Source organism: Streptomyces sp. JN8, from assembly GCF_055808075.1.
In genome coordinates this window covers 6,245,570-6,356,336 of the sequence record NZ_CM147852.1, presented here as the reverse complement: position 1 = coordinate 6,356,336, position 110,767 = coordinate 6,245,570, and the positions used below count along the sequence as shown (strand labels likewise).

The window sequence follows — 110,767 nt, the reverse complement described above, 5'->3', positions numbered from 1 at the left end:
GGCACCCCCCGCACTGGGGGTGCCGCCCTTCGGCGTACGGTCGCTCAGCCGATCACTTGCGCATGACCTCGGGCTCGTGGCGGCGCAGCAGACGCGCCACGGCGACGCAGCAGACGGCCGCCATGAACAGCTGGATGCCGAGGTCGAGGCTCCACTGGCCGACCGTGTGCTCCCACAGCGGGTCGGTGTTGGCGGGGTTCTTCTGGTCCCACGGCGGCATCAGGTGGGCCAGGTCCAGGGTGGCGCCCGCGCCGGCGATGCCCCAGCGGGAGGGCATGAGCCAGGCGAACTGCTCCAGGCCGGGCGAGTCGTACACCTGGAAGAGGATGCCGGTGAACACGACCTGGATGATCGCGAACATGACGAGCAGCGGCATGGTCTTCTCTGCGGTCTTCACCAGGGCGGAGATGACCAGGCCGACCATCATCGAGGTCAGGCCGAGACCGATGACCTGGATGCACAGCTCGACGGCCGGCGGCATCAGCAGGCCCTCTTCGGGCAGCGCGCGGGTCGAGAAGCCGATGGCGCAGATGATCACGCCCTGGAGGGCCGTGATCACGCCGAGGACGATGACCTTGGACATCAGGTACGCGGAGCGGGACAGGCCGACGGCGCGCTCCCGCTCGTAGATCACCCGTTCCTTGATCAGCTCACGGACCGAGTTGGCGGCGCCGCTGAAGCACATGCCGACCGCGAGGATCAGCATGATCGTGCCGGCGTCGCCGTTGAACCGGGACGGGGGCGTGGGCTTCCCGAGGCCGAAGTCGGCGGGGATGACCACGGACACCGCGCCGAGGACCGCCGGCAGGATCACCATCAGGGCCATGAAGCCCACGTCGGAGGCGATGACGGAGACGTAGCGGCGGATCAGGGTCCACAGCTGGGAGCCCCAGCCCTGCGGCTTCGGCGGTCTGGACATCGCCTGCTGCGGCATCTGGACGGGCTGCGCGGCGACGGCGTCGATGTCGGCGGCGTACAGCTGGTAGTGCTGCGAGCCCTTCCAGCGGCCGGCCCAGTCGTAGTCGCGGTAGTTCTCGAAGGCGGAGAAGACGTCGGCCCAGGTGGAGTAGCCGAAGAAGTTCAGCGCCTCGTCCGGCGGGCCGAAGTAGGCCACCGAGCCGCCGGGGGCCATGACGAGCAGCTTGTCGCAGAGGCCCAGCTCGGCCACCGAGTGGGTGACGACGAGGACCGTGCGGCCGTCGTCGGCCAGACCGCGCAGCAGCTGCATGACGTCGCGGTCCATGCCCGGGTCGAGGCCGGAGGTCGGCTCGTCCAGGAAGATCAGCGACGGCTTGGTGAGAAGCTCCAGGGCGACCGACACGCGCTTGCGCTGACCACCGGAGAGGGAGGTGACCTTCTTCTCCTTGTGGATGTCGAGCTTGAGCTCGCGGAGCACCTCGCCGATGCGGGCCTCGCGCTCGGCCGTCGCGGTGTCGCCGGGGAAGCGGAGCTTGGCCGCGTAGCGCAGCGCCTTCTGGACGGTCAGCTCCTTGTGCAGGATGTCGTCCTGCGGGACCAGGCCGATGCGCTGGCGCAGCTCGGCGAACTGCTTGTAGAGGCTCCGGTTGTCGTAGAGGACGTCGCCCTCGTTGGCCGGGCGGTAGCCGGTCAGCGCCTTGAGCAGCGTGGACTTTCCGGAGCCGGAGGGGCCGATGACGCCGATCAGCGACTTCTCGGGGACGCCGAAGGAGACGTCCTTGAGGATCTGCTTGCCGCCGTCGACGGTGACCGTGAGGTGGCGGGCCGAGAAGGAGACGGAGCCGGTGTCGACGAACTCCTCGAGCTGGCCGCCGACGAGGCGGAAGGTCGAGTGGCCGACGCCGACGATGTCCTGCGGGCCGAGCAGGGCGGAGCCGCCCTTGGTGATCGGCTGGCCGTTGACGTACGTGCCGTTGTGCGAGCCGAGGTCGCGGATCTCGAAGCGTCCGTCGGGCGTCGCGTGGAACTCGGCGTGGTGCCGCGAGACCTGGAGGTCGGAGACGACCAGCTCGTTCTCGAGGGCACGGCCGATGCGCATGACGTGGCCGAGGGCCAGCTGGTGGAACGTGGTGGGGCTGCGGTCGGCGTAGGCCGCCGAGGGCCCCGCGGCGCCGCCTCCCTGCCCGGGCACCTTCTGCGCCAGCTGCTCGACGGGGCCGCCGTGGCCCTGCTGGGGCGGGACCTGCTGCCGTGCGGCCTGCGGCTGCCCGGGCTGCGGGCCCTGCTGCTGCCAGTTCTGCTGCTGGGCCTGCGGCGGGGCCTGGTGCGTGATCCACTCGGCCTGGGCGGCCTGCTCCGCCGCCTGGTGGGCCGGGACCTGGTGGGCCGGTGCCTGCTGGACCGGCGGGGCCTGTCGCTGCGACGGGGCGGCGGCGAGATTCAGCCGGGGGCCGTCGGTGGCGTTGCCGAGGTTGAGGGCCGAGCCGGGCCCGATCTCCACCTGGTGGACGCGCTGCCCCCGCAGGAAGGTGCCGTTCGTCGAGCCGTGGTCCTCGATGACCCAACTGCGGCCGCCCCAGCTGATGGTGGCGTGGCGCCACGAGACCCTGGCGTCGTCGATGACCAGGTCGCCCTGCGGGTCGCGGCCCAGGGTGTACGACCTGGACGGATCGAGCGTCCAGGTCCTTCCGTTCAATTCCAGTACGAGTTCTGGCACTCCATGCCCCACTACTTGTCCCCCGATGTACCCCCGTCGCGGGGAGTCCAGGGATGCGAATCATCCGGGGGAACTATTTCAGGCCCGGTCCCCTCTCCGAAAGTCGGGCCGCGTGAAGACCCGGCGCAGGGTCGCCGGGGGCGCTCCCCCGGCCGGGCCCGGGGCGGCTCGGGTGTCCGCTGGTCGGGACGGGGGGTCGGGGGGCGCGCGCCGCCCGATACGGTGGAACCACCATGAGCGCATCGCAGACCTCAGACGTTCCCACTCTTCTCGTCAAGATCTTCGGGAAGGACCGTCCCGGGATCACCGCGGGACTCTTCGACACCCTCGCCGCCTACTCCGTCGACGTCGTGGACATCGAGCAGGTGGTCTCCCGCGGCCGCCTCGTCCTGTGCGCGCTCGTCACCGAGCCGACCGTCGCCTCGCAGGGCGAGCTCCGCGCGACCGTGCACAGCTGGGCCGAGTCGCTGAAGCTCCAGGCCGAGATCATCTCCGGGACCGGCGACAACCGTCCCCGCGGTGAGGGGCGCTCGCACGTGACCGTGCTCGGCAACCCGCTGACGGCGGAGCAGACGGCGGCCATAGCGGCCAGGATCGCGGAGGCCGGCGGCAACATCGACCGTGTCTTCCGGCTGGCGAAGTACCCGGTCACCGCCGTCGAGTTCGCCGTGTCCGGCTGCGCGACCGAGCCGCTGCGGACCGCCCTGGCCACCCAGGCGCACAGCATCGGGGTGGATGTGGCGGTGGTCTCCGCGGGGCTGCACCGGCGGGCCCAGCGGCTCGTCGTCATGGACGTCGACTCGACCCTGATCCAGGACGAGGTGATCGAGCTCTTCGCGGCGCACGCCGGCTGCGAGGACCAGGTCGCCGAGGTGACGGCCGCCGCGATGCGCGGCGAGCTGGACTTCGAGCAGTCGCTCCACGCGCGCGTGGAGCTGCTCGCCGGCCTCGACGCCTCGGTGGTCGACAAGGTGCGCTCCGAGGTGCGGATGACGCCCGGCGCCAGGACCCTGATCCGCACGCTCAAGCGGCTCGGCTACCAGGTGGGGGTCGTGTCGGGCGGGTTCACGCAGGTCACCGACGATCTGAAGGAGCGGCTGGGGCTGGACTTCGCCTCGGCCAACACCCTGGAGATCGTGGACGGGAAGCTGACGGGGCGGGTGACCGGCGAGATCGTGGACCGGGCGGGCAAGGCGCGGCTGCTGCGCCGGTTCGCGGCGGAGGCGGGGGTGCCGCTGGCGCAGACCGTGGCGATCGGCGACGGGGCGAACGACCTGGACATGCTGAACGCGGCCGGTCTCGGCGTGGCGTTCAACGCGAAGCCGGTGGTGCGCGAGGCCGCGCACACGGCGGTGAACGTGCCGTTCCTGGACACCGTGCTGTACCTGCTGGGGATCACCCGCGAGGAGGTCGAGGCGGCGGACGGCGGCGCGGAGGACCTGCTGCACTGAGCCCGTACGCGGAAGGGCCCGGCCGTCGGGTGACGGCCGGGCCCTTCCGCGTACGGGCTCAGGCGTGCGGGGTCCAGAAGTCGACGAGGCGTCCGGCGCCGTGCTCCAGGGACTTCCACGAGCCGTCGAAGGCGACGACGGCGAAGGCGGAGGTCGGGAAGCCGCTGCGGGTCATCCGGGACAGGGTGTCGCCCTCGGCCCGGCCCGCGAGGGCGTCGGCGAGGGCGTGCATGCCGGGGTTGTGGCCGATGACGAGGAGGTCGGACACGTCCTCGGAGGTCTCGTTGAGCAGGGCGATGAGCTCGCCGAGCGAGGCCTCGTACAGCCGGTCCTCGTAGACGGTCTTCGGGCGCTCGGGGAGGGCCTGCACGGCCAGCTTCCAGGTCTCGCGGGTCCGGGTGGCGGTGGAGCAGAGGGCCAGGTCGAAGGCGATGCCGGTCTCGGCGAGGCGGCGGCCGACGACGGGGGCGTCCGCGCGGCCCCGGTCGGCGAGGGGGCGCTCGTGGTCGGACTCCTGGTTCCAGTCCGCCTTCGCGTGTCGGAGCAGCACGATCCTGCGGGGTGTGTCGACGCTCATGGTGCTCAGCTTCGCACGGATCGGGCCGCGCCGACTCAGAGTGAGAGCGTTTGCCGGACCAGCTCCAGGAACCCTCCGACCCCCGGGGCACCGGCCGTCGCGTGGGTCTCACCCGACCCGCTCATCAGCAGAAGGAGGGCGAGGAAGGCGGCCGCCGGGAGGGCGAGGGCCCACCAGGGCAGCCGGGTGTCGCCGCCGGTCGCGCCGGCTCGGACGCGGGTGGACGTGTGGGCCGACATGACCGCCTCCGTGGGTGAGGGCTCCGCTTCCCTGTCGTGTCCACCGTAGGGATCGCGGACCGCTCGTCCCATCCGGTGATCCACCCACTTCACCCTGAGTCCCGCCCCCTAGGGGATGCGGGGGTCAGCCCCCTTCCGGGGCGCGGGATCGAGTGTCAGGGGGAGGCGATCGAGGCGATGACGCCGATGACGACCGTGATGCCGATCATCGCGCCGAACACGAGGAGCAGCTTCTTCTGGCCGTTGGGGGGAGTGGGTTCGAGAACGGGCATGACGACAGTCTCGCATCTCAGCATTCGTCCTCGACGGTCCGGTCCCTCCCCGCCAGGGTTCCGATGATCATCTGCGGCACCATGAGCCCGCCCATGAGGGCGATGGGGAGTCCCCAGCCGCCGCTGTGCTGGTAGAGGACGCCGACGAGGAGGGGGCCGGGGATGGAGATGAGGTAGCCGACGCTCTGCGCGAAGGCGGAGAGCCGGACGACTCCCGCGCCGGTGCGCGAGCGCATGCCGATCATGGTGAGGGCGAGCGGGAAGGAGCAGTTGGAGACGCCGAGGAGGACCGCCCAGAACCAGGCTCCGGCGGAGGGGGCGAGGAAGAGGCCGGTGTAGCCGGCGAGGCCGCAGAGGCCGAGGGCGACGACGATCGGACCCTGGTTCTTCATGCGGGTGGCGAGCCGGGGGATCACGAAGGCGAGCGGGACGCCCATGACCATCGTGACGGCGAGGAGGACGCCCGCGGTGGAGGCGGGGACGCCGGCGTCACGGAAGATCTGCGGCATCCAGCCCATGGTGATGTAGGCGCCGGTGGCCTGGAGGCCGAAGTAGCAGCCGAGGGCCCAGGCGGTGCGGCTGCGGGTGACGCGGGGGGCGGGGGCCTCGGTCGTGGCGGCGGCTGTCGCTGAAAGTGCGGCGGCGCGGTCCCGGTCGCGTACGAGCGGGATCCAGGGCAGGACGGCCAGTGCGGCGACGGCCGCCCAGACGCCGAGGCCGATGCGCCAGTCGCCGCCGAGGGCCGCGGTCATGGGGACGGTCGCGGCCGCGGCGACGGAGGTACCGAGGGCGAGGGCCATGGAGTAGAGGCCGGTCATGCTGCCGATGCGGTCGGGGAAGTACCGCTTGACGATGACCGGCATCAGGACGTTGCTGACGGCGATGCCCATGAGGGCCAGGGCGCTGGCGGCGAGGAAGCCGACGGTGCCGCCCGCGAAGGGGCGCAGGACCAGGCCGGCGAAGATCGCGGCCATGCCGGCGCAGACGACGGCGGCGGGGCCGAAGCGGCGGGCGAGGCGCGGGGCGGTGATGCCGAAGACGGCGAAGCAGAGCGGCGGGACGGAGGTGAGGACGCCGGCGACGGTGCCGCTCATGTGGAGGTCCGCGCTGACCTCTTCGAGGAGGGCGCCGAGGCTGGTGATGGCGGGCCGGAGGTTGAGGGCGGCCAGGACGAGTCCGACGGTGACGAGGCCCAGGGTCCAGCGCTGCGCCCGCCCCGGTGCGGGAGAATCGCCGGTGACGGCGGCTCCGCGCGGGGTCGTGATGGCCGCCGGAGCGGTGGCCGTGGCCGGTCGTGCGGCGGGGTCGAGGGTCTTCGGCTCGTCAGGCATGGAGCCATCATAGAATCATGGGATGATTGGTTGTCCAATCCCGAACGGCTTGGGCGACCCGAACGAATGGGAAGGTGCTCCATGGCCCTCGGCCACCCCCGGCGCGCAGGCCTCTCCGACCAGGTGATCGCCGAACTGCGGAACCAGATCACCTCCGGCGAGTGGCCGGTGGGTTCGCGGATCCCGACCGAGCCCGAGCTGGTCGAGCAGCTGGGCGTGGCCCGCAACACCGTGCGCGAGGCGGTCCGGGCCCTGGCGCACAACGGACTCCTCGACATCCGCCAGGGCTCCGGGACGTACGTCGTCGCCACCAGCGAGCTGGCGGGCGTGATGCACCGCCGGTTCGCCGGCTCCGACCCCCGGCACGTCGCCGAGCTGCGCTCGACCCTGGAGTCCGCCGCGGCGCGGCTCGCGGCCGCGCGGCGCGGCGAGCGCGACCTGAAGCAGCTCGACGCCCTGCTGCTCCGCCGGGAGGAGGCCTGGGAGTCGGGGGACGCGGAGCGGTTCGTGTCCGCCGACGCGACCTTCCACCACGCGGTCGTCGCCGCCTCGGGCAACGAGGTGCTCACCGAGCTCTACGCGGACCTGGGCGACCTGCTGCGGGAGTGGCTGCGCGACGACGTGGGGCAGGAGCTGCTGCCGGAGAACCGGATGGACCACGGGCGACTGGTGGACGCGATCCGGGAGGGCGACGCGGAGCGGGCCGGTGCGGAGGCGGCCGGCTACCCCTACATGTGCCTCAGGAACCCCGCACCGGAGCCGGGTCGGGAGTCCCGTCCGCCGGCTGGTGCGTGATCCAGGCGGACCGGACCTCCTTCCAGCAGCGGCCGGTGACACTGCCGTAGTCGGCCGGGGCGACCTCCACGGGGGCGCTGTCGGAGTCGACGTCCCACCAGCGCTCGCACTCGACGTGGAGCCGGATCCGGTCGGTGCGGGGGTACGGGTTCTGGCAGTGGGCGGTGACGGTGGAGCCCTGGACGACGGTGCGGCAGGAGGCTCCGAAGTCCTCCTTCTCGTCCGCCGGCGCGGCCGCGGGCGCTTCCTCGGCCGGGGCGGGGGCCGCCCGCACCTCGGCGGCGACGGCTGTCCCGGTGAGCAGTACGGCGACGGAGACGAACGCGCCGAACCCGTGACGTATCGCGTACATGCCCGCACCTCCTCCCCGTCAGCAGCAGAAGCATCGCGCTCTGCCCCAGTCTGGGGTGGTTCGTTCGACTTTTCGAGTCGTGCAGGGGTTGCGGAACGGCGAGGGCCGTGTGTCCGCCCCGGTCGGGGCGGACACACGGCCCTGGTGCTACGGCGAGGAGCGGTTACGCGCCGATGGCGTGCAGACCGCCGTCCACGTGGATGATCTCGCCCGTGGTCTTCGGGAACCAGTCGGAGAGCAGCGCGACGATGCCGCGGCCGGCCGGCTCCGGGTCCGTGAGCTCCCACTCCAGCGGGGAGCGGCTGTCCCAGACGGAGGCCAGCTCGCCGAAGCCGGGGATCGACTTCGCGGCCATCGAGCCGAGCGGGCCCGCCGAGATCAGGTTGCAGCGGATGTTCTGCTTGCCCAGGTCACGGGCCATGTAGCGGCTGGTGGCCTCCAGGGCGGCCTTGGCCGGGCCCATCCAGTCGTACTGCGGCCAGGCGAACTTGGCGTCGAAGGTGAGGCCGACGACCGAGCCGCCCTCGCTCATCAGCGGCAGCAGCGCCATCGTCAGCGACTTCAGGGAGAAGGCGGAGACGTGCATGGCGGTGGCCACGGACTCGAACGGGGTGTTGAGGAAGTTGCCGCCGAGGGCGTCCTGCGGCGCGAAGCCGATGGAGTGCACGATGCCGTCGAGGCGGTCGCCCAGGTGCTCGCGGACCTGGCCCTCCAGGCGGGCGAGGTGCTCGTCGTTCGAGACGTCGAGCTCCAGGACCTTGACCTTGTCCGGGTGCGGCAGCTTCTTGGCGATGCGCTCGGTCAGCGTCGGCCGCGGCCAGGCGGTGAGGATGATCTCCGCGCCCTGCTCCTGGGCCAGCTTGGCGGCGTGGAAGGCGATGGAGGACTCCATCAGCACACCGGTGATGAGGATGCGCTTGCCCTCGAGAATTCCGCTCATGGTCAGTGACCCATGCCCAATCCGCCGTCAACCGGGATGACGGCTCCAGTGATGTACGAGGCGTCGTCGGAGGCGAGGAACTTCACCGCGGCGGCGATCTCCTCCGGCTGGGCGTAGCGGCCCAGCGGCACCTGGGACACGATGCCCGCGCGCTGCTCGTCGGTGAGCACGGCGGTCATGTCGGTGTCGACGAAACCAGGGGCGACGACGTTGAAGGTGATGTTGCGGGAGCCGAGCTCACGCGCGAGGGAGCGGGCGAAGCCCACCAGACCCGCCTTGGAGGCGGCGTAGTTGGCCTGGCCCGCGGAGCCCAGCAGACCGACCACCGAGGAGATGAGGACGACGCGGCCCTTCTTGGCGCGCAGCATCCCGCGGTTGGAGCGCTTGACGACCCGGAAGGTGCCGGTGAGGTTGGTGTCGACGACGGAGGTGAAGTCCTCCTCGGACATCCGCATGAGGAGCTGGTCCTTCGTCACACCGGCGTTGGCCACGAGGACCTCCACCGGACCGTGCTTCTCCTCGATCTCCTTGTAGGCCCGGTCGACCTGCTCGGAGTCGGTGATGTCGCATTTGACGGCGAGGAAGCCGTCCTTCTCCAGCTCGGCGGGGTCGCCGGAGCGGTACGTGATCGCGACCTTGTCGCCGGACTCGGCGAACGCGCGGGCGATGGCGAGGCCGATGCCCCGGTTTCCTCCGGTGACGAGAACCGAGCGGCTCAACGGATCACCCTTTCGATAGCGGTCTGGTAGCCGAAAACCTATCGGTATCGCTCCCGACATGAGGAATCGACCTCCGACAGTGGCGCCCGGGTGTCACTGTCGGGTCCCTACAGCTCAGGCCGCCCCGCGTCACGTAATGCGCCGACTCCGCGCGGCGTCCCGTGATTGACTTCCGTCGCAGATCAACGACAGCTCCATCCTGCTCGACCCCAGTCTTCCGATCACCGAGAGCGAGGCCGCTCGTGGTCCACCAGATCGACCCTTCGTTCGTCGCGCTGCCCCTGCGGGCGCTCGCCGACGCGGCGCTCGCCCGGGCGCGCGCGCTCGGCGCCGAGCACGCGGACTTCCGCCTGGAGCGGGTGCGCAGCGCCTCCTGGCGGCTGCGCGACGCCAAACCGTCCGGTTCCTCGGACACCACGGACCTCGGCTACGCGGTGCGGGTGGTGCACGGCGGCGCCTGGGGCTTCGCGTCCGGTGTCGACCTGACCATGGACGGAGCCGCCAAGGTCGCCTCGCAGGCGGTCGCCATGGCCAAGCTGTCCGCCAAGGTGATCGCGGCGGCCGGGTCCGACGAGCGCGTGGAGCTCGCGGCGGAGCCGGTGCACGAGGAGCGCACCTGGGTCTCCTCGTACGAGATCGACCCCTTCTCCATCCCCGCCGAGGAGAAGAGCGCGCTGCTCGCGGACTGGAGCGCGCGGCTGCTGCGGGCGGAGGGCGTGGCACACGTGGACGCCTCGCTGCTGACCGTGCACGAGAACAAGTTCTACGCGGACACGGCCGGCACCGTGACCACCCAGCAGCGCGTCCGGCTGCACCCCCAGCTGACGGCCGTCGCCGTCGACGGGACGACCGGCGAGTTCGACTCGATGCGGACGATCGCGCCGCCGGTCGGGCGGGGCTGGGAGTACCTGACGGGCACCGGCTGGGACTGGGACAAGGAGCTGGACGAGATCCCGGGCCTGCTCGCGGAGAAGATGCGGGCGCCGAGCGTGGAGGCGGGCCGGTACGACCTGGTCGTGGACCCGTCGAACCTCTGGCTGACCATCCACGAGTCCATCGGCCACGCCACCGAGCTGGACCGGGCGCTCGGCTACGAGGCGGCGTACGCCGGCACGTCCTTCGCGACCTTCGACCAGCTGGGCAAGCTGGCGTACGGCTCCTCGATCATGAACGTGACGGGCGACCGGACGGCCGAGCACGGTCTGGCGACCGTCGGGTTCGACGACGAGGGCGTCGAGGCGCAGAGCTGGGACCTGGTGAAGGACGGCACGCTCGTCGGCTACCAGCTGGACCGGCGGATCGCGAAGCTCACCGGCCTGGGCCGGTCGAACGGCTGCGCCTTCGCCGACTCCCCCGGACACGTGCCGGTGCAGCGGATGGCGAACGTCTCCCTCCAGCCCGACCCGGGCGGCCTGTCGACCGAGGACCTGATCGGGGGCGTGGAGCGCGGGATCTACGTGGTCGGCGACCGGTCCTGGTCGATCGACATGCAGCGCTACAACTTCCAGTTCACCGGGCAGCGCTTCTTCCGCATCGAGAACGGCCGGCTCGCCGGGCAGCTGAGGGACGTGGCCTACCAGGCGACGACCACCGACTTCTGGGGCTCGATGGAGCAGGTCGGCGGCCCGCAGACGTACGTCCTCGGCGGCGCCTTCAACTGCGGCAAGGCCCAGCCGGGCCAGGTCGCGGCCGTCTCGCACGGCTGCCCCTCCGCCCTCTTCCGGGGCGTCAACATCCTGAACACGACGCAGGAGGCCGGACGATGAGCGCTCGCCACACGATTCGCCGGGGGTCCGGGGGTCGTCCCCCGGGCAAGCACCGTCTGAACACGACGCAGGAGGCCGGACGATGAGCCGCGTCAGCAAGCCGTACGAGATCGTCGAGCGGGCCCTGGAGCTGTCCCGGGCCGACGGGTGCGTGGTGATCGCCGACGAGGAGTCCTCGGCGAACCTGCGGTGGGCGGGGAACGCGCTCACCACCAACGGGGTGACCCGCGGCCGTACCCTCACCGTCATCGCGACCGTCGACGGCGCGCAGGGCACCGCCTCCGGTGTCGTGTCGCGGTCCGCGGTGACCGTCGACGACCTGGAGCCGCTGGTGCGGGCCGCCGAGGCCGCCGCGCGGGCCGCCGGGCCCGCCGAGGACGCGCAGCCGCTGGTGGCGGACGTGCCCGCGTCGCCCGACTTCACGGACGCGCCGGCGGAGACCTCCTCCGCGGTCTTCGCCGACTTCGCGCCGGCGCTCGGCGAGGCCTTCGCCCGCGCCCGGGCCGGCGGCCGCGAGCTGTACGGCTTCGCCAACCACGAGCTGACCTCCACCTACCTGGGGACCTCCACGGGTCTGCGGCTCCGCCACGACCAGCCCAACGGCACCCTGGAGCTGAACGCCAAGTCTCCCGACCGGTCCCGCTCGGCCTGGGCGGGACGGGCGACGCGGGACTTCAAGGACGTCGACCCGGCCGCCCTCGACGCCGACCTCGCGACCCGGCTCGGCTGGGCGGAGCGCCGCATCGAGCTGCCCGCCGGGCGGTACGAGACGCTGCTGCCGCCGACGGCCGTGGCCGACCTGCTGATCTACCAGCTGTGGTCCTCCGCGGCCCGGGACGCGGTCGAGGGCCGTACCGTCTTCTCCAAGCCCGGTGGCGGCACCCGGCTCGGCGAGACCCTGTCGCCGCTGCCGCTGACCCTGCGCAGCGACCCGAACGAGCCGGGCCTGGAGTCCGCGCCGTTCGTCGTCGCGCACTCCTCGGGCGACGACTCCTCGGTCTTCGACAACGGCCTGCCGATCGCCCCGACGGAATGGGTGCGGGACGGAAGGCTGGAGCGTCTGATCACCACCCGGCACTCGGCGGAACTCACCGGCCTGCCGGTGGCCCCCGGAGCGGGGAACCTGATCCTGGACGGCGGCGGCGAGCGCTCCCTGGAGGAGATGGTCGCCTCGACGGAGCGGGGCCTGCTCCTCACCTGCCTCTGGTACATCCGCGAGGTCGACCCGGCGACGCTGCTGCTCACCGGGCTGACCCGGGACGGCGTCTACCTCGTCGAGAACGGCGAGGTGGTCGGCGAGGTGAACAACTTCCGGTTCAACGAGTCGCCGGTGGACCTGCTGTCGCGGGCCTCCGAGGCGGGCCGGACGGAGAAGACGCTGCCGCGCGAGTGGAGCGACTGGTTCACCCGGGCGGCGATGCCCGCCCTGCGGATCCCCGACTTCAACATGAGCTCGGTCAGCAAGGGGGTCTGACCCACCTAGACTGAGACGTCTTTTCCCATCGCACGCACAAGGAGACGGACGACGTGACCGACATCGTCGACGAGCTGAAGTGGCGCGGGCTCTTCGCCCAGTCCACCGACGAGGACGCACTGCGCAAGGCTCTCGCGGACGGTCCCGTCACCTTCTATTGCGGTTTCGACCCGACCGCGGCCAGTCTCCACGTCGGCCACCTGGTCCAGGTCCTCACCGTCCGCCGGCTCCAGCAGGCCGGGCACCGGCCGCTGGCGCTGGTCGGCGGGGCCACCGGGCAGATCGGCGACCCGCGGCCGACGGCGGAGCGCACCCTGAACGACCCCGAGACGGTCGCGAACTGGGTGAACCGGCTGCGGACGCAGATCGAGCCGTTCCTCTCCTTCGAGGGGGAGAACGCCGCGGTCATGGTGAACAACCTGGACTGGACCGCCGGAATGTCCGCGATCGAGTTCCTGCGGGACATCGGCAAGCACTTCCGGGTCAACAAGATGCTGACCAAGGACTCCGTGGCCCGGCGCCTGGAGTCCGAGCAGGGCATCAGCTACACGGAGTTCAGCTACCAGCTGCTCCAGGCGATGGACTTCCTGGAGCTGTACCGGCGCTACGGCTGCACGCTCCAGCAGGGCGGCTCCGACCAGTGGGGCAACCTGGTGGCCGGCCTCGACCTGATCCACCGGCTGGAGCCGGGCGTCGAGGCGCACGCGCTGGCGACCCCGCTGATGGTCAAGGCGGACGGCACCAAGTTCGGCAAGACCGAGGGCGGCGCCGTCTGGCTCGACCCGGAGATGACGACGCCGTACGCGTTCTACCAGTTCTGGCTGAACGTGGACGACCGGGACATCTCGACGTACATGCGGATCCTCTCCTTCAAGCCCCGCGAGGAGCTGGAGGAGCTGGAGCGGCAGACCGCCGAGCGGCCGCAGGCCCGCGCCGCGCAGCGCGCGCTGGCCGAGGAGCTGACCGCGCTGGTGCACGGCGCGGACCAGTGCGCGGCCGTCATCGACGCCTCCAAGGCGCTGTTCGGCCAGGGCGACCTGGCGGAGCTGGACGAGGCGACGCTGGCCGCCGCCCTGTCCGAGCTCCCGCACGCGCGGGTGACGGAGCTGGGCCAGGTCGTCGACCTGTTCACCGAGGTCGGTCTGGCCCCGAGCAAGTCGGGCGCCCGCCGCACGGTGAAGGAGGGCGGGGCGTACGTGAACAACGTGAAGGTCACCGCCGAGGACGCCGAGGTGTCGGCGGACGAGCTGCTGCACGGCCGCTGGCTGGTGCTGCGGCGCGGCAAGAAGAACCTGGCGGCGATCGAGTTCACCGGCGCCTGACGCACGTCACGCAGGGAGGCCCGGTACGGCACACCACGTGCCGTACCGGGCCTCCCGGCGTACGGGGTCGGGACTGGAGGGCCTAGGCCCGCCGTCGGTTGCCCTTGATCGAGGCCCACAGCATGTCCCCCACTCCGACCACGGCGACGGCGCCGATGAGCTGGAGCAGGTGGCGGGTCCAGTCGATGCCCTTGGTGTCGTTGACGCCGATCCAGGTCGCGACGGCGTTGCCGAGCACGCTGCCGAGAATGCCGAACACGGTCGTCAGCCAGAGCGGGATCTGCTGCTTCCCGGGCAGGATCGCCTTCGCGATCAGGCCCAGGACGAATCCCACGATGATCGCCCACAACCAACTCATCGTCGCCTCCTTGTACGCATGTGCGCCCAGTCTCGGCCCCTGCGTCATACGGCGCATGTCGGACAGCTCCATCCGTGCCCCGGTCTCGTCGGCCGGAAGGGGCGGGCGTACCGTGGAGCGAGGTCCGGAACGCGGAGCGTCCGGCGCGACCGGTGGGTGGTGGACGGCGATGGCGAAGCGTGGCGGAAGCGAGGTCTTCCGGATCACGGGGGCGCGGCAGGGGCTCGCGGACGACGTCCGGGGGCGCCAGCGGCGCTATGTCATCTCGATGACGGTCCGGACGCTGTCGGTCATCGCGGCCGCGGTGCTCTGGAACGTCGAGCGGCACGTGGCCGTGGTGGCGCTCGCGCTGGGCGTCCTGCTCCCCTACGTCGCGGTGGTCGTCGCGAACGCGGGCCGCGAGACGGCCCCGTCCCTGCCCTCCACCTTCGTACCGGCTCCGGTGCGGCCCACGCTGGGAGTCGGGGACGGCTCCGAGGACCCGGGCGCCGGGACCGCGAGGAACACCGGGAACGCCGGATACGCCGCGGGCGCAGAGCGACCGTACGGCCAGAACTGATCACGGAAAGTGGCCGGAAAGCTCAAGAAAAGCTCAGATCAATCGTGAAGTTCCGGTGCACTGCACCCCATGTGCCGTGACATACTGCCTACGCGCTCCGCATCCCCCGTCGGAGCGACAGACCGATGCCGGGCAGCTCCCCCCGTGGCTGCTCGGCATCGCCTTTGCTGGACAATGATCAGGTGAGCGAAGAGAAGCCGATCTGTTCCGCCAAGGGCTGCCGCGCCGACGCCGTCTGGGTCCTCGCGTGGAACAACCCCAAGCTGCACACGCCCGAGCGCCGCAAGACCTGGCTCGCGTGCGAGGAGCACCGGGAGCACCTGTCCCAGTTCCTGGGCGTACGGGGCTTCCTCAAGGACGTCGTACCGCTGGCCGACTGGGAGTCCGCCTAGCTCGGGAGCGCCGGACGCCGTCCGGCGGGAGGGAGGAGCGCCCGGACCGTCCGGTCCGGGCCGCGGGCCTCTCCGTTCAGCCGCCGATCGCCGACATCGGGCGGTCGGGCTGGAGGAACTCCGGGTCGTCGAGGCCGGAGCCGGCCTTCTTGCCCCACATCGCCTTCCGCCAGAGCTCCGCGACCTCGGCGTCGGAGGCGTCCGAGCGGAGGGTGGCCCGCAGGTCCGTCTCCTCGGTGGCGAACAGGCAGGTCCGCACCTGGCCGTCGGCGGTGAGCCGGGTGCGGTCGCAGGCCCGGCAGAACGGGCGGGTGACGGAGGCGATGACGCCGACCGTGTGCGGTCCGCCGTCGACGACCCAGCGCTCGGCGGGGGCGGAGCCCCGCTCGTCGGCGCCTTCCGCGGTCAGAGTGAAGCGGGTGCGCAGGGATTCCAGGATGTCCCCGGCGGTGATCATGCCGTCGCGCTTCCAGCCGTGCTGGGCGTCGAGCGGCATCTGCTCGATGAAGCGGAGCTCGTAGCCCTCCTCGACCGCCCAGGCGAGCAGGTCGGGGGCCTCGTCGGCGTTGAGTCCGGGCATGAGGACGGCGTTGACCTTGACCGGGGTGAGGCCGGCGTCGCGGGCGGCGGCCATGCCGTCGAGGACGTCCTGGTGGCGGTCGCGCCGGGTGAGGGTCTTGAAGACCTCGGGCCGCAGGGTGTCCAGGGAGACGTTGACCCGGTCGAGGCCGGCGGCCTTCAGGGCGGCGGCGGTGCGCTTCAGCCCGATGCCGTTGGTGGTGAGGGACATCCGGGGGCGCGGCTCCAGGGCCGCGCAGCGCTCGACGATGCCGACGAGGCCGGGGCGGAGCAGGGGCTCGCCGCCGGTGAAGCGGACCTCGGTGACACCGAGGTCGGTGACGGCGATGCGGATGAGCCGGACGATCTCGTCGTCGGTGAGCAGGTCCGGCTTCGCGAGCCACTGCAGGCCTTCTTCCGGCATGCAGTACGTGCAGCGGAGATTGCAGCGGTCGGTGAGCGAGACGCGCAGGTCGGTGGCCACCCGGCCGAAGGTGTCGATGAGCACTGTGGGCCCCCTCCCCGTCTTGGTGTGGGCGTGTGGTTCGAGCCTACGTGAGCGGGCCGCCCGCGAGCAGGGCAGATTGTCACGAGGACCGGCGCGGCCGCGTCGTAGAACTCTACGACGCGGCCGCCCCGGGGTCGCGGACCGTATACGGCCGACTGCGCTGGGGTCAGTGCTTGACCGCCGCGGCGACCCCCACGCCGGTGAGGGACTTGACCTCCAGCTCGGCGTACTTGCCGGCGTCGGGCTCCTCCTTGGAGAAGAGGGAGCCGAGCCAGCCGAGGAGGAAGCCGAGCGGGATCGAGACGAGTCCGGGGTTCTCCAGCGGGAACCAGTGGAAGTCCACGCCCTTGAACATCGAGGCCGGACCGCCGGAGACGACCGGGGAGAACAGGACGAGGACGACGGAGGAGATCAGTCCGCCGTAGATCGACCAGAGCGCGCCCTGGGTGGTGAACCTCTTCCAGAACAGCGAGTAGAGGATCGTGGGCAGGTTGGCGGAGGCGGCGACGGCGAAGGCGAGGGCGACCAGGCCGGCGACGTTGAGGTCGCGGGCGAGGGCGCCGAGCGCGATCGAGACGATGCCGATGAGGACGGTGGACAGCCGGGCCGCCCGCATCTCCTCCTGCTCGGTGGCCTTGCCCCGCTTGATCACGTTCGCGTAGATGTCGTGGGCGAAGGACGAGGACGAGGCCAGGGTCAGGCCGGCGACCACGGCGAGGATGGTGGCGAAGGCGACGGCGGAGATGACGGCGAGGAGGATCGCGCCGCCGGTGGAGCCGGCGCCGCCGCCGACCTCCAGGGCGGTGAGCGGGGCGGCCGTGTTGCCCGCCTTGTTGGAGGCCGTGATGGTGTCGCCGCTGAGCAGCGCGGCGGCGCCGAAGCCGAGGACGATCGTCATCAGGTAGAAGCCGCCGATGATGCCGATGGCCCAGTTGACCGACTTCCGTGCGGCCTTGGCGGTCGGCACGGTGTAGAAGCGGATCAGGATGTGCGGCAGGCCGGCGGTGCCGAGGACGAGGGCGATGCCGAGGGAGAGGAAGTCCAGCTTCGAGAGGGCGGTGGCGCCGTACTTGAGGCCGGGTTCCAGGAAGGCGTCGCCCTTGCCGCTGTTGGTGGCGGCGGCGCCGAGCAGCTGCGAGAGGTTGAAGTCGAACTTCAGCAGGATGAGGAAGGTGATGAGGAGCGTGCCCGCGATGAGCAGGACGGCCTTGACCATCTGCACCCAGGTGGTGCCCTTCATGCCGCCGATCGTGACGTAGACGATCATCAGGACGCCGACCAGGGCGACGATCGCGATCTTGCCGCCGTCGCTGGTGATGCCGAGGAGCAGCGACACGAGGACGCCTGCGCCCGCCATCTGCGCCAGCAGGTAGAAGATGGACACGACGATGGTGGAGGTGCCGGCGGCGGTGCGGACCGGGCGCTGGCGCATCCGGTAGGCGAGGACGTCGCCCATCGTGAAGCGGCCGGAGTTGCGGAGCGGTTCGGCGACCAGGAGCAGGGCGACGAGCCAGGCGACCAGGAAGCCGATCGAGTACAGGAAGCCGTCGTAGCCGTAGAGGGCGATGGCGCCGCTGATGCCGAGGAAGGAGGCGGCGGACATGTAGTCGCCGGAGATCGCGAGGCCGTTCTGGAAGCCGGTGAACTGGCTGCCGCCGGCGTAGAAGTCGGCGGCGCTGCGGGTCTGGCGGCCGGCCCAGACGGTGATGGCCAGGGTCGCGATGACGAAGGCGCCGAAGAGGGCGATGATCAGTGGGCGGTGCTCGCCGGTGGCGTTGGCCGCGAGCAGGACGGGGGTGTTCATGCGTCGCCCTCCATGCGCTTTCTGATGGCGTCGGCCCGGGGGTCGAGCCGGTTCGCCGCGTGTCGGGAGTAGAGCCAGGCGATGAGGAAGGTGGTGGCGAACTGGCCGAGGCCCAGGAGCAGGGCGACGTTGATGTTGCCGAAGACCTTGGTCCCCATGAAGCCGCCCGCGTAGTTGGAGAGCAGCACGTACAGCAGGTACCAGGCGATGAAGGCCAGGGTGAGCGGGAAGGCGAAGGAGCGGTACGTGCGGCGGAGTTCGCCGAACTCCTCCCCTTCCTGCACCTCGATGAACTGCTCCGTGCCGGGCCCGGCGGGTCCCGCGGGGCCCTCCGTCCCGTCTCTGGGCGGCGGGGGTGCTTCGGTAGCCACGGACTCTCCTCGTGACGCGGGGGCGGACGGCATGGACAAGGGGGCCTCACCGGAGTGCGGGAACAGGGGGCTCCGGTCGGAGCCCCTCCCCTGCCCAACGGCACGGGGCGGGACGGGAAGTGGTTCACGCGGAGGATTTCTTCGGTCAGATCTCCATGAAGTCTTCTCAACTCATTGATGGGCATGGAAGATCAGCGATAGCTTCACTCGTCATGCACCTGTCCGCGCGTAAACCCGCGCGCGGGCAGTACATACGGATGATGTGGAGAACCCATGGCTCATCTGGGATCGAGGCGCGGCCGAGCTCTCGCTCTGCCTGTTGGTCTCGCGCTCACGGCCTCGCTCGGCTTCCTTCCCTCCGGCGCTGCCTCCGCCGCGGAACTGAGCGACGCACCGGCGACCGCCAAGACGGCGACGAACGGGCCGAAGCTGTCCTACGTCGTGAACGTCGGCGCGGGTCGCGGGACCGCCGCCTCGGTGAGGAAGTCGATCGCCCGGGCCGGCGGAGAAGTGGTCGTCTCGTACGACCAGATAGGCGTGATAGTCGTCCACTCGCAGGACCCCCAGTTCGCGAAGACGATCCGCCGGGCCTACGGCGTGGTGTCGGCCGGTGCGACCCGTACCGCTCCGCTGTCCGTGCAGACCGACAACTCGGTCGGCGGCGGCTCGCAGGCGCTGACCGAGGCCGAGGCCAAGGCCGCCGCCGCCCGTGCGACGGACGAGCAGGACGCCCTGGAGCCCCTGCAGTGGGACCTTCCGGCGATCAAGGCCGACAAGGCCCACAAGCGGACCCTCGGCAGCAACCGGGTCACCGTCGGCGTCATCGACACGGGTGTCGACGACACCCACCCGGACCTGGCGCCGAACTTCGACGCCAAGGCCTCCGCGAACTGCGTCTCCGGCAAGCCGGACACCACCCCGGGTTCGTGGCGTCCGAACCCCGGCGAGAGCGACCACGGCACCCACGTCGCCGGTACGATCGCCGCCGCCAAGAACGGCATCGGCATCACCGGTGTCGCCCCGGGCGTGAAGGTCTCCGGCATCAAGGTGTCCACCCCGGACGGCTTCTTCTACACGGAGGCCGTGGTCTGCGGCTTCGTGTGGGCGGCCGAGCACGGCGTCGACGTCACGAACAACAGCTACTACACCGACCCGTGGATGTTCGCCTGCAAGAACGACGCGGACCAGAAGGCGCTCATCGAGGCCGTCACCCGCGCGAGCCGTTACGCCGAGCACAAGGGCGCGGTCAACGTCGCCGCGGCCGGCAACTCGAAGTTCGACCTGGCTGCCGACGAGATCCTCGACAACAGCAGCCCGAACGACACCACCCCCGGCGACCGGGTCATCGACCCGAAGAAGTGCCTCGACTACCCGGCGATGCTGCCGGGTGTCGTCACGGTCTCCGCGACCGGCGCCAAGGGCCTGAAGTCGTCGTACTCGAACTACGGCCTGGGCGTCATCGACATCGCGGCCCCGGGCGGCGACAGCACCAGGTTCCAGACCCCGGACGCCCCGGCGGTCAACGGCCTGATCCTGTCGACGACGGTCAACGGCGGCTACAACTACAAGGCCGGCACCTCGATGGCCGCCCCGCACGCGGCGGGCGTCCTGGCGCTGCTCAAGTCGACGTACCCCTCGGCGAGCCCGGCGGCCCTCAAGGCGCTGCTGTACGCGCAGGCCGACAAGCGCGCCTGCACCAACCCCTACGACATCGACGCCGACGGCAAGATCGACGCGGTGTGCGAGGGCAGCAAGAACAAGAACGGCTTCTACGGGGCCGGTCTGATCGACGCGCTGGACGCGGTGCGCCGCTTCTGACCGACGCGTGAGCGGGTGAGGGCCCTGGTGTGGTGTGCCACACCAGGGCCCTTCGCGTGCCCCGGGTGCCATAGTCGGTCCATGGACCACACGGTGCGCACCGGTACGGAGTCGTTGTGGTCGGCCCTCGGCGGCGATCCCGCCCTGGTCGACCGGGTGGAGTACGGCGGCCCCGCGGGGCTCCTGGCCGCGCGGCTGCCGGTGATGGAGCTCGCCCGGGCCTCGGTCGCGGTCTGCTCGCTCGCCGCCGTGGAGCGCGCGGGGCTGCCCGGGCCGGTACGGGTGGACGACGGGGCCGTCGCGACCGCGTTCGTGAGCGAGCGGCATCTGCGGGTCGACGGGCGGGCCCCGGTGAGCTTCGCACCGCTCTCCCGGTTCTGGCGGGCGGCCGACGGCTGGGTCCGCACGCACGCCAACTATCCGCACCACCGGGCGGCGCTGCTCACCGCGCTGGGCGTCGCGGACACCTGCGCCGACGCCGTGGACGCCGTCGGCGCGGCGATCGGCGGGCGCGGGGCCGTCGAGGTGGAGACGGCGGTGTACGCGGCCGGGGGCCTGGCCGTCGCACTGCGGACTCCCGGGCGGTGGGCGGAGCACGCGCAGGGGCGGGAGGTGGCGGCGCGGCCGCTGCTGACCCGGGAGCGGCTCGACGACGCGCCGCCGCGGCGGCGTGACGGGCCGCTGCGGGTCCTGGACCTGACCCGGGTGATCGCCGGGCCGGTCGCGACCCGGACGCTCGCGCTGCTCGGTGCGGACGTGCTGCGGATCGACCCGCCGGGCCGTCCCGAACTGCCGGACCAGCACGCGGACACGGACGTCGGCAAGCGGACCTCCGCGCTCGACCTGGACCGGCCGTCGGACCGCCGTACCTTCCAGGAGCTCCTGGACGCGGCCGACGTGCTGGTCACCGGCTACCGGCCGGGCGCGCTCGACCGCTTCGACCTGGAGCGGCCGGGGCTGGTCACCGCACGGCTCTCCGCCTGGGGCGACTACGGGCCGTGGGCCGGGCGGCGCGGTTTCGACAGCCTGGTGCAGGTGGCGACCGGGATCGCGGTCACCGAGGGGTCGGCGGAGCAGCCCGGCACGCTGCCGGCCCAGGCGCTGGACCACGGCACCGGCTATCTGCTCGCGGCGGCCGTCCTGCGGTCGCTCACCGAGCAGGACCGGGACGGCGGCACGCGGCTCGTCCGGCTCGCCCTGGCCCAGACGGGTCACTGGCTGACGCACGCGCTGCCGCGGTACGAGCCCGAGCGGTACGTCACCGCCGCGGAGGGGCCGCTGGGCCGGCTGCGGCACGCGCTGTCCCCCGTCGCGTACGAGGGCGGCCCGGCGGGCTGGTCCCGCCCGCCGGGCGTCCAGGGGGCCGACGCCCCCGTCTGGGCTACGGCTTGACGAGGACCTTGAGGGCGGTCCGCTCGTCCATCGCCCGGTAGCCGCCGGGGACTCCGTCGAGGCCGACGGTCAGGTCGAAGACCGGGGACGGGTCGATGGTGCCGTCGAGGACGTCGGGGAGCAGCTCCGGGATGTAGGCGCGCACGGGGGCGACGCCGCCGCGCAGGGCGATGTTCCGGTCGAACATGACGGACAGGTCGAGTCCGGTGCCGCTGCCGTGGGGGACGCCGACGTAGCCGATCGAGCCGCCGTCGCGGGCGACGGCGACGGCGGTCCGCATGGACTGCTCGGTGCCGACGGCCTCGATGACGGCGTGGGCGCCCTGGCCGCCGGTGAGCTCGCGGACGGCGGCCTCGGCGGCCTCTCCGCGCTCGGCGACGACGTCGGTGGCGCCGAAGAGGCGGGCGATGTCGGTGCGGGCGGTGTGCCGGCCGAGCGCGATGATCCGCTCGGCGCCGAGCCGGCGGGCGGCGAGGACGCCGCAGAGGCCGACGGCGCCGTCGCCGACCACGGCGACGGTCGAACCCTTGCGGACCCCGGCGCCGAGGGCGGCGTGGTGGCCGGTGCCCATGACGTCGGAGAGGGCGAGGAGGGCGGTGAGGAGGCGGTCGTCCGAGGCGGCGTCGGCGGGCAGCTTGACGAGGGTGCCGTCGGCGAAGGGGACGCGGACGGCCTCGCCCTGGCCGCCGTCGGAGCCGACCGAGCCCCAGAAGCCGCCGCTCGGGCAGGAGGTCTGGAGGCCCTCGGCGCAGTAGTCGCAGGTGCCGTCGGACCAGACGAAGGGGGCGACGACGAGGTCTCCGGCGGTGAAGCCGGTGACCTCGGAGCCCGCCGCCTCGACGATGCCGAGGAACTCGTGGCCGATGCGCTGGCCGGGCTGCCGGGCGGACTCGCCGCGGTAGGCCCACAGGTCGCTGCCGCAGACGCAGGCGCGCAGGACGCGGACGACGACGTCGGTGGCGTCCTGCACGACCGGGTCGGGCACGTCCTCCACGCGCATGTCGAACGGGGCGTGGATGGTGGTGGCGCGCATGACGGACGTTCCTTGCTGTCGGACGGTTGTACGACGTTCACCGTACATCGCGTGCGGTGCTTCCGCGCGGCGGGTGCCGGTCGCCACGGCTCGGGCAGGATCGGAAGGAACGGCCTAGACCCCCGTAGCCCCCAGCAGGGAGCCCGCGCCGTACGTGACGGCCATCGCCAGGGCTCCGCCGCCCACGTTGCGGAGGATCGCGCGGCCGGCGGGGGCGGCGCCCAGGCGGGCGCTCCACCAGCCGGTGAGGGTGAGGGCCGCGAGCACGGAGACCACCGTGACCCAGAGGCGGGCCGAGGCCGGCGGCAGGACGATCGCGAGGAGCGGGAGCAGGGCGCCGACGGTGAAGGCGAGGAAGCTGGCCGCGGCCGCGTGCCAGGGGATCGTGAGCCGGTCGGGGTCGATGCCCAGCTCCACGCGCGCGTGGGCGCGCAGCGCGTCGCGGGCGGTGAGCTGCTCGGCGGCCTCGCGGGCCACGTCGGCGGAGAGGCCGCGGGCCGCCAGGAGGCCGGTGAGTTCGGCCAGTTCCGCCTCCGGGTCCTCGCGGAGTTCGCGCTTCTCCTCGGCGAGGGCGGCCTTCTCGGAGTCGCGCTGGGTGGAGACGGAGACGTACTCCCCCGCCGCCATCGACATGGATCCGGCGAGCAGCCCCGCGAGGCCGGCGGTGAGCAGCGCCGCCTGGGACTCGGTGGCGCCGGCGACGCCGACGACGAGGCCCGCGGTGGAGACGACTCCGTCGTTGGCTCCGAGCACGGCGGCCCGGAGCCAGTTGAGACGGGAGCCGAGGGCTCCGCCGTGGGCCTCGTGTGCGGGGGCGTCGGTCGGCTCGGGTGCGTCGGTCACGTCAGTGAGCGTCGCACCCGGCGGGTCACCAGACGCGGACCGACCCGCCCGGGGCGAAGGCCGGGCTGGTGGCGCCCGCGGGGACCTCCTTCAGGGGCTCGGCGATCTCCTCGACGCGCGGTCCGTGGACGGCGGCGAGGGGGTCGAGGAGGCGGAGGTCGAAGCCGTAGACGCGGGCCGCGTTGCCGCCGACCATCGCCGCCACCTCCTCCTCGGGCAGTCCGGCGTAGGCGATCCGGAGGCCTTCGCGGGAGTACGGCGCGGTGCCCTCGTCGTGGGGGTAGTCGCTGCCCCACATGATCTTGTCGAGGCCGATCCGGTCGCGCAGCGGGACCTCGTGGGGCCGCATGAAGCTGGCGCCGACGAAGCAGTGGTCGCGCCAGACCGTGCTGGGGCCCCTGCCCATGGCCTCGGCCAGGCCGGCGCCGAACTTGGACTCCGCGGTGGCGGCCCGCGTCGCGGCCGAGACCAGTCGGCCGTGGTAGTAGTCCAGCATGTCGAGCACGCCCGGGATCCAGCCCGAGCCCTGCTCGGTCAGGACCAGCTTGAGCCCGGGGTGGCGCCGGAAGGCGCCGCCGAAGACCAGGTGCCACAGCGCCCGGTGGGAGAACCAGGTCGTCTCCACCATGAAGACCGCCCGGGCGGCCGGTTCGTCGCCGAGCGGCGGCGACGCCGATCCGCCGTGGTGGTTGACGGGGACGCCCAGCTCGGCGCAGACCGCCCAGATCGGGTCGTACGCCTCCGAGTACAGCTCGGGCACGGGCGAGCCGGGCGGCACGCCGGGGAGCAGGACGCCCCCGGTGAGGCCCGCCTCGCGGGCGCGGCGGATCTCGGCGACCGCCGCGTCGACGTCGTTGAGGAGGATCTGCGCCACGCCGGCCCGGCGGCCCGGCGCGGCCGCGCAGAAGTCGGCCAGCCAGCGGTTGTGCGCCTGGAGTCCGGCCCATCGCAGCTCGTACTCGGTCGCGGTGGGCGGCTGGGCCATCAGGGAGGCCTTGGGGAAGAACGGCGGGACGGTGTTGGGGAAGACGACCTCGGCGACGATGCCGTCGGCCTCCAGCTCGCGCAGCCGGCGCTCGGAGTTCCAGTTGCGGTCGGCGGTGTCGGCGAGCAGGTCCTCGTACGGGTTGACGTAGGAGGCCGCCCAGGCGTCGAAGGCCTCGTGGTGCCGGCTCTCCAGGTACGGGCGGTAGTCGAGGAGGTCGGCGCCGGCGTGGCAGTCCGCGGAGATGACGGTGTAGCGGTCCATCAGCCCACCCCCAGGGCGGGGAAGTCGTGGTCCGTCAGCCAGTGGCGGCCGACCTCGCGCGAGCGGGCCCAGGAGGCCTCGACGGCCGTCTGGTCGGCGGGCTGGCCCAGGTCGGCGGGCGTGGGGCCGATGCGGCGGGCGATCGGCTCCAGCTTCCGGAGGTCGAAGCCGAAGACCTCGGCCGCGGCGAGCCCCAGCATGCGGCGGGTCTCCGCCACCGGGATGTCGTGGAAGGTCCTCCGCAGCCATCCGCGGGTGTCGGGCCAGGTCCCCTCGGGGTGCGGGAAGTCGGAGCCCCAGAGGATGTTGTCGACGCCGATCTCGTACCGCTGGGCGAGTTCGCGCCGCTTGGTGTTGGTGGCGCAGATGAAGACCTGCCGGTCCAGGTACTCGCTCGGCGGGCGCCTCAGCTCCGCGAACGGGGACAGCTTCTTGCCGCCGTGCGCGCCGAGGTAGAGCCGGTCCATGAACCAGAGCAGGTTGGGCAGCCACCAGCAGCCGGACTCGGCGATCCCGAAGCGCAGTCCGGGGTGCCGCTCGAAGGCGCCGGACCAGAGGAGGAACCACAGCGGCCGGGCCGGCCACCAGGTGACCTCGGAGACGTAGATGCCGAGGTGGTCGCCGTACTCCTCGCGGGGTGCCGCTCCCGAGTGGGTGACCAGCGGCATCCCGGTCTCGGCGGCGGCCGCCCAGACCGGTTCGTAGATCCGGTCGTGGTAGGGCGCCTTGTCCACCCACATGGAGGGGATCATCAGGGCCCCGAGCCCGGACTCCTTGGCCCGGTGGATCTCGGCGACGACCTTCGCCGGTTCGGCCGTGATGGGCAGCAGCGCCACCCCGCAGTGCCGCGCCGCGCCGGCGGAGTCCCCTCCCACGAACTCGGCGAGCCAGCGGTTGTGGGCCTGCGCGCCGGCCATGCCGAGTTCGGGGTCCTGGTCTCCGGAGAGTCCGAGCCCGACCCCGAACGGGGCGGCGGTCCTGCTGTCGACGGCGTCCGCGTCGGGGAAGACGACCTCGGCGGCCACTCCGTCGCCGTCGAGCTCCTTGAGGCGCTGCCCGACGTCCCAGCCGCCCCGCAGGCCCTCCTCGTTGTCGGTGAACCACTTGTCCGCGAAGGCCTCGTTGCGGACCCCGAGCCGTGTCATGGCCTCCCGGCGCGCCTCGCGTCCGGCGAGGAAGTCGCCGAAGGCGCGGTGGAAGCGGGAGTCGAGGTAGGGCCGGTACTCCTCGGTGGGGAGCCCGGCGTGGCAGTCGGAGGAGATGATCAGATACGGATCGTTCGGATCGGCCATCACGGCCTCCTCAGTCGAGAATGAAGCTCTCCAGGTACGACGGGTCGGCGCGGTCGAGCATCGACCGCGAGCGCGCCCGGATCTGCCGGTCGCTGTGCTCGCTCTCCGGCAGCATCCAGAAGCGGTCGGCGCGGATGCCGTCGACGACGTGCTCGGCGACCTCCTCCACCGGGGTGAAGGCGACCTCGTGGCCGGCCTCCTTCATCGCGGCCTCCCACTGGTCGAGGCTGCGGTACGGGGTCCTGCGCGGGCGCTCCTTGGCGTACCGCGCGGGACGGTTGCGGTGCGACTCCCAGAGGCCGGTGCGGAGCATGTGCGGGCCGGGGAAGAGGACGGAGGCGCCCACGCGCGCGTGCTCGGCGCGGAGGTGGGCGTAGAGGGACTCGGTCATGGTGACGACGGCCGCCTTGGTGACCGCGTACACGGAGGCGGTGGGCAGCGGGGCGATGCCGCCGTCGCCGGAGGAGGTGTTGACGACGTGGCCGGGCCCGCCGCCGGCGAGCATCCGGGGGACGAAGGCCTGGATGCCGTGGAAGACGCCCCAGACGTTGACCGAGAAGGCCCACTTCCAGTCGTTGGGTTCGTGCTCCCACATGCGGCCCTCGGCGCCGGAGCCGACCCCGGCGTTGTTGCAGAGGACGTGGACGGCGCCGAAGGCGGCGTACGCGGCGTCGGCGAACTCCCGCACCGCGTCGGGGTCGGAGACGTCCACCGTCCGCGCGAGGACCCGGGCGCCGCCGGCCGTGAGTTCGTCGGCGGCCTCGGCGAGCGCGCCCTCCTCGACATCGCCGAGGACGACGGCCAGGCCCTCGGCGGCGAAGCGGCGGGCCATCGCGCGCCCGATGCCGCTCGCCGCGCCGGTGACGACGGCGACCTGTCCCTCCCGGAGCTCCATCACACGCTCCCCTCGGGCGGTCCGTCGAGGATCTGCTGCGGGTCGTCGTACCGCTGGTGGATGTAGGGCAGGAGGTCCTGCGCGGAGACCCGTTCGGCGACCGTGCCCCTCTGGTCGGTGGTCTTCTCGCCGATGGTGATCTCGACGAGCCGGCGCACGGGGAGGTCGGCGACCGGGTCGTACATGGACTCGCGCAGCACCACGTCGCCGGTGACGCGCTCCAGCCTGCGGACCTTCTCGTGGCGGACGCAGTGGACGAGGACGGGGTCGGCGTCGAAGCCCGAGCCCTCCACGCCCGGCAGGAACTTGAAGTAGAAGTCGGTCTTCTCGACCGGTTCCGGGAGCGGCAGCGGCCCGGAGACCGCGCCGCGCACCTCGACGAAGTCGATGCCGTGCCGCCCGAGCGCGGCGCGGACGACGAGGCCGTCGCGCTCGACGACGACCTCGCCGAGCTTCTTCGGCTCGCCGAAGACCTCCCGGCCGCCGACGAGGGCGCGCTCGTGGGTCATCGGCATGACCAGCGGGTACCAGCCCTCGCGGTCGCCGTGGGCGGCGGCGACCGCCACCGATCCGGCGCCGAGCGGGTAGCCGGGCAGGTCGACCCGGGAGACGGCGGCCCGGACGAGGGGCCGTGCGGTGGGTTTCAGCGGGGGCGGCAGGACGGCCGCCACCACCTCCGGATCGGTCTCCCAGACGGCGACCACTCCGGTGGACCAGATGTCGGGGAGCCGGGCGCTCCTGGTGCGGGCCGCCGTGATCTCGGCGTCCGTGCGCGCCCCGTACCGTACTCGTGCCATGGCGTACCACCCTTCGGGGGGTCGAGTCTGTAACACAGTTACACCGGCGGCGATGAAGGGTAAAGACCCGTGCACGCCCAGGAGTCGGGAGGGGGAGGGATGGCGCGCGCCGCACTCACCCGCGAGGAGGTCCTGGAGGCCGCCGCCGCCCTGGTGCGCCGGCACGGCCCGGACGCCCTCACCATGCGCAGGCTCGCGGCCGACCTCGGCACCGCGGTCACCTCGATCTACTGGCACGTCGGCAACCGGGAGTCGCTGCTCGACGCCCTGGTCGAGCGGACGGTCGCGGACCTCGACGCGATCCGCCCGCGGGGCGCGACCCCGGCCGAGCGCCTGGTCTCGATCGCCCGTTCGTTGCGCCGCGCGCTGCGCGAGCGACCCCATCTGGTGGCGCTGGTCCACGAACGGGGCCTCACGGAACGCATGTTCCTGCCGGCCCAGCGCGCCCTGGTCCGCGAGGCGCACGCCGCGGGGCTGCGCGGGGCGCACGCGGCGCGGGTCGTCCGCGCCGTGCAGTTCCAGGTCGTCGGATACGTCCTGGTGGAGCGCAACCGGGAGCGGGCACCGGCGCAGTCGCCCGCCGAGGAGGAGCTGTGGAGCGGCGCGGACGCCGGGTCCGACGCGCCGCTGGCGCGGGCGCTCGCCGCGCCGGTGGACACCGAGCGCCTGTTCGTCGACTCGGTGCGCGCGCTGGTCGACGGGCTCCTCGCCGGGGCTCCCGGGGGCACCGGGGACGGAGGTGTCGGCCGCGGGCCGTATTCTCAGTGACCGTGCTTGACGACCGAACGACAGCAGCGACGTGGCCGGCCGCCTACCCGCAGGGGTACGCGGTCGTCGACGTGGAGACCACCGGACTCGCCCGCGACGACCGGATAGTGTCGGCTGCCGTCTACCGGCTGGACGCCCAGGGGAACGTCGAGGACCACTGGTACACGCTGGTCAACCCCGAGCGGGATCCGGGTCCCGTCTGGATCCACGGGCTCACCACCGACGTCCTGGAGGGCGCGCCGCTCTTCCCGGAGATCGCGGCGGAGTTCGCGGCCCGGCTGGACGGGCGGGTGCTCGTCGCGCACAACGCGATGTTCGACTGGCAGATGATCGCCCGGGAGTACGCGCGCGCGGAGTCGGCCGCCCCGGTGCGGCAGCGGCTGTGCACGATCGCGCTCGCCAAGGAGCTGTCGCTTCCGCTGCCCAACCACAAGCTGGAGTCGCTCGCCGCCCACTTCGGCGTCGTCCAGCAGCGCGCGCACAACGCGCTCGACGACGCGCGCGTGCTCGCGGAGGCGTTCCGGCCGAGCCTGCACGCGGCGGCCGAGCGCAACGTGCGGCTGCCGCTGCTCGAATGCCGGCCGCTGACCGAGTGGGCCGCGTCGCCCGCGCCGCAGCCTCGGATCGGCCACCAGGCCGGGTACGGCTCGTCGTACCGGGCGGGGAGCTGGCGCCCCTCGCGGAAGCGGCCGCCGTGCCCGTACCCCAACCCGGGCCGGTACGAGACGGACAAACCGCTCAAGCAGGGCATGCGGGTGGCGTTCTCGGGGGACACCTCCGTCGACCGCGAGCTCCTGGAGGACCGCACGGTCGAGGCCGGGCTCCACGTGGCGGGCAGCGTCTCCCGGCTGACGAGCCTCCTCGTCACCAACGACCCGGACTCGGCCACCTCCAAGACCGTCAAGGCCAAGTCCTTCGGCACGCCGGTGGTCGACGAGGCCGCCTACACCCAGCTGCTGCGGGACGTGGCCCCGGCAGACGGGTGACACCCCCGGCCCGGCGGGCGTGCCGCACGGCGCCCGCCCGCCGGGAGCCCCACCCTGTGGCGCATGGCACGTTGTGAGGTCTGCGGAAACGATTACGGCATGTCCTTCGAGGTACATGCACAGGGCGCGGTCCATGTCTTCGACTGCTTCGCGTGCGCCATCCACCGCATGGCGCCCATCTGCGAGCACTGCCGGGTCCAGATCATCGGACAGGGCGTCGAGGTCGACGGCAGCTGGTACTGCGGCGGCCACTGCGCCCGCGCGGAGGGAAAGGTGGGCATCGTCGACAGGGTCTGAGGACGGCACCGCCCGGGAGCGACGGGCGCCGCGGCCCCTCCACGCCCCCGGCGGCGGGGTCCGGGGAGACCGCCCACGGCCCCTCTCCCCCGAGCCGCCCCCCGTGCGTGCACCCCGTGGACCGAGTTGTACGGTCATGGGGTGTACCGCTTCTTGTTGTCCCGGCAGTGGGTGATCCTCACCCTCATCGCCCTCGTCCTCGTCCCGACGATGATCGAGCTGGGCTTCTGGCAGTTCCACCGGCACGAGCGCCGGGTCGCCCAGAACGCCCTGATCGCGGACAGCATCGCGGCGAAGCCGGTCCCGGTCGAGGAGCTCACCTCCCCCGGGCACACGGTCCCCCGCTCCGACTACTGGCGGCCCGTCACCGCCACCGGCACCTTCGACACCTCCCACGAGGTGGTCGTCCGGCGCCGCACCTCCGCCGACGAGCGGGTCGGCGTCCACATCCTGACCCCGCTGGTCCTCCGGGACGGCCTGGTCGTCCTGGTCAACCGCGGCTGGGTCCCGGCCGCCGCCGACCAGCACGCCTTCCCGCCGGTGCCGCCCGCCCCCGAGGGCGAGGTCACCGTCACCGGCCGGCTCAAGGCCGACGAGACGACCGGCGCGAGCGGCATCAAGGACCTGAAGGGCCTGCCGGACCGCCAGGTCATGCTCATCAACAGCCGGCAGCAGGCGGAGCTCATCGGCCGCGAGGTGCTCGGCGGCTACCTGGAGCAGACCGGACCCGAGCCCGCCGGAGACACCCCCGAGCTGATCCCCGAGCCCGACCACGCGTCGATCGGCGCCCACATGGCGTACGCGGTGCAGTGGTGGCTCTTCACGGCCGGGGTACCCGTCGGCTGGGTGATCCTGGTCCGCCGCGAGAAGCGCGACCGCGAGGCCGCGGCCGCCGCCGGGAGCACCGGAAACGACGCCCCGGACACCCCGGACGGCCCGGAGAGCGACACGGCCGCGGTCAGGTCCGCCCCGTCCCTCTGATTGACCACCGCCACTTCCGGGAACAGCCCAAAGCGTGACGCAACGTATCGACGACTACGCCCTCATCGGCGATCTCCAGACCGCCGCGCTCGTCGGCCGCGACGGATCGGTCGACTGGCTGTGTCTGCCCCGCTTCGACTCCGCCGCCTGCTTCGCCTCGATCCTCGGCGACGAGGAGAACGGCCACTGGCGCATCGCCCCCAAGGGCGCGACGAACTGCACCTCCCGCCGGTACGCCGACGGCTCCCTCGTCCTGGAGACCTTCTGGGAGACCCGTACGGGCACGGTCAAGGTCGTGGACTTCATGCCGCAGCGGGACCGGGCCCCCGATCTGATGCGGATCGTCGAGGGCGTCAGCGGGAGCGTCGAGATGAGCTCCGTCCTGCGGCTCCGCTTCGACTACGGCTCGGTCGTGCCCTGGATGCGCCGCTCCGACGACCACCGGGTCGCGATCGCCGGGCCCGACTCCGTCTGGCTGCGCAGCGAGCCGCCCGTGAAGACCTGGGGCCAGCAGTTCTCCACCTGCTCCTCCTTCACCGTCACCGCCGGCGAGAAGGTCGCGTTCGTCCTGACCTGGCACCCCTCCCACGAGCCGCGCCCCGACCTCGTCGACCCGTACGAGGCCCTGGAGCACTCCCTCGCGGACTGGCGCGACTGGTCCGACCGGTGCACCTACCGGGGCCCCTACCGGGACGTGGTGCTGCGCTCCCTGATCACCCTCAAGGCCCTCACCTACGCGCCGACCGGCGGCATCATGGCCGCCCCCACCACCTCCCTGCCGGAGGAGGTCGGCGGCGTGCGGAACTGGGACTACCGCGCCTGCTGGCTGCGCGACTCCTCCCTCACCCTCGGCGCGCTGCTCGCCGCCGGATACGTCGACGAGGCGCGCGCCTGGCGGGACTGGCTGCTCCGCTCGGTCGCCGGCGACCCGGCCGACCTGCAGATCATGTACGGGCCCGCCGGGGAGCGCCGGCTCCCGGAGACCACCCTGCCCTGGCTGCGCGGCTACGCCGACTCCGCGCCGGTGCGCACCGGGAACGCCGCCGTGGACCAGTTCCAGCTCGACGTGTACGGCGAGGTCATGGACTCGCTCCACCGCGCCCACGAGGCCGGGATCCCCGCGGAGAAGCACGCCTGGAACCTCCAGCTGAGCCTGCTCGGCTTCCTGGAGTCGACCTGGCGCGAGCCCGACGAGGGACTGTGGGAGGTGCGCGGCCGGCGCCGGCACTTCACCCACTCGAAGGTGATGGCCTGGGTGGCCGCCGACCGGGCGGTGCGCACCCTGGAGGCGGACCCCTCGCTGCCCGGGGACGCGGCCCGCTGGCGGACGATGCGGGACGAGATCCACGCCCAGGTGTGCGCGCGGGCCTTCGACCCCGTCCGGAACACCTTCACCCAGTCGTACGGCTCGCAGGAGCTGGACGCCGCGACCCTGCTGATCCCGCAGGTCGGCTTCCTGCCGCCGGACGACCCCCGGGTGCTGGGCACGGTGGAGGCGGTCCAGGCCGAACTGCTGCACGAGGGCTACGTACGCCGCTACAGCACGGACGGCGGGACGGTGGACGGCCTCCCCGGCCAGGAGGGCACCTTCCTGGTCTGCTCCTTCTGGCTCGCGGACGCGCTCCGGCTCTGCGGCCGGAACGAGGAGGCCCGCGCGCTCTTCGAACGCCTCGTGGCCCTCTGCAACGACGTGGGTCTGCTCGCGGAGGAGTACGACCCGGTGGCGGACCGCCAGCTGGGCAACTTCCCGCAGGCCTTCAGCCACATCGGCCTGGTGGGCACGGCGATCGCACTGGCAGCCGAGGACGGGGACCCGGCAGGATAGGTCCATGGATCTTGGGATGAAGGACCGTGTGTACGTGGTGACCGGGGCGACGCGCGGGCTCGGGCGGGCCTCCGCCGAGGCGCTGCTCGCCGAGGGCGCGAAGGTGCTGGTCACCGGCCGCGAGGAGAAGACCGTCGCCGAGGCCGCGGCCGAGCTCGGGCCGAACGCGGCGGGCGTCGTCGCGGACAACACCGACCCCGGGACCCCCGAGCGGCTGATCGCCGAGGCCCGGGCGCGGTTCGGCGGCTTCGACGGCATCCTCGTCAGCGTCGGCGGGCCTGCCCCGGGCTTCGCCGCCGACAACACCGACGAGGACTGGGCCGCCGCCTTCGACACCGTCTTCCTCGGGGCCGTGCGACTGGCCCGCGCGGCCGCCGCCGCCCTCGACGAGGGCGGCGTCATCGGCTTCGTCCTGTCCGCCTCGGTCCACGAGCCGATCCCCGGTCTGGCCATCTCGAACGGGCTCCGCCCGGGTCTCGCCGGCTTCGCGAAGTCCCTCGCCAACGACCTCGGGCCGCGCGGGATCCGGGTGATCGGCCTGCTTCCCAGCCGGATCGACACGGACCGGGTGCGGTTCCTGGACTCCCTCTCGGGCGACGCGGACGCGGCCCGCGCCGCCAACGAGCAGGAGATCCCGCTGCGCCGCTACGGCACCCCGGAGGAGTTCGGGCGGACGGCGGCCTTCCTGCTGTCGCCGGCCGCCTCGTACCTCACGGGCCTGATGATCCCGGTGGACGGCGGGGCGCGCGCCGGGTTCTGACCCTCAGGCGACCCTGCGGGCCCGGTGCTTCACCGCCCGCAGGCGCGCCTCGGTCGGCAGCGCGGCCAGCCCGGCGGAGGTCCGCGCGTGGTCCAGCGCCTGCCCGCTGAGCGTGGTCAGCGCGGCCCCCGGTGAGGCGTACGGCTCCAGGTGGAGCGCGACGCGGGTGCAGGGGGCCGCGCGGCGGCCCGTGAGGGCGACCCGGGCCCGGGACACGCCTTCCTGCGCGGTGGCGTCCGCCTCCAGGACGCCTTCCAGCGCCCGGCCGCGCAGCACCGCCACCTCGCCGTCGCCGCTGTCGACGACGACCTCGGCGAGCCGGGCCCGCCGGAACTGGGCGAGCAGCCACCACAGGGCCAGCAGGACGACGAGCCCGAGGACCGCGATGACCACCGGCCACCACCAGCCCTCGGCGCGCCAGCGCTGCCGGTCCGCGGTGGAGAGCAGCACGTCCGAGGGGCCCGACCAGGGCCACCAGGACGGTACGGGGAGGTCGAGGGCGGCGGCGAGGACGCCGCCGCCGGCCAGGAGCAGCAGCAGCCCGGCGAGGCCGAGCAGGACGCGGTTGACGCGCCGGAGGACGACTCTCACCGGATCATCCCTTTCTGGGCGGCCTGGCCACCCGGACCGTGACGGCGGGCGGGTGGGCGAGGCCGAGTTCCTCGACGCCGGTCGCCAGCACCGACTCCACGTCGGCGCGGACCTCGTCGAGGTCCCGGAAGTGCGAGACCGCCTTGACCGCCGCCTTGGAGCGGCGGACGCGGACCCTGACGGACTGCACTCCGGAGACCTCCATGGCCCGGTCCCGCAGGGCGAGGGCGGCGGCCTCCCGGTCGAGTCCCGCCCGTACGTCGGCGTGTTCGCGGCGCATCGGGAGGATCTCGCGCAGGCCGGGGGTCGCGGCCAGCACCAGGAGCCAGACGCCGAGGACGGCGGCGACGGCCGCGCCGACGACGACCCAGGTGTCGTCGAGCGGCCGGGTCGCGAGGCCGTCGGCGAGTTCGCGCCGCCAGGCCATGGCCTGGCGGTCGGCGCGTACGGCCGCCACGTCGTAGAGCAGGAGTCCTGCCCCGCCGAGGACGAGCGCCGCGAGCACCGCGGCGGGGACGCGCCGGGCCGCCCAGAAGCGGCGGACGCGGGCCGCGGGGGCCGCGTCCGCCAGGACGGGGACGCCGTCGGAGCCGGACGTCTCCCCGGTGCCGCTCCCTCCGGTGCCGGGGCGCGGGGTGTCGGGAGCGTCGCGGCCGGGGCCGGGGGCGCCCGGGCCGGTGGCGGGAGTCGTCATGACAGGCGCCCCCTCGACGCTCCCTGCCGGGTCAGGGCGGAGTGGAGGCGTTCGACGTCGACGGTGACCTCGTGGACCTCCATGCCGACCAGCTCCTCGACGCGGCTGCGGACCCGGCCGCGCACGGCACCGCACCGGGCCCCGACGTCGGAGGGGTAGCCGAGTTCGAGGCTCACCGCGACCCGGACGACGTCCCGGTGGACGACGACCGAGGCGTGCGGCCTCGATCCGCCCTCCGGGACGGGGCCCGCGGCCTCCCTCGCCGCCTGCGCGGCGATCTTCGCGACGACCCGGTCGGCGATTCTGGTCGCCCCCCGCTCGCGGACCGGGCCGCGGGGGCCGGGACGGGCTGCCACCGCCGTCACCGCGGCCGGCCGCCGCGCTCGCGGCCCCGGAAGAAGTCGCCGGGTTCGAGGTCGCCGTCGAGGAAGCGGCCCGCCACGAAGCCGACCGCACCCAAAGCCGCGACCAGCAGGAACGCCCCGAATCCGCCGAAGTATCCGGCGAAGCCGAGGGCCATGCCGGCCACCAGGCCTACCACCGCCATGCTCATTCCTGACCCCTTTCCGAGTCCTCCTGAGCCCCCCTGCGAACAGCCCTTCAGCGGCTACTGGATCCGCGATTCGGGCTCGTCCTCCTCCTCGTCGGGCAGCTTGACGTCGCTGACCGCGATGTTGACCTCGACGACCTCCAGGCCCGTCATCCGCTCCACCGCCGCGATGACGTTCTCCCGGACGTCGCCGGCGACGTCCGCGATGGAGACGCCGTAGTCGACGACGATCTCCAGGTCGAGCGCGGTCTGCACCTCGCCGACCTCGGCCTTCACCCCTCGGGTGACGTTCGACTTGCTGCTGCCTCCGCCGGGGACCCGGTCGCGTACCGCGCCGAAGGTCCGGGAGAGGCCGCTGCCCATGGCGTGGACGCCTTCGACGTCCCGGGCGGCGAGGCCGGCGATCTTCTCGACGACTCCGTCGGCGATGGTGGTCTTGCCGCGGGCGGCGGGAGCGCCGCCGCCCCGCTTGGTGACCGAGGTCCGGCGCGCGTCGTCACCGGAGTCGGTGGAATGGGTGGTGTCCGTCATTTGGTTTCGCCCCTTCTGGGATATTTCGGGGTTCTTCGCCCACATTAAGGGCGCTTACCCGCTCTCGCCCCGGGGATACGGCAGGCTGGGGCAATGACGACAGCTGACGGTTGGACGGCGGCGGTACGCGATCGCCTCTCCCCGGGCAGGCTGCTGCCGCTCGGAGCGGCGGCGGAGAGGGCGTGGATCACCGAGCGGGCCGTGCGCGAGGTGCTTGACCGGGCCGCCTCGGGGGTGCCCGGCGCCGTGCCGGGCAGGATGCGGATCGGCCCTGCGGAGGAACCCGGCGCGGAACCGGACGCCCTGCTGATCACGGCGCCGTTCGGCGCGGTCGCGGGGGAAGCCCTGCCCGAGCTGGCCGAGCGGCTGCGGACGGCGCTGCTCACCGCCGCCGAGGACGGGCTGGGCCTGGTCGTCGCGGGCGTGGACCTCCGGGTGACGGAACTCCTCGACGCGCCGCCGGAGCCGGACGCCGCGGCCGCCGCCGCACCCGGCCCCACCTCGCCGGCGACGGACGACCCCGCGGCGCTCGCCGCGCTCGGGGTGGCGGGGGTCGCGGCGGTGACGGACACCCTGGGCCCGCCGGTGCGCCGGAGGCCCGGCGAGGTCCGGGTGGAGCTGGCCGTGACGGCCGGGTCCCGCCCGCTGGACGTGGCCCGCGCGGTGCGGACGGCGGTCGCGGCGGCCGGCCCGGACGACGGGATCGCGGTCGGCGTCGTGGTGTCGGACCTCCGCTAGGCCGGGGCGGAGCCCGTATCCGATCGGCGGGACGGGGTCCCCGGGCCGCGTACCGCCGTTCGGGTGAGACCCGGGGTCAGGCGGGCGCGGGCCGTGCGCGCGGGCGGGCGTGCGGAGGCCCCGGGGCCGCGGACGGGCCCCGGGGAACGCGGGCAGGCGTCAGTCGCCGAGGCCGGCCAGGTCGCGCAGGCGGCGGGCCTGGGCGGCGCGCTCGGCGACGCGCTGCTCCTCGTACGAGCGGCCGGAGACGCCCTGGAGCAGCGCCTTGGTCTCGGTGACCGCGTCGCGCGGCGCCGCGAGCAGGGCGGCGGCCAGGTCCCGGACCGCGGCGTCGAGCTCGCCGGCGGGGACGGACAGATTGGCCAGGCCGATGCGCTCGGCCTCCTCGGCGTGGACGAAGCGGCCGGTGGCGCAGATCTCCAGCGCGCGGGCGTAGCCGACGAGCGAGACCAGGGGGTGCGTCCCGGTCAGGTCCGGGACGAGGCCCAGGCTGGTCTCGCGCATGGCGAACTGCACGTCCTCGGCGACGACCCGCAGGTCGCAGGCGAGGGCGAGCTGGAAGCCCGCGCCGATGGCGTGCCCCTGGACGGCCGCGATCGACACGAGGTCGCTGCGGCGCCACCAGGTGAACGCCTCCTGGTACTCGGCGATGACCGCGTCGAGGTCCGCGTCGGAACCGCGCGCGAGGTCGAGGAAGGACGGCTCTCCGTCGAAGCCCTCGGGCGTGAACGCCTGCCGGTCGAGTCCGGCGGAGAAGGACTGTCCCTCGCCGCGCAGGACGACGACCCGCACGCTGCCGGGCAACGACCGGCCGGCTTCTGTCAACGCCCGCCACAGAGCGGGAGACTGAGCGTTGCGCTTCGCCGGATTGGTCAGGGTCACCGTGGCAACGGCGTCCTCGACGGTGAGCCGAACACCGTCCTTGTCGAATACGAGCTCAGAGTCGTCGAGCGTAGTCATGGGGCGCCTCCGGTTACGGTGCAGCACACTGCATGCGAATGCTAAGTGACTGCACAGTAACCACCGGGCCGGCGCGATGGCCGACCGGGTGGCCACCGGGGGATCCGGTGGCCCGGTCGAGGCGTCCCGCTGTCAGGCCGAGGCGGCTTTCTTGCCCCGGGTCGCTCCGCCGCGTCCACGCAGCGTGACTCCGGACTCGCTGAGCATCCGGTGGACGAATCCGTAGGAGCGGCCGGTTTCCTCGGCCAGCGCCCGGATACTCGCACCGGAGTCGTACTTCTTCTTCAGGTCTGCCGCGAGCTTGTCGCGCGCGGCGCCGGTCACCCGGCTGCCCTTCTTCAGAGTCTCGGCCACCCGTGCCTCCTCATGGGAAGTGCGCTCTGGACTTCTCATGATCACCCCTCGCGTCCATCCTGGCCACCCATTCGACAAGGTCGATGCCGCCGGGTTTGTGGACGAGCGCCTGTTCGTCACGAACGGAAGCAGTGATTCCGCTGGGCCGGAAAGCGACGTCCGAGGGCCCCCGCACGGGAATCGGCAGGTCAGCGACGCAGCGGGAACACACGTCCGGCGCGGGTCTGCCGGAAGGATTCGGCAGAGCACCGCGCCGGGGTGTACGAGACGCACTCACTCAGATGAAGGATCACCCGTGGGCCGAATGATCCAGCCGGGCATGATCACCCGACGCGCTCCGGGTCAGGCGAGCGCGACCAGGTCCGCGTAGTCCGGGCCCCAGAGGTCCTCGACGCCGTCCGGGAGCAGGATGATCCGCTCCGGCTCCAGCGCGTCGACCGCGCCCTCGTCGTGGGTGACGAGGACGACGGCGCCCTGGTAGGTCCGCAGGGCCCCGAGGATCTCCTCGCGGCTGGCCGGGTCGAGGTTGTTGGTGGGCTCGTCGAGGAGCAGCACGTTCGCCGAGGAGACGACCAGGGTGGCCAGGGCCAGCCGGGTCTTCTCACCGCCGGAGAGCACCCCGGCCGGCTTGTCGACGTCGTCGCCCGAGAACAGGAACGAGCCGAGCGTCTTGCGGACCTGGACGAGGTCGAGGTCGGGCGCGGCCGAGCGCATGTTCTCCAGGACGCTGCGCTCGGGGTCGAGGGTCTCGTGCTCCTGGGCGTAGTAGCCGAGCTTGAGGCCGTGCCCCGGGGTCACCTCGCCGGTGTCGGGCTTCTCGGCGCCGGCGAGCAGCCGGAGCAGCGTGGTCTTGCCCGCGCCGTTGAGGCCGAGGATGACGACGCGGGAGCCCTTGTCGATCGCGAGGTCCACATCGGTGAAGATTTCGAGCGAACCGTAGGACTTGGAGAGTCCCTCGGCCGTCAGCGGGGTCTTGCCGCAGGGCGCGGGGTCCGGGAAGCGGAGCTTGGCGACCTTGTCCGAGGCGCGGACCGCCTCCAGACCGGAGAGCAGCCGCTCGGCGCGCTTGGCCATGTTCTGCGCGGCCACGGTCTTGGTGGCCTTGGCGCGCATCTTGTCGGCCTGCGAGTTGAGGGCGGCGGCCTTCTTCTCGGCGTTCTGGCGCTCGCGCTTGCGGCGCTTCTCGTCGGCCTCGCGCTGCTGCTGGTAGAGCTTCCAGCCCATGTTGTAGACGTCGATCGTGGAGCGGTTGGCGTCCAGGTAGAAGACCTTGTTCACCACGGTCTCGACGAGGTCGACGTCGTGGGAGATCACGATGAAGCCGCCGCGGTAGCTCTTCAGGTAGTCGCGGAGCCAGACGATGGAGTCGGCGTCGAGGTGGTTGGTCGGCTCGTCGAGCAGGAGGGTGTCGGCGTCCGAGAAGAGGATCCGGGCGAGCTCGACGCGGCGGCGCTGGCCACCGGAGAGGGTGTGCAGCGGCTGGCCCAGGACCCGGTCGGGCAGGCCGAGGGCGGCGGCGATCGTGGAGGCCTCGGCCTCGGCCGCGTACCCGCCCTTGGTCAGGAACTCCGTCTCCTGGCGCTCGTACTGCCGCATGGCCTTGTCGCGGGTGGCGCCGGAGCCGGTGGCGATGCGCTCCTCGTTCATCCGCATCTTCTTGAGGAGGACGTCGAGGCCGCGGGCGGAGAGGATCCGGTCGCGGGCCAGGACGTCGAGGTCGCCGGTGCGCGGGTCCTGCGGCAGGTAGCCGACCTCGCCCGAGCGGGCGATCTGCCCGGCGGCGGGCTGGCCCTCGCCCGCGAGGCACTTGGTGAGGGTGGTCTTGCCCGCTCCGTTGCGACCGACGAGGCCGATGCGGTCGCCCTTGGCGACGCGGAAGGAAGCGGACTCGATGAGGACACGGGCGCCGGCGCGCAGCTCGATGCCGGAAGCGGTGATCACGGACAGACTCCAGGGCGGTGGGAAACGGCGGAAGGACGGCTGGTGGAGGGCTTCGACGCCGCTAGTGCACGGGGAGAATGGCCATGCGGCCAGTCTAACGGGCCCCTGCAACTGCTTTTCGGCCATGCGGGCCCCGGAGGCCCGATCGGAGCTTTCTCACATATCCGTCCTTGCGGAACAAAAGGGGCGGACGCGCGAAGATCGGCCGATACTCGGCGCAGGGCGGCGGCCACTGCCGCGGCAGTGACGCGGAGGGTGGTGGACCGTGCAGTTCGACGACGACGCCGACCTGGACACCTCGGAGGTCAAGGACGTCCGGAGCAGCCGCATCCCGGGCGGGAAGGCCACCGTCGGCGGCGGCATCATCGGCTTCATCGCCCTGATCCTGGGACTGTTCCTCGGCGTGGGCCCGGACCAGCTCGGACTCTCCTCGGGCGGCGACGAACCGGCGGCCAGCGCCTCCTCCGCGGCCCAGGTGACGCAGACCTGCAAGAAGGGTTCGGACGCCAACACCCGCGAGGACTGCCGGATCGTCGCCGTCGTCAACAGCGTCCAGGACTTCTGGCGGAGCGAGTACGCGCGCCGGGGCGGCACTTACGGGAACGCCGCCACGGTGATGTTCAGCCAGCGCGTCCCGACCGCCTGCGGCTCGGCGACCTCGGCGGTGGGGCCGTTCTACTGCCCCGGCGACCGCCAGGTCTACCTGGACCTGGGCTTCTTCGACGAGCTGCGCACCAAGTTCGGGTCGACCGGCGGACCCTTCGCGCAGGCCTACGTGGTCGCGCACGAGTACGGCCACCACATCCAGAACCTGATGGGGACCCTCAGCCGCGCCCAGGACGGGCGGACCGGGGCGAACTCCAACGCCGTGCGGGTCGAGCTCCAGGCCGACTGCTACGCGGGCGTGTGGGCCCGGCACGCCACCACCACGCCCGACGACCGGACGGGCCGGCCGCTGCTGACCCGGCTGACGGACGAGGACATCCGGGACGGCCTGGACGCGGCGGCCGCGGTCGGCGACGACCGGATCCAGGAGCGGTTCCAGGGCCGGGTGACCCCGGAGAACTGGACCCACGGCTCCGCCGCCCAGCGCCAGCAGTGGTTCTACGAGGGCTACCGGACCGGCGACATGGCCCGGTGCAACACCTTCCGCTGACCGTCGGCGGAACCCGCGGACCCAGACCCGGTCGCCCGCGACCGGACCGAGAGGAAGTGATCGGGATGCCCGAGGCACCCCACGTCTGTCCCACGCTGACCTACCAGGACGCCAAGGGGGCCATCACCCTCCTGACGGAGGGCTTCGGCTTCCGGGCGGACGCCGTGTACGAGACGGAGGACGGGCGCGTGGCGCACGCCGAGCTGTCGTACGGGAACGGCATGGTGATGCTGGGCAGCAAGGGCACCGGCAGCGAGTTCGACAAGCTGATGGCCGGCGCCGGTCCGGTCGGCGTCTTCGTGCACGTGGACGACGTCGACGACCACCACGCGCGGGCGGTGGCCCACGGCGTCGAGATCGTCATGCCGCCCACGGACCAGGACTACGGCTCGCGGGACTACATGGCGCGCGACCGCGAGGGCAACGTCTGGAGCTTCGGGACGTACACCCCCGGCTCCGCGGAGTAGCCGCGCCGGGGGCTCGCCCGTGTCCCGCCCGGTCCCCCGGGGGGCGGTCAGGCTCCCCCGGTGTGGACCTGGAAGGCGGCCCGCCGGACGGCCTTGGCCAGGGCCGGGTCCGGGTGGGCCGCCGCGAGGGCGACCAGGACCTGGACGGTGCGGGGGTGGCCGACGGCGCGGATCTCGTCGAGGAGCGCCGGGACGGTGCCCTGCACGGCGGAGTCGAGGTGCCGGACGAGCAGCTCGCTCTCCCCGTGGTCGGCGACGGCGGCGGCCGTGTCCACCCAGAGCCAGGTCGACTCGGCGCGGGTGAGGACCTCCTGCGCGTCGTCGGGGTCGGCTCCCTCGTACTCGGCGAGCCAGAGCAGCGCGTACGGCCGCAGGGAGGGCTCGGCGACGGTGGCCCGCACCTCGGCCTCCGCGGGGGCGCCGACGACCCGCAGGGCCTCGAAGGCGAGTCCGCGCAGCAGCGCGTCCTCGCCGCGGGCGACGGCGAGCAGCTCGGCCACGGCGCTGGAGAGGGTGCGGGCCGCGAGCCAGGCGCGGTACTCGGCGCGGGCCGGGCCGGGGGTGAGGCGGGCGCAGCCGCGGAGCATGTCCCCGGCGGACTGCTCGATGTTCCCGGCGGGGCTCTGCGCGGCGACGCAGATCTGCTCCAGCTTGACCCAGACCGCCCAGTTGCCGAGGGGGGTCAGGGTGGCGTGGCGGCCCTCGGCGCCGGCGTCCAGGGTGAGCGCTCCCACGGCCGCCAGGCCTTCGAGCGCCCAGTCGAGCAGGGCGGGGAGCCCGTCGGTGCCGGTGCCGCTCGCGGCGGGCGCGTCGGGGGCCGCGGCGGCCTGTTCGGCACCCGGGACCTCGCAGCGCTCGCCGCGCAGCTCCTCGACGCGCTGGCCGAGCAGGTCGAGCAGGACGGGGACGAGGACCGGGCCCTGGGAGAGCTGGAGCAGCGAGAGGACCTGCGGGAGGGCCTCGACGACCTCGGCGACGGCGCTCGGCGCGACGCCCTCGGGGGCCGGGTGCACCAGCGACCAGGCGTCGAAGAGGGCGACCCAGCCGCGCAGCACGGCGGAGTCGTCGCGGTCCCAGGCCTGGAGCCGCCAGCCGGGGCGGGCGGTGTCGCCGTGGAGCTCGACGAGGCCGGCGAGCCGGGCGCGGTCCCAGCCGGCCCGGATCTGGCCGGGTGTCAGGTTCAGCGCGACGGCGGCCCGTTCCTGCGCGGAGGGGGCCGAGGGGCCGCTGGGGGCGGCGACGGCGCCGCGCTCGACGGCGGCCCAGCGGGCGATCCGTACCGCGTCGGCGAGGACGTGCCGGGCCTGGCGGGCCAGCTCGGCGCGGGGCGGGGTGCCCTCGGGCGGCCGCGGCGCCGGCCGGGTGCGCCGGGTCGTCACGGCCCGTCGGGCGGTGGCCAGCGCCCGTGGGCGGACGAGTCGGAGTCTGGAGTTGCCATCGGGCTTTCGAGACGTCACGGGGGCAGTCTTCCCGCTGACGGCCCGAAAGCCCAATCGGAATCGGACGCGCCGTCCCCGGCGCGGCGCGCGCCGCCTAGAGGAGCGGGGTGAGGAAGCGGCGCAGGGCCTCCTCGTAGCGGACCGGGTCGGCGTTCCACATCGCCGTGTGCGGGGCGTGCCGGACGGTCAGGAGGGTGACCAGATCGGGGCGGCGGGCGGCGAGTTCGACGGAGGGTTCCCACGGGGCGACGGTGTCGTCGGGGCCGTGGGCGAGGAGCACGGGGACCCGCAGCGCGCCGGGCGCGGAGACGGCTTCGAGGAGGTCGCCGTGCGGTCCCGTCCTGCCCTGGGCCGCCCGGACGGCGAGCGGGAGCAGGGGGGCGGGCACGTGCCGGGCGGCGGCGAGGTTGCGGAGGGTCGCCTCCCAGTCCAGGACGGGCGAGTCCAGGACGAGTCCGGCGATCCGGTCGCGCACCCCGGACTCGGCGGCGGCCCGCAGGGCCATCGAGGCGCCGGTCCCCCAGCCGTGCAGGACGACCTTCGCGGCGCCCCGGTGGACGGCGTAGCGGATGGCGGCGTCGACGTCGCGCCACTCGGAGTCGCCGAGGTGGGCGAGGCCGTCCGGGGAGGCGGGGGCCCCCTCGTCGCCTCGGTAGGCGGGGACGAGGACGGGGACGTGGCGCCGGTTGTAGAAGGGGACCACGTTCAGCGGGTGCTCGCGGGTGCCGCCGAGCCCGTGCAGGGCGATCACCCAGAGGGTGCGGGGCGCCGCGACGAGCCAGGCCGGCAGGGGGCCGAGCTCGCCGGGGATCTCGGCGTCCTCGTGGGCGAGCCCGAGGGCGGTGGTCGGCGTCCCGATGTGCAGCTGGGGGGTGAGGCGGACGCGGGAGCCGGGGCCGAGGACTCCGCGCTCGACGCGTTCGAGGCGCCGGACGACGGTGTCCGCGGTGTGCGGGACCCGGTCGAGGACGGGGCCGGTGACGGCGTGCTGGCCGTGGCCCTCCAGGCCGTAGGTCCCGGGGCGCAGCGAGGCGAGGCTGCGGGTGAGCGTGATCCGGTCGGGACCCGTGGCGTGCACGGTGAGTTTGGGGTCCCCGGGCAGGGGACGTACGGACGGCGCCTTGAGGGCGGCGTCGCTGGCGTACCGGCCGGCCGCGAACGCGACCGCGCCGACACCGATCAGGGTGGTGACGGCCGCTGCCGTCGCTGTAGCCGGGCGCACGCTCCCAGTCTCGGCAGGACGGGGGCGGTCTGCCACCGGTGGGACCCGGACGGCCCGGTCGAGGGGGGCGCGGGAGGGGCCGTAGGCGGCTCCTCGTCCGGGGCCGTTCCGGGGGGCGGGAGACCCTCCGGAGGGTGACCTGGGTCTCGTCGGCGGGGTCCCCCGGTCGGATGGTTCCGTCCAGGGGTCGGAACCGGTGGACGGCGGGGGGACGGGGGTGGGTCTCATGTGCCCGGTGACGACCGGTATTACCCGGGGTCGCGGGGTGACCGCATGCTGGACAGCGGAGCTCCGGGAGGCGTAAGCGGAATCCCCGGACGCCGGTTCGGGACACCGCAACGCCCGACCCAGTTCACCTTCCGTTCACCCAGGTTGCTTACGTTCGTCCCGCCACTGACCTCAAACGATTGCCTGGGTAAATGGAACACATCACGCTGCTGCTCGCCATTGTGGTCGTGACAGCTCTCGTGTTCGATTTCACGAACGGTTTCCACGACACCGCGAACGCGATGGCCACCACCATCTCGACCGGTGCTCTCAAGCCGAAGACGGCGGTGGCCATGTCCGCCGTGCTGAACCTCGTCGGCGCGTTCCTGTCCGTGGAGGTCGCCAAGACGATCTCCGGCGGGATCATCAACGAAGAGGGCATTCGTACAGAGGTGATCTTCGCCGCCTTGGTGGGCGCGATCCTCTGGAACCTCCTGACCTGGCTGCTCGGACTCCCGTCCAGCTCCTCCCACGCCCTCTTCGGCGGCCTCATCGGCGCCGCGGTCATGTCGGCCGGCTGGTCGGCCGTGAACGGGCCCACCATCGTCACCAAGGTCCTCATCCCGGCCGTCGCCGCGCCGATCGTCGCCGGCCTCGCCGCGATGGCCGCCACCCGGCTGACGTACAGGATCAAGGCCAACCCCGAGGCGAAGGCCACGGCCAAGGGCTACCGGGCCGGCCAGATCGCCTCCGCCGGTCTCGTCTCCCTCGCCCACGGCACCAACGACGCCCAGAAGACGATGGGCATCATCACCCTGGCCCTGGTCACCCAGGGCGTCGTCGCCCCCGGCTCGAACCCCCCGCTGTGGGTCGTCGTCTCCGCCGGTGTCGCCATCGCCCTCGGCACGTACCTCGGCGGCTGGCGCATCATCCGCACCATGGGCAAGGGCCTCACCGACCTCCAGCCGCAGCAGGGCTTCGCCGCCCAGACCAGCGCCGCGACGGTCATCCTCGCCTCCTCGCACCTCGGCTTCTCCCTCTCCACCACCCAGTCCTGCTCGGGTGCCGTGATGGGCGCCGGTCTGGGCCGCAAGGGCGGCGTCGTCCGCTGGTCGACCGCCACCCGGATGTTCGTCGCCTGGGGCCTGACCCTGCCCGCCGCCGCCCTGGTCGGCGCCGGTGCCGAGTTCCTCACCAAGCAGGGCCCCTGGGGCATCGCCGCCGTCGCCGTCCTCCTGGTCGTCGGCTCGGCCGTCATCTGGTCGCTCTCCCGCCGCAAGCCGGTCGACCACAACAACGTCACCGACGACGACCTCGACGGCGAGCCCGCGGGCGTCGTGACCACCGCCATGGCCGCCGTCACCCCGCCGCCGCCCGCCGGCTCCGTCGCCGCCGTCGCGGACGAGGAGCTCCGGACGACCATCCCCGCGCCGGCCCCCACCGACCCGACCGCTCCCCCGGCCCCCGCCGCCGCGGTCTAAGGAACGAACGACATGAAGATCGACTGGGCAGCTCTCGGCTCCGTCTTCGGAGTCAGCCTCGTGGCGACCGTCGCGCTCGTGGGCCTCTTCACCCTCGGCATCGTCGGCCTCACCAAGCAGGAGGAGGCCGCCGCCCGCGGAGGCTCCGCGGCTCTGGCCCGTACCGCCGCGTACGCCTGCTTCGCGCTGTGCGCGGCGGCCGTCGCGTACGGCATCTACCTGATCGTCGTCTGACGGTCCGCACCCGGCCGGCGGGGCGGTCCGCACCTTCGGGTGCGGGCCGCCCCGCCGTCGTGTCTGTGGTGCTCCGCACAGTGACCCGGTGCAGGTCAAGGGTGAGTTGACGGCTGTTCTCGGGGCGTGGTGGACTGCCGGGGCCATTACGGCGGCAGTAGAGGAAGTCCGGTGCGAATCCGGCGCGGTCCCGCCACTGTGACCGGATCCGAGGGTCCGGGAGTCAGGAACTCTCGCCGCCGGTCACGTCGATCCAGGGCGCGGACCCTGAGTGAGGACATGCGCCATGCCCGGCCGCAGCAGAACCGGCCTCACCTCCCCCGGCGTCTTCGCGTACGGCGCGGCCGCCGGTCTCGCCGTCGACCTGCTCGTCGGCGACCCCCGCCGCGGGCATCCCGTCGCCGCGTTCGGCCGGGCGGCCGCCGCGGTCGAGGACCGCCTCCACCACGACCACCGCGGCTGGGGCGCCCTGCACACCGCCGTCTGCGCCGGATCCACCGTCGCCCTCGGGGCGCTCGCCGCCCGGGCCGTACGGAACCGGCCGGCCGCCGCCGTCGCCCTGACCGCCGCCTCCGTGTGGGCGGTCGTCGGCGGTACGACCCTGGGGCGGGAGGCCCGGGCCATCGGCGGGGCGCTCGCCGCCGGAGACCTGGAGGTGGCCCGGGAGCGGCTGCCCCACCTCTGCGGTCGCGACCCGCAGTCCCTGGACGGACCCGCGATGGCCCGCGCCGTCGTGGAGTCGGTCGCCGAGAACACCTCCGACGCCGTGGTCGGCGCGCTCTTCTGGGGCGCGGTCGCGGGCGTCCCGGGCCTCGTCGGCTTCCGCGCCGTGAACACCCTCGACGCCATGGTCGGCCACAGGTCGCCCCGGCACCGCCGCTTCGGCTGGGCCTCGGCCCGCCTCGACGACGTGGCCGGCTGGCCCGGGGCCCGGCTGACGGCCGCCCTGGCGACCGTCGCCGGCGGGAACCCGCGCGGGGCGCTGCGCGCCTGGCGGGCCGACGCCGCGCGGCATCCCAGCCCCAACGCGGGCCCCGTCGAGGCCTCGTTCGCGGGCGCCCTCGGCGTACGCCTCGGCGGCACCCTGGCGTACGGCGGCCGGGTCGAGCACCGGCCGGTGCTCAACGGCGGGGGCAGGGACGTCGAGGTGGCCGACATCGACCGGGCCGTGCGCCTGTCGCGGCGGGTCACCGCACTCACCCTGGCCGCCTGTGTCGGCGGCCGCCTGATATCCGGCGCCCTGGGCGCGCCGGCCCGGAAGCGGAGGAACGCATGAGGGGCGGGGGTCTGCTCGTCGCCGGGACCACGTCCGACGCGGGCAAGAGCGTCGTGACGGCCGGCATCTGCCGCTGGCTGGTCCGCAAGGGCCTGAAGGTGGCGCCGTTCAAGGGGCAGAACATGTCCCTCAACTCCTTCGTCACCCGGGAGGGCGCCGAGATCGGCCGCGCCCAGGCCATGCAGGCGCAGGCCGCGCGGGTGGAGCCCACCGCGCTGATGAACCCCGTGCTGCTCAAGCCCGGCAGCGACCGGTCCAGCCAGGTCGTCCTGATGGGCCGACCGGTCGGCGAGCTGAGCGCCCGCGGCTACCACGGAGGGCGGCAGAAGGAGCTCTTCGAGCCGGTCCTCGCGTGCCTGGAGGAGCTGCGGAGCACGTACGACGCGGTGATCTGCGAGGGCGCGGGCAGCCCGGCCGAGATCAACCTGCGACGCACCGACATCGTGAACATGGGGATCGCCAGGGCGGCGCGGCTGCCGGTCGTGGTGGTCGGCGACATCGACCGGGGCGGGGTCTTCGCCCAGTTCTTCGGCACGACGGCGCTGCTCGCCCCCGAGGACCAGGAGCTCGTCGCGGGCTACCTCGTGAACAAGTTCCGCGGCGACGTGACGCTGCTGGAACCTGGCCTCGACATGCTGCTCGGACTCACCGGGCGGCGGACCTTCGGAGTCCTGCCGTACGCCCACGGGCTGGGCATCGACGAGGAGGACGGCCTCCGGGTCTCGCTGCGGGGCGCGGTGCGCGAGTCCGTCGTCGCGCCGCCGGCCGGCGAGGACGTGCTGCGCGTGGCGGTCTGCGCGGTGCCCCTGATGTCCAACTTCACCGACGTGGACGCGCTGGCCGCCGAGCCGGGCGTCGTGGTCCGGTTCGTGGACCGGGCCGAGGAGCTCGTCGACGCGGACCTGGTCGTCGTGCCGGGGACCCGCGGCACCGTCAAGGCCCTCGCCTGGCTGCGCGAGCGCGGTCTCGCCGACGCCCTGGCGCGGCGGGCGGCCGAGGGCCGACCGGTGCTCGGCGTCTGCGGCGGCTTCCAGGTGCTCGGCGAGCACATCGAGGACGAGGTCGAGTCGAAGGCGGGGGCCGTCGACGGGCTCGGGCTGCTGCCGGTCCGGGTCCGGTTCGCACGCGAGAAGACGCTGGCCCGGCCGGTCGGCGAGGCGCTCGGGGAGCACGTGGAGGGGTACGAGATCCACCACGGGGTCGCCGAGGTGCTGGGCGGCGAGCCCTTCCTCGACGGGTGCCGGGTGGGCGCGGTCTGGGGGACCCACTGGCACGGCTCGCTGGAGAGCGACGGGTTCCGGCGGGCGTTCCTGCGGGAGGTCGCCGCGGCGGCCGGCCGCCGTTTCACGCCCGCCCCCGACACCTCGTTCGGCGCCCTCCGCGAGGAACAGCTCGACCGGCTCGGGGACCTGATCGAGGAGCACGCGGACACGGACGCGCTGCTCCGGCTCATCGAGGAGGGGGCTCCGCGGGGGCTTCCGTTCGTGCCGCCGGGTGCGCCGTGAGCCCCGCCCCCGGCGGACACCGTCCGTCGTCCGAACATCAGCGATCCGAAGGAGTGACCGGCCGATGAGCACCCGGTATCCGTTCACCGCAGTCGTCGGCATGGACGACCTGCGGCTCGCCCTGCTGCTGAACGCGGTCAGCCCCGCCGTCGGCGGTGTGCTCGTGCGGGGCGAGAAGGGGACGGCCAAGTCCACCGCCGTACGCGCGCTGGCCGAACTGCTGCCCGCCGTGCCCGTGGTCGCGGGCTGCCGGTTCAGCTGCGACCCCGGCGCCCCCGACCCCGGCTGCCCCGACGGGCCGCACGGGACCGCGCCCGGCACCGAGCGGCCGGCCCGGATGGTCGAGCTGCCCGTCGGCGCCTCCGAGGACCGGCTCGTCGGATCCCTCGACATCGAGAAGGCCCTCGCCGACGGCGTCAAGGCCTTCGAGCCGGGACTGCTCGCCGCCGCCCACCGGGGGATCCTCTACGTCGACGAGGTCAACCTGCTGAGCGACCACCTCATCGACCACCTCCTCGACGCGGCCGCCATGGGGGCCTCGCACGTCGAGCGCGAGGGCGTCTCGGTGCGGCACGCCGCCCGCTTCCTGCTCGTCGGCACCATGAACCCCGAGGAGGGCGAGCTGCGGCCGCAGCTGCTCGACCGGTTCGGGCTGACCGTCGAGGTCTCCGCGTCGCGCGATCCGCAGCAGCGCGTCGAGGTCGTCCGGCGCCGGCTGGCCTACGAGGACGATCCCGCCGCCTTCGCCGACCGCTGGGCCGCGGACGAGGCGGAGCTGCGCGCGCGGATCGTCGCCGCGCGGGAGCTGCTCCCCCGGGTGACGCTCGGCGACGGCGTCCTGCTCCAGATCGCCGCCACCTGCGCCGCGTTCGAGGTGGACGGCATGCGCGCCGACATCGTGATGGCCCGTGCCGCGACCGCGCTCGCCGCCTGGGCCGGCCGCACCGAGGTCGGCTCCGAGGACGTGCGGCAGGCCGCGCTCCTCGCGCTCCCCCACCGTCGCCGCCGCTCCCCCTTCGACGCCCCCGGCCTCGACGAGGAGAAGCTCGACGAGACCCTGGAGGAGTTCAAGGGCCAGGAGCCGGACGAGGACCCCGAGCCCGACGGGCCGGGGGACGGCGGTCCCGGTGACGGCGGCCCGGGGGACGGCGGCCCCGGAGGAGGGGTGCCCCCGCAGGGCGAGGGTCCCGCCGCCGAGCACTCCCCCGCTCCCGAGGAGTCCGCGCCGCCCGCGCCCCCGGCCGGGACCGAGCCCGCACCCGCTCCGCAGAGCGCCGGGGCCGGTGCCGGTGAGCGCGCGGCCGTCGCCGCCTCCGAGCCCTTCCGTACGAAGGTGCTCAGCGTGCCCGGTCTGGGCGAGGGCGCGGCCGGACGGCGCTCCCGGGCCCGCACCGAGCACGGCCGGACCACCGGCTCCACCCGTCCCCGGGGGGCGCTGACCAAGCTGCACCTGGCGGCGACCGTGCAGGCCGCCGCGCCGCACCAGCGGGCGCGCGGACGGACCGGGCCCGGTCTCGTCGTGTGCCGGGACGACCTGCGGCAGGCGACCCGGGAGGGGCGCGAGGGGAACCTGGTGCTCTTCGCGGTCGACGCCTCGGGTTCGATGGCGGCGCGGCAGCGGATGAGCGCCGTCAAGGGCGCCGTCCTGTCGCTGCTGCTCGACGCCTACCAGCGGCGCGACAAGGTCGGCCTGGTCACCTTCCGGGGCCGCGAGGCGGAGGTCGCGCTGCCGCCGACCTCGTCCGTCGACGCGGCCGCCGCCCGGCTGGAGAAGCTCCCCACCGGCGGCCGCACCCCGCTGTCCGCGGGTCTCCTCAAGGCCCACGACGTCCTGCGCGTCGAGCGGCTCCGGGACCCCTCGCGCCGCCCGCTGCTCGTCGTCGTCACCGACGGGCGGGCCACCGGCGGCGGGGCCGACCCGGTGGCGCTCGCCGCCCGCGCGGCGCGGCTGCACGCCGCCGACGGCACCGCCTCGGTCGTCGTCGACTGCGAGACCGGACCGGTGCGGCTCGGGCTCGCCGGGCAGCTCGCCCGTGAGCTCGGCGGCACCGCCGTCACCCTGGACGAGCTGCGCGCCGACGCGATCGCGGGCCTGGTCCGGGACGTACGGGAAGCGGGGCACGCGCCCCGTACAGGTCAGGCAGCACAGTCAGCACGGTCGGTGCGCTCCGCACCGCCGGCGCAGTCAGCATGGAGGGCCGCTTAATGCCGCAGGGACAGCCGACCGTCGTTCCCGACGACGGTCTCACCACCCGTCAGCGCCGCAACCGCGCGCTGGTGATGGTGCACACGGGCGTCGGCAAGGGGAAGTCCACCGCCGCGTTCGGGATGGCGCTGCGCGCCTGGAACCAGGGCTGGCCGATCGGGGTGTTCCAGTTCGTCAAGTCCGCGAAGTGGCGGGTCGGCGAGGAGAACGCGCTGAAGGCCCTCGGCGAGACGGGCAAGGGCGGCATGGTCACCTGGAACAAGATGGGCGAGGGCTGGTCCTGGATCCAGCGCGAGGTCGCCGAGGGCGAGCAGTCGCACGAGGACAAGGCGCGCGAGGGCTGGGAGCAGGTCAAGCGGGACCTCTCCGAGGAGAAGTACACGTTCTACGTCCTCGACGAGTTCGCGTACCTGCTGCACTGGGGCTGGATCGACACGGCCGAGGTCGTCCAGGTGCTGCGCGACCGGCCGGGGCACCAGCACGTCGTCATCACCGGCCGCAACGCGCCGCAGGAGCTGGTCGACTTCGCGGACCTCGTCACCGACATGTCCAAGGTCAAGCACCCGATGGACGCCGGTCAGAAGGGCCAGCGGGGCATCGAGTGGTAGCACGTCTCGTCATCGCCGCGCCCTCCTCGGGCGCGGGCAAGACCACGGTCGCGACCGGTCTGATGGCCGCGTTCGCCGGCCGTGGTCTGGCGGTCTCGCCGCACAAGGTGGGGCCGGACTACATCGACCCCGGGTACCACGCGCTCGCCACGGGGCGGCCGGGCCGCAACCTCGACGCGTACATGTGCGGTACGGGGCTGGTCGCGCCGCTCTTCGAGCACGGGGCGCGCGGCTGCGACCTGGCGGTCGTCGAGGGCGTCATGGGGCTGTACGACGGCGCGGCCGACCAGGGTGAGCTCGCCTCCACCGCCCAGGTGTCGAAGCTGCTGAAGGCGCCGGTGGTGCTGGTCGTCGACGCGTCCTCGCAGTCGCGTTCGGTGGCGGCGCTCGTGCACGGCTTCGCGTCCTGGGACCCGGAGGTGCGGATCGGGGGCGTGATCCTCAACAAGGTCGCGACGGACCGGCACGAGCACCTGCTGCGGGAGGCGCTCGGCGAGTCGGGGGTGCCGGTGCTCGGGGTGCTGCGGCGGGCTCCCGCCGTCGCGACCCCGTCGCGGCACCTGGGGCTCGTGCCGGTCGCCGAGCGGCAGGCCGCGGCGGTCGAGGCGGTGGCCGCGCAGGCGGAGCAGGTCCGCGCCGGCTGCGATCTGGAGGCGCTGCTGGCGCTGGCGCGCAGCGCGCCCGAGCTGTCCGCCGAGGCGTGGGAACCGCACGGCTCGTGGGCGGCCCGCCCCCGGGGTGCGGACGCGCGGGGCGCCGCCGGTGCCGGTGCCGCGGCGGGCCCCCGGGCCGCCGGCGGGTCCGGCGGCGGGCCGGTCGTCGCCGTCGCGGGCGGGGCGGCGTTCACCTTCTCGTACGCCGAGCACACGGAGTTGCTGCGGGCCGCCGGCGCCGAGGTCGTGACCTTCGACCCGCTGCGGGACGAGGAGCTGCCCGAGGGGACGTCCGGGCTCGTCATAGGCGGCGGCTTCCCGGAGATGTACGGGGAGCAGCTGTCCGCCAACGAGCCGTTGCGGAAGGCGGTCGCCGCGCTCGCCGCGTCCGGCGCGCCCGTCGCCGCCGAGTGCGCCGGGCTGCTGTACCTCGCGCGGTCGCTCGACGGCACTCCCATGTGCGGGGTGCTCGACGCGGACGCGCGGATGTCCGAGCGTCTCACCCTCGGGTACCGGGACGCCGTCGCGGTGAGCGACAGCGTGCTCGCGCCCGCCGGGGCGCGGATGCGGGGGCACGAGTTCCACCGGACCGTCATCGAGCCGGGCGCCGGGGCGGCGGCGGCGTGGGGGCTGCGGCAGCCCGAGCGGAGGGTCGAGGGATTCGTGCAGGACGGGGTGCACGCCAGCTACGTCCACACCCACTGGGCGGGGTCCCCTGAGGTCGCCGCGCGCTTCGTGGAGCGGTGCGGCGTGGAGCACTGCAGGTGAGGTCAGCCGCCGGAGGCGCCCACCACGAGCCAGATGAAGCCGACGCCCGCCACCGTGCACAGCAGGGTGGACCGGGCGGGGTGGTCGTGGTGGGCCTCCGGCAGGATCTCGGCGGCCGCCAGGTAGAGCAGGGCGCCGCCGAAGAACCCCAGATAGCTGCCGAGGAGTTCCACCGGAAGGGTGAACAGCAGGGTGGAGGCGGCGCCGATCAGCGGTGCCAGGGCGTCGGCGACGAGCATGGCGACGGCCTTGCGGCGGGCGTTCCCGTAGAGGCTGGTGATCGTGTAGGTGTTGAAGCCGTCGGCGAAGTCGTGGGTGATCACGGCGAGGGCGACGGTGGCGCCCATGCCGCCGCCGACCTGGAAGGCCGCGCCGAGCGCGATGCCGTCCATGAGGCTGTGGCCGACCATCGCGGCGGCCGCGGTCATGCCGACCTGCGGGACCCGCTCGTCGGCGGCGACGCCGTGTGCGGCCCGGCGTACGGCGAGGAGCCGCTCCACGACGTGGGCGAGGAGGAAGCCGCCGACGAAGAGCAGCAGCGCCTCGGGGACGCCGAAGACCTCGTCGCCCGCGGCCTCCATCGCCTCGGGCAGCAGGTCGAGTCCGACGACCCCCAGCATGAGTCCGCCGGCCAGGCCGAGGACGAGGTGGCGCCGGTCGGTGACGCGTCCCGCGACCCAGCCGCCGAAGAGCGTCATGAGGAAAGCGCCGAGCGCGACGACCACAGCCATGGGCCTTTGCTACCGGATGGGACGGCCTCCGCGCACCTCGGTGTCGGCGCGCGCGCCGGTGTCGCGGTGGACGAGGTGCTCTCCCTGGTCGGGGCGGTGCTGCGGGAGGCGGGGCTGACGCGTGCGGCCGTCCGTTCGCTCGCCACGCTCGACGCGCGGGCGGCGGAGCCGGGCGTCGCGGGGGCCGCTGCGGAGCTCGGGGTCCCGGTGCGGGCGTGCACGGCGGAGGAGCTGGCGGCCGTGCCCGTACCGCATCCGTCGGCGCTGCCGCTGGCGGCGACGGGCACGGCCTCGGTGGCGGAGGCGGCGGCGCTGCTCGCGGCGGGCGGGGGCGCGTCCGCGGTGCTGCTCGTCCCGAAGCGGAAAACCCGACGCGCGACGTGCGCTCTGGCCGCCTCTGCCCCGTTTCGTCCGAACGAAGACGCCCCAGGCGTACGGTTGTTGCCCCCCACCCACGGGTACATCGCTGGCGAGCCTGGCTCACCCCCCACCATCCCCACCCCCCACACGACGGCGGCCATGGACATGCATCTGCATACCGACGCCCACGACCTGCGCCACCACGGTGACGCCGAGGTACGGGACGAGAAGCTCATCGATCTGGCGGTCAACGTCCGGACGAACACCCCACCGGACTGGCTGCGGGAGCGGATCGCGGACTCCCTGACCGGACTCGCCGCCTATCCCGACGGCCGGGCCGCGCGGGCGGCCGTGGCCGAGCGGCACGACCTGCCGTCGAGCCGGGTCCTGCTGACGGCCGGCGCGGCGGAGGCCTTCGTGCTGATCGCGCGGGCGCTCCCGGTGCGGCGGCCCGTCGTGGTGCATCCGCAGTTCACCGAGCCGGAGGCGGCGCTGCGCGACGTCGGCCACGAGGTGGGCCGGGTGCTGCTGCGCGAGGAGGACGGCTTCCGGCTGGATCCGGCGGCGGTCCCCGAGGACGCGGACCTGGTGGTGATCGGGAACCCCACGAACCCCACGTCGGTGCTGCACCCGGCCGCCTCGATCGCGGCGCTCGCGAGACCCTGGCGGACCCTGGTGGTCGACGAGGCGTTCCTCGACGCGGTGCCGGGCGAGCGCGAGTCGCTGGCCGGGCGGACCGACGTGCCGGGCCTCGTGGTGCTGCGCAGCCTCACCAAGACGTGGGGGCTGGCCGGGCTGCGGATCGGGTACGTGCTGGCCGATCCGGCGACGATCGCGGCCCTGGAGCGGACGCAGCCGCTGTGGCCGGTGTCGACGCCCGCCCTGGTGGCGGCGGAGGCGTGCATGACGCGGGCGGCGCTCGCGGAGGCGGAGCACGCCGCGCACCGGATCGGGGTCGAGCGGGCGCATCTGCTGGCCGGTCTCGCGGAGTTCGACGAGGTGCGGACGGTGCCGGGGGCGGAGGGCCCGTTCGTGCTGCTGCGGATCGACGGGGCGGACGCGATCCGTGAGCGGCTGCGGTCGCTGGGCTTCGCGGCCCGGCGGGGCGACACCTTTCCGGGGCTCGACCGGAACTGGCTGCGGATCGCGGTCCGCGACCGGGCCACGACGAACCGCTTCCTCCAGGCTCTCGACCAGGCGCTGCTGATGGAGGGCTGAGCGGACCGCGCCGGCCGGTCCGCGGCACGGAGCGGGCGTCGCGCGCGGACGGGTCCGGGGAGGGCGACGTCGTCACCGTCGCCCTCCCCGGACCCGCGCTTCCCCTGCGGGGCTCCCCCCGGAGCCCGCCGCGCCCTCCGGCGCCTGCCCCCTGCCCGTCCCCCTCGGGCCGTCAGCCCCGGGAGCGGGCGCGCGAGCGGGTCAGCGCGAGCGCGCCGCCGCCGGCCACGAGGAGCGCGAGCGCGCCGCCCGCGATGTACGGGGTGGTGGAGCTGCCGCCGGTCTCGGCGAGGTTCTGGGTGGGCGTGGTGCCGCCGTTGTCGGTCGTCACGCCTCCCGGGTCGCTCGGCTCGGCGGTGGGCTGCTGGGTGGGCTGCTCGCTGGGCTCCTGGGTGGGCTGCTCGGTCGGCTTCTGGGTGGGCTCCTCCGTGGGCTTCTGGGTGGGAGCCGTGCCCTTGGGCGTCTCGCAGGTGGCCTCGGCGAGCGTCACGGTGCCGTTGACCTCGGCGACGCCGAGCTTCAGCGGGTTGACCTCCACCTTGAGTTCGAGGGCGGTCGCCGCGGCGGTGCGCGAGGTCGTGGAGGTGCGGGACAGGTCGAGGGTGACCTTGCCGACCTGGGGCACGTCGACCTCGGTCCGGCCGGCGGTGGAGAGCGTGGTCTTCTTGCCGAAGACGATGACGTGCCCGAGGACGTTGGACTCGGCCACCGGCTTGCGGCCGACCTCGCAGAGGGCCTTGGAGGTCACCTTCTCGACCTCGATGAGCGAGAGCAGCGGGATGCCGGGGACGTGGACCCGGGCCTTGACGAGGTTCACGTACCCCTCGGCCTTCTTCTCGTCCACGGTGGCCTTCGAGGTGGCGACGTCGGCGGCGAGGACGTCGATCGGCTTGTCGCCCTCGGCTCCCCGCACCTTCACCGACAGCGCGGTCTGGTTCTCGGTCTCCGGGGCCTTGACCTCGTTGAGGGAGACCCGCAGCGGCACGTCGACCGTCTTGTTCAGGAGGGAGACGTCCAGGCCGGTCCGCAGGACGACGGCGGTGGCGTGCCCTTCGCCGCCCGTCGCCTGTGCCGCCGGGGCCGCGAGGAGCACGGGGCCGACGGCCAGGGCGGCGACGGTCGCGGCGGCGGCGGTACGGCGTACGGGCGCGCGGAAGGTGTTGCTGTTCAAGATGGTGGAACCCCCACAAGAGACATGGCGTCGCCGGCCGCTCACCACGGGGACGGTGGGTCGGCGCGGGCCCGGCGACTTGAGACACCGGAATCTTTACGCACGGAGAGTGAACCCACAGTCGCCTGACGTGAGTTCACTCCAAAGGGGGGTTTCCGTGTTCATATTCGATTCTTTTCGCCACAACCGTTTCCGGGTGTCCCGCGTCTTGCGCACGAGAGGGCAGAAGCGGACACCCCGGCGAAGGGTGTCAACGATCGCCCGCGCGCCGGGGTAACGGATCGTCAACCCGGCGCATCGGGTGGGCGCGACCGGAACGGAGCGGTCAGGTCGCGCGCCAGTAGCCGAGCGCGTGGACGCGCTCCTTGGGGAGCGCGAGCTCCTTGCGCGCGTACGCGGCGAGGGTGCGGGTGGTCGCGGTGTCGCAGGCGATCCAGACGTACGGGTCGGAGTCCGCGAGGGCCGGGAGTTCGGCCTTCACTCGGGAGACCAGGTCCGCCCCGCCGTCCCGCCGGGGCACCCGGCGCAGCTCGTGGTGCGCGGGGTCGAGCCGGAAGGGCAGTTCCTCGTCGGAGGCGTGCTGGGTCTCGAACCAGACGGTGGCGGGGACCCCCGGGAGGGCGTCGAGCAGGGAGTTGACCGCGGGCAGCGACGCCGGGTCGCCGACCACGAGGAGTCGTCCGGGGCGCGGCTCAGGGGCGTCGAAGCCGGTCCCCTGGAGGGTCGCCTCGACGGTGTCGCCCGGGGCGCAGGAGCGGGCCCAGCGGCTGGCGACGCCGTCGTGGAGCGCGAACTCCAGACTGAAGGTGCCGGCCTCCTGGTCGGGGTCGACCAGGGTGTAGGCGCGCTGGTGCGGCTTGCCCGCGTTCTCGAACCAGATCCGGACCCACATCGTGGGGTGGATCCCGGCGGCGGCGAGCAGACCGCCGTCCGTGAAGTGCACCCGGCGGTAGTCCTCGGTGACCCGCTCGGCCCCCGTCACGGTGAACGTGAAGTCCTTGCCCCGCATCAGCTTGAGAACGGCACCCTGCCAGCCGTGACCCACCGCAATCCCCTCCCCTGAACTCCTGTAGATTAATTTAGGTCAGCCTAACCTAAGAAATTCGTAGAAGACATGGCCGAAGACCATGTCGGGGACAGGAACGGGATCGGGGTCTCCGTGAGCATCGAGGTCTACCGGGACGCGTGGGGCGTGCCCCATCTGCGCGCCGCGGACGAGGACGAACTCGCCTTCGCGCAGGGCCGGGTCACCGCCCGCGACCGGGCCTGGCAGTTGGAGGTCGAGCGGCACCGCGCCCAGGGCACCACGGCGGCCTTCCTCGGCGCCGCCGAGCTCGGGTGGGACACCTTCGCCCGGCGCGCCCGGCTCGCCGACACCGCCCGCCGCTGCTTCGAGCGGCTGGAGCGCGAGGACGCCGGGACGGCCGCCTGGGTGCGCGCCTACGCGGACGGGGTGAACGACGGCCTCGCGGACGGGGCGGCCCGGGCGCCCGAGTTCGCCGAGACCGGCCTCGCCCCCGGCCGGTGGGAGCCGTGGACCCCGCTCGCCGTCTGGCTGACCACCCACATCCTGTTCGCCGGCTTCCCCACCAAGCTCTGGCGCGAGGAGGTCGCCCGGCGGCTCGGCGAGGAGTGGACGGAGCTCTTCGCGACCGACGGACCCGGCACGTCCGGCTCCAACGGCTGGCTGGTCGCGGGCGGGCGGACCGCGAGCGGGGCGGCCCTGGTGGCCGGCGACCCGCACCGCTTCATCGAGGCCCCCGGCGTCTACCAGCAGATCCGCCTCGCCTGCCCGGCGTACGACGTGGTGGGCATCGCCGTGCCCGGCATCCCCGGACTCGCCCACTTCGGCCACACCGGGCCCGTGGCCTGGGCGATCACCAACGCCATGTCGGACTACCAGGACCTCTACCGGGAGCGGCTGCGACGGCTCCCGGACGGCGCGGTGGAGGCGTACGGCCCCGAGGGCTGGCGCCCGGCCGCGGCGCACACCGAGACGATCGAGGTCGCGGGCGGCGAACCGGTCGCCGTCGAGGTCGTCGAGACCGACCGCGGCCCGGTGATCATCGGGGTCGACGACGAGCCGGCCGCCGGCGCGGCCCCGGCGGACGCCGCCGAGGACCGGGGGGCGGTCTGGGAGAGCGTCGCCCTGCGGTATCCGCCGCGCGTCACCGGAGAGCTCGGGTTCGAGGTGCTGCCCGCGCTGCTGCGCGCCCGGACCGTCGGCGACGTGGACGCCGCCCTCGACGGCTGGGTCGAGCCGGTCAACGTCGTCCTGGCCGCCGACACCGAGGGCGGTCTGCTGCACCGGGTCGCCGGCCGGGTGCCCGTCCGGCACCGGGCCAACACGCTGCGGATCGTGCCCGCCTGGGACCCGGCGCACGCCTGGGAGGCCGCTCCGGCGCCGCTGCCCCGCGCCGCGGTGGACGGCCACGCCGTGATGGCCAACGCCCGGGGCATCGCCGCGCCCCTGGGCGTCGAGTTCGCCCCGCCGCACCGGGCGGACCGCATCGACGCACTGCTCGGCGCCTCGGCGGAGTGGACCCCGGAGACGATCACCACGGTCCACCGGGACACCGACAACCGCTCGGCGGCCCCGCTGCTGGCGGCGGTGGCCCGGCTGGGCGGCGCCGCGGACGGCCGGCCCCCCGCCGGGGCCTCCCCCGCCGCCCTCCCGCCCGCCGCCGCGGCCGTGCGCGACCGGCTGCTCGCCTGGGACCGGCGGATGGACGCCGACAGCACCGACGCGGGTCTCTACGCCGCCGTGCGCGGGGCCGTCGTCCGCCGGCTCGCCGCCCACGAGGCCTTCGCCGCGCTGCGCGAACCCGCCCCGTACCCCGAGGTGTTCCGGCCCTGGCTGGCCCTCGGCCCCCGCGTCGCCTACGCCCTGGAGACCCTGCTGACGGCCGGGCCCGTGCCCGCCGGGGACGTCGACCGGATCGTGCGCGAGGCGCTCGACGAGGTCGGCGCCGGAGAGCCGCCGTCCGCCTGGGGCGCCACGCACCGGCTCGCACCCTGGCAGGCGCTGCCCGACCCCGACGACGCCCAGTGGCCGGGGCTCGGCGGCGACCACGACTGCGTGCTCTCCACGTCCAGCGTGCCCGGGTGGACCGACCGCAGCGCCCGCGCCTCCGCCGCCCGCTACGTCTGGGACCTCGCCGACCGCGAACGGAGCGGCTGGATCGTGCCGTTCGGCGCGTCCGGCGTCCCCGGCGACCCGCACCACCGCGATCAGCTTCCGCTGTGGCTGAGGGGCGAACTCGCCCCCGTCACCACCGACTGGCAGAACCTCACCAAGGAGCAGGGATGACCACCGCCACCACCGTCTACGTCCGCGGCGTCGAGGGCTTCGGCACCGTCACGGTCCGGCCCGTGGAGCCCGAGCGCGACGCCGCGCTCCTGCACTCCTGGGTCAACGAGGAGCGGTCCCGCTTCTGGGGGATGGTGGGCACCACCATCGAGCAGGTCAGGGACGTCTACGCGCACCTCGACTCGCTCACCACCCACCACGGCTTCCTGGTGAGCCTGGACGACGAGCCGGTCGCCCTGCTCCAGACGTACGAGCCCGAGGCCGACCGGGTCGGCGAGTGCTACGAGGTACGGCCCGGGGACGTCGGCGCGCACTTCCTCATCGCGCCGAGCACGGCCCCGCGGCCCGGCTTCACCGGCACGCTCGTGTCCGAGCTGATCGCCTTCACGCTGCGGGACCGGACCCGTGTGGTCGTGGAGCCGGACGCCTCCAACGAGAAGGCGATCGCCCGCATGGTCCGGGCCGGGTTCGAGCTCGGCCCGGAGGTCGTGCTCCCCGAGGTGGACCTGCCGGAGGTCTTCATCCCGGAGAAGAGGGCCCGGCTGGCCTTCCTCACCCGCCGCTAGGCCGTCTCTTTCGGATCGTGCCGGTCAAGCCCGCGTCGTCCGGTGCCGTGCCTCGCAAGGCGGAGAGGTGCCCGCGTACGGGACGTACCCGGGTACCTCGACCACGCGGCGAGGTGCGGTGCGGGCGGCGCGGGTCAGGCAGGATCCGGAAGAGACGGCCCAGGGGCGTGCCCTCAGCCCACCACGCGTCCGTTGACGACGACCCGGCGCGGGGCCGCGAGGACGCGGACGTCGGCGCGCGGGTCCTCGCCGTAGACGACGAGGTCGGCCGGGGCGCCCTCCTCCAGGGCGGGGCGTCCCAGCCAGGCCCTGGCCCGCCAGGCGGTGGCCGCGAGCGCGTCGATCGGCGGGATCCCGGCCTTCGTCAGCTCCTCGACCTCCTCGGCGACCAGGCCGTGGGCGAGGGAGCCGCCCGCGTCGGTGCCGACGAAGACCGGGACGCCCGCGTCGTAGGCGGCGCGCACGGTGTCGTAGCGGCGCTCGTGCAGTCGGCGCATATGGGCCGACCAGCGGGGGAACTTCTCCTGCCCGCCGTCGGCGAGGTGCGGGAAGGTCGCGATGTTGACCAGGGTCGGGACGATCGCGACGCCCCGCTCGGCGAAGAGCGGGACGGTGTCCTCGGTGAGGCCGGTGGCGTGCTCGATGCAGTCGATCCCGGCCTCGACGAGGTCCCGGAGCGAGTCCTCCGCGAAGCAGTGGGCGGTGACCCGGGCGCCGAGCCGGTGCGCCTCGGCGATGGCCGCCTCGACCTCGGGACGCGGCCAGCAGGCGGTGAGGTCGCCCGCCTCCCGGTCGATCCAGTCGCCCACCAGCTTGACCCACCCGTCGCCGCGCCGGGCCTCCCGGCCGACGTACTCCACGAGGTCGGCGGGCTCGATCTCGTGGGCGTAGTTGCGGATGTAGCGGCGGGTGCGGGCGATGTGCCGCCCGGCCCGGATGACCTTCGGGAGGTCGTCCCGCTCGTCGATCCAGCGGGTGTCGGACGGCGAGCCCGCGTCCCGGATCAGCAGGGTGCCCGCGTCCCGGGAGGTGAGGGCCTGCTTCTCGCTGGTCGCCTCGTCGACGGGGCCGTGCCGGTCGAGGCCGACGTGGCAGTGCGCGTCGACGAGGCCGGGCAGCACCCAGCCCTCGACGACGACCGCCTCGGCCGCGGGGCGGTCGAAGGTGATCCGGCCGTCGACGCACCACAGTTCGTCGCGTACGTCCTCCGGGCCGACGAGCACCCGCCCCTTCACGTGCAGCACCGCGTGATCGCTCATGCCTGCACTGTACGAGGGAGGGTGCCCGGCCGGGAGTGCGCCCGTGGCCGGGCGCCGGGGGCCGCTCGGTACGCTGGCCCGGAGCTCCACCCGCCCCGCACCGAGTCGAAGAAGGCACCGCCGTGACCGTGACACATCCGCTCCTGGACCTGGCCCCGCTGACCGCCGCGCACTTCGCGTCGATCGAGCGGCGGGTGGCCGCGCTGCTCTCCACGGAGCAGGACGTGGTGATCACCCAGGGCGAGGCGCTGCTGCCCCTGGAGGGGTGCATCCGCAGCGGGGCGCGGGCCGGTTCGACCGCCCTGAACGTGGTCACCGGGCCGTACGGGCAGACCTTCGGCGACTGGCTGCGCGACTGCGGCGCGACCGTGGTCGACCTGGAGGTCCCCTTCCACACGGCGGTGACCGCGGCCCAGGTGGAGCAGGCCCTCGCCGCGCACCCGGAGATCGACTTCGTGTCCCTGGTGCACGCGGAGGCGGCGACCGGCAACACCAACCCGGTGGCGGAGATCGGCGAGGTCGTCCGGGCCCACGGCGCGCTGTTCTACCTGGACGCGGTGGCCTCGATCGGTGCCGAGCCGGTGCTGCCGGACGCCTGGGGCGTGGACATGTGCATCATCGGCGCGCAGAAGGCGATGGGCGGGCCCGCGGGCGTGTCGGCGGTGTCGGTGAGCGCGCGGGCCTGGGAGCGGTTCGCCGCCAACCCCGCCGCGCCGCGCCGCTCGTACCTCTCCCTCCTGGACTGGAAGGAGCGCTGGATCGACGGGGGCCGGCGGACGCTGCTGCACGCCCCCGCGCAGCTGGAGATGCTGGCCCTGGAGGCCTGCGTCGAGCGGATCGAGGCGGAGGGCCTGGACGCCCTGATGGCGCGGCACGCCTCCGCCGCGGCGGCCACCCGCGCGGGCGCGCTCGCGCTGGGCGGCGGTCTGGAGCCGTACGTGCACGAGGCGAAGGACGCGGCGCCGGTCGCGACGACGCTGCGCGTGCCCGCCGGGGTGGACGCCTCGGAGCTGGTGGCGAAGGCGCTGTCCGCCGACCCCTCGCTGCCGCTGATCGCGGGCGGCGGCGCCCTGGCGAAGGAGATGGTCCGCGTCAACCACTACGGGGTCGACGCGACCCCCGGCGTCGTGCAGTCCTCGCTGGCCGCCCTGGGCGCCGCGCTCGGAGAGACGGGCCGCACGGTGGACCTGGAGGGCGCGCGCCGGGCGGTCACGGAGGCCTGGGCGGTCTGACCGGTCCGCGCACGCCGTCCCGCTCGGGACGCCGGAAGGGGGCGGGGGTCCGGCTCGGGCCCCCGCCCCCTCGCGCGCGTCCGGGGCGAGCAGGACACCCCTAGAGCGCGGGGTAGTCGGTGTAGCCGCGGTGGTCGCCGCCGAAGAAGGTCGCCGTGTCCGGGGTGTTGTACGGGCCGCCGGCCCGCAGCCGGGCGGGCAGGTCGGGGTTGGCGAGGAAGAGCGCCCCGTAGGCGACGAGGTCGGCGGTGCCGTCCTCGATCAGCGCCAGCGCGTCGGCGTTCGTGGGCCCCTTGGTGGCGGGGTTCAGGATGAACGTGCCGGAGAAGGCCTTGCGGAGGGCGAGGGTCAGCTCGCGGACCTCGGGCGCGGGCTCCGAGACGTGCAGGTAGGCGATGCCGACGTGCTCGATCGCGGCGACGAGGGCGGGGTAGAGCTCCTCGGTGTCGGTCTCGGCGATGTCGTTGTAGGTGTTGGCCGGGGAGATCCGCAGACCGGTGCGCTCCGGGCCGATCTCGGCGGCGACGGCCTCGACGACCTCGACGGCGAGGCGGATGCGGTTCTCGACCGGGCCGCCCCACTCGTCGGTGCGGTGGTTGGAGCCGGAGGCGAGGAACTGCTGGATCAGGTAGCCGTTGGCACCGTGGATCTCGACGCCGTCGAAGCCGGCGTCCACGGCGTTGCGGGCGGCCGCGGCGAAGCCGGCGACCGTCTGCCGGATCTCGTCGGCGGTGAGCTCGCGCGGGGCGACGAAGTCGATGAGGCCGGTGCCGGCGAAGAGCTGTCCCTTGGGGGCGACGGCGGACGGGCCGACGGGGTGGAGGCCGCCGCCGAGGACGACGGGGTGGCTGATCCGGCCGGCGTGCATCAGCTGGACGAAGATCTTCCCGCCGCGCTCGTGGACGGCGTCGGTGACCTCGCGCCAGGCGGCGGTCTGCTCGGCGCTGTGCAGGCCGGGGGTGTTGGGGTAGCCCTGGCCGACGGCGCTGGGCTGGGTGCCCTCGGTGATGATCAGGCCGGCCGAGGCGCGCTGGGCGTAGTACTCGGCGACGAGCGCGGTGGGGGTGCGGGTGTCGGCGTCGGCGCGGCTGCGGGTCATCGGCGCCATGGCGATGCGGTTGGCGAGCCGAGTTCCCGCGAGGTCCACGGGGTCGAAGGCGGTGGTCATGGCTGTCCCCTTCACGAACTTATGTGGTCGGCCAAGTATCTGGCTCGACTGCCACTGTAACCCATTGGTTGGCCGACCAAGGTAAAGTGTGGGGAGAGCCGTCACGAGGAGCCCCGATGTCAGGAACCGACCCCGTCTGTACCGAGACGGCGCCCTCCGCCGCCCACGGCGGCCCCGTCAGCATCGCGCTGGCCCGGGTGGCCCGGATGCACCGGATCGCCGCCGGACGCCGGCTGAAGGACCTCGGCCTCTACCCGGGCCAGGAGATGATGCTGATGCGGCTCTGGGACTGCGGACCGGTCCGCCAGTCCGTGCTCATCCAGTCCCTGGGACTCGACGCCTCCACCGTCACCAAGATGCTCCAGCGCATGGAGCACTGCGGACTCGTCCTGCGCCGCCCGGACCCGGCCGACCGGCGCGCGGTCCTGGTCGAGGCGACGGACGAGGGACGGTCGCTGCGGGCAGGTGTGGAGGGCGTCTGGTCCGACTTGGAGCAGGCCTCCCTGAACGGTCTCGGCCCGGGGGACCGGGCCGAGCTGTCCCGGCTCCTCGGCCTCGTGGCGGACAACCTGCGCGAGGAGGCGGGCGAGGCGGGCGAGTGCCCGACGTCGGCGGGCGGCTGCTGACCGGGACGGCCCGGCGGAGACGGGAGGCCGCCGACCGGGACGGCCCGGCGGCGGGGTCGCCGTCCGGGCGCGCTCCCACGGCCCGCGGCGGATCCGCGTCCGCGCCCCGGCCTGAGCCCGCGGGGTGCCGGAGCCCGCGGGGTCAGCCCGCCAGGACCTCCAGGGCGCGGTCCACGTCCGCCGCCGTGTTGTACAGGTGGAAGGACGCGCGCAGATTGCCGGCCCGGACGGAGAGCAGGACCTCCGCCTCGCGCAGCGCCTCCTCGCGGTCCCCGAGCCCGGGGACGGCCACGACCGTCGAGTCGTCCACGACCGGCGCGTGGCCGAGGGCGACGAGGCCGGAACGGAAGCGGGCGGCGAGGCCCTTGTTGTGGGCCTCGATGCGCTCGATCCCGACCTCCTCCAGGAGCGCGAGCGAGCGGGCCGCCCCGTGGTACGAGAGGAAGGCCGGGGGCTCGTCGAAACGGCGGGCGGAGCGGGCCAGTTCACGGACCGGGCCGTAGCTGTTCGCCCACATCTCCTCGCCGGTGACCCAGTTGGCGTGGATCGGGACCAGCGAGTCCTGCGCCTCCTCGGTCACGGTGAGGAAGGACGCGCCGCGCGGGCAGAGCAGGTACTTGTAGCCGCCGGCGACCGTGTAGTCCCACTCCCCCGCCCGCAGCGGCAGCCAGCCGGCCGACTGCGTGGCGTCCAGGAGCGTCCGGGCGCCGTGCGCGGCCGCCGCGGCCCGGACCGCCGGCAGGTCCGCCGTCCGGCCGTCCGCCGACTGCACGGACGAGAGGGCGACGAGCGCGGTGTCGGGGCCGACGGACTCGGCGAGCCGCTCCAGCGGCACGAACCGGGTCCGGAGGTCGCCGCGGATCGTGAAGGGCGTGATGACGGAGGAGAAGTCGCCCTCGGCGAAGAGGACCTCGGCGCCCGCGGGCATCGACTGCGCGATCATGCCGCAGTGCACGCCGACCGAGCTGCCGACGGCGACGCGCTCGGCCGGGACGCCGACGAGCCTTCCGTAGGTGGCGCGGGCCTCGGCCACGATCTCGAAGTCCCCGGAACCGCCCGGGCGCCCGGCGGCGGTCTCCTCCGCCAGGAGCGTGATCGCGTCGATGGTCCGACGGGGCAGCAGCCCGCACGTCGAGGTGTTGAGGTAGGTGTTCTTGGGCGCGAACTCGGCGCCGCCGAGCGGCTCTTCCAGGGGATCCATGGCCCCCACCCTGGATTCCCCGCGATCGCCCGTCAATGGGTGCCGATCATGGGGAATCCCCAAGCCGCTCTTATCTCCGCAGGTGGGAGGCGGTACGGGCGTCAGGCGCCCGGGACCTCGCAGCTGCCGTCGGTGTCGCAGGCCGCCGCGTCCCCGCCGACGGTCTGGAGGGTCCGGCCCTGCCAGGCCTGCTCCAGGGCCTGGGTGAAGACCTCGGCGGGCTGGCCGCCGGAGATGCCGTAGCGGCGGTCGAGGACGAAGAACGGCACGCCGTTCGCCCCGAGCTCGGCCGCCTCGCGCTCGTCCGCTCGGACGGCGTCGGCGTAGGCGGACGCGTCGGCGAGGACGGCCCGCACCTCGGCCTCGTCGAGGCCGGCCTCCACGCCCAGCGCCACCAGGGTCTCCCCGTCGAAGACGGAGCGCTCCTCGGCGAAGTTGGCGCGGTACGCCAGGTCCAGGAGCTCGTTCTGCCGCCCGCGGTCCTTCGCGAGGTGGAGCAGCCGGTGGATGTCGAAGGTGTTGCCGTGGTCGCGGCCCTCGGTGCGGTAGCCGAGTCCCTCGGAGTGCGCGTTGGACGCGACGTGCGCCTCCATGGCGCGGGCCTCGTCGAGGGTGCGGCCGTACTTCGCGGCGAGCATCTCCAGGACGGGGCCGGTGTCGGCCTTGGCGCGGTTCGGGTCGAGCTCGAAGGAGCGGTGCACGACCTCGACGTCGTCGCGGTGGGCGAAGGCCTCCAGACCCTTCTCGAAGCGTGCCTTGCCGATGTAGCACCAGGGGCAGGCGATGTCGCTCCAGATCTCGACGCGCATGTGACTTCTCTCCGGGGTTCGACGGCGGGGTGTTCGGGGTGTTCCTGGTCGAGAACGACCCCGCCGGCGGATTTCATTCCGTTTCGGGCGCCAGTGTGAGCCGGAGCACGAGGTGGTCGCCGTCGCGCGGGGTCTCCGGGTCGGGGAGCCAGCCGTGGGCGGCGTAGAAGGCCTGGGCGCGTTCGTTCTTCTCGAAGACCTCCAGGCGCGCCCAGGGCACGCCGGCGGTCCGCCAGCGGTCGACGCAGGCGGTGTGGAGCTCGGTGCCGACGCCCGCGCGCCAGCGGGCGGGGAGGACGTGGAGCTGGGTGAGGTGGGTGACGCCGTCGCTCTCCCTGGACGCCGCGATGCCCGCGATCTCGCCGTCCCGCTCGGCGCAGAGGACCGCCCCGCGCTCGACGGCGGCCGCCCAGCCGGCCCGGGAGCGGGCGACCTCCTCGGGGCCGAGGAAGTCGGCGTCGGGGATGTGGCCCCGGTAGTACGTGGCGCGGGCTTCGGTGTGGAGGGCGACGACGGCGTCGAGGTCTGCGGCGGTGGCGAGTCGGATCATGGTTCTTCAGGACGCCCGGAAGGGCCCCGCGGTTGCGGCGGGCTCCGCAGGTCCGGCCGCCGGGAGGGCGGCGGCGCCCGGGAGGCGGTTGAAGGAGGAGCGGTAGGCGCTCGGGGTGAGGCCCGTGCGGCCCAGCAGGTGCCGGCGCAGGGAGTCCCCCGTGCCGAGGCCGCTCGCGCGGGCCACCCCGTCCATCGGGAGCGCGGTGGTCTCCAGAAGCTCCTTGGCCCGCTCGACCCGCTGGTGCAGCAGCCACTGGAGCGGGCTGACGCCGGTCTCGGCGTGGAAGCGGCGGGAGAGGGTGCGGACGGAGACGCCCGCGTGCCGGGCGAGGTCGGTGAGCCCGAGCGGCTCGTCGAGGTGCTCCATGGCCCACGCCCGGGTGGCGGCGAAGGAGGCGCCGCGCTCGGGCGGCAGCGGGGTCTGGGTGAACTGGGTCTGCCCGCCGGGCCGTACGGGCGCGACGAGGGCGAGCCGGGCGACCGTGTTGGCGACGGCGGCGCCGTAGTCGGTGCGGATGACGTGCAGGCAGAGGTCGATGCCGGCGGCGTATCCGGAGGAGGTGAGGACGGCGCCGTCCTGGACGAAGAGCACGTCGTCCTGGAGGTCGACGGTCGGGTGCCGGGCGGCGAGCAGCGAGCGGTACGCCCAGTAGGTCGTCGCGGCCCGCCCGTCCAGCAGTCCGGCCTCGGCGAGCGCGAAGGCGCCGGTGCAGATGGAGGCGATCCGGCTGCCGTCCGCGGCGGCGCCGCGCAGCGCGGCGAGGATGCGGGGGTCGGGGTCGGTGTACGAGCCGCTGCCCGCGAGGACCACCGTGTCGGCCCCCGCGACGGCGTCCAGGCCGTGCGGGACCAGGAGGTCGAGGCCGCCGGTGGTGGGGACGGGGCCGGGGTCGGGGGCGCAGATGACCGTCTCGTACCCGGGTGCGCCGTCGATCTCGACCTTGCCGAACAGCATCTCGGGGATGGCCAGGTTGAACATCGAGACGGGCGGGGCGGCGATCACGGCGACGCGGCGGACGCGGGGCGGGCGTGCGGACGTCGGGGCGGGGACGGAACCCCCGCCGGGCGCGGACGCGGCTGTCATGTGGCCAGAACCTCCGGGCATATGGCATTCGGGCCACTACTGTACGGCTCCGCCGATCATGAAGCTGGGTGCATGCCCACGACAGAACTCGCCCAGGCCCCCGTCGCCGTCCCCGCTCCCGCCCGGTCCTCCCCCGGCCCCGCGCTGGCCGCCGCCATGCTCGGCTTCGCCCTCATCACCCTCGACACCTCCGTCGTGAACGTCGCCCTGCCCGCGATCGGCGCCGACCTGCGGGCCGGGATGTCGGGCCTCCAGTGGGTGGTCGACGCGTACACCCTGGCCTTCGCCGCGCTGCTGCTCTCCAGCGGGGCGCTGTCGGACCGGGTCGGGGCGAGCCGGGCGTACGGGGCCGGGGTCGTCGTCTTCGTCCTCGCCTCGGCGGCCTGCGGGCTGGCCCCGAACCTCCCGGCGCTGCTGGCGGCGCGGGCCGTGCAGGGCGTGGCGGCGGCGGTGATGCTGCCGGCCTCGCTGGCGCTCGTGCGGGAGGCGTACGGCGACCCGGGGCGGCGGGCGCGGGCGGTGTCCCTGTGGGCGGCCGGCGGCACGGTCGCGGTGGCGCTCGGCCCGGTCGCGGGCGGGGCGCTGACCACGGCGTGGAGCTGGCGGGGCATCTTCTTCGTCAACCTGCCGCTGGGGCTGCTCGCGCTGGCGCTGCTGGCCCGGGTGGCCCGCTCGGAGCGCCGACCCGCCCCGCTGGACCTGCCGGGTCAGCTGACGGCGGTGGTGGCGCTGGGGGCGCTGACCTTCGCGGCCATCGAGGGAGGAACGGAGGGCTGGTGGGCGCTGGGGCTCGCCGGGGTGGCGTTCGCCGCCTTCCTGCTGGTCGAGGCGCGGCGGAGGCACCCGGTGGTGCCGCTGGGCCTGTTCCGGAACAGGACGGTCGCGGTCGCGGTGGCGGCGGGCTCGGCGAACAGCGTGGCCTTCTACGGGATGCTGTTCGTGTTCAGCCTGTTCTTCCAGCAGGTGCTGGGGCTCTCGGCGCTGGCCGCGGGGCTGATGTTCCTGCCGATGACGGGGCTGCTCGCCGGGGTGAACATCCTGTCGGCGAGGGTGGCGGCGCGGCGCGGGGCGAGGCTGCCGATCGTCCTCGGCCAGGCGGTCGCGGTGGCCGGTCTGCTCGGGCTGCTCGCGGTCGACGCGGACACCCCGCGGGTGGCCCTGGCCCTGCTCCTGATCCCCCTCGCCCTGGGCGCCGGCTTCTCGCTGCCCCCGCTGATCGCCTCGATGATGGAGGCGGTCCCGGCGGACCGCGCGGGCACCGCGGCGGGTCTGCTGAACGCGGTGCGGCAGACGGCCGGCGGGCTCGCGATCGCGGTCTTCGGCTCGATGGCGGCCGCGTCGACGGAGGCGGCCCTGCGCCCGAGCCTGCTGATCAGCGCCGCCCTCCTCGCCCTGACGACGCTGCTCTCCCTCCGCCTGCCGGGCCGCCGCGCCTGAGCGGCCGGGCCCGACGCGCACCTCGGGAAGATCGTGGTGCGCGTCGGAGGGTGAGCGCCGGTTGCCGGGCTCAGCGGCGGGGCAGCTCCAGCGGGTTGCCGTCGCGGAGTTCCGGCGGGAGCAGGTGGTCCGGGGTCGACTGGTAGGTGACCGGGCGCAGCCAGCGCTCGATCGCGGTCGCGCCGACCGAGGTGGCGGTGGAGGTGGTGGCCGGGTAGGGGCCGCCGTGGTGCTGGGCGGCGGCGACGGCCACGCCGGTCGGCCAGCCGTTGACGAGGACCCGGCCCGCGAGCGGGGTGAGTTCGGCGAGCAGCGGGGCTGCGTCCCCGTCCTCGTGCCGCTCGGCGGTGTGCAGGGTGGCGGTGAGGTTCCCGGGCAGCCGGGAGAGGACCTCGGTGATCTCGGCACGGGAGCCGTAGCGGACGACGACGGTGACCGGGCCGAAGAGCTCCTGGACGAGGCCGGGGTGGTCGCCGTCGAGCAGGGTCGCGGCGTCGACGGCGAGGAAGCCCGCCGTGACGGTGTGCGGCCCACCGGCGCCGGGGCTCACCGGTGCGGTGACACCGGGGATCCGGGCCAGTGCGTCGGTGCCGGCGAGGAAGTGGTCGCGCATCCGGTGGTCGAGCATGACGGCCGGCCCGGCGGCGCTCAGGGCCTCGGCCAGCGCTCCGGCGAAGCGGTCGCCCGCCTCGCCCGCGGGGGCGAGGACGAAGCCGGGCTTGGTGCAGAACTGGCCCGCGCCCAGGGTCATGGAACCGGCGAGTCCGGCGCCGATCTCCTCGGCCCGCTCGTCGACGGCGGCGGGGGTGAGCACCACCGGGTTGAGCGAGCCGAGTTCGCCGTGGAAGGGGATGGGGACGGGGCGGGCGGCGGCCGCGTCGAAGAGGGCCCGGCCGCCGCGCACCGATCCGGTGAAGCCGGCGGCCGCGACGAGCGGGTGGCGGACGAGGGCGGTGCCGGCGTCGAAGCCGTGGACGAGGACGACGACGTCCTCGGGGAGCCCGGTCGCGGCGGCGGCCCTGCGCAGCAGCGAGGCGCAGAGCGCGGAGGTGGCGGGGTGGTCGGGATGGGCCTTGACGACCACGGGGCAGCCGGCGGCCAGGGCGCTCGCCGTGTCCCCGCCGGGGACGGAGAAGGCGAGCGGGAAGTTGCTCGCGGCGTAGACGGCGACGACGCCCAGCGGGATCTTCCAGCGGCGGAGGTCGGGGCGGGGCGGCACGGCGGCGGGGTCGGGCCGGTCGATCCGGATGTCGAGGAAGGAGCCTTCGTCGACGACCTCGGCGAAGGCCCTCAACTGGGCGGTGGTCCGGGCGAGTTCTCCGGCGAGGCGGACCGGACCGAGGGCGGTCTCGGCGTCCGCGCTCTCGACGACCGCGTCGCCGGACTCCTGGAGGAGGTCGGCCGCGGCCCGGAGGAAGGCGGCCCGCGCGGTCCGGTCGGCGAGCGCTCCGCGGACCGCGTGCGCGGCCCGGACGGCCCGGTCGACGTCCTCCGCCGCGGCCTCCACCGCGACCTGCGCGCGCGGCTTCCCCGTCCGGGGGTCCACACTCCACACTGGTTCTGCCGCCACCGCCACGCCCCTGTTCGCTATTCTGAACACAGTTCTCGTGGATGAACGCATCCGTACGGGACTCTAGGGACGGCCCGGCCGTCTCCACAAGGGGCCCTGTCCGGTCGACCGGCCAGGGGGAGCGCACGACGAAAAGGGGCGAGGGTCATGGCGACTGCCGACGCGGGCGGAGCACAGGTGAAGTCCGCGGTGCGGACCGTGGAGCTGCTGGAGTACTTCGCCGGACGCCCGGGGATGCACTCGCTCGCCGCCGTCCAGGAGGCCGTCGGCTACCCCAAGTCCAGCCTGTACATGCTGCTGCGCACCCTCGTCGAACTCGGCTGGGTGGAGACGGACGCCACCGGCACGCGGTACGGCATCGGGGTGCGGGCGCTGCTCGTCGGCACCTCGTACATCGACGGCGACGAGGTGGTGGCCGCCTCCCGGCCCACCCTGGACCGGCTCTCCGACGACACCACCGAGACCATCCACCTGGCGCGTCTCGACGGCACCAATGTGGTCTACCTGGCGACCCGGCAGTCCCAGCACTACCTGCGGCCCTTCACCCGGGTCGGGCGCCGGCTGCCCGCCCACTCGACCTCGCTCGGCAAGGCGCTGCTCGCCACCCACACCGACGAGCAGGTGCGCAAGATGCTCCCGGAGACCCTCCCGGCGCTGACCGAGCACACCCTCACCGACCGCGAGCAGCTCATCGAGGAGCTGCACGCCGTCCGGGAGCAGGGCGTCGCGGTGGACCGCGAGGAGAACACGCTGGGGCTGCGGTGCTTCGGCGTCGCCATCCCGTACCGGACCCCGGCCCGGGACGCGATCAGCTGCTCGGTGCCGGTGGCGCGGCTCACCCCGGCCCACGAGCAGATGATCAAGGACGCGCTCTTCGACGCCCGGGACCGGCTGACCCTGGCGACCCGCCGCCTCTGAGCACCGGGACCGGCCCGGCGACCCGTCCCTCCGAGTGGCGCGGGACCGGCCCGGCGCCCCGCCGCCTCCGCCCCGAGGGTCAGCCGCGCTCGGCGAGCACCCGCTGCCAGACCGGGCTGTCCACGTAGTGGTTGTCGTACCGCTCCGAGGACGCCTTGATCTCGTCGAAGCCCGCCTCGCCCCGCATGACCCGGCCGAGCAGACGCAGGTAGTCGAAGCGGGCCATGCCGGGGGTGAAGACGAAGAGGACGTCCGCCTCGGCGCCGGGCGCGGCCGCGAAGGCGTGCGGGGTGTGCGGCGGCACGAGCAGGAAGTCCCCCTTCTCCAGGACGGACAGCTCCTCGCCGACGAGCACCTGCAGCGAGCCGTCGAGCACGAAGAACATCTCGGACGCCTTGGTGTGGAAGTGCGCCGGCGCGCCGACCGCGCCCTCGGCGAAGGTGGAGCGGTAGCTGGTGAGCAGGCCGCCGGTGGTGTCGGAGTCGGCGAGGAGGGTCATCACGCTGCTCGGGTCCGCGGTGGTCTCGGCGGTGGCGGCGCGGGTCAGGAGCGGGGCGAAAGGCGCGTTCTCGTTCATGATCACTACTTTAGGCGGCCATTGACCTCGGGAACGGGTGCAATCAGGCGGCAGGATCGTGGGTCAATTGCCAGGCCCACCCCGTCGTCTCCCCGGCTGCGCGACGTGTCTCCGCCGCTCCCCGCCGCTCTCCACCGACCCTTCAGGCCGACCCCGCCTCCCCCGCGCGGCGGAGGCGGATCACCGGTCCGCACGAGGTGGCGCCGGGGGCCCGCGGGAGAGCGTGGAGCCATGACACGGACCGCCCGCCTCCCCGCCCGGACACCCGCCGCCGCCCGCCGTACCGAAGGGGTCCGCCGGGCCCTGCGCGCGCTGGCCGTCGCCGCCTGCGTCCCGTACATCTCGCTCAAGACCGCCTGGGTGGCGGGCAGCGAGATCGGCATCCCGGCCGGCAGCGTGCTCCTGGAGCACCGGCTGCCGATGATCGTCGCCAACGGGGTCTCGGTGCTCGCCGACGCCCTCGTCGTCGTCCTCGCCCTGCTCCTCACCCGGCCGTGGGGGCGGCGGGTCCCGGCCCGGTTCCTGCTGCCGCCGATGTGGGCGGCGACCGGGCTGCTCGCCCCGATCATGACCGGCTACCCGGCCCAGCTGGCGGTCGGGGCCCTGACCGGCGGCGAGGAGGCCGCCGCACCCGCCGAACCCTTCCTGCACTCCTGGGTGTTCGCCGTCGTCTACGGCGGATTCATCGTCCAGGGCCTCTCCCTCGGCACGCTCTTCGTGCTCTACGCGCGCGACCGGTGGGGCGGTCTGCTGCGCGGCCGCCTCGGCACCCTGCCCGCCCGGACGGCCGCGCCGGGGGTGCGGGCCGCCGCCCTGGCAGGCGCCGCCCTCGCACTGTTCCCGCTCGCCGTCCACACGGGGTGGGCGTTCGGCGCGACCGAGGGCCTGTCGCCCCGGCAGATCGCCGAGCGCGACGCCGACTTCACCGTCCTGGAGGCCCAGTGGGCCGTCTGCCTCGCCGTCGCGGCGGTCGCCGCCCTCCTCCTCGTCCTGCGCCGGCCGGCCGGGCTGCGGACCCGCACCGCCGTCGCCCTGACCTGGACGGCATCGGGCGCGGTCGGCTGCTGGGCCGCGTACATGTCGCTGGTCGCGCTGCTGCCGGACGCCGATCCCGCCAAGCGGCTCACGGGCCTGGCACGGCTGACCTACGCTGGCGAAATGATCACCGGACTCCTCCTCGCCGCCTGCCTGGCCGCCGTCCTGCGGCGGCGGAGCGCCGAGGCGTGAGGCGCGGTGCGGTCGCCCTCCTCGGGCAGCGGGCCCGGCGGCGCTGGCTCCATCTGATCGTGGGCGGCGCGCTGTTCATGCCCTTCTGGATGGTCGGCTCCGTGGTCGTCGGGGCGCTGCTCGGCGCGGAGGGCCTGTTCACCGGGGACCTCTCCGTACTGCTCGGGGCGTCCGCCGTGGGGCTGCCGCTGGTGGCGGTCGCCGCGCTGTTCCCGCTGGCCCGGCCGATGTCGGCGGCGGCGGCGCGGGCCCTGTGCGGGGTGCCGGCCGAGCTGCTCGCCGAGGGGCCCGCCCGCGGCCGGGCGGCGGCGGCGCGAACGGCCGGCTGGTACGTCCTGCACCTGGGCGCGGGGTCACTGGTCAGCGGGGCGACGCTCGCCCTGCCGCCGTTCGCGGCGGCGGTGGCGGCCCTGCCGTTCTCCCCGGCGCTCCGCACCTCGGAGTGGGGCCGGTTCTGGGGCCTCGACCGGGACGGACGGGTCTGGGCGGCGCTTCCGGCGGGGCTCCTGATGCTGCTCGCGCTCGCCGCCGCGGCCGCCGGGACCGGGGCGCTGCTCGCCCGGGCGGCTCCGTGGCTGCTCGGGCCGGGTCCGGCCGACCGGCTCGCCGCGGCCGAGCGGCGCGCGGCGGCGGCTGAGTCCCGCAACCGGCTGGCCAGGGAGCTGCACGACTCCGTCGGGCACGCGCTGAGCGCGGTCACCCTCCAGGCGGGCGCGGCGCGCCGGGTCCTGGACGGCGGCGACGCCGCGGACCTGGCGTTCGTGCGGGAGGCGCTGACCGCGATCGAGGAGACCACCCGGCGGACCGTCGGCGAGCTCGACTGGGTGCTCGGAGTGCTGCGGCAGGACGAGGACGCGGGGGCGGGCGCGGGCCCCGGGCCGGGGCTCGACGCCCTGGAGGCCCTGGTGCGGGGTGCGGGGCCGACGGCGGCGCTGACCGTGTCCGGCGACCTCTCCCCCGTACCGGAGGCGCTGTCCCGCGCGGCGTACCGGATCGTCCAGGAAGGCCTGACGAACGCGGCCCGCCACGCCGGCGGGGAGCCCGTGACCGTACGGCTCGACGCCCGTACCGAGGAGTTGGAGATCACCGTGGAGAACCCCCTGCCGGCCCGCCCGCCGGTCGTCCGCCCGCGCGGCGGGCGCGGTCTGCGCGGGGCGGCCGAGCGGGCCCGGCTGCTCGGCGGCACCGCCGAGGCCGGCCCGGCGGACGGCCTGTGGCGCCTCGCGGTCAGGATCCCCCGATGAGCGCCCCGCTGAGGATCGTGCTCGCCGACGACGAGCGGATGGTGCGGACGGCCCTGCGCGTCATCCTCGACGCGGAGCCCGACCTGGAGGTCGTCGGCGAGGCCTCGACCGGGGCCGAAGCGGTGTCGGTGGTGCGGGCCGAGCGGCCGGACGTCGTCCTCATGGACGTGCGGATGCCGGAGGTCGACGGGATCCGGGCCACCGAGCAGATCCTCGCGGGGACGGCCGAGCCCCCGCGGATCGTGGTGGTGACCACCTTCGAGAACGACGCCTACGTGTACGACGCGCTGCGCGTCGGCGCGGCGGGCTTCCTCCTGAAGCGGGCGGCGGCGGAGGAGCTGGTGGGGGCGGTCCGGCTGGTCGCCCGCGGCGACTCGCTGCTCTACCCGGCGGCGGTGCGGGGCCTGGCCGCCGAGCACGCCCGCAACCGCCCGCCGGTGGCACCGCCCTGGGTGGCGCGGCTCACCGAGCGGGAGGCCGAGGTGCTGCGCCTGGTGGCGACGGGCCTCACGAACGCGGAGATCGCGCGCCGGATGGGGGTCGGCGCCGCCACCGTCAAGACCCACGTGGCGGCGGTCCTGGCGAAGTCGGGCGCCCGCGACCGGACACAGGCGGTGATCCTGGCCTACGAGTCGGGATTCGTCCGGGCGGGGTGACGGCGGCCACACGGAGACCCGCCGACGATGAACGTTGGCTGAGAATCCGGCCACATCCGGAACGTCCCCCACCGGCCCGTTCGTCCCCACAGGTGCGATGAACAAGACGATCAGGCGCACCTCGGTCTTCGTGCTGCTCCTGGTGCTCGCCCTGCTGGGCCGGGCCACCTGGGTGCAGGCGTACGAGGGGAAGGCGCTCGCGGACGACAAGGACAACCGGCGGAAGACGATCGCGCAGTACGCGCAGCCGCTCGGGAACATCGTCGTGGCCGGTTCGCCGGTCACCGGCTCGAAGAGGACGGAGGGATCGGACCTCGACTACCGCCGGACGTACGAGGACGGCGAGCTGTACGCGGCGGTGACCGGCTACAGCTCGCAGGCCTACGGCGCCACCCAGCTGGAGGGCATCTACGCGGACGTCCTCGACGGCACCGACGACCGGCTGAAGAACCCGCTGGACGCCGTCACGCGCAAGCAGCAGAAGCCGGGCACGGTCGTCACCACGATCGACCCGGACGTGCAGAAGGCGGCCTACCGGGCCCTCGGCGACACGAAGGGCGCGGCCGTCGCGCTCGACCCGGCCACCGGCCGCGTCCTCGCGATGGTCTCCACCCCGTCCTACGACCCGTCGAAGATCGCCGGGACCACGGACGGGGACGCCTGGAAGGCGCTCCTGGCGGACGAGGACAAGCCGCTGGTCAACCGCGCCCTGCGGCAGCCGCTGCCGCCCGGCTCCACCTTCAAGCTGGTGGTGGCCGCGGCGGCCCTGGAGGACGGCCTGTACGGCTCGGTGGACACGGCGACGGAGAGCCCCGACCCCTACACCCTGCCGAACACCCGGACCGTGCTGAAGAACGAGAACGCGTCCGCGCCCTGCGAGGACGCGACGATCCGCACCGCGCTCCGCTACTCCTGCAACAACGTCTTCGCCAAGATGGCGGCCGACCTGGGGCAGGACAAGGTGAAGGCGATGGCGGAGAAGTTCGGCTTCAACGACGACGAGCTCGACGTCCCGGTCCGCGCCTACGCGAGCGGGTACCCCTCCGGCATGGACGAGGCGCAGACGGCGCTGACCGGCATCGGCCAGTTCGACGTGACCGCCACCCCGCTGCAGATGGCGATGGTGTCGGCGGCGATCGCCAACGACGGCCGGCTCGCCCCGCCGCACATGGTGTCGGAGGTCGTCGACTCCGACGGCGACCCGCTCACGCGGTTCGAGGACGGCGGCGGCGAGCGGATCGTCTCGTCGTCGACCGCCGGGCAGCTGCGGAGCGCGATGCGGACCGTGGTGGAGGAGGGAACCGGCACCAACGCGGCCGTCCGCGGGGCCGAGGTCGGCGGCAAGACGGGCACGGCGCAGCACGGCGAGAACAACAGCAAGACGCCGTACGCCTGGTTCACCTCGTACGCGAAGGACCCCTCCACGGGGAAGCAGGTCGCCGTCGCGGTGCTGATCGAGGACTCGGGCGCGGCCCGGTCCGAGGTCAGCGGAAACGGTCTCGCGGCCCCGGTGGCGCAGAAGATGATGGCTGCGGCCCTCAAGTGAGCCGGGCCGCCGGACGGCGGGCGGGCCGGCGTGGGCGGCCGCGGCCGGTGACTCCGTGAAGTGACGTGGAGCGGGCCCCGATTGGCCGTCGGGGCCCGTCACACGATATGCAGGGTCACGCTCCTGTCCGAGCACGCATTCGAATCACTGATCCTGCTCCCGCGGAGGACCGCCGTGCGCCTGCCCCGTTCCCTGTCCGGCTGGACGATCGCGGTCTTCGGCGTGCTCGCCGCCGCACTGGGCGTGGTCGGCCTGGTCGTCCCGGACGCGCTGCTCACGGTGATGGGCTTCGAGCCGGTGCCCGGCTCCGCGCGCGCGGACGGGGACCACACCCTCGTCTTCCTCACCGCCTCCTCGATGGCCGCGCTCAACATGGGCGTCTACTACGTCCTGGCCGCGCTCGCCGACTGGAAGCCGTTCTTCCGCTGGACGGTGCCCTTCCGGCTCCTCACCTGCGCCGTCTTCACCCTCGCGGTCGTCGGCGGCCGCGCGCCCGCCGGATTCCTGGGGGTGGGCCTGTGGGAGGGCCTGGGCGCGGTGGTGACGGGGGCGGCGCTGTGGCGCGAGAAGCGGAGGGCCGGAGCCGGCACGGTGACGGCCGCCGGCCACCCGGGCTGACGCGGCCGCCGCCGCGGCGCGTCCCGGGCAGGCCGTCGGGGGCGGGCCGTCGGGGGCGGGCCGTTCGGGGGCAGGCCGTCGGGGGCAGGCCGTCGGGGCGGGGCTTCCAGGGCACTCTCCGGGGCGGGCCTTCTAGGGCGGATGACCGATCCGCCGGGGCCGCCTCAGAGACCAGCCTGTGCCCATGCGCTGGTATCTGACAGGTGTCCTCGTGTCCGGATTCGGTACGACGGCGATGTGGCTGGTCTCCGGGATCTGGGTCAAGTCGCTGACGGGCTCCGACAGTCTCGCGGCTCTGGCCGCCTTCGCCCTCTGGGCCCCCGTCCTCCTCGGGCCGCTGCTCGGCACGCTCGCCGACCGGGTCCGGCGGCGGCCGCTCCTGGTCGCCCTCGACCTGGCGGCCGCCGCGGTCCTCCCGGTCCTCCTGTGGGTGGACTCGGCCGACCGCGTCTGGCTGCTCTTCGCCGTCCTCGTCCTCTACGGGGCGCAGGGCGCCGTCCACGAGGCGGCGGAGCAGGCCCTGGTCGCGACCGCCGCGGACGCGGACCGGCTCGGCGCCCTCAACGGACTCCGGATGACCGCCAACGAGTCGACCAAGCTGATCGCCCCGCTCGTGGCGGCGGGCCTCTTCGCCGCGTACGGCGGCGGGACCGTCGCCCTGCTCGACGCGGCGAGCTTCGCGCTCGCCGCGGGCCTCTTCGCCCTGATGCCCCTACGGGAGGAACGCCCGGCGCGCCCGGAGGCCGGGAACGGACGGCGGGAGACCGCCGGGGGCGCCCGGCTGCTGCGCGGTTCGCCGGTGCTGCGGCCGCTGGTCGCGACGGGCGCGTTCACGATGCTGCTCGCCGGGGTGAACGGGGCCGCGGTCTACGCCGTCGTCGACCGGGGACTCGGACACGTCCCGGCCTACGCGGGCGTGCTCTACGCCGTGCAGGGCGCCGGCTCGGTCCTCGCCGGCCTGCTCACCGGGCCGCTGCTCCGCCGGATGTCCGAGCGGACGCTCGCCGTGTCCGGTCTCGCCCTGTTCTCGGTCGCGGTGGGCGTCCGGGCGCTGCCGTACGAGGCGACGGCCCTGGCGGCGAGCGCGGTGATCGGCCTCGGGCTGCCGTGGGTGCTGGTGGCGGTGGCGACGGCCGTCCAGCGGGTGGCGCCCGCGGCGGCGGTCGGGCGGGTGGCGGCCACCGCGCACACGCTGGTCATGGCGCCGAACGCGCTCGCGCTCGCCCTCGGCGCGGGCCTGGTCGCCCTGGTCGACGTCCGCGTCCTGCTGCCGCTGCTCGCGCTCGCCGGGGCGGGCTGGGCCGCGGTGGTGGCAGTACGGGGCCGGCGCCGCGGGCGGGACCGGGAGGCGGACCTGCCGGACCCGTCCCTGCCGGTCGGCTGAGGGCTCCCCGCACCGCGAGCGGACCCGCTCCCCGGGTGCGCTCGCGGTGCGGGGGGCCCGGTGGGCGGCGAGCATGGAAGGAGGCACGGCGCGGCGGGAGGAGGGCAGCGTGACGGCCGGTTCCTTCCCGGGGACGACGGGGCGGGTCGGTGTGCCCCTGGACGGCAAGGGCCTTCTCGACGTCCTGGGGGTAGCCGCCGTCGTCATCGACGCGCGCGGGCGCATCGTGCTCTGGAGCCCGCAGGCCGAGGACCTCTTCGGCTACCGCGCGGAGGAGGCCCTGGGCCAGTACATGGCCCGGCTGGTCGTCGACGCCGACCACCGCGACGAGGCCATGCACCTCTTCGGCGAGGTCCTGCGGGAGGGCACCACCTGGGCCGGCACCTTCCCCGTCCGGCACAAGGACGGCCGGGTGCGGCCCGTCGAGTTCCGCAACATGCGGCTCACCGACGACCTCGGAGGCCTCTACGCGCTGGGGATCGCCGCCGACCACTCCGCCGTCGAGCGGATCGAGACCGAGCTGGCCCTCTCCGACCGGCTGGTGTCCCAGTCCCCCATCGGCCTGGCCGTGTTCGACACGGACCTCCGCTACGTCCTGGTCAACCCGGCCCTCGAACGGGTCAACGGCATCCCGGCCGCCCTGCACGTCGGGCGGCGGATCGGCGACATGCTGCCGGGGATCGACGCCGCCTCCCTGGAGGACGCGCTGCGCACCGTCCTCGCCACGGGCACGCCGCTGCTCGACCACTCCACCGTCGGGAGGACCCCCGGCGACCCGGAGCGCGAGCACGCCTGGTCGGTGTCCCTCTACCGCCTGGAAGGGGCGGAGGACCGGGTCCTGGGCGTGGCCGCCTCGGTGATCGACGTGACCGAGCGGCACCTGGCGGACGCCGACGCCGACCGGTCGCGGCGGCGGCTCGCGCTCATCGCGGACGCCTCGGCCCGGGTCGGCACCACCCTGGAGGTGGAGCGGACCGCCGACGAGCTGGCCTCGGTGGTGGTTCCGGAGCTCGCCGACATCGCCGCCGTCGACGTCCTCGACTCCGTCCTCGCCCTGCGCAGGCCGGGCGCGCCCGAGGAGGGACCCGAGCTGTTCCGGGCGCTCGCGGTGAAGGCGGCGGCGCGGACCGACGCCCTGCCGGCGGCGGACCCGCCCGGGGCGATCACCATGTACGGGGCGGACCGGCTCGTCACCCGGTGCGTCCACACCGGTCTTCCGGTCCTCGTGGAGCACGTCGGCCCCGGCGACCTGTCCCGGATCGCCCGGAACCCGGAGGCGGCGGACCTGCTCGCCCGGGCGGGGGTGCACTCCTACCTGGCGGTGCCGCTGATCGCGCGCGGCGAGGTGCTCGGCGCGCTCGACCTGAAGCGGGACCGCAACGCCCTGCCCTTCGACGGCGACGACGTGCTGCTGGCGATGGAGCTCGCGGCCCGCGCGGCGGTCAGCATCGACAACGCCCGCTGGTACCAGAGCGTGCGGAACTCGGCGGTGACCCTGCAGCGCAGCCTGCTGCCCGCCGCCCCGCCGGACCGGGCGGGCCTGGAGGTCGCGGCCCGCTACCAGCCCGCGCAGGCGTCGAGCGAGGTCGGGGGCGACTGGTACGACGTGATCCCGCTGCCCGACGACAAGACGGCGCTGGTCGTCGGGGACGTGATGGGCAGCGGGATCGACGCGGCGGCGACGATGGGCCGGCTGCGGACCGCCACCTGCGCCTTCGCCGACCTCGACCTGTCGCCCGCCCAGGTCCTGCGGCACCTGGACCGGATCACGGCGGGCCTGGAGCACTACATCGCGACCTGTCTCTTCGCCGTGCACGACCGGGCCCTCGGCCGGTGCCGGATCTCGAACGCGGGACATCTGCCGCCGGTGCGGGTCCCGGTGGACGGCCCGGCCGAACTGGTGACCGTGCCGCCGGGGGTCCCGCTCGGCGTGGGCGGCGGCACGTTCCGTACGACCCGGGTGCCGTTCCGTCCCGGGGACCGGCTCGTGCTCTACACGGACGGGCTGATCGAGACCCGGCACGAGGCCATCGACGAGCGGCTCGCGCTGCTCGTGGGCCTCCTCGACGACATGCGGGGCCCCCTGGAGGAGACCTGCGACGAGATCCTCCGGGCGCTGCGCCGGCCCGGCGCCCCGGACGACGTGGCGCTGCTCATCGCGCGGAGCACGGGATGACGGCCCGGGAGGGGCCTCGGGGGAGGGGAGCCGGAAAGCGCGGGAAGCGCGCCGAGGGCCGCGGGACGGGGCTGCGGAGCGTGGCCGGGCAGGTGTTCGCCCTGGAGGCGCTGATCGCGCTCCTGGTGATCGCGGCGGCCGTGTTCGTGACGTTCTACCAGGCGCGCAGCGACACCGAGCGGGACGCCAGCGTCCGCTCGCTGGCGGTCGCGGAGGCCTTCGCGAAGGCGCCCGGCATCGACGCGGCGCTCGCCTCGCCCGACCCCACGGCCGTGTTGCAGAAGCGCGCGGAGCAGACCCGGCGGGCCACCGGGGTGGACTTCATCGCCGTCCTGGACCTGAACGGCGTGCGGTACACCGACTCGCAGCCGGAGCTGATCGGCACCAAGGCCACCGGCGACCTCAGCCGGGCGGTGGTGGACGGCGAGTCCTACACGGAGCTGTTCCGGGGCGCGCCCAACGACGCCGTCCGGGCCGTGGTCCCGGTCGTGGACGACCGGGGCAGGATCGTCGGCATGGTCACCAGCGGGGTCGAGGTGCAGAGCATCTCGGACGCCGTGCGGAACCGGCTGCCGCTGCTCGTCGGGGCCGCCGCGGGCGCGCTGGTGCTCGCCGTGGGCGGGGCCGCCCTGGTGAGCCGGCGGCTGCGGCGGCAGACCCACGGCCTGGGGCCGGCCGAGATGACCCGGATGAAGGAGCACCACGAGGCGGTCCTGCACGCGGTGCGCGAAGGGGTCCTGATCGTGGGCCCGGACCGCCGGCTGCTGCTCGCGAACGACGAGGCGCGCCGCCTCCTCGGCCTCACGTCCGACGCGGAGCGGCGGCACGTCTCGGAGCTCGGGCTCGACGCCCGGACCGTCGAGCTCCTGGAGTCGGGCCGGTCCGCGACGGACGAGGTGCACCGTGCGGGCGACCGGCTGCTCGCGGTGAGCGTGCGGCCCACGCTGCCCGCCGGGCGGGAGTCCGGCTGCGTGATGACGATGCGGGACACGACCGAGCTGGCCGCCCTGACCGGGCGGGCCGCGGTGGCCCGGGGCCGGCTCCAGCTGCTGTACGAGGCGGGCGTGCGGATCGGGACGACCCTGGAGGTCGTCCGGACGGCGGAGGAGCTGGCGGAGGTCGCGGTGCCGCGGTTCGCGGACTTCGCGACGGTGGAGCTGCTCGAACCGGTGCTGCGGGGCGAGGAGCCGCCGGCGTCCGCGTCGGAGACCACGGAGATGCGGCGGACCGCGCTGAGCGGACTCCGGCCCGACCAGCCGCTCCAGCCGGTCGGGGACACCATCCGGTTCGACGTCCCCAGCACCCCGATGGCGACGGCCCTGAGCGCCGGGCACGCCATGGCGCAGGCGGAGCTGGCCTCCGCGGAGGGCTGGCGGGAGCAGGACCCGGAGGGGGCGGCGCAGGCCCTCGCGTACGGGATGCACTCGCTGCTCACGGTGCCGCTGCTGGCCCGCGGGGTGGTCCTGGGGATGGCGAACTTCTGGCGCGCGGACACCCCGGAGCCGTTCGGCGACGAGGACCTGTCGTTCGCGGAGGAGCTGGCGGCCCGCGCGGCGGTGGCCATCGACAACGCGCGCCGGTTCACCCGGGAGCACGCGATGGCGGTGACGCTCCAGCGGAGCCTGCTGCCCCGGGTGCTCCCGGACCAGAGCGCGGTGGAGGTGGCGTACCGCTACCTGCCGGCGAAGGCGGGGGTGGGCGGCGACTGGTTCGACGTGATCCCGCTGCCGGGGGCGCGGGTGGCGCTGGTCGTCGGGGACGTGGTGGGGCACGGGCTGCACGCGGCGGCCACCATGGGGCGGCTGCGGACGGCGGTGCACAACTTCTCGACGCTCGACGTGCCGCCGGACGAGCTGCTCGGGCACCTGGACGAGCTGACGGGCCGGATCGACGACCGGGAGTCGGAGGGGCCGGAGGGCGAGCGGCGGCGGGACGAGGGCATCACCGGCGCGACCTGCCTGTACGCGATCTACGACCCGGCGTCGGGGATGTGCACGGTGGCGAGCGCGGGCCATCCGGGTCCGGCCCTGGTGGCCTCGGACGGGCGGGTGGAGTTCCCCGAGCTGTCGCCGGGGCTGCCGCTGGGGCTCGGTCTGGGCGACGTGCCGTTCGAGGCGACGGAGCTGCTGCTGCCGGAGGGCAGCAAGCTGGTGCTGTTCACGGACGGTCTCCTGGAGGACCGGGGTCGGGACCTCGACACGGGCATGGGCATGCTCCGGTCCACGCTGGCCCGCCCGGACCGGAGCCCGGAGCAGACCTGCGCGGACGTCCTCGCGACCCTCCTGTCGCCCTCGCCCCGCGACGACATCGCGCTCCTGGTGGCCCGCACGCGACTGCTCGACCCCGAGCGGATCGCGGAGTGGGAGGTGGCGCGCGATCCGTCGGCGGTCTCGCCGGTGCGGAACGCGGCGGCCGAGAAGCTGTCGGACTGGGGGCTCGACGGGCTCGCGTTCACGGCGGAGCTGGTCCTCAGCGAGCTGATCACGAACGCGGTGCGGTACGGGGCGGACCCGGTCCGGGTGCGACTGCTCCACGACCGGACGCTGATCTGCGAGGTGTCGGACGGCAGCAGCACCTCTCCGCACCTGCGGCACGCGGCGGCGACGGACGAGGGCGGCCGCGGGCTGTACCTGGTGGCGCAGTACGCGGACCGCTGGGGCACCCGGTACGGCCGGCGCGGCAAGACGATCTGGGCCGAGCTGCGGGTGGGCGCCGAGGACGCCGAACCGAGCGAGGCGGCGGTGCCGGACCTGGACGCGCTGGAGGACCTGGCCTGGTGAGGCGGGGTCGCCGACGGCGACGGGGCCGAGGCGTCGGCCCGCGCGCACGTCGCGGACACCCGCGCGGCCGCGGCCCGTCTGCCGGCCGCGGACCCGACGGCCGCATGAGGTCGAGGTCGCTGAGGCCGGCGAGCGGGGCAGGGGTCACGGTCGCTCCCAGGAAGTCCGTCGTGCGGGACCATCTCGTGCACAGGTATGACTGTCATCCATATCCTAGAGAGCGCGGCTTCCACGGCCTCTTGACGCTCCGTCGGACCGCTCCCTAGCGTGTCCACGGTTGTGAATGCCGCTCAGATGAATGCCACGGGCACGCGGGACCGTCGCCGCGTGCCGCCCGACGGAGGAGACCCGCTCCATGGCCGCACCCCGCACCGTCCTGCTCACCGGCGCCGCCGGAGGCGTCGGCACGCTGATGCGGGAGCTCCTGCCCCCGTTCGGCCACGAACTCCGGCTCCTGGACGCCGTCCCCGTGCCGGACGCGCCGGACGCGATCACCGCCGACCTCGCGGACCGCCCGGCGCTGCGCGAGGCCGTCCGGGGCGTCGACGCGATCGTCCACCTGGCGGGCATCTCCCTGGAGTCGACCTTCGACAAGATCATGGCGGCGAACATCGCCGGGACGTACAACCTCTACGAGGCCGCCCGCGAGGAGGGCGTCCCCCGCGTGGTGTTCGCCTCCAGCAACCACGCCGTCGGCTTCACCCGGCAGCCCCGCGCGGGCGACCCGCTCGTGCCGGTGGACACCCCGCACCGCCCGGACACCTTCTACGGCCTGTCCAAGTGCTTCGGCGAGGACCTGGCGCAGCTCTACTGGGACCTGCACGGCGTCGAGACCGTCTCGATCCGCATCGGCTCCTGCTTCCCCGAGCCCACCTCGGTCCGGATGCTGTCGATGTGGCTGAGCCCGGCCGACGCCGCCCGGCTCCTGCACGCCGCGCTGACCGCCGAGGACGTGGCCCACACCGTCGTCCACGGCTCGTCCGCGAACACGCGCGCGTGGTGGGACCTCTCCTCGGCCCGCGCGCTCGGCTTCGACCCGCAGGACGACTCGGAGGTCTACGCGGAGCGGCTCCTCGCCGAGCAGGGCCTCCCTCCGGCCGACAGCGCCGACGCCCTCTACCTGGGCGGCCACTTCTGCGTGACACCGCCCCGGTGGCCGCACTGAACGACGACAGGAGCAGTTCCATGGACCAGCGTCCGCTCGCCCTCGTGACCGGCGTCGGCCGTACGGTCGGCATCGGCGCGGGCATCACCGACCGCCTCGCCGAGTCCGGCTGGGACGTCGCCTTCACGTACTGGACCCCCTACGACCGCCGCATGGAGTGGGGCGAGGAACGGGGGGCGGCCGAGGCCGTCACCGCGCGGCTCGCCGAACGGGGCGCCGCCTGCGCCGCCGTGGAGGCCGACCTCGCCGACCCCGGGGCGCCCGCCCGTGTCTTCGACGCCGTCGAGGAGCGGCTCGGGCGCCCGGTCACGGCCCTCGTCCTGTGCCACTGCGAGTCGGTCGACTCCGGACTCCTCGACACCACCGTCGAGAGCTTCGACCGCCACTTCGCGGTCAACACGCGCGCGTCCTGGCTGCTGATCCGGGAGTTCGGCAGGCGGTTCGCCGGACCGGCGGGAACCGGCCGCGTCGTCGCGCTGACCAGCGACCACACGGTGGGGAACCTTCCGTACGGGGCCAGCAAGGGGGCCCTGGACCGCATCACCCTGGCCGCCGCGCGCGAGCTCGCCCACCTGGGGGTCACCGCCAACGCGGTCAACCCCGGCCCGGTGGACACCGGCTGGATGACGGAGCCGCTCCGGCGGCAGATGACGGACCAGACCCCGCTGGGCCGCCTCGGCACCCCGCGGGACACCGCGCACCTGGTCGACTTCCTCTGCTCGCCCGAGGGGCAGTGGGTCAACGGGCAGTTGCTGATGAGCAACGGGGGTCTCGCCTGAGGAACCGCCCGGGCGGCGAAGGGCCGCGGGAGGAGGGGGGTACGCAGGACCCGGCCGGACTGATACGGGGGAGCCGGCCGGGGCCCGGGTCACGGCGCGCGCTGGCGGCCGGACCTGCTCACCGTAGGCCCGTACGAAGATCATCGCGAGCCGCGGAACGCGGCCTCTGTCCGGAATGCGCGGCGGATCGATGCAGGGAAGCGCGCTGGTCGACGCGAAACGCGCCCCCTTGCGCGCCCCGGCGCACGCCGGGGCGCCCGAGCCGGCCCCCAGGGGCACCCTCAGCGGCATCCGCGCAGGGTCTCCGACGGCGACTCGCCGAACTTCTCGCGGTAGCGCGCCGCGAAGCGGCCCTGATGGGCGAAGCCCCAGCGCCAGGCCACCTCGCCCACGCTCACCTCGTCCGGCGCGGCCGCCCGCAGCTCCCCGCGGACCCGGTCGAGCCGCACCTCCCGCACGTACGCCATCGGCGACATCCCGACGTACTCGCGGAACGACTCCTGGAGCCGGCGCACGCTCACCCGGGCCAGGGCGGCCAGCTCCGTCGTCGTGAACGGATGCTCCGGACGCTCCCGCACCGCGTCCATCACCCGCTTGACCGGCGCGGGCCGGCGCGGCTCCCCCGGGTGCGCGAGCGCCTCGCGCCAGGGGTGCTCGGCGGCCAGCAGGAGTCCGTTGAGCAGCGCCTCCTGCAGTGGCCGGGCCACCAGCTCGTGCCGCGCGAGGCCCTCGCCCGCCAGGGCCTCCGCGGCGACCTGGCGGGCGAAGCGCACCCAGCTGAGGCCGGGACCGCGGGTGATGTCCACCCCGTGCGCGAACACCAGCGGGCCGCGGGGCGGCCGGCCGATCAACTGCTCCAGGCGCTCGCGCAGCGCGGCCGCCCCCACCTTCACCGACAGGGTCCGGCAGTCCCCGCTCCAGCGGTCGAGGAAGGTGTCCCCCGCCGGGTCGAGCAGCAGGGCCTCGGCGTCCGTGGCGACCAGCGGTCTCCCGCCCTGGCGCATCTCCATCCGCCCGCCGAGCGGCGCGTTCAGGTGGTAGGCCCCCAGCTCGCCGAAGCTCATCCGCACGTCGGCCCCGCAGCTCAGGTCCCCGATGACCAGCGGGCCGAGCGCGACCGTGTCGAAGCGCGCCGCGAAGGGCCGCCGCTCCCGGTCGACGAGGTCCATCCGGTTCGCGTAGTAGCGGGCGTCGAGCTCCACCCGCGCCTCGTCCACGTCCCGGGTCCGAAAGCGGCTCCCGTCGAACGCGCCCACAGCGCCCCCCGCCCCCGCCGGTCCCACCGGCCCCTCCGCCCCCACCGCACCCATGGGTCGAAAGAATATTCATATGACGGATCTGACCGGGAACGGCAGGATGCCCGGCATGCCACGACCCCATGGATTCACGTACGAACAGCGCCGCGACGGCTCGGTGGTCCTCACCCACCAGGGGCGGGCCGCGGGGGTGCTGCGCGGTGCCCGCGCCGAGAAGTTCCTCGCCGAGGTCGGGTCGGGCGACGCCCAGCTCGTCATGGCCCGGTGGACCGGCGCGTACCGCTTCGGCAACGAGCGGCAGGCCAGGAACCACCCCCGTAATCAAGGTGGCCGAACCGGCCGAGGGTAAGGGAACGGCAAAGGCACCCGGTTCGTTAGCCCAGGCATGACCGCAATGACCCCCGGCTCGAACATCCCTCTCACCGCCGCACGCGTGGCGGTGGACGTCGCCGCACCGGTGCGGCTCGACGTCTCGGGCCTGCTGCTCGGCGCCAACGGCAAGGTGCGCTCGGACGACGACTTCATCTTCTACAACCAGCCGTCCGGCCCCGGTGTGACCTACCGCTCCGGCGGCGGCGCCGCCCCCGACGCGATCCTGGTGGACACCGGCGCCGTCCCGGCCGGCATCGAGAGGATCGTCGTCACCGCGAGCCCCGACGCCGCGGGCCAGACCTTCCAGGGCATCGAGCCCACCGCCACCCTTCGCAACGCGGACGACGGCACCGTCCTCGCCACCTTCACCCCGCCGCAGCTGGCCACCGAGACGGCGCTCGTGGTCGTCGAGATCTACCTGCGCAACGGCGCGTGGAAGGCCCGCGCCGTCGGCCAGGGCTACGCCGACGGCCTGGCGGGCATCGCGACCGACTTCGGCGTCTCCGTGGACGACGCGCCCGCCGCGCCGGCCGCGGCCGTCGCGCCGCCCGCCCCCGTGGCACCTCCGGTGGCGCCCCCGGCCCCGCCCGCGCCGCCCGTCTCCGCGGTCGACCCCCGCATCGCGGCGGCCGCCCCCGCCGCTCCCCCGGCCCCCGCCGCCTCCGGCAAGATCAACCTCGACAAGGGCCGCGTCAGCCTCCAGAAGAACCAGACGGTGTCCCTGGTCAAGGGCGGCCGCCCGCTGCTCTCCCAGGTCAAGATGGGCCTCGGCTGGGAGCCGGCGTACCGCGGCAAGGACATCGACCTGGACGCCTCCGTCATCGCCTACGGCCCCCAGCGCAACCACCTGGACAGCTGCTACTTCGGCAAGCTGTCCATCCTCAACGGCTCGGTGAAGCACTCCGGCGACAACCTCACCGGAGAGGGCGCGGGCGACGACGAGGTGATCGTCGTCGACCTCGGCCGGCTGCCCGCCGACGCGACCGGACTCGTCTTCACGGTGAACTCGTTCTCCGGCCAGAAGTTCACCGAGGTCGCCAAGGCCTACTGCCGGCTGATCGACGCGGCGACCGGCGAGGAGCTGGTCCGCTTCGACCTGACCAGCGCCGAGCCGCAGACCGGCGTGATGATGGCCAAGCTGATCAAGCAGTTCTCCGGCGAGTGGGAGATGACGGCGATGGGCGAGTTCGTGAAGTCGCGGACCGTCCGGGGCATGGTGAAGCCGGCCGCCCAGGCGCTCTGAGCGGCCGTGCTCGCCGGGTTCAGAACAGGGCGCTGTACGCGTTGAGGGCGGGCTGGCCGCCGAGGTGGGCGTAGAGCACGGTCGAGTCCCGGCCGATCTCCCCGCGGTCCACCAGGTCGATCAGCCCCGCCATCGACTTCCCCTCGTACACGGGGTCGGTGATCATGCCCTCGGTGCGGGCGGCGAGCCGCATCGCGTCGAGGGTCGCCTCGTCCGGGATGCCGTACACCCCGGCGTGGTAGCGCTCGTCCAGCTCGACGTCGGCCGCCGTCACCGGGCGGTCGACGCCGATGAGGGCGGCGGTGTCCCGGGCGATCCGGGTGATCTGCTCATGGGTCGGCCCCGGCTTCGCGGAGGCGTCGACGCCGATGATCCGGCGGGCCGGGCCGCCCTCCTCCTCGGCGAGCGCGGCGAACCCCGCGACCATCCCGGCCTGGGTGGAGCCGGTCACCGAGCACACGACCACCGTGTCGAAGCGGACGCCCAGCACGCGCTCCTGCTCGGCCACCTCGTACGCCCAGTTCGCGAAGCCCAGCCCGCCGAGCCGGTGGTCGGAGGCGCCCGCCGGGATCGCGTACGGCTTGCCGCCGCCCTCCTCGACCTCCCGCAGGGCCTGCTCCCAGCTCTCCTTGAAGCCGATGCCGAAGCCCGCCCGGACGAGGCGGACGTCGGCGCCCGCGAGGCGGCTGATCAGGATGTTGCCGACCTTGTCGTAGACGGAGTCGGGCCAGTCGACCCAGCTCTCCTGCACGAGCACGCAGCGCAGCCCGGCCCGGGCGGCGACGGCGGCGACCTGGCGCGTGTGGTTGGACTGGACGCCGCCGATGGAGACGAGGGTGTCGCAGCCCTGGGCGAGGGCGTCCGCGACGAGGTACTCCAGCTTGCGGGTCTTGTTCCCGCCGTACGCCACACCCGAGTTGCAGTCCTCGCGCTTGGCCCACAGGGTGGCGCCGCCGAGGTGGTGGGTGAGCCGTTCGAGGGGGTGGACCGGCGAGGGCCCGAAGAGGAGCGGGTAGCGGTCGAAGTCGGTGATCGGCAAGGCGGCTCCCGGTGAGTGGCGGCGGCTGGTCGACGTTCCTGGAGGCGGACACGGAGAGGGACGCGGACGGGGTACGCGGATTCTGCGGCGGCTGCCCCCGGGGACGGCACCGGCGGCGTACGCGGCGACGGGGAGGGGACGGGAGCCGGCGCGGGCGGCGCGCTACGGCGTCGCGGTCCCGGGCGGCGGCGGTGCCGGGATGCCCGTCACCTCGGCCACCTCGATGGCGTCGTCCGCGAGCTGCTCCAGGGCCGCCCAGATCTCCGTGGTGACCCGGACCGCCTCCTCGGCGTCCCCCGCCGCGCACGCCTCGATGAGCCGCGCGTGCAGCTCGGCCGAACCGCAGCTCCCGGCGTCGCCGAAGAGCCGCCGCTCGACGCGGCGGATCAGGGGGGTGTACCGCGCGATCGTGGCGGCGGCGGCGTGGTTGCCGCTGGCGACGACGAGGACCTGGTGCAGCTCGTCGTCGGCGTCGAGGGCGGCCTCGACGTCGGAGGCGCGGACGGCCGCGGCGAAGCGCTCGTTGGCCTCGCGCATGGCCCGGATGCCCTCGGGCCCGAGCAGGGGGACACCGGTCCGGGCGGCGAGTTCGTGCATCACCCGCACCACCGACGCGGCGTCCCGGACGACCCGGCTGACCGGGCGGGTGACCCGGGTGTAGCTCTGCGGCTTGGACTCGACGAGCCCCTCGTCGCCGAGCCGGGCCAGGGCCTCGCGCACGGGCGCGCGCGAGAGCCCCAGCCGGTCGGCGAGGTCGGCGTCCTTCAGCGGGGCTCCGGGGGCGAGGTCGCCGCGCACGATGGCCTCGCGCAGCGCCTCGTAGGCCCGGTCACGCAGCAGGGTGCGGCCCACGGGCCGTAAGGCGTTCATGGACTGACATGTTAGATGTCAGTCCGCGGAGCTGACCAGAGGTCAGAAGTGAAGGCCGGGTGCAGGTCAGCGACGGGGCTGGCGGCGCCACGGACCGGTGATCGCCACCATGATGCCCGGATCCTGGATGTTGGCGAACAGCGTCTCGCCGTCGGGCGAGAAGGTCACCCCGGTGAACTCGCTGCCGTTGAGGTCGTTGCGGGCGATCGGGTAGGTGCGGCCCGAGTCGGTGGCGCCGAAGAGGTGCTGGACGCCCTCGCCGTCCTCGGCGATGACCAGGCCCCCGTACGGGGAGACCGTGATGTTGTCGGGGCCGTCGAACGCGCCGTCCTCGTCCGGGGCGGCGTTCACGCCCAGCAGGACCTTGAGGGTCAGGGTGCGGCGCTTGGGGTCGTAGAACCAGACCTGGCCGTCGTGCGCGGCGCCGGGGCTCTCCGCGCGCGCGTAGGAGGAGACGACGTACGCGCCGCCGTCGGCCCACCACATGCCCTCCAGCTTGCGGGCGCGGGTGATCGCGCCGTCCGCGAACTGCTTGCGGACGGAGGTGGTGCGGCCGTCGCGGTCCGGGACGTCGACCCAGTCGACGCCGTAGACGGTGCCGATCCGGGTCGCCCGGGACAGGTCGTCCACGAAGCGGCCCCCGGAGTCGACGCACTTGGCGGCCTGGAGCACACCGGCGTCGTCCGCGAGGGTGCGGAGCCTGCCGCGGCCGTGCTCGAAGCCCTTCGGCGGGACCCAGCGGAAGAGCAGCCCGTTGGGGTTCGAGGCGTCCTCGGTGAGGTAGGCGTGGCCCCGCTTCGGGTCGATGACCACGGCCTCGTGGTCATAGCGGCCGAAGGCCTTGACGGGCTTGGGGGCGCGGTTGGCGCGGCGGTCGCGCGGGTCGACCTCGAAGATGTAGCCGTGGTCCTTGGTCATGCCGTTGACCCCGGCGCGGTCCGAGTTCTCCTCGCCCGTCAGCCAGGTGCCCCAGGCGGTGCTGCCGCCCGCGCAGTTGGTCGAGGTGCCGGCGAGGCCGACCCACTCGGCGACGGTGCCGTCGCGGTGCACCTCGACGACCGTGCAGCCGCCGGCGGCGGCCGGGTCGTAGACGAGCCCCTCGGTGAGCGGGACCGGGTGGGCCCAGGCGGCGCGGGGGCCCTTGAGCTCGTGGTTGTTGACCAGGTACGTGGTGCCGCGCGGCCCGGCGAAGGCGGCGGTGCCGTCGTGGTTCGAGGGGGTGAACTCGCCGGACTCCAGCCGGGTCACGCCGCTGCGGGTGATGACGCGGTACGCGAACCCGGCGGGCAGGGCGAGCATCCCCTCGGGGTCGGCGACCAGCTCGCCGTACCCGAGCCGGTGGCCGTGGCCGTGGCCGTGGCCGTGCCCGTGGTCGTGGCCGTGCCCGGCTCCGTACGCCTGAGGGTCGTCGGCGGCGAGGGCCTCGGGCGCGGTGGCGAGAGCGCCGACCACCCCGGTGAGGGCGAGGCCCGCACCGGCGGCGGCGGACTGCTTCGTGAACTCTCTGCGGTCAAGGGGCATGGTGTGGCGTTCTCCCTGTGCTGGCCCGGTTGTCGCGGGCCACCCTCCCGCGCCGCCGCGAACAGCGCCTGAACGCCACGGGAACACCGCCGGGCGCGGCTCCGCCCGGCGCGGGCCCGGGGCCGGCATCCCGGGGCCGGCATCCCGGGGCCGACATCCCGGGGCCGACATCCCGGGCCCGGCATCCCGGGGCCGACATCCCGGGCCCGGCGTCCCGGGCCCGCGCCCGCCCGGCGGGCCTGCGGCGGGACGCCGTGCAGCGTCCCGCCGGTCCGTCACGAACCCGATCGCGAGCGGGCCTTGAAGGCCGCCTTGCGGGCCTCCTTCGCCGCGCCCTTGTCGCGGTGCAGGCGTCCCATCGCCTCCAGCACCTCCGCGGTCGCCGGGTGCTCCACCCGCCAGGCCGCCTCGAAGAAGCCGCTGTGCCGCCCCGTGAGCCCCTCGATCAGCTCCTGGAGCTCCTGCAGGTCCCCGTCGGCGTCGAGCTGGGCGGCGATCGTGTCGATCGCGAGCCAGAAGATCATCGACTCCGGCGGCGCGGGCACGTCCGCCGCACCGCGCTCGGCGAGCCAGACCCGGGCGAGGCCGCCCAGTTCCGCGTCGTCCAGGACCTCGCGCACGGCGGGCTCCGCCTCCGGCCCCACCAGGGACAGCGTCTGCTGGCAGTGCAGGCGGCGCAGCGGCGAACCGGCGTCCGAGCCGCGGGCGGCGTGCAGCAGTTCACGGGCGGCGGTGAGCGGCTCGCGGCCGGCCAGCCAGGCGGCCGTCTCCTCGCGGGCGGCGGCCTCCGGGTACGAGGAGATCCCGTCGAGCAGGGCGTCGGCGCCCTTGCCGGCGAGGTCGCCGACGGCGGGGGCGTCCACGCCCGCCTCCAGCATCCGGGCCCGGACGCCGTAGAGGCCGAGGTCGGTGAGGCGGACCATGCCGTACCGGGTGACGTCCTCGTCGTCGACGGGCGGCGCGGGCTCCTCGCCCTCCTCCGCCATCAGGGCCTCGTCGACCGGCTGGTACTCGACGAGGCCGATCGGTTCGAGCAGCCGGAACTGCTCGTCGAGCCGCATCATCGCGTCCGAGACCTGCTCCAGGACGTCGTCGGTCGGTTCGCCCATGTCGTCGGGGACGACCATCGACGCGGCGAGCGCGGGCAGCGGCACCGGGCCCTCGCCGGCCCCGCCCTCGCTGACGGTGAGCAGGTAGAGGTTGCCGAGGACGCCCTCCAGGAACTCGGCCTCGACTTCGGGGTCCCAGTCGAGGGCCTCGATGTCGATCTCGCCGTCCTCGCCGACGATCGCGTCCAGGTCGTCGAGGACGGGGGCGACGGCGTCGGCGAAGACGGCGTCGAAGCCGTCCAGCCAGAGCGCGAGGACGTCCTGGGGCGAACCGCCGGTGACGACGGCGAGGTTGTCGCCGGGCGCGGCCCGCCCGGGGGTGTCGCCCGCCTCGTCGGCCTCTCCGTCCTCGACGCTGACCAGGCCGGTGTCGACGGCCAGGCGCCAGGCGTCGCCGGCCGAGATCTCGCCGTCCTCGTCGTGGGCGAGGCCGAGGGCGTCGACCGCCTCGGGGAGCTGCTCGTCGACCAGTTCGCCGCCGGCGTCGACCCGGGTGTCGGGCCCGGCCCAGCGGGCGAGCCGTACCGCGTTCGCGAGGAGGGGGGCCGCCAGTGCGTCCCGCGCCAGCTCCGCGTCCGCACGCAGCCGAACGGGGGGAAGGGTGGGGTGCTCCGCTGACATCTGGGGGGTCTCCTCGACGCGTCCGTGGGTGAAGGGTGGTGGGTGCGCGGTGGTGAGCGCGGGCCGAGCCGGGTGGCCGGAAGGTGCGGGGTGGTGGCTGGAGGGGTGGGGAGAGGCTCGGAGACGGGCTCGGAGCGCGGCTCTCAGCGTAGACGCATCCGGGGGGACGTCCGGCGGTTCATGCGTCCGTCAGCCTTCGTACACCCGTCGACTCTTGACAAGTTGGGCGCTGTGCAAAGAGATTGACGCGCGTAGATTAATCTGCCGTTCCTCCAAGCACCCTCGGAGTCCCCTGATGCCTTCCTCCATACCGAGATCTGCCGGCCGCACCGCCGCGCGCTCCGCCGCGGTCTCCGCCGTCGTCGCCGCCGCGCTCGCCGCGGGTCTGCTGGCCGGTTCGACGAACGCCGCCGCCGAGGACGCGGCCGGTGTCCGCATCCACGACATCCAGGGCACCACGCGCGTCTCGCCGCTCGTCGGGCAGCAGGTCACCGGTGTGACCGGCATCGTCACCGGCGTCCGCACCTACGGCTCGCGCGGCTTCTGGATCCAGGACCCCGAGGGCGACGACGACCCGGCGACCAGCGAGGGCCTCTTCGTCTTCACCAGCTCCGTCCCGACGGTCGCCGTGGGCGACGCCGTCAGCCTGAGCGGCACGGTCACCGAGTACGTCCCCGGCGGGCTGACCTCGGGCAACCAGTCGCTGACCCAGCTCTCCAAGCCGGTCGTCACGGTGGTCTCCCAGGGCAACCCGGTCCCGGCCCCGGTGACGATCTCGGCCTGGTCCGTACCCTCCCGGTACACCCCGGCGGGCGACCCGGCCGCCGGCGGCTCGATCAACGGCCTGACGCTCGCCCCCCGCACGTACGCCCTGGACTACTACGAGTCCCTGGAGGGCACCAACGTCCGGATCGGCTCCTCGCGCGTGGTCGGCGCCACCGACCCGTACTCCGAGCTGTGGGTCACGGTGAAGCCCTGGGAGAACCGCAACCGGCGCGGCGGCACGGTCTACGGCTCGTACGAGTCGCAGAACACCGGCCGGCTCCAGATCCAGTCGCTGACCCCGGTCGCCCAGCAGCCGTTCCCCAAGGCGAACGTCGGCGACCGGCTGACCGGCACCACCGAGGGCCCGCTCGACTTCAACCAGTTCGGCGGCTACACCCTCACCGCCCGCACCCTCGGCACGGTCGTCGACCGGGGCCTGGAGCGCGAGAGCACGGACAGGCAGCACCGGAACGAGCTGGCCGTGGCGACGTACAACGTCGAGAACCTCGACCCGACCGACCCGCAGGAGAAGTTCGACGCGCTCGCGAAGGCGGTCGTCGCGAACCTCGCCTCGCCCGACATCCTCGCCCTGGAGGAGATCCAGGACAACAACGGCGCCAAGAACGACGGCACGGTCGCCGCCGACCAGACGGTCAAGAAGTTCACGGACGCGATCGTGGCGGCCGGCGGCCCGGCGTACGACTGGCGCTCGGTCGACCCCGAGAACAACAAGGACGGCGGCGAGCCCGGCGGCAATATCCGTCAGGTCTTCCTCTTCAACCCCGAGCGGGTCTCCTTCACGGACCGCGCGGCGACCGACCCGACCTCGGCCACCGGCGTCACCGGCCGCAAGGGCCGCGCCGCCCTGACGGTCTCCCCCGGCCGGATCGACCCGGCGAACACCGCCTGGGAGAGCAGCCGCAAGCCGCTCGCAGGCGAGTTCGTCTTCCGCGGCCGCACGGTCTTCGTGATCGCCAACCACTTCGGTTCGAAGGGCGGCGACGAGTCGATCGTCTCGCACCACCAGCCCCCGGCCCGCTCCTCCGAGGCGAAGCGGCTGCTCCAGGCGCAGTCCGTCAACGGCTTCGTGAAGCAGCTCCTCGCGGTCGAGAAGCAGGCCGACGTCCTCGTCGTCGGCGACATCAACGACTTCGAGTTCTCCGGGACGACGAAGGCGCTGACCGACGGCGGCGCGCTGTACCCGGCCGTGAAGTCGCTGCCCCGCAGCGAGCGCTACTCGTACGTCTACCAGGGCAACAGCCAGGTGCTCGACCAGATCCTGACGAGCCCCGGCGTGCGCCACTTCGACTACGACAGCGTCCACATCAACGCCGAGTTCGCCGACCAGGACAGCGACCACGACCCGCAGGTCGTGCGCTTCCGCCCGTAGGCGGAGCCCCGGTCACACGCCCGCGCTCAGACTGAGCGCGGGCGTGTACCGCTTCACCCGGCTGCCCACGAGCCCCGGGTAGCGGTGCACCCGCGCCCAGGCCCCGGCCGCCCGGCTCTCGTCGGCCAGCCACTCCTCGTGGGCCCGCTCGCTCTCCCACGCGGCATGGTTCAGGACCCGGCCGCCGTCGGTGGAGAGATGGAAGTGGACGGCGGTCGCGCCGGATCCCGGGCGCAGTGCCGCGTCCTCGTCGAGCGCGGTGAAGACCGTGTCCACCCAGGCCCGCCGGCGTCCCGCGTCGGGCCCGTCGAAGTCGGCCTCGACGATCGCCACGACCCCGGGCAGCTCCCCCGGGGCGGTCGCGCCGAGGACGGCGGACCGGTGGATCGGCGCGTAGCGGCGGAGCTCGACCCGCTCGATGCCGGGAACGGCGGCGTCGATCTCGGCGTTCCGGTCGTCGCGATAGGTGCGGACGAAGTCCTCGTAGGCCTGCTCGGCGGTCCACTGCGAGTAGTGCAGCAGGGTGTCCCCGTCGGTGCCGGCGTAGATGCTGTACGAGAGCAGCCCGAGGTCGGGCCACTCTCGGCTTTCCCAGGCCCTGCGGACGGCGTCCACGGCCGCCCGCTGGCGCTCCGGGGTGCCGACCCGCCAGGTGCTGACGAGGACGGCGCCGACTCCGGGGCGGTGCAGGTCGGGGCGGGCGTCGGGGTGCGCGACGGCGTTCATGGGGGTCTCCTGTTCCTCGGCGGACTTCCCCGGGGTCTCCCCCGGACGACTCCACCGTCCCGCCTCAACCTTGCTTGAGGTCAACCCCCGCCCCGCGTGGCAGACTGCGCGCCATGATCCCCAGCGACCTGGTCCTGCGCCCCGCGACCCGTGCCGAACTCCCCGCCGTCCTGGCACTGCTGGCCGACGAGGACACGGTCGTGGACCCCTCCTCGGTCGACGTCACCGAGGCGTACGCGCGTGCCTTCTCGGCCATCGAGGCCGATCCGCGCAACGAGATGCTGGTCCTGACGGACGGCGGGCCGGTCCTGGGCTGCCTCCAGATCACGTACATCCCCGGGCTCGGCCGGGGCGGCGCCGAACGGGCCCTGGTCGAGGCGGTCCGGATCAGGCCCGACCGGCGCGGCGGCGGTCTCGGCCGGGAGTTGATGGAGCGGGCCGCGGCACGCGCGCGGGAACGCGGCTGCGCGCTCGTCCAGCTGACCAGCGGCAAACGACGGACCGACGCCCACCGCTTCTACGCCTCCCTGGGATACGCCCCCAGCCACGAGGGCTTCAAACTCGCGCTCGACCCGGCCCCGGTCGGCAGGCCCTCCTAGGGGGTGTCCTGCCGACCACTGGAGTCGAGTCGGGGCGAGAGCTACGACCCCGGCCGGCTTCAGTTCGGAAAACGGGGAGGCGAAGCGTTCCGCTGTCGTAGCGTAGAGGGCAGTGCTCCCAGGCTGGTCGACGGTCTGGGGTCACCCGGGGCAGGGGACTCCGGCTCATCGGGGGAAGGTGTCCTAGGGGGCTGCGATGACGGACCGGGGGGATGCGGGGCAAGAGCTGGCCCGCCGGCTCCGTGATCTCGTGGAGACGGGCTATCGCAGGGACTTCACGTTCGACGGGCTCGCCACGAAGATCAATCTTTCCCGCCGCACCGTCACTCGCGCACTGGATCCGCTGTCCACTGGCCGCACGGCCCGAAAGACGGTCGAAGCCTTCACCGCAGCGTTCTGCAACGATGACGCGGAGCGGACCGAACGTCTGATGCGACTGCAGGAAACCGCGTGGAGTGCCTCCGAGCGAGAGGCGTCGGATGTCGCCGAGGGCGGGAGGACTACCGATGTCCAGAAGCCCTCGCTGCGGGCGGAGTTCGCCCGGCCGCCGAGTGGCCTGGCGGATGATCTGCTGGTCGCCGAGTTCGCCTGCGGCATCGAACTGCTCACCCGGGACTTCGTCGGCAGGAGCGGATTCGTGGAGGCCGTGGATCGGGCGATCGCCGACCCGGCGTTCCGTTCCGGCTACGTACTGGTCACCGGTGAGCCAGGCATCGGGAAGTCTTCGCTCATGGCGCACCTGGTCCGTACGAGGGGGTGGCTGCACCATTTCAACTCTGTCTCCGGCTTCTCGACGACAGAGGACTTCCTTCGCAACGTCTGTGCACAGGTGATCATCCGCTATCAGCTCGAGCACACGGTTCTGCCCCCTCGGGCCGGGCAGAACAGCATGTTCCTGCGGGGGCTGCTCAGCGACGCGGCCCGCCGGCAGGAGGCACCCGTCGTGATCGCCGTGGATGCGATCGACGAGGCGTCGGACAGCGACAGGCCGCAAGGCAGTAATCGGCTCTGCCTACCTGCTCAACTACCGGACGACGTCTACATCGTTGTGACCTCCCGGGGCCGCAACGTCTACGAGCTGGACGCGCAGAACGTCCGTCACATCGAGATCGAGGACCGGAGCGAGGCCAATCTGGCCGATCTCTCCCTGTACGTGACCGGGTTCGTCGAACGCCATGCGGAGCGCATGGCTCCCCTCCTGCGCTCCGCAGAGAAGCGACGCGTCGATTTCACCGCCGCCTTCCTCGCCCGCAGCGACGGCAACTTCCTCTACGCGACCAGGGTTCTGCCGGAGATCGTCAGTAGAGGTCTCTCTGAGATCGATGACGTGTACACCTTGCCGTTGGGCCTGCGGGAGTACTACAGGCGACACTGGGCCGCGATGCGGGCGGCGGATCCCGTGCTCTTCGATGAACTCCACCGTCCGGTGATCGAAGCCTTCGGCGTGCTGAACGAGACGTCGGCCCAGGTCATCGCAGACACCTGGGACCTTCCCGTGGACCGCGTACGTCGCGCGATCGGGATCTGGCGGGAGTTCCTGAACGAGGCCGACACCCATGCCGGTCTCCAGCGCTACCGCATCTACCACAAGTCCTTCCTCGACTTCCTGTGGTCCGAGGTGGATCTGAGTGACACCCAGCGGCGGATGGTCAAGGACAGCATTCGACGCGTCGCGGCCGGGCGCGGCCACGGCGACCCGGACGACCTCGACGACCTCGACAGCGACGATGAATGAGTTCGACGATCTCAGCGACACTCTCGTCCCGACGCTGGAAGCGCTGTCGGGGGCACGGTTGGCGGGAAACGACCTCGACCACCGCGAACTTGTGCGATGGATGAGGTTCACGTGCGACGGACCGGCGGGACCGCGCATGTCCCTCCTGGACCGGCTGGAGCGCATGGGGCAGAGCCGCGCGTTGCCGGACACCCTGAACGCGGCGCTGCGAGCATCCCGTCCTGACCAGGAAAGGACGGCCGTGGCAGCCCGAGTCCGCTACGCCCTGCTGCTCGCGTCGCTGCCCGGACAGGCCTCCGGTCTGCCTCCAGGGCTGCTGCCCCGCCTTCTGGACAACGGGATCTGGACGGCGGACCGGGCCAGGACAGCAACGGAGCAGATCACCGATCCCCATGTGCGGACCCGCCGGCTGGCCGAACTGGTCCGGCACTCGCCCGGTGACCACGCATTGACGGCGGCTGTGCGGTACGCCGTCGACCAGTGTGACCCGACGAGGGTCAGTGGACGCGAGGCCATCCTCGACGCCCTGCCGCATCTGCCCCGTCAGGAACGGGTCACGGCCATGGAACGCCTGCTGCCGACGGCCGGCCGTGACCGTCTCGCGGCCATGCTCCTGCTCGTCTCCGAACTCGAGCCGGAGCACACGAACGAAGCCTTCTCCCTCGTCTGCGGCGGCGCCGACCTGACCGAGGACGAAGCACACACGGCGCTTGCGCTGCTCTACCCCGTCCTGCCCCCGAGGCTCCAGGAGACAGTGCTGCCGGGTCTGCTCGATGCGGCGGCACCGGACGCTGCCCCCGCTCCGGCTGCTGCCTTGACCACCCTCCTGGCGCATACCGATGGTGCCGCGCACGCGACCCTGCGTGCGTTCGTGCTTGCTCGGCACGGAGTGTCCCGGCGTGCAGGGGCATCAGTCGGGGAGCGGGTGACGGCCTCGATGATCCGCCGTGCCGCTGTCTGCCGGTGGGTGCCGGCAGGAATCGCCGGCCTGCTGCTCGGCTGGTGGCTGGAGTCCTCGGGCCGCTCGTCCCAGGAGGAGTTCCTGCCGCTGGCGGTCGTTGCCACCGTGGACACTGGCCTGCCGACACGGTGTGTTCGTGTCGCAGCCGTCGCATGTGCCTCGTCTGCTCCGGATCGCTACCGGGACGTGTTCCCATATTCCTCTCCCGCTCCCGGCGGCCGGCCAGGGCACCTCGGGGATCTGAACACGCACATCCGGGCGGTTGTCCACACCTCACCGACGTGGCTGCTGTACCTCCTGCGGCATCTGGTACCCCGTGTGGCCGCATGGTGGGGACGTCGCGAAGGCACCACTGCTGCGGAGGCGCGAAGCCTGGACATCATTGTCAGGAGCGCCGTGGCTGCGGGCCCCGCAGGGGCAGAAGACCTGCTGGTCCGGAGCGAAGCCGCCCATGCGAGCGGGCTCCTCGAAGGTGATGTGAGAAGCGGTGTCGTCGCGGAAGCGGCGCAGAGCATGCCCGATCACGCCCTGCCCCGTGTCGCTGCGCTTCTGGAACAGCATGGCGACTTCGCGGAGGTGCTGCTGGTTGTGGCCGCTTTCCTTCCGCATCTGCGACCCGCCGACCGTGCCGCCTACGCGACCCTGATTCGAGAACAGACAGCCGTGCTGTGCAAGGGCGCCCCTGAGGTGGCGTGCGACATCCTCCGGAGAGCTGGTCCGCACCTGGGCGACGAGGCGTCAGCCGCACTGGACATCCTGTGGAGCATCGGGCGCGATGCCGATCTGCCGGGCCGAGAGACCGACTCGGACTCCTCGTCCCTGCTGTCCGACGTGGCAGACGCCTGCGTGGCCCTCCTGCCCACGCTGCCGCCCGGCCGGCTGTCACGGGCACGGGGGCTTCTGGCGCGCTGTCCGGCGGGCGCCGTCAGTGCGCAGGGGATGGCCTACCTCGCGGCTGGTCGGCACGCGACGCCGGAGATGCCGCGACGATGGCAGCAGTCGTCCGTAGGCACGTTCCTGTCCCGGGCGAGAGGGGCACTGTGGGCCGCTCGCGAGGCCCTGAGGTGGGTGATCACCGCTGACAGCTCGGTGGAGGTCGCTGTCTTCCTTGCTGCGGTCGCGCCCGTGCTGCCGCGCCGCGCCGCCCGCCTCGCACGTGCTCAGGTCCTGCGGCTGATCACCAGGACCTCCGACCTGACGTACGCGTCCGGCGAGAGTGTCTCGGCGGCGCTCGCCGATGTGGTCCGGCAGGAGAGTGCACAGGCCGACGCCGCTCTCGCCGCGGCCCGTGCGCTCAGCCCGACGGGCCTGCGGATCCGTGTACTCACGGCGCTCCTGCCTCACCTGCCCACGTCGGCGCAGCAGCCGGTACGGGACGAGATCACCGCCTCTGCACTGACACGCCCCGGGCTGACCGACTACGGCCACGTCGTCACGACCGCGCTCCTGCTGCCCTGGACCCGACCGCCGGAACCTCTCGTTGAGCGGCTCACCGACGCCGTTGACAGCTCATGGAACGCCGTCACCCGTGCCGCCGCCTACGCGTCGATCGCCGAGAACGCCCCTGCCGCCCTCCGTACCCCTCTTCTCGATGAGGGGCTGAGCGCCGCGGCGATGGTGGAGGATACGCCTGACCGGGTGGAGTGGCTGGGCCGCCTCGCCCGTGTGGCAGCGAGCACCCCCGGCTATCGGGGCGTGGATTCCTGGACACTCCTCATGTGTGAGGGAGCCGGCAGGTCCCGCAGCGATCTCCTGGCCGACCTGGCGGCTCTTGCTCCGTTGGCGGCCCACGCCGGGGGACCCAAGGCCGCTGCGGCCATCATCCGTGCCTTGCTGGACGTCCGCCGGGTCTGGCCTTGAGGCGACAGATGCGCGACCGTGTGGGTCGTCCCGGTACTCAACGGGGCATGAACAACGCGATGACCGCCATCGCCACGGTGAACGTGCCGGCGAAGGCGCCCCCGCCGCGCAGCAGGGCGGCAGGCCACGAGTGACCGTCCGCCCTCGTCAAGGCGACGACGACCGCTGCGGCAAGGAGTGCGAGGAGCGCGGCGATGGCAAGCCAGATGACAAGCAGTACACGGGACATGGGGACTCCTCCGATGTTGCGAGTGGAGAGTCGAGCGTCGCAACCCACCGGCAGTCGGAACGGAAGAGTGCACATGGCCGTGCGGGAGGAGTGCGCAGAGTGCGCGAAGCGCACACCCCAGCCCGCACCATCACGGGATGCGGTCCCCGCCCGCGTGGGGGGGGACCGCATCACGGAGGACCACCGCCCGCCGGGGACTCCTGCAAGCTCAACACGCATTCTCACGGTTCAGCACAGGGGCGCCGGCTGCCGAGGCCTCCGACGAGGAGTCCGCCGACGACAGGCCCTAGCCGAGCAGGTGCCCGCCGCCGTCCACCAGGAGCACCTCGCCGGTGATGTACGAGGAGTGGGCGAGGTCGTGGACGGCTCCCGCGATGTCCTCGGCGCGGCCGACCCGGCGCAGCGGGACGACCTCGGCGACGTGGGCCTTGGCCGCGTCGGCGCCGTCCACCCCGTCGAACCACGGGGTGTCGATGAGGCCGGGGGCGACCGCGTTGACCCGGACGTCGGGGCCGAGGGTCTTGGCGAGGAGCTTCGTCAGGTGGTTGACGGCCGCCTTGGAGACGGCGTACGGGATGGAGCTTCCGCCCGGCCGGACGCCGGCCTGGGAGGAGACGTTGACGATCGCGCCGCGGGTCTTCCGCAGGTGCGGGACGGCGGCGGTGACGGTCTGCCAGACCCCGATGACGTTGACGTCGTAGAGGTGGCGCCAGACCTCGGGCGAGGCGGCTTCGAGGTCGTCGTGCGGGATGAACCGGGTGGTGCCCGCGCAGTTGACGAGGAGGTCGAGGCGGCCGAGGGTCTCCACGGCCCGTTCGACGAGGGCCGTGGCCTGGGCCTCGTCGGCGACGTCCGCCTGGAGGTAGACGGCGCCGGGCAGTTCGGCGGCGAGGCGTTCGCCCGCCTCGACGGAGCGGGCCGAGTTGACCACGACGCGGTATCCGGCCTCGGCGAGGCGGCGGGCGACGGCGGCGCCGATGCCCGAGGACGAGCCGGTGACGAGCGCGACGCGAGCGCCGTCCGTGCGGTGTGAGCTCACTGTGTGTTTCTCCCTGTCCTCCTGTCGCGCCCGTCGATCATGCCAGAGGCGGCACGTTTAAGTGACCGTGACCTTTCGACCGAAGCAGATCTAAGTGGACCTTCACCGTGCGATCCGCTCAGACTGCGAGGATGAGCCCTTCCGCAGCCCACCCCGCACGCCCCTTCGGCCGCGCGCTCTGCGCGATGATCACCCCGTTCACCCCCGGCGGTGAGCTCGACCTCGACGAGGCGGCCGAGCTGGCGGCCCGGCTCGTCGGCGACGGCTGCGACGGGCTGGTCCTGAACGGCACCACGGGCGAGTCGCCGACCACCACCGACGACGAGAAGACCGCCCTCGTCCGCGCCGTCCGGGAGGCCGTCGGCCCCGGACCCTCGGTCGTCGCGGGCGTCGGCACCGCCGACACCCGGCACACCGCGGAACTCGCCGGGCGGGCCGAGGCGGCGGGCGCGGACGGCCTGCTCGTCGTCACGCCGTACTACAGCCGCCCGCAGCAGGCGGGCGTCGAGGCCCACTTCCTGAAGGTCGCGGACGCCACCCGCCTCCCGGTGATGGTCTACGACATCCCCGGCCGCACGGGCACCCGCGTCGAGCCCGCGACGCTGCGGCGGCTCGCCGGGCACCCGCGGATCGTGGCGGTCAAGGACTGCGCGTACGACCTGCTGGGCTCGGCCCGGCTGATCGCGGAGACCGGGCTCGCGTACTACTCGGGGTGCGAGGAGCTGAACCTGCCGCTGTACGCGCTCGGCGGCGCGGGGTACGTCAGCACGGTGGCGAACGTGGCGCCCCGTCAGCTGCGCGCCGTGCTCGACGCCTTCGACGCGGGGGACACGGCGGAGGCGGCCCGGCTCAACGCCCGGCTGCTGCCGCTGGCCGAGCGGATGATGGCCGCGGGCCTGCCCGGCACCGTGGCCGTGAAGGCCCTGCTCGGCGGTCCGGTGCGGGAACCGCTGCAGCCCGCCGACCGGGAGTCGGTCGACGGGCTGCGCGGTCTGTACGAGGCGCTGCTTCAGGCGGAGTCGGTCGTGTAGGTCCGGCCGAGGACGGCGGCGTGCTCCAGGACGTCCTCCAGCGGGTCGTCGATCTGCCCCGTGTGGAGGGAGAGGCTCGGCCCGTTGGTGACGGTGGGACCGTTGTGGGTGTGCGTCTCGTCCGCCGCCGCCGTCCCGGCCGGCAGCAGCACCGCCACCGCCGTGAGCACTCCTGCGACCATGGGCTGCGTCCTCATGTCGACTCCTCGCCTCGTCTGCGTGCAGTGACTCTGCGTTCTGTTAACGCAGAGTCACCGGATCAGTTGTGGCTGTGGAGGATGTCGTTCAGCCCGCCCCAGACCGCGTTGTTCGGGCGGGCCTCGACGGCGCCGGTGACCGAGTTGCGGCGGAACAGGATGTTCGAGGCGCCGGAGAGGTCGCGGGCCTTCACGATCTCGCCGTCGGGCATGGTGACCCGGGTGCCGGCGGTGACGTACAGACCGGCCTCGACGACACACTCGTCACCGAGCGCGATGCCGACGCCCGCCTCGGCGCCGACGAGGCAGCGCTCGCCGATCGAGATGACGACGTTGCCGCCGCCCGACAGGGTGCCCATGGTGGAGGCGCCGCCGCCGATGTCGGAGCCGTCGCCGACGACGACGCCGGCGGAGATCCGGCCCTCGACCATGGAGGTGCCGAGGGTGCCGGCGTTGAAGTTGACGAAGCCCTCGTGCATGACGGTGGTGCCGGCCGCGAGGTGGGCGCCGAGGCGGACGCGGTCGGCGTCGGCGATCCGGACCCCGGCGGGCGCGACGTAGTCGGTCATCCGCGGGAACTTGTCGATGCTGGTGACGGCGAGGTGCAGGCCCTCGGCGCGGGCGTTGAGGCGGACCTTCTCGATGTCGTCGACGGCGACCGGACCGAGCGAGGTCCAGGCGACGTTGGCGAGCAGGCCGAAGACGCCGTCCAGGCTCTGGCCGTGCGGCTTGACCAGCCGGTGGCTGAGCAGGTGCAGACGCAGGTAGGCGTCGTGGGCGTCGAGCGGCTTCTCGTCGAGCGAGGCGATGACGGTGCGGACGGCGACCACCTCGACGCCGCGGCGGGCGTCCACGCCGAGGGCCTTGGCGGCGCCCTCGCCGAGGGCGTTGACGGCCTCGTCGGGGGTGAGCCGCTCGGTGCCGGCGGGGCCGGCCGCCTCGGTCAGCTCGGGGGCGGGGAACCAGGTGTCGAGAACGGTGCCGTCGCCGGCGATGGTGGCGAGGCCGGCGGCGACGGCGCCGGTGGTGCGAGGAGCAGTGGTGGTCATGACGGAGAACCTAACCGGCGGGGCCCCGCGCGGGCCAACCGGTCTCAGGTGTCGGTCGAGCGGATGGGCGGTTCGGACGAGCCCGGGAGGGCCCGTCTCGGTGCTTCCTTCAGGACGGGGGCGGGCCGTCGCCCGGTTCTCGCTCCTGCGCCCGCTCACGCCGGGCGCAGCACCCGCGCCAGCATCACGCGCGCGTACTCCTCGTCGTAGGGCTCGCCGGTGAGCAGGGACTGGAGGCAGATGCCGTCCACGAGGGCGACCAGGGCGCGTGCGGTGACCGGGTCGGTGCGGCGGGAGAGGGCGCGGACCACGGTCTCGGCCCACTCGGCGGCCACGGGGCGGAGTGCGGGGCGGCGCAGGGCGGCGAGGTAGAGCTCGTACTCCAGCTCGACCTGGGCGGGTTCGCCGCTGATCCACTCCCCCATGAGGCGGGCGAGCGCGGCGGCGGTGTCGGTGTCCGGCGCGTTGAGGACGGGGTGCTCGCGGAGCAGCCGCGCGAAGTCCTCGTTGGCCTTGCGGAGGGCGGCGACGAGGAGTTCGTCGAGGGAGGCGAAGTGGTACGTGGTCGAGCCGAGCGGCACGTCCGCCTCGGCGGCCACGGTGCGGTGGCTCAGCCCGGCGATCCCGGAGCGTCCGGCGACCCGGAGGGCCGCGTCGACGATCCGGTCCCGCCGTTCGGGATCGTGGCGGCGTGCGCGGGCCATCAGTGGGCACCGCCCAGGTTGAGGACGACGACCCCGGCGATGATGAGCGCGATCCCCGCGATCTTGGCGAGGCTGAGGGTCTCGCCGAGGAAGAGGATGCCGATGGCGGCGACGGCGGCGGTGCCGACGCCGGCCCAGACGGCGTACGCGGTGCCGACCTGGAGCGTCTTGAGCGCCTGCGCGAGGAGTGCGAAGGCGACCACGTACCCGATGCCGGTGACGAGCGAGGGCCAGAGCTTGCTGAAGCCCTCGCTGTACTTCATGGAGGTGGTGGCGAGCACCTCGGCCGCGATGGCGCCCGCGAGCAGTCCGTAACCCATGCGTACAAGCGTACACAGTGATGCGTACGGGCGTTCACAACACTGCCCGATACGGTGTCCCGCATGACGACTCCCCCAGGGCCGCCGCCCTACGGTCCCCCAGGGCCGCCGCCGCCCCACGGCTACGGCTACCCGCCGCCGCCCCCGCCGCCGAAGCCCGGCGTGATACCCCTGGCGCCGCTCTCGTTCAGCTCGATCCTGACCGGCGCCTTCGCCACCTTCGGCCGCTACTGGAAGCAGCTCCTCGGGGTGGGTGCGGCCGCCTACCTCGGCGCCCTGCTGGTCGTCGGGGCGGCGATCGGCGTCGCGTACCTGGCCGTCGGCGACGGCTTCCCCGCCGTGTTCGACCTGCCCGCGGGGCAGGACCCGCGCTGGGACGACGTCCGCCCGCTGATCATCGCCTTCGTCTGCGTCTGGCTGGTCGCCATGGTCGTGTTCGTCGGCGCGAGCGCCCTGGTGGCGGCGGCCTGCCCCGCCGTGGTCCAGGAGGCCGTGCTCGGCCGGCCCACCTCCTTCGGTGCCCTCTGGCGCCGTTCCTGGGCCCGGGTGCCCGCCGTGCTCGGGACCGTGTTCCTGACCACCGCGGCGCTGCTGGTCCCGATGATCCTCTTCTTCGGCGCCTTCGCCGCGATGGTGGCCACGCTCGTCGCCGACCTCGGGGACCTGGACAGCGGCGCGCCGGCCTCCGACGTCTCGTTCACGATCCCCCTGCTGCTGCTCCTCGCCGCCGTGGTGGTCCTGCCGCTCGGCCTGTGGATCTGGGTGCGGTTCAGCCTGGCCCCCGCGGCCGCCGTGATGGAGGGCCAGGGCCCGGTCGCCTCGATGCGCCGCTCGGCACACCTGGTCCGCGGCGACTGGTGGCGGGTGTTCGGCTGCCTGTTCGCCGCCGGGATCATGGCCTCCGTGGTCGGCATGCTGATCCAGCAGCTCCTGTCGGCCCTGGCCTCGGCCCCGCTGTCGTTCAGCGACTTCTCCGGCGAGGACTCGGCCGCCGTGGTGGGCTCCATGGTCGTCCTCCTCACGGTGCTGATCATCGGCCAGCTGGTGAGCCAGGCGGTCGTCTCCGTCTTCCCGCCGCTGGTCACCGCGCTGCTCTACGTCGACCAGCGCATCCGCAAGGAGAACCTGGCGCCGGAGCTGGCCCGCGCCGCGGGGCTCGGCTGACCGTGCCGCCGGCCGGCCCGCAGCCGGCCCCGGACATGCGGGACGGCCGTGCCCCGAAGGGCACGGCCGTCCCGCACGCGGTGGTGTCTCAGACGTTGAAGCCGAGCGCGCGCAGCTGCTCGCGGCCGTCGTCCGTGATCTTGTCCGGACCCCACGGGGGCATCCAGACCCAGTTGATCTTCAGTTCGCTGACGATGCCGTCCGTCGCGGACTTCGCCTGGTCCTCGATCACGTCGGTCAGCGGACAGGCCGCCGACGTCAGCGTCATGTCCAGCGTCGCGATGTTCGCGTCGTCGATGTGGATGCCGTAGATCAGGCCCAGGTTGACGACGTCGATGCCCAGCTCGGGGTCGACGACGTCGTACAGCGCCTCGCGGACTTCTTCCTCGGAGGCCGGCTTCATCGTGGCCTCGGCGTTCTCGGTCATGCCGACTTCCTCTCCGCCGCGTCGCCCAGGGCCTGGGCGGTCGCGTCCTTCCACGCCATCCAGCTGAGCAGCGCGCACTTCACACGGGCCGGGTACTTGGAGACTCCGGCGAACGCGACCGCGTCCTCCAGGATCTCCTCCATGGCGTCGTCGGGCTCGATCTGGCCCTTGGACTGCATCAGCTCCAGGAAGGTGCCCTGGATCTTCTGCGCGTCCGCCAGCTCCTTGCCGACGAGCAGCTCGTTGAGGACGGACGCCGAGGCCTGGCTGATGGAGCAGCCCTGTCCCTCGTACGACACGTCCTCGATGCGCGAGCCGTCGTACTTCACGCGGAGCGTGATCTCGTCGCCGCACGTCGGGTTGACGTGGTGCACCTCGGCGTCGCCGTCCCGAAGACCGCGCCCGTGCGGGTGCTTGTAGTGGTCCAGGATGACGTCCTGGTACATCGAATCCAGCTTCACGAGCCGTCCCCTAGCCGAAGAAGTTCCGTACGTGCTCCAGACCGGCGACCAGGGCGTCGACCTCGGCCGGGGTGGAGTACAGATAGAACGACGCCCGCGTGGTCGCAGGAATTCCGTACCGCAGGCAGACCGGCCGCGCGCAGTGGTGGCCGACCCGGACCGCGATGCCCTCCTCGTCGAGGACCTGGCCCACGTCGTGCGGGTGGATGTCGCCGAGCGTGAAGGAGATCGCCGCGCCGCGGTCCTCGGCCGTGGTGGGGCCGATGATCCGCAGGTCCGGAACCTCCTGGAGGCGCCGGACGGCGTACTCGGTGATCGCGTGCTCGTGGCGCGCGATGTTCTCCATACCGATCGCCGAGAGGTAGTCCACGGCTGCGCCGAGGCCGACGGCCTGGGCGATCGGGGGCGTACCCGCCTCGAACTTGTGCGGGGCCGGGGCGTACGTCGAGGAGTGCATCGAGACGGTCTCGATCATCTCGCCGCCGCCCAGGAAGGGCGGCAGGTCCTCGAGCAGCTCCTGGCGGCCCCAGAGGACGCCGATGCCCGTCGGGCCGCACATCTTGTGGCCGGTGAAGGCCACGAAGTCGGCCTGGAGCGCCTGCACGTCCAGGACCATGTGCGGGGCCGCCTGGGAGGCGTCGATGCAGACGAGCGCACCGACCTCCTGGGCGCGACGGATGATCGTCTCGACCGGGTTCACCGTGCCCAGCAGGTTCGAGACCAGCGTGAACGAGACGATCTTGGTCTTCTCGGTGATGACCTCTTCGATGTTCGAGAGGTCGAGACGGCCGTCGTCGGTGAGGCCGAACCACTTCAGCTTCGCGCCCGTGCGCTGCGAGAGCAGCTGCCACGGCACGATGTTGGAGTGGTGCTCCATCTCCGTGATGGCGATCTCGGTCTCGTGGTCCACGCGGTAGGGCTCGTCGGCCCAGCCCAGCATGTTCGCCACCAGGTTCAGCGACTCCGAGGCGTTCTTGGTGAAGATCACCTCGTCGCGGCTCGGGGCGTTGATGAAGGCCGCGACCTTGTCACGGGCGCCTTCGTACAGCGCCGTGGCCTCCTCGGCGACCGTGTAGACGCCGCGGTGGACGTTGGCGTTGTGGCGCTCGTAGTACGTGTTGAGCGCGTCGAGGACCTGCCGCGGCTTCTGCGAGGTCGCCGCGGAGTCGAGGTACACGATCTTCTTGCCGTCGTGGACCACGCGATCCAGGAGCGGGAAGTCCTTGCGGATCGCCTCGGTGTCGAGGAGGCCGGAGAGCCCCTGATGGGCAGAAGTCACGCGGACGCGCCCCCCTTCACGTACTTGTCGTAGCCCTCGTTCTCCAGCTGGTCGGCGAGCTCGGCGCCACCGGACTCGGCGATGCGGCCGTTCGCGAAGACGTGCACGAAGTCGGGCTTGATGTAGCGGAGGATCCGCGTGTAGTGGGTGATCAGCAGGGTGCCGACCTCACCGGTCTCGCGGACCCGGTTGACGCCCTCGGAGACGACGCGCAGGGCGTCGACGTCGAGGCCGGAGTCGGTCTCGTCGAGGATCGCGATCTTCGGCTTGAGGAGCTCCAGCTGGAGGATCTCGTGGCGCTTCTTCTCACCGCCGGAGAAGCCCTCGTTGACGTTGCGCTCGGCGAAGGCCGGGTCCATCTGGAGCTGCTCCATCGCGGACTTGACCTCCTTCACCCAGGTGCGCAGCTTGGGCGCCTCGCCGCGGACGGCGGTGGCGGAGGTGCGCAGGAAGTTGGAGACCGAGACGCCGGGGACCTCGACCGGGTACTGCATGG

105 protein-coding genes and 1 riboswitch (1 of these 106 only partly in view) are annotated in these 110,767 nt (G+C 73.6%); of the genes, 50 read left to right on the top strand and 55 right to left on the bottom strand.

The annotated features are described in order from the left end of the window. Positions 1-52 precede the first annotated feature (52 nt). Positions 53-2,647: an ABC transporter ATP-binding protein/permease gene (locus ACY0MR_RS28010; protein WP_388807243.1), complete on the bottom strand. Its 2,595-nt coding sequence runs from the start codon at positions 2,645-2,647 to the stop codon at positions 53-55. Positions 2,648-2,868: 221 nt separating this feature from the next. Here ACY0MR_RS28010 and serB point away from each other — a divergent pair, with 221 nt between their 5' ends. After that, complete coding sequence (serB, locus tag ACY0MR_RS28005; protein ID WP_361860641.1) at positions 2,869-4,086, top strand: phosphoserine phosphatase SerB; 1,218 nt, start codon at positions 2,869-2,871, stop codon at positions 4,084-4,086. 58 nt (positions 4,087-4,144) lie between these two features. On the opposite strand, the gene ACY0MR_RS28000 is transcribed toward serB, so the two are convergent. The 4 genes from ACY0MR_RS28000 to ACY0MR_RS27985 form a co-directional block, all read right to left on the bottom strand. Then, positions 4,145-4,663 (bottom strand): SixA phosphatase family protein, encoded by a 519-nt coding sequence (locus ACY0MR_RS28000; RefSeq protein WP_388807245.1) that lies wholly within the window; start codon positions 4,661-4,663, stop codon positions 4,145-4,147. A 35-nt stretch (positions 4,664-4,698) separates the two neighbouring features. Then, complete coding sequence (locus ACY0MR_RS27995; protein ID WP_392041955.1) at positions 4,699-4,902, bottom strand: hypothetical protein; 204 nt, start codon at positions 4,900-4,902, stop codon at positions 4,699-4,701. Between the two features lie 155 nt (positions 4,903-5,057). Continuing rightward, positions 5,058-5,174 carry an SGM_5486 family transporter-associated protein gene (locus tag ACY0MR_RS27990; protein WP_361850393.1) on the bottom strand — a complete coding sequence of 39 codons (117 nt, stop codon included), beginning with the start codon at positions 5,172-5,174 and terminating at the stop codon, positions 5,058-5,060. 17 nt (positions 5,175-5,191) lie between these two features. Continuing rightward, positions 5,192-6,505: a CynX/NimT family MFS transporter gene (locus ACY0MR_RS27985; RefSeq protein ID WP_473556042.1), complete on the bottom strand. Its 1,314-nt coding sequence runs from the start codon at positions 6,503-6,505 to the stop codon at positions 5,192-5,194. Positions 6,506-6,586: 81 nt separating this feature from the next. Between ACY0MR_RS27985 and ACY0MR_RS27980 the strand changes: the two genes are divergently transcribed. Next, positions 6,587-7,300 carry a FadR/GntR family transcriptional regulator gene (locus tag ACY0MR_RS27980; protein WP_404079739.1) on the top strand — a complete coding sequence of 238 codons (714 nt, stop codon included), beginning with the start codon at positions 6,587-6,589 and terminating at the stop codon, positions 7,298-7,300. Here ACY0MR_RS27980 and ACY0MR_RS27975 read toward each other — a convergent pair. The 3 genes from ACY0MR_RS27975 to fabG all read right to left on the bottom strand — a co-directional run bounded on the left by ACY0MR_RS27975 (position 7,245) and on the right by fabG (position 9,311). Next, positions 7,245-7,652, bottom strand: coding sequence for a hypothetical protein (locus tag ACY0MR_RS27975; protein ID WP_361850387.1), 408 nt, complete (start codon positions 7,650-7,652; stop codon positions 7,245-7,247). The genes ACY0MR_RS27980 and ACY0MR_RS27975 overlap by 56 nt on opposite strands. A gap of 163 nt (positions 7,653-7,815) precedes the next feature. Continuing rightward, a complete protein-coding gene (gene fabI / locus ACY0MR_RS27970) occupies positions 7,816-8,592 on the bottom strand; it encodes an enoyl-ACP reductase FabI (protein WP_361850385.1) in 777 nt (258 codons plus the stop codon). A 2-nt stretch (positions 8,593-8,594) separates the two neighbouring features. Then, positions 8,595-9,311, bottom strand: coding sequence for a 3-oxoacyl-[acyl-carrier-protein] reductase (fabG, locus tag ACY0MR_RS27965; RefSeq protein ID WP_361850383.1), 717 nt, complete (start codon positions 9,309-9,311; stop codon positions 8,595-8,597). Positions 9,312-9,553: 242 nt separating this feature from the next. On the opposite strand from fabG, the gene ACY0MR_RS27960 reads away from it, so the two are divergent. From ACY0MR_RS27960 to tyrS, 3 genes are all read left to right on the top strand, one after another. Next, positions 9,554-11,077 (top strand): TldD/PmbA family protein, encoded by a 1,524-nt coding sequence (locus tag ACY0MR_RS27960; RefSeq protein ID WP_361850381.1) that lies wholly within the window; start codon positions 9,554-9,556, stop codon positions 11,075-11,077. Between the two features lie 82 nt (positions 11,078-11,159). Next, a complete protein-coding gene (locus ACY0MR_RS27955; protein ID WP_404079742.1) occupies positions 11,160-12,551 on the top strand; it encodes a metallopeptidase TldD-related protein in 1,392 nt (463 codons plus the stop codon). Positions 12,552-12,604: 53 nt separating this feature from the next. Continuing rightward, the gene (gene tyrS / locus ACY0MR_RS27950; protein ID WP_392862850.1) at positions 12,605-13,873 is read left to right on the top strand and encodes a tyrosine--tRNA ligase; all 1,269 of its coding nucleotides are present in this window, start codon (positions 12,605-12,607) and stop codon (positions 13,871-13,873) included. Between the two features lie 82 nt (positions 13,874-13,955). Here tyrS and ACY0MR_RS27945 read toward each other — a convergent pair whose 3' ends face one another. Then, on the bottom strand, positions 13,956-14,231 hold the full coding sequence (locus tag ACY0MR_RS27945) for a GlsB/YeaQ/YmgE family stress response membrane protein (protein WP_148004691.1): 276 nt from the start codon (positions 14,229-14,231) through the stop codon (positions 13,956-13,958). A 169-nt stretch (positions 14,232-14,400) separates the two neighbouring features. Here ACY0MR_RS27945 and ACY0MR_RS27940 point away from each other — a divergent pair, with 169 nt between their 5' ends. Next, complete coding sequence (locus ACY0MR_RS27940) at positions 14,401-14,790, top strand: DUF3099 domain-containing protein (RefSeq protein ID WP_473556037.1); 390 nt, start codon at positions 14,401-14,403, stop codon at positions 14,788-14,790. A gap of 182 nt (positions 14,791-14,972) precedes the next feature. Beyond that, entirely contained in the window at positions 14,973-15,182 is a 210-nt protein-coding gene (locus ACY0MR_RS27935; protein WP_148004689.1) for a hypothetical protein, read from the top strand. Positions 15,183-15,258: 76 nt separating this feature from the next. On the opposite strand, the gene moaA is transcribed toward ACY0MR_RS27935, so the two are convergent. The 3 genes from moaA to ACY0MR_RS27920 all read right to left on the bottom strand — a co-directional run bounded on the left by moaA (position 15,259) and on the right by ACY0MR_RS27920 (position 18,423). Then, the gene (gene moaA / locus ACY0MR_RS27930) at positions 15,259-16,248 is read right to left on the bottom strand and encodes a GTP 3',8-cyclase MoaA (protein WP_388802788.1); all 990 of its coding nucleotides are present in this window, start codon (positions 16,246-16,248) and stop codon (positions 15,259-15,261) included. 166 nt (positions 16,249-16,414) lie between these two features. Further along, complete coding sequence (locus tag ACY0MR_RS27925) at positions 16,415-18,052, bottom strand: solute symporter family protein (RefSeq protein WP_361850371.1); 1,638 nt, start codon at positions 18,050-18,052, stop codon at positions 16,415-16,417. Further along, entirely contained in the window at positions 18,049-18,423 is a 375-nt protein-coding gene (locus ACY0MR_RS27920; RefSeq protein ID WP_388802785.1) for a DUF485 domain-containing protein, read from the bottom strand. Before ACY0MR_RS27920 ends, ACY0MR_RS27925 begins: the two co-directional genes overlap by 4 nt. A 273-nt stretch (positions 18,424-18,696) precedes the next feature. On the opposite strand from ACY0MR_RS27920, the gene ACY0MR_RS27915 reads away from it, so the two are divergent. Further along, positions 18,697-20,241 (top strand): S8 family peptidase, encoded by a 1,545-nt coding sequence (locus ACY0MR_RS27915; RefSeq protein WP_388802781.1) that lies wholly within the window; start codon positions 18,697-18,699, stop codon positions 20,239-20,241. Between the two features lie 81 nt (positions 20,242-20,322). Further along, positions 20,323-21,633: a CoA transferase gene (locus ACY0MR_RS27910; protein WP_404079746.1), complete on the top strand. Its 1,311-nt coding sequence runs from the start codon at positions 20,323-20,325 to the stop codon at positions 21,631-21,633. On the opposite strand, the gene ACY0MR_RS27905 is transcribed toward ACY0MR_RS27910, so the two are convergent. From ACY0MR_RS27905 to ACY0MR_RS27880, 6 genes are all read right to left on the bottom strand, one after another. After that, positions 21,623-22,666, bottom strand: a complete 1,044-nt coding sequence (locus tag ACY0MR_RS27905; RefSeq protein WP_388802776.1) for a zinc-dependent alcohol dehydrogenase family protein — start codon at positions 22,664-22,666, stop codon at positions 21,623-21,625. The genes ACY0MR_RS27910 and ACY0MR_RS27905 overlap by 11 nt on opposite strands. Positions 22,667-22,780: 114 nt before the next feature. Beyond that, positions 22,781-23,509 (bottom strand): VIT1/CCC1 transporter family protein, encoded by a 729-nt coding sequence (locus ACY0MR_RS27900; RefSeq protein ID WP_388802774.1) that lies wholly within the window; start codon positions 23,507-23,509, stop codon positions 22,781-22,783. Between the two features lie 25 nt (positions 23,510-23,534). Continuing rightward, complete coding sequence (locus ACY0MR_RS27895) at positions 23,535-24,758, bottom strand: amidohydrolase family protein (protein WP_473556032.1); 1,224 nt, start codon at positions 24,756-24,758, stop codon at positions 23,535-23,537. Beyond that, positions 24,758-26,050, bottom strand: coding sequence for an amidohydrolase family protein (locus tag ACY0MR_RS27890; protein WP_473556030.1), 1,293 nt, complete (start codon positions 26,048-26,050; stop codon positions 24,758-24,760). Before ACY0MR_RS27890 ends, ACY0MR_RS27895 begins: the two co-directional genes overlap by 1 nt. A 10-nt stretch (positions 26,051-26,060) precedes the next feature. Continuing rightward, entirely contained in the window at positions 26,061-26,945 is an 885-nt protein-coding gene (locus ACY0MR_RS27885) for an SDR family NAD(P)-dependent oxidoreductase (RefSeq protein ID WP_388802768.1), read from the bottom strand. Beyond that, positions 26,945-27,742 (bottom strand): acetoacetate decarboxylase family protein, encoded by a 798-nt coding sequence (locus ACY0MR_RS27880; RefSeq protein WP_403316518.1) that lies wholly within the window; start codon positions 27,740-27,742, stop codon positions 26,945-26,947. The genes ACY0MR_RS27885 and ACY0MR_RS27880 overlap by 1 nt, the downstream gene beginning before the upstream one ends. Before the next feature lie 99 nt (positions 27,743-27,841). On the opposite strand from ACY0MR_RS27880, the gene ACY0MR_RS27875 reads away from it, so the two are divergent. The 6 genes from ACY0MR_RS27875 to ACY0MR_RS27850 all read left to right on the top strand — a co-directional run bounded on the left by ACY0MR_RS27875 (position 27,842) and on the right by ACY0MR_RS27850 (position 33,359). Continuing rightward, positions 27,842-28,510, top strand: coding sequence for a TetR/AcrR family transcriptional regulator (locus ACY0MR_RS27875; protein ID WP_404079753.1), 669 nt, complete (start codon positions 27,842-27,844; stop codon positions 28,508-28,510). Continuing rightward, positions 28,507-29,496: a DEDDh family exonuclease gene (locus ACY0MR_RS27870; RefSeq protein ID WP_388802761.1), complete on the top strand. Its 990-nt coding sequence runs from the start codon at positions 28,507-28,509 to the stop codon at positions 29,494-29,496. The genes ACY0MR_RS27875 and ACY0MR_RS27870 overlap by 4 nt, the downstream gene beginning before the upstream one ends. Before the next feature lie 63 nt (positions 29,497-29,559). After that, positions 29,560-29,793, top strand: coding sequence for a hypothetical protein (locus ACY0MR_RS27865; RefSeq protein WP_073806545.1), 234 nt, complete (start codon positions 29,560-29,562; stop codon positions 29,791-29,793). Between the two features lie 141 nt (positions 29,794-29,934). Beyond that, positions 29,935-30,774 carry an SURF1 family cytochrome oxidase biogenesis protein gene (locus tag ACY0MR_RS27860; RefSeq protein WP_473556023.1) on the top strand — a complete coding sequence of 280 codons (840 nt, stop codon included), beginning with the start codon at positions 29,935-29,937 and terminating at the stop codon, positions 30,772-30,774. Between the two features lie 34 nt (positions 30,775-30,808). Then, a complete protein-coding gene (locus tag ACY0MR_RS27855) occupies positions 30,809-32,599 on the top strand; it encodes a glycoside hydrolase family 15 protein (RefSeq protein WP_388802757.1) in 1,791 nt (596 codons plus the stop codon). 4 nt (positions 32,600-32,603) lie between these two features. After that, on the top strand, positions 32,604-33,359 hold the full coding sequence (locus ACY0MR_RS27850) for an SDR family oxidoreductase (RefSeq protein WP_361850344.1): 756 nt from the start codon (positions 32,604-32,606) through the stop codon (positions 33,357-33,359). Between the two features lie 3 nt (positions 33,360-33,362). Here ACY0MR_RS27850 and amaP read toward each other — a convergent pair whose 3' ends face one another. From amaP to ACY0MR_RS27825, 5 genes are read right to left on the bottom strand one after another with little or no spacing between them, the layout of a single operon-like run. Then, complete coding sequence (gene amaP / locus ACY0MR_RS27845; protein WP_388802753.1) at positions 33,363-33,950, bottom strand: alkaline shock response membrane anchor protein AmaP; 588 nt, start codon at positions 33,948-33,950, stop codon at positions 33,363-33,365. A gap of 4 nt (positions 33,951-33,954) precedes the next feature. Further along, positions 33,955-34,644, bottom strand: a complete 690-nt coding sequence (locus ACY0MR_RS27840; RefSeq protein WP_473556020.1) for a DUF6286 domain-containing protein — start codon at positions 34,642-34,644, stop codon at positions 33,955-33,957. Beyond that, a complete protein-coding gene (locus tag ACY0MR_RS27835; protein WP_473556018.1) occupies positions 34,641-35,009 on the bottom strand; it encodes a hypothetical protein in 369 nt (122 codons plus the stop codon). The genes ACY0MR_RS27840 and ACY0MR_RS27835 overlap by 4 nt, the downstream gene beginning before the upstream one ends. Beyond that, a complete protein-coding gene (locus ACY0MR_RS27830) occupies positions 35,006-35,197 on the bottom strand; it encodes a hypothetical protein (RefSeq protein WP_148004669.1) in 192 nt (63 codons plus the stop codon). The genes ACY0MR_RS27835 and ACY0MR_RS27830 overlap by 4 nt, the downstream gene beginning before the upstream one ends. 54 nt (positions 35,198-35,251) lie before the next feature. Continuing rightward, complete coding sequence (locus ACY0MR_RS27825; RefSeq protein WP_361863476.1) at positions 35,252-35,725, bottom strand: Asp23/Gls24 family envelope stress response protein; 474 nt, start codon at positions 35,723-35,725, stop codon at positions 35,252-35,254. 93 nt (positions 35,726-35,818) lie between these two features. On the opposite strand from ACY0MR_RS27825, the gene ACY0MR_RS27820 reads away from it, so the two are divergent. Continuing rightward, complete coding sequence (locus ACY0MR_RS27820; protein ID WP_473556016.1) at positions 35,819-36,463, top strand: hypothetical protein; 645 nt, start codon at positions 35,819-35,821, stop codon at positions 36,461-36,463. A 159-nt stretch (positions 36,464-36,622) separates the two neighbouring features. Here the strand turns inward: ACY0MR_RS27820 and ACY0MR_RS27815 are convergent, their stop codons facing one another. From ACY0MR_RS27815 to ACY0MR_RS27805, 3 genes are all read right to left on the bottom strand, one after another. Next, positions 36,623-37,423 (bottom strand): enoyl-CoA hydratase/isomerase family protein, encoded by an 801-nt coding sequence (locus ACY0MR_RS27815; RefSeq protein WP_388802740.1) that lies wholly within the window; start codon positions 37,421-37,423, stop codon positions 36,623-36,625. Between the two features lie 132 nt (positions 37,424-37,555). Then, positions 37,556-37,777, bottom strand: a complete 222-nt coding sequence (locus ACY0MR_RS27810) for a helix-turn-helix domain-containing protein (RefSeq protein ID WP_006123601.1) — start codon at positions 37,775-37,777, stop codon at positions 37,556-37,558. A 342-nt stretch (positions 37,778-38,119) separates the two neighbouring features. Continuing rightward, complete coding sequence (locus ACY0MR_RS27805; protein WP_073917279.1) at positions 38,120-39,718, bottom strand: ABC-F family ATP-binding cassette domain-containing protein; 1,599 nt, start codon at positions 39,716-39,718, stop codon at positions 38,120-38,122. Positions 39,719-39,983: 265 nt separating this feature from the next. Between ACY0MR_RS27805 and ypfJ the strand changes: the two genes are divergently transcribed. Both ypfJ and ACY0MR_RS27795 read left to right on the top strand, forming a co-directional pair. Continuing rightward, complete coding sequence (gene ypfJ / locus ACY0MR_RS27800) at positions 39,984-40,874, top strand: KPN_02809 family neutral zinc metallopeptidase (RefSeq protein WP_392862864.1); 891 nt, start codon at positions 39,984-39,986, stop codon at positions 40,872-40,874. Positions 40,875-40,939: 65 nt separating this feature from the next. After that, on the top strand, positions 40,940-41,341 hold the full coding sequence (locus ACY0MR_RS27795; protein WP_473556005.1) for a VOC family protein: 402 nt from the start codon (positions 40,940-40,942) through the stop codon (positions 41,339-41,341). A 47-nt stretch (positions 41,342-41,388) separates the two neighbouring features. Here the strand turns inward: ACY0MR_RS27795 and ACY0MR_RS27790 are convergent, their stop codons facing one another. Together ACY0MR_RS27790 and ACY0MR_RS27785 are read right to left on the bottom strand one after the other, a co-directional pair. Then, positions 41,389-42,798, bottom strand: a complete 1,410-nt coding sequence (locus ACY0MR_RS27790) for a hypothetical protein (protein ID WP_388802733.1) — start codon at positions 42,796-42,798, stop codon at positions 41,389-41,391. 76 nt (positions 42,799-42,874) lie between these two features. After that, a complete protein-coding gene (locus tag ACY0MR_RS27785) occupies positions 42,875-44,002 on the bottom strand; it encodes an alpha/beta hydrolase (protein ID WP_388802730.1) in 1,128 nt (375 codons plus the stop codon). 419 nt (positions 44,003-44,421) lie between these two features. Here ACY0MR_RS27785 and ACY0MR_RS27780 point away from each other — a divergent pair, with 419 nt between their 5' ends. The 7 genes from ACY0MR_RS27780 (at position 44,422) to ACY0MR_RS27750 (ending at position 52,940) form a co-directional block, all read left to right on the top strand. Further along, the gene (locus tag ACY0MR_RS27780) at positions 44,422-45,690 is read left to right on the top strand and encodes an anion permease (protein ID WP_473556002.1); all 1,269 of its coding nucleotides are present in this window, start codon (positions 44,422-44,424) and stop codon (positions 45,688-45,690) included. Between the two features lie 12 nt (positions 45,691-45,702). Then, positions 45,703-45,924: a hypothetical protein gene (locus tag ACY0MR_RS27775; RefSeq protein WP_073917272.1), complete on the top strand. Its 222-nt coding sequence runs from the start codon at positions 45,703-45,705 to the stop codon at positions 45,922-45,924. 113 nt (positions 45,925-46,037) lie between these two features. Beyond that, a riboswitch (cobalamin riboswitch) is annotated at positions 46,038-46,179 on the top strand. A 31-nt stretch (positions 46,180-46,210) separates the two neighbouring features. Then, positions 46,211-47,200: a cobalamin biosynthesis protein gene (locus ACY0MR_RS27770; RefSeq protein WP_388802724.1), complete on the top strand. Its 990-nt coding sequence runs from the start codon at positions 46,211-46,213 to the stop codon at positions 47,198-47,200. Next, positions 47,197-48,705, top strand: a complete 1,509-nt coding sequence (locus ACY0MR_RS27765; RefSeq protein ID WP_404079767.1) for a cobyric acid synthase — start codon at positions 47,197-47,199, stop codon at positions 48,703-48,705. The genes ACY0MR_RS27770 and ACY0MR_RS27765 overlap by 4 nt, the downstream gene beginning before the upstream one ends. A gap of 64 nt (positions 48,706-48,769) precedes the next feature. Continuing rightward, complete coding sequence (locus ACY0MR_RS27760; protein ID WP_473555998.1) at positions 48,770-50,911, top strand: putative cobaltochelatase; 2,142 nt, start codon at positions 48,770-48,772, stop codon at positions 50,909-50,911. Beyond that, entirely contained in the window at positions 50,911-51,519 is a 609-nt protein-coding gene (gene cobO / locus ACY0MR_RS27755; protein ID WP_473555996.1) for a cob(I)yrinic acid a,c-diamide adenosyltransferase, read from the top strand. Before ACY0MR_RS27760 ends, cobO begins: the two co-directional genes overlap by 1 nt. After that, positions 51,513-52,940: a cobyrinate a,c-diamide synthase gene (locus tag ACY0MR_RS27750; RefSeq protein ID WP_388802715.1), complete on the top strand. Its 1,428-nt coding sequence runs from the start codon at positions 51,513-51,515 to the stop codon at positions 52,938-52,940. The genes cobO and ACY0MR_RS27750 overlap by 7 nt, the downstream gene beginning before the upstream one ends. 2 nt (positions 52,941-52,942) lie before the next feature. Here ACY0MR_RS27750 and ACY0MR_RS27745 read toward each other — a convergent pair whose 3' ends face one another. After that, positions 52,943-53,671, bottom strand: coding sequence for a ZIP family metal transporter (locus ACY0MR_RS27745; RefSeq protein ID WP_361863158.1), 729 nt, complete (start codon positions 53,669-53,671; stop codon positions 52,943-52,945). Positions 53,672-53,737: 66 nt separating this feature from the next. Here ACY0MR_RS27745 and cobC point away from each other — a divergent pair, with 66 nt between their 5' ends. After that, complete coding sequence (cobC, locus tag ACY0MR_RS27740; protein ID WP_473555993.1) at positions 53,738-55,249, top strand: Rv2231c family pyridoxal phosphate-dependent protein CobC; 1,512 nt, start codon at positions 53,738-53,740, stop codon at positions 55,247-55,249. Positions 55,250-55,421: 172 nt separating this feature from the next. Here the strand turns inward: cobC and ACY0MR_RS27735 are convergent, their stop codons facing one another. After that, on the bottom strand, positions 55,422-56,420 hold the full coding sequence (locus ACY0MR_RS27735) for an SCO1860 family LAETG-anchored protein (protein ID WP_388802707.1): 999 nt from the start codon (positions 56,418-56,420) through the stop codon (positions 55,422-55,424). A gap of 325 nt (positions 56,421-56,745) precedes the next feature. Further along, positions 56,746-57,465, bottom strand: a complete 720-nt coding sequence (locus ACY0MR_RS27730) for a siderophore-interacting protein (RefSeq protein WP_404079771.1) — start codon at positions 57,463-57,465, stop codon at positions 56,746-56,748. Between the two features lie 69 nt (positions 57,466-57,534). Between ACY0MR_RS27730 and ACY0MR_RS27725 the strand changes: the two genes are divergently transcribed. Together ACY0MR_RS27725 and ACY0MR_RS27720 are read left to right on the top strand one after the other, a co-directional pair. Next, a complete protein-coding gene (locus ACY0MR_RS27725) occupies positions 57,535-59,730 on the top strand; it encodes a penicillin acylase family protein (RefSeq protein WP_473555991.1) in 2,196 nt (731 codons plus the stop codon). Next, a complete protein-coding gene (locus ACY0MR_RS27720; RefSeq protein WP_473555988.1) occupies positions 59,727-60,296 on the top strand; it encodes a GNAT family N-acetyltransferase in 570 nt (189 codons plus the stop codon). The genes ACY0MR_RS27725 and ACY0MR_RS27720 overlap by 4 nt, the downstream gene beginning before the upstream one ends. Positions 60,297-60,469: 173 nt before the next feature. On the opposite strand, the gene ACY0MR_RS27715 is transcribed toward ACY0MR_RS27720, so the two are convergent. After that, complete coding sequence (locus ACY0MR_RS27715) at positions 60,470-61,555, bottom strand: amidohydrolase family protein (protein WP_473555986.1); 1,086 nt, start codon at positions 61,553-61,555, stop codon at positions 60,470-60,472. A gap of 128 nt (positions 61,556-61,683) precedes the next feature. Between ACY0MR_RS27715 and ACY0MR_RS27710 the strand changes: the two genes are divergently transcribed. Continuing rightward, on the top strand, positions 61,684-62,787 hold the full coding sequence (locus ACY0MR_RS27710; protein ID WP_388802833.1) for a pyridoxal-phosphate-dependent aminotransferase family protein: 1,104 nt from the start codon (positions 61,684-61,686) through the stop codon (positions 62,785-62,787). A 100-nt stretch (positions 62,788-62,887) separates the two neighbouring features. Here the strand turns inward: ACY0MR_RS27710 and ACY0MR_RS27705 are convergent, their stop codons facing one another. Further along, complete coding sequence (locus ACY0MR_RS27705; protein ID WP_473555984.1) at positions 62,888-63,955, bottom strand: alkene reductase; 1,068 nt, start codon at positions 63,953-63,955, stop codon at positions 62,888-62,890. Positions 63,956-64,071: 116 nt separating this feature from the next. Between ACY0MR_RS27705 and ACY0MR_RS27700 the strand changes: the two genes are divergently transcribed. Next, positions 64,072-64,581, top strand: a complete 510-nt coding sequence (locus tag ACY0MR_RS27700) for a MarR family winged helix-turn-helix transcriptional regulator (RefSeq protein WP_403316481.1) — start codon at positions 64,072-64,074, stop codon at positions 64,579-64,581. Between the two features lie 142 nt (positions 64,582-64,723). Here the strand turns inward: ACY0MR_RS27700 and ACY0MR_RS27695 are convergent, their stop codons facing one another. The 4 genes from ACY0MR_RS27695 to ACY0MR_RS27680 all read right to left on the bottom strand — a co-directional run bounded on the left by ACY0MR_RS27695 (position 64,724) and on the right by ACY0MR_RS27680 (position 68,122). After that, complete coding sequence (locus ACY0MR_RS27695) at positions 64,724-65,782, bottom strand: aminotransferase class V-fold PLP-dependent enzyme (RefSeq protein WP_473555981.1); 1,059 nt, start codon at positions 65,780-65,782, stop codon at positions 64,724-64,726. Positions 65,783-65,883: 101 nt separating this feature from the next. Next, the gene (locus ACY0MR_RS27690; RefSeq protein WP_361859027.1) at positions 65,884-66,591 is read right to left on the bottom strand and encodes a DsbA family oxidoreductase; all 708 of its coding nucleotides are present in this window, start codon (positions 66,589-66,591) and stop codon (positions 65,884-65,886) included. 73 nt (positions 66,592-66,664) lie between these two features. Beyond that, positions 66,665-67,141, bottom strand: coding sequence for a GNAT family N-acetyltransferase (locus ACY0MR_RS27685; protein ID WP_473555979.1), 477 nt, complete (start codon positions 67,139-67,141; stop codon positions 66,665-66,667). Between the two features lie 6 nt (positions 67,142-67,147). Then, complete coding sequence (locus tag ACY0MR_RS27680; RefSeq protein WP_388802830.1) at positions 67,148-68,122, bottom strand: GlxA family transcriptional regulator; 975 nt, start codon at positions 68,120-68,122, stop codon at positions 67,148-67,150. Between the two features lie 177 nt (positions 68,123-68,299). Here ACY0MR_RS27680 and ACY0MR_RS27675 point away from each other — a divergent pair, with 177 nt between their 5' ends. Beyond that, positions 68,300-69,664 (top strand): MFS transporter, encoded by a 1,365-nt coding sequence (locus ACY0MR_RS27675; RefSeq protein ID WP_404079783.1) that lies wholly within the window; start codon positions 68,300-68,302, stop codon positions 69,662-69,664. A 70-nt stretch (positions 69,665-69,734) separates the two neighbouring features. Here the strand turns inward: ACY0MR_RS27675 and ACY0MR_RS27670 are convergent, their stop codons facing one another. Further along, positions 69,735-71,234, bottom strand: coding sequence for an aldehyde dehydrogenase (NADP(+)) (locus tag ACY0MR_RS27670; protein WP_473555976.1), 1,500 nt, complete (start codon positions 71,232-71,234; stop codon positions 69,735-69,737). Positions 71,235-71,381: 147 nt separating this feature from the next. Here ACY0MR_RS27670 and ACY0MR_RS27665 point away from each other — a divergent pair, with 147 nt between their 5' ends. Next, the gene (locus ACY0MR_RS27665; RefSeq protein ID WP_473555975.1) at positions 71,382-72,152 is read left to right on the top strand and encodes an IclR family transcriptional regulator; all 771 of its coding nucleotides are present in this window, start codon (positions 71,382-71,384) and stop codon (positions 72,150-72,152) included. Positions 72,153-72,231: 79 nt separating this feature from the next. Here ACY0MR_RS27665 and ACY0MR_RS27660 read toward each other — a convergent pair whose 3' ends face one another. Next, a complete protein-coding gene (locus ACY0MR_RS27660) occupies positions 72,232-72,729 on the bottom strand; it encodes a cupin domain-containing protein (protein WP_473555974.1) in 498 nt (165 codons plus the stop codon). Between the two features lie 231 nt (positions 72,730-72,960). Here ACY0MR_RS27660 and ACY0MR_RS27655 point away from each other — a divergent pair, with 231 nt between their 5' ends. From ACY0MR_RS27655 to ACY0MR_RS27610, 10 genes are all read left to right on the top strand, one after another. Beyond that, positions 72,961-73,956, top strand: a complete 996-nt coding sequence (locus tag ACY0MR_RS27655; RefSeq protein ID WP_473555972.1) for a hypothetical protein — start codon at positions 72,961-72,963, stop codon at positions 73,954-73,956. Then, entirely contained in the window at positions 73,953-75,200 is a 1,248-nt protein-coding gene (locus ACY0MR_RS27650; protein ID WP_392862896.1) for a sensor histidine kinase, read from the top strand. Before ACY0MR_RS27655 ends, ACY0MR_RS27650 begins: the two co-directional genes overlap by 4 nt. Continuing rightward, entirely contained in the window at positions 75,197-75,856 is a 660-nt protein-coding gene (locus ACY0MR_RS27645; protein ID WP_388802657.1) for a response regulator, read from the top strand. Before ACY0MR_RS27650 ends, ACY0MR_RS27645 begins: the two co-directional genes overlap by 4 nt. A gap of 97 nt (positions 75,857-75,953) precedes the next feature. After that, on the top strand, positions 75,954-77,402 hold the full coding sequence (locus ACY0MR_RS27640; RefSeq protein WP_473555968.1) for a peptidoglycan D,D-transpeptidase FtsI family protein: 1,449 nt from the start codon (positions 75,954-75,956) through the stop codon (positions 77,400-77,402). Between the two features lie 174 nt (positions 77,403-77,576). After that, positions 77,577-78,020 (top strand): hypothetical protein, encoded by a 444-nt coding sequence (locus ACY0MR_RS27635; RefSeq protein ID WP_473555966.1) that lies wholly within the window; start codon positions 77,577-77,579, stop codon positions 78,018-78,020. 184 nt (positions 78,021-78,204) lie between these two features. After that, the gene (locus ACY0MR_RS27630; protein ID WP_473555963.1) at positions 78,205-79,404 is read left to right on the top strand and encodes an MFS transporter; all 1,200 of its coding nucleotides are present in this window, start codon (positions 78,205-78,207) and stop codon (positions 79,402-79,404) included. Between the two features lie 109 nt (positions 79,405-79,513). Then, a complete protein-coding gene (locus ACY0MR_RS27625) occupies positions 79,514-81,580 on the top strand; it encodes a SpoIIE family protein phosphatase (RefSeq protein WP_473555962.1) in 2,067 nt (688 codons plus the stop codon). Then, the gene (locus ACY0MR_RS27620; RefSeq protein ID WP_388802642.1) at positions 81,577-84,360 is read left to right on the top strand and encodes a SpoIIE family protein phosphatase; all 2,784 of its coding nucleotides are present in this window, start codon (positions 81,577-81,579) and stop codon (positions 84,358-84,360) included. The genes ACY0MR_RS27625 and ACY0MR_RS27620 overlap by 4 nt, the downstream gene beginning before the upstream one ends. A gap of 355 nt (positions 84,361-84,715) precedes the next feature. Further along, positions 84,716-85,525 (top strand): NAD-dependent epimerase/dehydratase family protein, encoded by an 810-nt coding sequence (locus ACY0MR_RS27615; RefSeq protein ID WP_403316461.1) that lies wholly within the window; start codon positions 84,716-84,718, stop codon positions 85,523-85,525. A 20-nt stretch (positions 85,526-85,545) separates the two neighbouring features. Then, positions 85,546-86,304, top strand: coding sequence for an SDR family oxidoreductase (locus ACY0MR_RS27610; RefSeq protein WP_361848695.1), 759 nt, complete (start codon positions 85,546-85,548; stop codon positions 86,302-86,304). Positions 86,305-86,585: 281 nt separating this feature from the next. On the opposite strand, the gene ACY0MR_RS27605 is transcribed toward ACY0MR_RS27610, so the two are convergent. Further along, on the bottom strand, positions 86,586-87,521 hold the full coding sequence (locus ACY0MR_RS27605; RefSeq protein WP_473555958.1) for an AraC family transcriptional regulator: 936 nt from the start codon (positions 87,519-87,521) through the stop codon (positions 86,586-86,588). A gap of 148 nt (positions 87,522-87,669) precedes the next feature. Between ACY0MR_RS27605 and ACY0MR_RS27600 the strand changes: the two genes are divergently transcribed. Together ACY0MR_RS27600 and ACY0MR_RS27595 are read left to right on the top strand one after the other, a co-directional pair. Continuing rightward, entirely contained in the window at positions 87,670-87,909 is a 240-nt protein-coding gene (locus ACY0MR_RS27600; RefSeq protein WP_329277483.1) for a hypothetical protein, read from the top strand. Between the two features lie 36 nt (positions 87,910-87,945). Next, on the top strand, positions 87,946-89,175 hold the full coding sequence (locus ACY0MR_RS27595; protein ID WP_361848689.1) for a TerD family protein: 1,230 nt from the start codon (positions 87,946-87,948) through the stop codon (positions 89,173-89,175). 19 nt (positions 89,176-89,194) lie between these two features. Here the strand turns inward: ACY0MR_RS27595 and ACY0MR_RS27590 are convergent, their stop codons facing one another. The 4 genes from ACY0MR_RS27590 to ACY0MR_RS27575 all read right to left on the bottom strand — a co-directional run bounded on the left by ACY0MR_RS27590 (position 89,195) and on the right by ACY0MR_RS27575 (position 94,335). Then, complete coding sequence (locus tag ACY0MR_RS27590; protein ID WP_473555954.1) at positions 89,195-90,214, bottom strand: 1-aminocyclopropane-1-carboxylate deaminase; 1,020 nt, start codon at positions 90,212-90,214, stop codon at positions 89,195-89,197. 162 nt (positions 90,215-90,376) lie between these two features. Next, a complete protein-coding gene (locus tag ACY0MR_RS27585; RefSeq protein WP_473555952.1) occupies positions 90,377-91,084 on the bottom strand; it encodes a GntR family transcriptional regulator in 708 nt (235 codons plus the stop codon). 66 nt (positions 91,085-91,150) lie between these two features. Further along, entirely contained in the window at positions 91,151-92,605 is a 1,455-nt protein-coding gene (locus tag ACY0MR_RS27580) for an alkaline phosphatase PhoX (RefSeq protein ID WP_388802621.1), read from the bottom strand. 275 nt (positions 92,606-92,880) lie between these two features. Then, the gene (locus ACY0MR_RS27575) at positions 92,881-94,335 is read right to left on the bottom strand and encodes a hypothetical protein (protein ID WP_361848677.1); all 1,455 of its coding nucleotides are present in this window, start codon (positions 94,333-94,335) and stop codon (positions 92,881-92,883) included. 295 nt (positions 94,336-94,630) lie between these two features. Here ACY0MR_RS27575 and ACY0MR_RS27570 point away from each other — a divergent pair, with 295 nt between their 5' ends. After that, positions 94,631-96,490: an endonuclease/exonuclease/phosphatase family protein gene (locus tag ACY0MR_RS27570; protein ID WP_404079811.1), complete on the top strand. Its 1,860-nt coding sequence runs from the start codon at positions 94,631-94,633 to the stop codon at positions 96,488-96,490. A gap of 12 nt (positions 96,491-96,502) precedes the next feature. Here the strand turns inward: ACY0MR_RS27570 and ACY0MR_RS27565 are convergent, their stop codons facing one another. Next, positions 96,503-97,216 (bottom strand): antibiotic biosynthesis monooxygenase, encoded by a 714-nt coding sequence (locus tag ACY0MR_RS27565; protein WP_403316451.1) that lies wholly within the window; start codon positions 97,214-97,216, stop codon positions 96,503-96,505. A 113-nt stretch (positions 97,217-97,329) separates the two neighbouring features. Between ACY0MR_RS27565 and ACY0MR_RS27560 the strand changes: the two genes are divergently transcribed. The 3 genes from ACY0MR_RS27560 (at position 97,330) to ACY0MR_RS27550 (ending at position 102,371) form a co-directional block, all read left to right on the top strand. Beyond that, positions 97,330-97,815 (top strand): GNAT family N-acetyltransferase, encoded by a 486-nt coding sequence (locus ACY0MR_RS27560; protein ID WP_473555948.1) that lies wholly within the window; start codon positions 97,330-97,332, stop codon positions 97,813-97,815. Positions 97,816-98,011: 196 nt separating this feature from the next. Beyond that, entirely contained in the window at positions 98,012-99,550 is a 1,539-nt protein-coding gene (locus ACY0MR_RS27555; RefSeq protein WP_473555946.1) for an ATP-binding protein, read from the top strand. Further along, entirely contained in the window at positions 99,543-102,371 is a 2,829-nt protein-coding gene (locus tag ACY0MR_RS27550) for a hypothetical protein (RefSeq protein WP_473555944.1), read from the top strand. The genes ACY0MR_RS27555 and ACY0MR_RS27550 overlap by 8 nt, the downstream gene beginning before the upstream one ends. A gap of 37 nt (positions 102,372-102,408) precedes the next feature. On the opposite strand, the gene ACY0MR_RS27545 is transcribed toward ACY0MR_RS27550, so the two are convergent. Together ACY0MR_RS27545 and ACY0MR_RS27540 are read right to left on the bottom strand one after the other, a co-directional pair. Continuing rightward, the gene (locus ACY0MR_RS27545; RefSeq protein ID WP_404079819.1) at positions 102,409-102,600 is read right to left on the bottom strand and encodes a hypothetical protein; all 192 of its coding nucleotides are present in this window, start codon (positions 102,598-102,600) and stop codon (positions 102,409-102,411) included. 286 nt (positions 102,601-102,886) lie between these two features. Next, on the bottom strand, positions 102,887-103,639 hold the full coding sequence (locus ACY0MR_RS27540; protein ID WP_473555942.1) for an SDR family NAD(P)-dependent oxidoreductase: 753 nt from the start codon (positions 103,637-103,639) through the stop codon (positions 102,887-102,889). A 131-nt stretch (positions 103,640-103,770) separates the two neighbouring features. Between ACY0MR_RS27540 and dapA the strand changes: the two genes are divergently transcribed. Then, positions 103,771-104,670 (top strand): 4-hydroxy-tetrahydrodipicolinate synthase, encoded by a 900-nt coding sequence (gene dapA / locus ACY0MR_RS27535; RefSeq protein ID WP_473555939.1) that lies wholly within the window; start codon positions 103,771-103,773, stop codon positions 104,668-104,670. Here the strand turns inward: dapA and ACY0MR_RS27530 are convergent. The 4 genes from ACY0MR_RS27530 to ACY0MR_RS27515 form a co-directional block, all read right to left on the bottom strand. Continuing rightward, positions 104,649-104,867: a hypothetical protein gene (locus ACY0MR_RS27530; protein WP_266964749.1), complete on the bottom strand. Its 219-nt coding sequence runs from the start codon at positions 104,865-104,867 to the stop codon at positions 104,649-104,651. The genes dapA and ACY0MR_RS27530 overlap by 22 nt on opposite strands. Positions 104,868-104,929: 62 nt before the next feature. Next, positions 104,930-105,916 carry a 2,3,4,5-tetrahydropyridine-2,6-dicarboxylate N-succinyltransferase gene (gene dapD / locus ACY0MR_RS27525; RefSeq protein ID WP_388802599.1) on the bottom strand — a complete coding sequence of 329 codons (987 nt, stop codon included), beginning with the start codon at positions 105,914-105,916 and terminating at the stop codon, positions 104,930-104,932. Positions 105,917-106,071: 155 nt separating this feature from the next. Beyond that, positions 106,072-106,620, bottom strand: coding sequence for a TetR/AcrR family transcriptional regulator (locus tag ACY0MR_RS27520; protein WP_388802596.1), 549 nt, complete (start codon positions 106,618-106,620; stop codon positions 106,072-106,074). Continuing rightward, positions 106,620-106,940 carry a DMT family transporter gene (locus ACY0MR_RS27515; RefSeq protein WP_388802593.1) on the bottom strand — a complete coding sequence of 107 codons (321 nt, stop codon included), beginning with the start codon at positions 106,938-106,940 and terminating at the stop codon, positions 106,620-106,622. Before ACY0MR_RS27515 ends, ACY0MR_RS27520 begins: the two co-directional genes overlap by 1 nt. A 63-nt stretch (positions 106,941-107,003) precedes the next feature. Here ACY0MR_RS27515 and ACY0MR_RS27510 point away from each other — a divergent pair, with 63 nt between their 5' ends. Further along, positions 107,004-108,104, top strand: a complete 1,101-nt coding sequence (locus tag ACY0MR_RS27510; RefSeq protein WP_473555935.1) for a DUF7847 domain-containing protein — start codon at positions 107,004-107,006, stop codon at positions 108,102-108,104. A gap of 88 nt (positions 108,105-108,192) precedes the next feature. Here ACY0MR_RS27510 and ACY0MR_RS27505 read toward each other — a convergent pair whose 3' ends face one another. The 4 genes in view from ACY0MR_RS27505 to sufC are tightly spaced (at most 10 nt apart) and all read right to left on the bottom strand, a layout consistent with a single transcriptional unit that may run on beyond the window. After that, positions 108,193-108,531 (bottom strand): metal-sulfur cluster assembly factor, encoded by a 339-nt coding sequence (locus tag ACY0MR_RS27505; RefSeq protein ID WP_073917183.1) that lies wholly within the window; start codon positions 108,529-108,531, stop codon positions 108,193-108,195. Continuing rightward, positions 108,528-108,992 carry a Fe-S cluster assembly sulfur transfer protein SufU gene (sufU, locus tag ACY0MR_RS27500; RefSeq protein ID WP_030322530.1) on the bottom strand — a complete coding sequence of 155 codons (465 nt, stop codon included), beginning with the start codon at positions 108,990-108,992 and terminating at the stop codon, positions 108,528-108,530. Before sufU ends, ACY0MR_RS27505 begins: the two co-directional genes overlap by 4 nt. Positions 108,993-109,002: 10 nt before the next feature. Continuing rightward, positions 109,003-110,271: a cysteine desulfurase gene (locus ACY0MR_RS27495; RefSeq protein WP_030322528.1), complete on the bottom strand. Its 1,269-nt coding sequence runs from the start codon at positions 110,269-110,271 to the stop codon at positions 109,003-109,005. Next, positions 110,268-110,767 carry the 3' portion of a Fe-S cluster assembly ATPase SufC gene (sufC, locus tag ACY0MR_RS27490; RefSeq protein WP_148004618.1) on the bottom strand. The gene runs 265 nt beyond the window's last position, so only the last 500 of its 765 coding nucleotides appear in the window; its start codon lies off the right edge, out of view; the stop codon is at positions 110,268-110,270. Before sufC ends, ACY0MR_RS27495 begins: the two co-directional genes overlap by 4 nt.

Excerpts from the sequence above, each read along its gene's own strand:
- serB (WP_361860641.1), top strand. The coding sequence starts at position 2,869 with ATGAGCGCATCGCAGACCTCAGACGTTCCCACTCTTCTCGTCAAGATC.
- ACY0MR_RS28000 (WP_388807245.1), bottom strand. The coding sequence starts at position 4,663 with ATGAGCGTCGACACACCCCGCAGGATCGTGCTGCTCCGACACGCGAAG.
- ACY0MR_RS27995 (WP_392041955.1), bottom strand. The coding sequence starts at position 4,902 with ATGTCGGCCCACACGTCCACCCGCGTCCGAGCCGGCGCGACCGGCGGC.
- ACY0MR_RS27990 (WP_361850393.1), bottom strand. The coding sequence starts at position 5,174 with ATGCCCGTTCTCGAACCCACTCCCCCCAACGGCCAGAAGAAGCTGCTC.
- ACY0MR_RS27985 (WP_473556042.1), bottom strand. The coding sequence starts at position 6,505 with ATGCCTGACGAGCCGAAGACCCTCGACCCCGCCGCACGACCGGCCACG.
- ACY0MR_RS27980 (WP_404079739.1), top strand. The coding sequence starts at position 6,587 with ATGGCCCTCGGCCACCCCCGGCGCGCAGGCCTCTCCGACCAGGTGATC.
- ACY0MR_RS27975 (WP_361850387.1), bottom strand. The coding sequence starts at position 7,652 with ATGTACGCGATACGTCACGGGTTCGGCGCGTTCGTCTCCGTCGCCGTA.
- fabI (WP_361850385.1), bottom strand. The coding sequence starts at position 8,592 with ATGAGCGGAATTCTCGAGGGCAAGCGCATCCTCATCACCGGTGTGCTG.
- ACY0MR_RS27955 (WP_404079742.1), top strand. The coding sequence starts at position 11,160 with ATGAGCCGCGTCAGCAAGCCGTACGAGATCGTCGAGCGGGCCCTGGAG.
- ACY0MR_RS27945 (WP_148004691.1), bottom strand. The coding sequence starts at position 14,231 with ATGAGTTGGTTGTGGGCGATCATCGTGGGATTCGTCCTGGGCCTGATC.
- ACY0MR_RS27940 (WP_473556037.1), top strand. The coding sequence starts at position 14,401 with ATGGCGAAGCGTGGCGGAAGCGAGGTCTTCCGGATCACGGGGGCGCGG.
- ACY0MR_RS27925 (WP_361850371.1), bottom strand. The coding sequence starts at position 18,052 with ATGAACACCCCCGTCCTGCTCGCGGCCAACGCCACCGGCGAGCACCGC.
- ACY0MR_RS27915 (WP_388802781.1), top strand. The coding sequence starts at position 18,697 with ATGGCTCATCTGGGATCGAGGCGCGGCCGAGCTCTCGCTCTGCCTGTT.
- ACY0MR_RS27910 (WP_404079746.1), top strand. The coding sequence starts at position 20,323 with ATGGACCACACGGTGCGCACCGGTACGGAGTCGTTGTGGTCGGCCCTC.
- ACY0MR_RS27905 (WP_388802776.1), bottom strand. The coding sequence starts at position 22,666 with ATGCGCGCCACCACCATCCACGCCCCGTTCGACATGCGCGTGGAGGAC.
- ACY0MR_RS27895 (WP_473556032.1), bottom strand. The coding sequence starts at position 24,758 with ATGGACCGCTACACCGTCATCTCCGCGGACTGCCACGCCGGCGCCGAC.
- ACY0MR_RS27890 (WP_473556030.1), bottom strand. The coding sequence starts at position 26,050 with ATGGCCGATCCGAACGATCCGTATCTGATCATCTCCTCCGACTGCCAC.
- ACY0MR_RS27885 (WP_388802768.1), bottom strand. The coding sequence starts at position 26,945 with ATGGAGCTCCGGGAGGGACAGGTCGCCGTCGTCACCGGCGCGGCGAGC.
- ACY0MR_RS27880 (WP_403316518.1), bottom strand. The coding sequence starts at position 27,742 with ATGGCACGAGTACGGTACGGGGCGCGCACGGACGCCGAGATCACGGCG.
- ACY0MR_RS27875 (WP_404079753.1), top strand. The coding sequence starts at position 27,842 with ATGGCGCGCGCCGCACTCACCCGCGAGGAGGTCCTGGAGGCCGCCGCC.
- ACY0MR_RS27865 (WP_073806545.1), top strand. The coding sequence starts at position 29,560 with ATGGCACGTTGTGAGGTCTGCGGAAACGATTACGGCATGTCCTTCGAG.
- ACY0MR_RS27850 (WP_361850344.1), top strand. The coding sequence starts at position 32,604 with ATGGATCTTGGGATGAAGGACCGTGTGTACGTGGTGACCGGGGCGACG.
- ACY0MR_RS27840 (WP_473556020.1), bottom strand. The coding sequence starts at position 34,644 with ATGACGACTCCCGCCACCGGCCCGGGCGCCCCCGGCCCCGGCCGCGAC.
- ACY0MR_RS27830 (WP_148004669.1), bottom strand. The coding sequence starts at position 35,197 with ATGAGCATGGCGGTGGTAGGCCTGGTGGCCGGCATGGCCCTCGGCTTC.
- ACY0MR_RS27825 (WP_361863476.1), bottom strand. The coding sequence starts at position 35,725 with ATGACGGACACCACCCATTCCACCGACTCCGGTGACGACGCGCGCCGG.
- ACY0MR_RS27820 (WP_473556016.1), top strand. The coding sequence starts at position 35,819 with ATGACGACAGCTGACGGTTGGACGGCGGCGGTACGCGATCGCCTCTCC.
- ACY0MR_RS27815 (WP_388802740.1), bottom strand. The coding sequence starts at position 37,423 with ATGACTACGCTCGACGACTCTGAGCTCGTATTCGACAAGGACGGTGTT.
- ACY0MR_RS27795 (WP_473556005.1), top strand. The coding sequence starts at position 40,940 with ATGCCCGAGGCACCCCACGTCTGTCCCACGCTGACCTACCAGGACGCC.
- ACY0MR_RS27780 (WP_473556002.1), top strand. The coding sequence starts at position 44,422 with ATGGAACACATCACGCTGCTGCTCGCCATTGTGGTCGTGACAGCTCTC.
- ACY0MR_RS27775 (WP_073917272.1), top strand. The coding sequence starts at position 45,703 with ATGAAGATCGACTGGGCAGCTCTCGGCTCCGTCTTCGGAGTCAGCCTC.
- ACY0MR_RS27770 (WP_388802724.1), top strand. The coding sequence starts at position 46,211 with ATGCCCGGCCGCAGCAGAACCGGCCTCACCTCCCCCGGCGTCTTCGCG.
- ACY0MR_RS27765 (WP_404079767.1), top strand. The coding sequence starts at position 47,197 with ATGAGGGGCGGGGGTCTGCTCGTCGCCGGGACCACGTCCGACGCGGGC.
- ACY0MR_RS27760 (WP_473555998.1), top strand. The coding sequence starts at position 48,770 with ATGAGCACCCGGTATCCGTTCACCGCAGTCGTCGGCATGGACGACCTG.
- cobO (WP_473555996.1), top strand. The coding sequence starts at position 50,911 with ATGCCGCAGGGACAGCCGACCGTCGTTCCCGACGACGGTCTCACCACC.
- ACY0MR_RS27745 (WP_361863158.1), bottom strand. The coding sequence starts at position 53,671 with ATGGCTGTGGTCGTCGCGCTCGGCGCTTTCCTCATGACGCTCTTCGGC.
- ACY0MR_RS27725 (WP_473555991.1), top strand. The coding sequence starts at position 57,535 with ATGGCCGAAGACCATGTCGGGGACAGGAACGGGATCGGGGTCTCCGTG.
- ACY0MR_RS27720 (WP_473555988.1), top strand. The coding sequence starts at position 59,727 with ATGACCACCGCCACCACCGTCTACGTCCGCGGCGTCGAGGGCTTCGGC.
- ACY0MR_RS27715 (WP_473555986.1), bottom strand. The coding sequence starts at position 61,555 with ATGAGCGATCACGCGGTGCTGCACGTGAAGGGGCGGGTGCTCGTCGGC.
- ACY0MR_RS27705 (WP_473555984.1), bottom strand. The coding sequence starts at position 63,955 with ATGACCACCGCCTTCGACCCCGTGGACCTCGCGGGAACTCGGCTCGCC.
- ACY0MR_RS27700 (WP_403316481.1), top strand. The coding sequence starts at position 64,072 with ATGTCAGGAACCGACCCCGTCTGTACCGAGACGGCGCCCTCCGCCGCC.
- ACY0MR_RS27695 (WP_473555981.1), bottom strand. The coding sequence starts at position 65,782 with ATGGATCCCCTGGAAGAGCCGCTCGGCGGCGCCGAGTTCGCGCCCAAG.
- ACY0MR_RS27690 (WP_361859027.1), bottom strand. The coding sequence starts at position 66,591 with ATGCGCGTCGAGATCTGGAGCGACATCGCCTGCCCCTGGTGCTACATC.
- ACY0MR_RS27685 (WP_473555979.1), bottom strand. The coding sequence starts at position 67,141 with ATGATCCGACTCGCCACCGCCGCAGACCTCGACGCCGTCGTCGCCCTC.
- ACY0MR_RS27680 (WP_388802830.1), bottom strand. The coding sequence starts at position 68,122 with ATGTTCAACCTGGCCATCCCCGAGATGCTGTTCGGCAAGGTCGAGATC.
- ACY0MR_RS27675 (WP_404079783.1), top strand. The coding sequence starts at position 68,300 with ATGCCCACGACAGAACTCGCCCAGGCCCCCGTCGCCGTCCCCGCTCCC.
- ACY0MR_RS27665 (WP_473555975.1), top strand. The coding sequence starts at position 71,382 with ATGGCGACTGCCGACGCGGGCGGAGCACAGGTGAAGTCCGCGGTGCGG.
- ACY0MR_RS27660 (WP_473555974.1), bottom strand. The coding sequence starts at position 72,729 with ATGAACGAGAACGCGCCTTTCGCCCCGCTCCTGACCCGCGCCGCCACC.
- ACY0MR_RS27655 (WP_473555972.1), top strand. The coding sequence starts at position 72,961 with ATGACACGGACCGCCCGCCTCCCCGCCCGGACACCCGCCGCCGCCCGC.
- ACY0MR_RS27645 (WP_388802657.1), top strand. The coding sequence starts at position 75,197 with ATGAGCGCCCCGCTGAGGATCGTGCTCGCCGACGACGAGCGGATGGTG.
- ACY0MR_RS27640 (WP_473555968.1), top strand. The coding sequence starts at position 75,954 with ATGAACAAGACGATCAGGCGCACCTCGGTCTTCGTGCTGCTCCTGGTG.
- ACY0MR_RS27630 (WP_473555963.1), top strand. The coding sequence starts at position 78,205 with ATGCGCTGGTATCTGACAGGTGTCCTCGTGTCCGGATTCGGTACGACG.
- ACY0MR_RS27620 (WP_388802642.1), top strand. The coding sequence starts at position 81,577 with ATGACGGCCCGGGAGGGGCCTCGGGGGAGGGGAGCCGGAAAGCGCGGG.
- ACY0MR_RS27615 (WP_403316461.1), top strand. The coding sequence starts at position 84,716 with ATGGCCGCACCCCGCACCGTCCTGCTCACCGGCGCCGCCGGAGGCGTC.
- ACY0MR_RS27610 (WP_361848695.1), top strand. The coding sequence starts at position 85,546 with ATGGACCAGCGTCCGCTCGCCCTCGTGACCGGCGTCGGCCGTACGGTC.
- ACY0MR_RS27600 (WP_329277483.1), top strand. The coding sequence starts at position 87,670 with ATGCCACGACCCCATGGATTCACGTACGAACAGCGCCGCGACGGCTCG.
- ACY0MR_RS27595 (WP_361848689.1), top strand. The coding sequence starts at position 87,946 with ATGACCGCAATGACCCCCGGCTCGAACATCCCTCTCACCGCCGCACGC.
- ACY0MR_RS27585 (WP_473555952.1), bottom strand. The coding sequence starts at position 91,084 with ATGAACGCCTTACGGCCCGTGGGCCGCACCCTGCTGCGTGACCGGGCC.
- ACY0MR_RS27580 (WP_388802621.1), bottom strand. The coding sequence starts at position 92,605 with ATGCCCCTTGACCGCAGAGAGTTCACGAAGCAGTCCGCCGCCGCCGGT.
- ACY0MR_RS27575 (WP_361848677.1), bottom strand. The coding sequence starts at position 94,335 with ATGTCAGCGGAGCACCCCACCCTTCCCCCCGTTCGGCTGCGTGCGGAC.
- ACY0MR_RS27570 (WP_404079811.1), top strand. The coding sequence starts at position 94,631 with ATGCCTTCCTCCATACCGAGATCTGCCGGCCGCACCGCCGCGCGCTCC.
- ACY0MR_RS27565 (WP_403316451.1), bottom strand. The coding sequence starts at position 97,216 with ATGAACGCCGTCGCGCACCCCGACGCCCGCCCCGACCTGCACCGCCCC.
- ACY0MR_RS27560 (WP_473555948.1), top strand. The coding sequence starts at position 97,330 with ATGATCCCCAGCGACCTGGTCCTGCGCCCCGCGACCCGTGCCGAACTC.
- ACY0MR_RS27555 (WP_473555946.1), top strand. The coding sequence starts at position 98,012 with ATGACGGACCGGGGGGATGCGGGGCAAGAGCTGGCCCGCCGGCTCCGT.
- ACY0MR_RS27550 (WP_473555944.1), top strand. The coding sequence starts at position 99,543 with ATGAATGAGTTCGACGATCTCAGCGACACTCTCGTCCCGACGCTGGAA.
- ACY0MR_RS27545 (WP_404079819.1), bottom strand. The coding sequence starts at position 102,600 with ATGTCCCGTGTACTGCTTGTCATCTGGCTTGCCATCGCCGCGCTCCTC.
- dapA (WP_473555939.1), top strand. The coding sequence starts at position 103,771 with ATGAGCCCTTCCGCAGCCCACCCCGCACGCCCCTTCGGCCGCGCGCTC.
- ACY0MR_RS27530 (WP_266964749.1), bottom strand. The coding sequence starts at position 104,867 with ATGAGGACGCAGCCCATGGTCGCAGGAGTGCTCACGGCGGTGGCGGTG.
- dapD (WP_388802599.1), bottom strand. The coding sequence starts at position 105,916 with ATGACCACCACTGCTCCTCGCACCACCGGCGCCGTCGCCGCCGGCCTC.
- ACY0MR_RS27520 (WP_388802596.1), bottom strand. The coding sequence starts at position 106,620 with ATGGCCCGCGCACGCCGCCACGATCCCGAACGGCGGGACCGGATCGTC.
- ACY0MR_RS27515 (WP_388802593.1), bottom strand. The coding sequence starts at position 106,940 with ATGGGTTACGGACTGCTCGCGGGCGCCATCGCGGCCGAGGTGCTCGCC.
- ACY0MR_RS27510 (WP_473555935.1), top strand. The coding sequence starts at position 107,004 with ATGACGACTCCCCCAGGGCCGCCGCCCTACGGTCCCCCAGGGCCGCCG.
- ACY0MR_RS27505 (WP_073917183.1), bottom strand. The coding sequence starts at position 108,531 with ATGACCGAGAACGCCGAGGCCACGATGAAGCCGGCCTCCGAGGAAGAA.